Below are 115,343 nucleotides of genomic sequence, written 5' to 3' on the forward strand. Positions count from 1 at the left end.
ATAGCCATGTGCATAAACCTCTAAAAAAGCGGCCTAATTAACTTAGAGCGTTAATTAACCGAAAGCCTTAACCCAAAGCGATCTGAACATCAACACCAGCTGCAAGATCTAACTTCATCAATGCATCAACAGTTTTATCTGTAGGTTGAACGATGTCGATCAAACGTTTGTAAGTGCGGATCTCGTATTGGTCACGCGCATCTTTGTTAACGTGTGGTGATGTTAAAACGTTAAAACGTTCGATACGTGTAGGCATCGGGATTGGACCACAAACTTGTGCGCCAGTACGTTTTGCTGTTTCTACGATTTCTTGAGCTGATTGATCAATTAAACGGTGATCAAAAGACTTAAGACGGATACGAATTCTCTGGTTAGACATACCAGTTAACTCCAAGCCAAATATATAAAGAATCACCCTTGACGCATCTCACCCCACTTTAAAAGAGGCAAGTGTCAAGAGCAGTGAAATATCACTAAGGTCACGATCGATGCCGCGACTGTCACGATGTTAACTACTTTATTCGTAGCCAACCCCCTTCATCAAAGGGTCGCCCATTATAGCTATTGTTTAATGCATAAGCAAATCTCTTTTGCTGTTTTTCTTATATTTTTCATTTTTTATGCAAGATCAATTGCTTAACTTTTAATCAATAGGCATTTTTTCTTAATACATACTCTATTGCTTGGTTTAGTATTTGATTTCCCTCAATAAATTTGTTTTTTGCGCTTTTCCGTAGATCATGTACTGGCTGCACATGTGTTCCTGAAAAAAATGCCACTTCTTCATCATTTTCCAAAAATAAATCGAGTACTTCAGGAGTAATTTCAGGATGAAATTGGAAGCCCAAAACATTTTGCCCGATTTGATACATTTGATTACGACATGCATCATTTTCCGCCAGTAATACCGCTCCTTTGGGAATTTCAAATGTTTCACTGTGCCACTGCATGACCTTAAACTCTTCAGGTAGTTTGAAACAGTCATGCGGTACGTTAGCGACCTTACGGATGGTCGTCCAACCCAATTCTTGTTGTGCATTTCGGCTCACCGCCCCACCCAAAGCATTGGCAATCAATTGCCCACCTAAACAAAGCCCAATTGCGGGTTTACCGAGTGCTAAATAGCGTCGCAGCCAACGCTTTTCTATTTTTAACCATGGGAAATTGGCCTCATCATTTACACTCATGGTCCCACCCATGATGATGAGTAAATCGACATCTTCAACATGCGGCAAAGCCTCGAGATCTAAGGCTTGATCGACAGGTAATGCAAAGAATTCTGTGGCCGTAATTTTGGCCTGATGCTGTTTTAAAAACTCATAACAACTGCCGAACCCTTCGCCAGCAATATGCTGAAAATAATGTACTTTTAAATGCGACTTCATGCGCTAAACCTATTGTTGTTGCTCTGATATCGGTTTTGCAAGAATGAAGCCAACTTTGCTTTTCACTTAATTTTCTATACAAAAGCATCGTAAATCCATGCGTTTTAGTCGTATTCTTTTGATCATTCATTATTATTTTGATCATTTCAGAGCGCCACGTGAAAAAGAATCCTCAAACTGAACTCATTCATGCACCAAGAAAGGCACCGCAATACATCAATAGTGTTCAACCTCCCCTGTTTCGTGCATCCACTATAATTTTCGAAAATACAGATGCGCTATTTAATCGCCATTGGACTGATGATTATGACTATAGCTATGGCACACATGGCACACCTACCACCTTTACTCTAGGGGATCAGATTGCTCAGATTGAAGGTGGCTTGTATCACTTACTCGCACCAAGCGGTTTATCTGCAATTAATTTGGTCAATTCATGTTTTTTAAGTCAGGGGGATGAAGTTTGGGTCGCAGATAATATCTATGGCCCGAATATGGAACATTTACGCAATTTAGAAACCCGCTATGGCATCGTGGTCAAGGTTTATAACCCGATTGATGTCAACTCATTCACACCTTCAGCGCAAGCCAAGCTTATCTGGTTAGAAGCAGCAGGTTCTGTCACTTTAGAGTTTCCAGATTTAGTCGGCTTGGTCAAAAAAGCCCAAGCGCATAACATTCTCACTGCACTGGACAATACATGGGGCGCAGGACTTGCCTTTAATGCTTTTGATTTTAGTGCTGAACATCTGGGTGTCGATATCAGTGTGCATGCCTTAACCAAATACCCAAGTGGTGGTGGCGATATTTTAATGGGCTCGGTAATTACACGAGATAAAAAGCTTCATCACAAACTATTTCGTGCGCATGCCATTCAAGGCATTAGTATCTCTGGTGATGACGCCGCGCAAGTACAACGCAGTCTGGCTTCTATGCGCCTGCGCTATGAACATCAGTCACAAAGTGCTTTAACTTTATTAAATTGGCTAAAACAGCAGCCAGCCTTTGTACAGGTTTTACATCCTGCCGATGAAGCCTCCGCAGGACATCAGTATTGGAAAGAAATTTGTACAGAACAACACAGTGCCGGCTTGGTCAGCGTGATATTGAATGAAAAATATAGCCTGCAAGATGTACGCCGCTTTTGTGATGCACTTAAACTATTTAAGCTCGGTTTTAGCTGGGGTGGCCCAGTCAGTTTAGTCATGCTATATAACTTAAAAGATATGCGTGTACTCGAACATTCACATATTCAAGCCGGCTTACTGGTTCGCTTCTGTATAGGACTAGAACATCCTGCAGATTTAATACAAGATATAGAAAACGCACTACAACATTTAAATAAACAGCAACTCGAATAAATACAGGAACATCTATGGGTACACCAATTATTATTGGCAAAAAAACACAAGACACCACACAAGATGTGGTGCTTCATTCACAATTTGCAAACCGCCATGGTTTGATTGCTGGGGCCACAGGTACTGGTAAAACGGTGACGCTGAAGGTGTTGGCAGAAAGTTTTTCTCGGCTGGGTGTACCCGTATTTTTAGCTGATGCCAAAGGGGATGTTTCTAGCCTTGCCAAAGCTGGTGAAAGCAATCCTAAGTTTGACGAACGAATTAAAAGTTTAAATATCGAGAGCATTCCTTTTGCTGCCTCTCCTGTGGTGTTTTGGGATTTGTTCGGTGAACAAGGACACCCCATTCGCACTACCATTTCTGAAATTGGTCCACTGCTCCTTGCCCGAATTCTGAATTTAAACGACACGCAAGAAGGTGTGTTATCTGCGGTCTTTCGTATTGCCGATGATCAGGGCTTATTGCTCATCGACTTTAAAGACTTAAAAGCCATGATCAGCTACGTCAGTGAAAATGCGGCAGAATTTAAAAATGAATATGGCAATTTATCACCTGCAAGCTTAGGTGCAATTCAACGTAATTTGCTTGCATTGGCAGATCAAGGCGGTGACAATTTCTTTGGTGAGCCTGCACTCAATATTATGGATTTCATTCAAACGGATGCACAAGGTCGTGGCAACATCAACCTGCTCGCCGCCGACAAGTTAATGAATACCCCTAAGCTCTATGCGACTTTCTTACTTTGGATGCTGTCAGAACTGTTTGAACAATTACCCGAAGTTGGAGATATGGATAAACCCAAATTGGTGTTCTTCTTTGATGAAGCGCATTTATTGTTTGATAATGCCAGCCCTGCTTTACAAGAAAAGATTGAGCAAGTGGTTCGTCTCATTCGCTCTAAAGGCGTTGGGATTTACTTTGTAACGCAAAACCCACTTGACCTACCTGAGAGTGTTTTAGGACAACTGGGTAACCGTGTTCAACATGCGCTACGTGCATTTACCCCCAAAGATCAGAAAGCGGTCAAGACGGCAGCAGATACTTTCCGAGCCAATCCTGCGTTTAAAGTCGATCAAGTGATTACGGAACTGGCTGTAGGTGAAGCATTAATTAGCTGTCTAGATGAGCAAGGGACACCCCAAATCGTTGAACGTGCTTGGGTCATGCCACCCTATTCTTCATTTAGTCCAATTGCTGTAGAAGAACGCAAAGCACTCATGGCAAATAGCGTTGTTGCAGGTGTGTATGACACCGAAGCAGACCGTGAAAGTGCCTATGAACTTTTGCAAAATAAAGTGGCGGAGCGCCAACAACAAGCCGTCCAAGCGGAACAAGATAAAATAGAAGCCAAAGAACAAGAAGCGTTGGCCAAACAACAAGCCAAAGAAGCAGATGCACTCGCCAAACAGCAAGCACGTGAACAAGAACGCCTTGCGCGCGAACAACAAAAAGAAGCTGAGCGTTCAGCCAAACAACGTGAAAAACTGATTCAAGACACGGTAGGAACTTTTGCAAAAAGTGCTGCACGCAGCTTGGGTGGGTCGACAGGTCAGAAAATCGTACGCGGTTTACTGGGTTCACTGTTTGGTAAAAAATAATTCGCCATTACGATTATCTATGCTGAATTTATGGGATATTTTAATATCCCATATTTTTTTTATGGTTTTATGAATGAGACGTATTGCAAATGCATTTTTAAATATGTATTTTAAATACATCTTATAACTCTCATAGAAGTTTCAACATGACTCCACAACACATTGAACTTGTAAAAGCGACTGTTCCTGTACTGCGTGAAAATGGTGTAGCGCTTACGAGCTATTTCTATAAACGCATGTTGAACAACAATCCTGATCTCAAAAATGTGTTCAACCTGGACCACCAAAGTACCGGTCGCCAGCCTCGTGCCCTTGCTGCAGCAGTGTTGGCATATGCAGAACATATTGAAAATCCAAGCGTGTTGGCAAAAGCCATTGAACACATCACCACGAAACATGTGAGTTTAGATATCAAGCCTGAACAATATTCGATTGTGGGTGAAAACCTTTTACATTCAATCAGCGAAGTGCTTGATGTTCCAATGGAATCAGACTTAATCGCTGCATGGAAAGCTGCGTATTTACAATTGGCTGATATTCTTATTGGTGTCGAAAAATCTAAATACGAAGCATTGGCTGCCGAAAATGGTGGTTGGGCTGGCTGGCGTGCATTCGTCATTCGCCAAGTTGAAACCACTGAAGCGGGGCAGCGTTTTACGATTGCTGCACAAGATGGACAAGCAGTTGTCGCAGCCAAAGCAGGTCAGTACATTTCAGTTAAAGTAAAAGTACCAGGCCATGACATTGAGCAGCCACAACAATATAAATTTGATGCAGACCAAAGTGGCAGCCAATTTGTATTTGAAGTTAAACCTGAAGAAAACCACACAGAATATTCGGTCTCAAATATTTTGCTTAACCACTATAAAGCAGGTGATCTCGTTCAAGTTTCTGCACCACTTTAAATTTTTTAAATTCAATTTTGAGTTTAAATTAAAGCTAAATGAATGTTTTTTAATGAAAGTTCCTTTCGAGGGACTTTCAAGCTACACTAACAGTGTTCAAGTTAAATTCAGACCTGTATGCAACTCAATAAATTCACCGATTATGCATTACGCATTTTGCTCTATATCGCACGCCCTCGTGATGTGCCTTATAACATTGCTGAAATTGCGGAAGACCTGCACGTTTCGCGTAATCACTTGGTGAAAATTGTGCATTTTATGGCAAAGCAAAACTGGTTAATCACCAGCCGCGGTAAAGGTGGCGGCATTCGCCTAAACCCTGAAGCACTTGACGCTCAGCTCGGTCAAATTGTGCGAATTTTGCAAGGTAATCACCAGATTGTTGAATGCAATGACCCACCCTGCGTACTGCGCAGTCAGTGTGGTTTAAAAAGCATCTTAGACCAAGCTTTAGAACAGTTTTATCAAAGTCTCGATCAGTACAAACTTGCCGATGTTTTACAACCAAGCAGCGCATCTAAATTTACAACACAATCTCCGATTCAAATGATCAATCTCTAATTTCACTTTGCCTGCGACAAAATTCGCTTGCCTGCCCGACTTCCTTTATAATGCGTGTTGTTAAATCAGTTATTGAAGTTGGGTTATGCATCAGCACAGAGGAAAATCACGAAACAGTAAAGCGGCCAATGCGCCGAAGCAAAAGATTACTTATGAGAAAAAAGTAGACTCTGCGATTACTGAATATGCTGTGCGCTCGCTCAACTGGCTACGCAAAGCTGAGTTCTTAATGAGTGCGCCTAAACTCAACCTCTGCGTTGAAGATACCGGCTATGAAATTGCCTTTGCTGGCCGCTCTAATGCGGGTAAGTCGAGTGCCATTAATGCGCTCACCAACCAAAAACAATTGGCTCGTGCGTCGAAAAAACCGGGTCGTACCCAAATGATCAACTTTTTCAGTTTAGGAAATCCTGATCAGCGTTTGGTCGACTTGCCGGGTTATGGCTATGCCGCTGTACCTGAAGCGATGAAAATCGTGTGGCAAAAAGAATTAGAAAACTATCTGATACACCGTGAAAGTTTACAAGGTCTTGTGCTGTTGATGGATATCCGTCATCCACTACAACACTTTGACGTCATGATGTTGGAATGGGCACATTCACGTAAATTGTTCGTACATGTACTGCTCACCAAATCAGATAAACTAAACCGTGGCCCAGCCTCTAAAGCACTACAAGAAGTGAAAGCAGCATTGAAAAAAATGAAGCTGAACTTCTCTATCCAATTATTCTCATCATTGAATAAACAAGGTTTAGAAGAATTAGCAAGTGTCATGGCGGGTCGCCTTAACTTCACTCTAGAACAATCCACAGAGTTTGATCTTGATAGCATTCCTGAAGCATCCGAAGATGATATTGAAATCGATGCAGATGCGGAAGCATTCGATGACTTCTATACCACATCTGAAGATTTACCCCAAGCTGAAGGCAAAAATTCAGACCACTAATCCAGTAATTTCAAAGTCAGCGCAAGAATGATTGTCTGACAAAAAGTATCATCTGAAGATAATGAAATGTCCTGTATTGCTAATCACAATGCAGGATTTTTTTTGGATACTGAATACATCAGATGTGTACTCGATCACATAAAAACAAGGATAGGTCATGAAATTACTCTCCCGCTTGAGAAACACAAAACTTGGATCATCAATCGAATATAAAATTAAGCCACGTAAAGTGAAATTTGAGTGGCAAGATACTCAAGTTGACTGGGTGCCCAACCAACCATTTGTCAGCTATTTTATTAATGAAATTAATATGATCTTACCGGCAGGTGAGTTTTGGTTTTGCCGTCTGTATAACAAAGTATTGCCACAAATTAGAGATGAAAAATTAGCAGAGGACGTTAAAGCATTTATCCGCCAAGAGGCCATGCATGCTCAGGCACATAACTCTGCTAATAAAGAATACTTATCTCAGCGCAATATCAGTATTCAACGCAACCTTGAGATCATGGACTTTCTCTTTGGCAAACTACTTGCGGACCAACCTCTAGGGCTCAATGTACCTAAAGCTTTGGATCATCAATGGGATCTCTTTCGTTTAGGGGTGATTGCAACTGTTGAACACATGACCTGTGTACTAGGCAAATATGCTTTATATAATAAAGAGTGGGAACGCCTCGGTGCCGATCCGAATATGCTCGATCTAGTAAAATGGCATGGTGCAGAAGAAATAGAGCATCGTACCGTGGCCTTTGATTTGTATCGTCATCTCGGTGGGGGCTATATTTCTCGCTATTATCAAAGTGTGATCGTGATTGCTGCCGTACTTGGTCTATGGGTCGATGGTGCTGCACATATCATGCAGCAAGACTCGCGCTATGCATCGATTAAACCTGCTGTGTATAAACCGTGGATTTGGCGTGAATGGGCGCGTATCGCGCAAAAAGACAATCGCTTATTGCCACATCCGCTTTGGTTAGTGTCGCAGCAATTGGGGTATTTAATGCCTTGGTACGATCCTGTACATGAAGCAAAAACGGAAGATGCTATTGCCTATCTCGACAACTCTCCTGCTGCAAAACGTGCCGCACTGAAAGTCGCTTAAACACTACTTTAAAATCTGTATTAAGCAGGGTTCGCCCTGCTTTTTTTGTACCCACATCCATTACGCTCCATTTTTTTATTGCGCAATCAACACACTCAAGATGGAAAAGGTCATAAGTTCGAGGTTTAAAGTACAGTTCTTCCGAGTTCCCTATTCTCTTTAAAATGCATTTATACTCAGTCTCATCCTAAAATAAAAATACACCGTTCAGGAGCATCTCCATGCACGCTCACATCTCCGTCATTACACTGGCTGTGAAAGATTTACATGCTGCATTCGCGTTTTATCAGGAGGGTTTAGGTCTAAATAGCGCAGGGATTATTGGGACTGAATTTGAACATGGCGCTGTGGCATTTTTTGATTTACAACACAGTTTAAAGCTCGCACTCTGGCCGCAAGATAGCCTTAGTCATGACACCGGAATTAGTACATCAGCGTTTTGTCCAACTCAAATGTCTCTCGGACATAACGTCAACAGTTCCGCAGCCGTCGATCAAATCATGCAACAAGCCCAACGCGCAGGTGCAAAAACAATTAAGCCCGCACAACCCACATTTTACGGTGGTTATGCAGGCTATTTTCAAGACTTGGATGGGCATCTGTGGGAGATCGTCTACAACCCACATTTTAGTTCTTTATCTGCTTAATTCGACAACGCTGGTTCATCTACATCTCGCGTATGACGATCCACCACCACACTAATCATCATATCGCCCTGTACGTTCACCACAGTTCGCACCGTATCTAATAAGCGGTCAATCGGCAGCAATATCGCAATGGCTTCTGCAGGAAGCCCAACCGATTGTAAAACCATAATCATCGTCACCATTCCAGCGCTTGGAATACCCGGCGCGCCGAGTGAAGCAATCATGGCGGTTGCACAGACAATTAACTGCTGACCCAAGGTTAAATCTAAGCCCATCAAGTTGGCAATAAATAACGCAGCAGCAGCTTCATACAGCACTGTACCATCCATATTCAACTGCGTGCCCAATGGAATCACAAAACCTGCAGTTTGAGGACGTACTCCTAAGTTTTCCTGCGCACATTTCATCGACAGTGGCATCGTTGCTGAACTTGAACTGGTTGCAAAAGCAGTGATTAAGGCAGCTCGTGTTCCTCTAAAGAATGTCAGAGGACTCATTTTGCCAAAAATCCATAGTAACAAAGGTAACACCACTGCCCCATGGAAAATCGTAGTCCCTGTGACCACCGCAGCAAACTCCGCGAGGCGACTCAACACCGAAATATCTTCGGTAGCAATCAATTTAGCCAATAATGCAAAAATACCAATCGGTGCAAGCTTCATCACCCAGCCGATGATCATCATCATGATGTCGAAAAATTGCTGACTGAGCTTTCTCACACTTCGGAACTTTTCTCCGCCTTTAACCAAGGCCACACCGAGAAATAGTGAAAACACCACGACTGCGAGTACGTTGCCATCGCTAAAGGCTTTAAACGGATTGATCAGTGTATTTTGAATAAAATTGGTAAAGAATGAGCCAGCTGTGAGGGTGTCAGGACTTTGATGTTGTTGCATTGCATCTTGGAACATGACGATGTCCACGCCCTGCCCAACTTTAAAAATATGCGCGCATGCTAGACCCAAGATCAGTGCCAAAGTAGTAGTAGTGACACAGCAAGCTAAGGTAATTTTCCACGTACGACTCAGCTGACCACCTGCCTGTAAATTCGATACCCCCACCACAATCGAACTAAAGATCAGCGGAACCAAGATCATTTTCAGCAAGCCAATAAAAATACTACTGGCAATCCCCAAGCCATACAGGCTGGCGGATAAAAACTGCGTCTCTGGAAACTGAATTAATAAAAACCCAAATGCCACACCCAATATTGCGGCAATTAAAATCTGCGTATTTAAGCTCATTGTGCCTTGCATTTATCATCCTTTATTCAGGCACTATGCCATGTGACCCACTGGGAATCGAGGAATTTTTTGTCACATGTACTGCTACAATTCTGCAAAGCACGTATTCAACCCAATTCAATTTGTACTGCACCCTAATTAGATAACTCGAATCCGTGAGTAGATTCATACTAAAAATTGACGGCATAAAAAAACCGAATCAGGAGATTCGGTTTTTTCAGTATTCAGCTTTTACGACTTAACACATCTTATTCAAAGCTTATTGGGTTTCAATTTCGCGTAAACGGATCAAGCCTTCTTGTGTCGTACTACAGACCAACTCACCGTTTTGCCACATGCGACCGAAATTTAGACCACGTGAACTGGCACTGACGGTGGCATCCATGTCATAAAGCATCCATTCATCCACACGGAATGGCTTATGGAAATACATGGCATGGTCAATACTCGCACACTGCAAACTAGGTGATAAATAACTTAAACCATGTGGACGTAGTGCAGTCGTCATCAGCGTAAAGTCTGAATAGAATGCCGCAATAGCCTGATGTAATGAGATATCATCAACGTCAGCAGCAATTTTGTCATGGGTACGAATATAGTGTGCATACGATGGCGCAGCAGGCTGCGGTTGGTACGGGTTTTGCGGATCAATCGGGCGAATTTCTACATGGCGGTCGCGCATAAAAGATGCACGGACGTTTTCAGGGACAAATTCCACCATCATTCGTTTCAGCTCAGCTTCAGATTTTAAATCTTCCACGGCTGGATATTCTGGCTCTGCAACTTGGTAGTTCAACCCTTCTTCTTGCTCTGCAAATGACACCATACACATAAAAATGGTTTTACCATGTTGAATCGCACGAACCTGACGACTCACAAAACTGCGTCCATCGCGAATACGATCCACTTCATAAATGATCGGTGCATTGATATCACCACCAAATAAGAAATAGGCATGTAAGGAATGAGCAGGTCGATCTGTGGTATAAGATGCCGCACGGAGCGCCTGACCTAAAACCTGTCCACCAAAGACACGCTTCCCGACCAAATTTCGGCTTTGCCCACGAAAAATATTTTCTTCTAATTTTTCAAGGCTGAGTAAATCAACCAACTCTTGTGTTAAGGCATTCATAACAAACCTATCTATCATTCGGGATTAAGCTAACGCAGGCAACATCAACAGATGTTTAAATATATTTTCCATTTTGCCATAAATCCAGACTAAAACCCTAAAGATTCGCTGACTGATCTGTCACCTTGCTGATGCAATATAACTGCTAAAAATACGTTTTTTAACGATAAAATCTTACAATATCTATGCAATTTGTCAGAAAATGACATACCGTTTTTAAGTACAATTACGCAGAATAGATTCCCCTCAGAATCTCTGTGGTTTGGTCATGAAAAGTAGGAGTTTGTATGTCCAAGAGCGGCTTTGGTCAGATGTATCGAAAGCTTTCGAGTAAACTGCTTGACCTTGTGGTAACACCGCATGTTTTAGGTGAAGTCCCTGTAGAACCTGTAGTGACTGAAACCGATACAGATACCGGCGTACAGACAACGAAAATTACCTGCTACGTTCTGCAAAATCATTCACGGAGTAATGCTTTAATTGTCGATGGTGAAACCCGTCGTTTAAAGCTACACCCTGCACTCGACCCAATGACTGTGGGTACGCAAACAGAAAAAGCCTCTGTGGTGTTTTTACAACATCATGATGAAGACAACTTACTCAATCCACCGCCACATGCATTTCCACCTCGTTTATTACGTTTAATTGAGGTTTTGGAAAAAAATCCTGATGCGGATGTTGAGCTCGTTCCTGTAACCGTGCTGTGGGGTCGTGAACCCGATAAAGAAGATTCTTGGTTTAAATTATTATTTACCGATACATGGTCTACACCAAGCAAAGTGAAGCAGTTGGTCAATATTGGTTTGCACGGTCGTCAATCGTACCTTGAATTCCATGAACCACAGTCTTTGCGTCGTTTGGTTGAATATGCCAAAACTACACATCCAAACTTGTCACCTGCGACTTATATTGTCAGCACACTGAATGATTATTTAGATGCGCAGCGTGAAGTAGTTTTGGGTCCGGATTTATCCGACCGTCGTAATGTGATGCATGGCTTGATCAAATCTACGGATGTGCAAGATGCGATTCGTCGTGAAAGCATTCGCAGTAAAATCAGTATGGTTGAAGCCGAACGTCGTGCGATTGGTTATTTAAATGAAATCGTTTCTGACTATTCTGCATCAACAGTACGTTTTGCTGACTTAGCACTGACTCGCCTATGGACACAGCTTTATGATGGCGTAGAAGTACATAACTTCAGTACCGTTCGTGAACTGGCCAAAGACTACGAGATCATTTACACCCCATGTCATCGTAGTCATATCGACTATTTATTATTGTCTTATGTGATCTATAAACGTGGCTTGATGGTGCCGTACATTGCTGCGGGCGATAACTTAAACATGCCATTTGTCGGGCAAATTTTACGTGGCGGCGGCGCGTTCTTTATTCGTCGTTCATTCCGTGGCAATGGTCTCTACACCACCGTATTTAAAGAATACCTCTATAGTATTTTGGCGCGTAATACGCCGCTTGAATACTTCATCGAAGGGGGTCGTTCACGTACTGGCCGTTTATTACCACCGAAGACAGGCATGCTCGCGATGACTGTCCATGGTCATTTACGTAATCCAGCCAAACCGATCGTGTTCTTACCGACCTATATTGGCTATGAGCGTTTAATGGAAGGTGCGACCTACGTTGGTGAAATGAATGGTAAGCCGAAAGAAGGCGAATCGATCATCGGGATTATGAAAACTCTGCGTAAGATCGAACGTATTTTCGGTAAAGTTCATTTGAACTTTGGTGAGCCGGTTTTCCTTGATGATATGTTGAAACAGCATAATGCAAGCAACATCAAAATCGAGAAAAATGACGACCCAATTCCGCCAGAAGTTTCGGATGCCATTAACAGTTCTGCACACGTGATTTTAGAAAATATTAACCGTGCAGCAGTGGTGAACCCGGTTTCATTGCTTTCACTGATTTTATTGGCGACATCTAAGCATACTTTAGATGAAGAGATTTGCATTAAGCAGTTAGATACCTATCGCGATCTTTTAAATGCCTTACCTTACGATGAACGCATGCAAGTGACACCGCTGTCAGGTAAAGAAATCATTGCTTATGGCTTGAAACTCAAGCTGATTAAACGTGTGAATCATGTCCTTGGCGATATTATTGCCATTGCTGATAATCAAGCGGTGCTGTTAACCTACTTCCGTAACAACATCCTGCACGCATTTATTTTGCCATCACTCATTGCCGCTTTGGTTGAACATAATGGTTCTATTCGCCGTGGTGATTTGATTAATGTCATTCGTACACTCTATCCATTCTTAAAAGCTGAGTTATTCCTCAAGTGGAATGATGAAGAGCTTAAAGATCAGATCTGTGCGTATGCTGAAGTACTGATCAAAGCCAAGCTGATTTCTGAAGATACAGAAGGCAACCTGATCTCCCCTGCGCCTAACTCAGAGCAGCACAATCAGTTAGTGGTCTTGGCTGCACCTGTGATGCAAAGTCTAGAGCGTTACTACATGACTTTGGCTTTAATCACACAACGTGGTTCAGGCAACATCTCAACCCGTCAGGTTGAAGAACTCAGCCACTTGGTTGGTCAACGTCTATCTGTGTTGTATGAATTTAACTCACCAGAGTTCTTTGATAAGGCCTTGTTCCAAAGCTTTATTAAAGTCTTAACACAACAAGGTTATATCAGCACCAATGAAAACAACGCCATTGTGTTTGATGAAAATTTCCAAAATGTTGCGCAATATGCCAACCTCGTTTTGGATGATGTGACACTCCAAATGTTGCAGCACATTACGACCTTTAGTGATGAAGAGTTAAAAGAAGCACTGGATAAAGTGGCTGCGGAACAAGCCAAAAAACGCTTGAAACGAAAAAAGAAATAAACCGTTCTGATTTTTTCGCCATAAAAGCGGAAGAAGATGAGCAAAATCAGGGACAAGTTGTAAAAAGCTTGTCTCTTTTTTTTGCTTCGCAGAAAATGGATATTTCTATTTTGAGTTTACACAGGGATTTCGTATAGCACCCATTATCTTAAAGAGAGGGTCTTTTAACTTTTAACACATTATCAAAGCCAATTAGATTAAAATAACAGCAGATTTGCATAACAATTAAATGAAAAAATCGTATTGAAGGAGTTTTTCATCTCAGATGGACTTTGAAAATATTCTAATTTTATTAGGATTCTTTGCGTTTTGTGGCGGCCTAATCGATGCTGCTGTAGGTGGTGGTGGCCTCGTCCAATTACCTGCACTCATACATTCTTTACCACAATACAGTTTAGCCACTGTTTTTGGAACAAATAAGCTAGCTGTGTTGGCTGGAACACTTTCTTCTATTTCCACTTACGTCAAAAAAATAAAAATTGTATGGGTACTCATACTTCCCACGATGGTTTCAGCATTTATATTCGCCTTTTTAGGTGCAATGTCTGTTTCAATCATTCCGAAAGAGTTCATGCAATATGCTGTGTTCTTTTTATTGATATTGATGGCAATTTATACATTTATAAAAAAAGATTTAGGGACAATTCATACACATATCCAAGCAGGCAAAAAGGAAATACTTTTAGGGATCTTCTTTGGTGCTCTAATTGGATTCTATGATGGAGTTTTTGGACCCGGTAGTGGAAGTTTTCTGCTTTTCCTATTCGTTAAGTGTTTTGGATTTGATTTCTTAAATGCTTCTGCTTCAGCAAAATTAGTAAATTTAGGAACATTTAGTGCCGCATTACTATTTTTTATTCCTTCAGGCCATGTTCTATGGAGTATTGGAGCGATCGTAGCCATCTGCAATATGATAGGTTCTATATTTGGGACATTTTTAGCATTACGCTATGGCAGTAATTTCATACGAATATTTTTTCTTATTCTATTGGTTTTTTTAATTGGTCGAATGGGATTATCTCTTTTTTCCCCATAATTTAATTTCCCTAAAATCAACATATATAGGCGATAAAAGCAGCTTGAATTATTCATTTAAAATCATTAATTTATACTTTTTACACTCACCAAGCTACACTGAATTTTATACGTCACGCCAATTTTACATACACATCAAAATCAATCGTGCGCTAACTTAAAACCACTCTCCATCATCCGCGTTGCATAAATCTTTTTACCTGTTTCTGCTTCGCTCTCTAAAACCAATTCGGGTAAATGCATAGCTCTTTGCAAATCCAAGATTCGCTCATGCAAAGGTTGAGGTTTATTATCAGTACAAATATATGATTTTTCAGGATGTTCCACGTGAAGTAGATGACACAGAAATTTTGCCAAATCATCGATATGTATTCGATTGGACCAATGGATATTGGGATAGCGATGAGTCGTTTCTGCCAGTTTCTGCATTCGTGTTGTCGATGTGCCATAAATTCCAGATGGACGTACGATGACACATTCGGCTGGAAATGCTTGTGAGTAGCGATGCTCCATTTCAAGTAACAACATCCCCTGCTCATCGATCGGTTGTGGCACAGTGTCATCATCAATCCTCTCACCCGCATGCTCACCATAGACACGAGTGGACGACACCACGATTAAACGTTGTATTGGATGACGTGCTAATGCTTGAACAATTGGCTGTACAGAATCGACATAAGTGTGTTGGTAAGCATCCACAGCATTGAATTGAGCATGACGTGCGGGAGCCAAAAGAACATAGACAGCATCAATCGGTTGAACCTGCGACAAATCCAGTTGGTGAATATCTTGGATTAAATGTTCTGCAAAATCATCCTCTTTCGCACTACGACTCACTGTGGTAATTTGGTGACCTTGCTGAAATAATTGTTTAGCAACACGTTGCGATGTTTTACCATAACCGATAAATAGAATATGCATCAAACGACCTATTCTCAGAACTGATCCATTTAGATCATATAAACCGAAGTTGAGGGGACATGGCTGCCGTCCATCAATTGCAAGGGGTTGGCAATGCCGCCGCTGCTTTACTTGAAAAACTAAATATTTTCACGACAGATGATCTTTTGTTTCATCTGCCACGCGACTATGAAGATCGTAGCACGATCATCCCCATGAACCAATTGACCGTGGGCCGTAGTTATTTACTGGAAGGCACAGTCAAAAGTATCGACTTTCCACCTGGTAAGCGTAAATCGATGGCCGCCCTACTGGATGACGACTGTGGCAAAGTTACTTTACGTTTTTACCATATCTACAAAGGCATTACTGATCGGGTAAAACCCGGCAATCGTTTACGGATTTTTGGTGAAGTCCGTGTTGGTGCTCGTGGCTTAGAAATGTATCATCCTGAACTACAGGTCATCACTGAACACACGCCTTTACCTCAAACCCAACTCACTGCGATTTACCCTGCAACCGAAGGCTTAACACAGCCCAAACTGCGTGAATATGTCAAACAAGCACTACAACTATATAGTGATGACTTACCTGAATTATTGCCGGAAAAATTCACCAATGGCTATGCACTAAAACAGGCTTTGGACTATATTCATCATCCTCCTGTCGATGCCAATATGTTGCAACTGAGCCAAGGTTCTCACCCTGCACAGCAACGTTTAATTTTCGAAGAATTGGTTGCCCATCAGGTCAGTTTGCTCAGCCGCCGTGCTTATATTCAACAAATCGAAGCACCGTCTTTTTCTGCAAGTAAGAACTTCACCAAACAACTTTTAAGTACACTACCGTTTGAAATGACCGGCGCACAAAAACGCGTATCCAAAGAAATTGCGGTCGATCTGAAAAAAAACAAACCTATGCTGCGACTCGTACAAGGCGATGTGGGTGCAGGTAAAACCTTGGTCGCAGGCGTGGCTGCCTGTCATGCGCTCGAGGAAGGTTGGCAAGTGGCCATGATGGCGCCGACAGAAATTTTGGCCGAACAACATTATCTAAATTTCAAAAAATGGTTTGAGCCTATGGGACTGACCGTGTCCTGGCTTTCAGGCAAGCAAAAAGGTAAAGCTCGAGCTGCAGCAGAACAAAGTATTCAAGATGGTTCCGCTAACTTAGTGGTCGGCACACATGCTTTATTTCAAGACAATGTTCAATTTGCCAAATTAGGTTTAGTGATTATTGATGAGCAACACCGTTTTGGTGTCGATCAGCGCTTGGCACTTCGGAACAAAGGTCTCAATGGCATGACACCGCATCAACTGGTGATGACAGCAACCCCTATTCCTCGTACCTTGGCGATGTCGGCTTATGGCGACTTAGACACCTCTGTCATTGATGAACTACCACCCGGTCGTACACCGATTCAAACAGTCACCATTCCACTTGACCGTCGTGAAGAAGTACTACAGCGGATTGCCAGCAATTGTGCTGAAGGTAAACAAGCCTATTGGGTCTGTACCTTAGTGGAACAATCCGAAACCTTAGATGCTCAGGCCGCTGAAGCGACTTTTAATGAAATTAAAGAACGCTTTCCAGACCTCAATATTGGCCTTGTTCACGGCAAAATGAAGGCCGATGAAAAGCAAGCAGTGATGCAGCAATTTAAAAATAATGAATTGCAATTACTGATTGCAACCACAGTGATTGAAGTCGGTGTTGACGTCCCAAATGCCTCGATCATGGTGATTGAAAATGCAGAACGCTTAGGGCTTTCACAACTACATCAGCTACGTGGTCGTGTAGGACGTGGTGCAAAAGCCAGTTTCTGTGCCTTGCTGTATAAAAATCCCTTATCGCAAAATGGGCAAGAGCGTTTACGCATTATGCGTGAGACCAATGACGGCTTTATTATTGCTGAAAAAGATTTGGAGATTCGCGGCCCCGGTGAGCTCCTCGGCACTAAACAAACGGGCGATATGGGCTTTCGTGTAGCAAAATTAGAGCGAGATGACCATTTACTCAATCAGGCCCACTATGTGGCTCAACAAGTCCTGAATGACTATCCTGCACAGGCTCAAGCGCTTTTAAAACGATGGCTGCCTGAAGCTCCTCGGTACGCCTATGTATAAAATTTGGATGATGGATCGATTATCCTAAAAATGTAGATTGGCTTTAACCAGTAAGCTTGTCGAACAGATTGCTGTGGTGTCGTGATTGCACTTCACAGTAATCTGTGCAAAATACTCAAAAAAGAATGATTAGAATAAAAATATGCTCCAATCTATCCAACACTTCATCCAAAAAGGAATGCAGAGCGTTTCCCCTTGCCTACTCTGTAGTATCGATCGACAACAACATCATTCGCTTTGTAACGATTGTTGGGAACAACTGCCATGGTTTAAACAAGTGGTTGATCGCCATGAACACAGCATCTCTTGTGCCTTTCACTATGATTTCCCTATAGACCGCATCATCCAAAGCTATAAGTATGAGCAACAATTGCACTATCAAAATTTACTGGCACAAAGCCTTTTAAGCTTGCGCTTAGCTAGGGTTCAAGCCATCGTGCCCATGCCTATTTCAGTAGAACGCCTCAAAGACCGTGGGTACAACCAAATGCTACTCGTTGCACACATGATGGCAAAGCAATTGCGCATCCCTGTTTGGCAACCGGTGATTCGTCAAGTACAGCACGCTCAAAAAGGTTTAAGTCGGCTAGAACGCCTAGAAAATATCGAACAGCAATTTATTATCGACCCAACTGAAAAACGCCGTTTCCGTAAAGTCCTCATCATCGATGATGTGGTGACCACGGGGAGTTCAATCCATGCATTAAGTACGCTGTTACATCAGCTACATTGCACGCAGGTATATGCCGCATGCATTGCTGCGGCACAGCCTTAGTTTCTAACATCAACCACTAATAAAGAAACTGAGCAAGCGAAGCGGTTTAGCTTTCAGCAAGAGATCGCTCCTGCTGCTTCACCCAAGGAATCACCACCTCACGTGTTAAAGGTGCGAGTTTTGTTTGTGTATCATCTAAGCTGACCCATTGCATCGCTGCAATTTCCGCATCAATTTTCGGTTCACCTTGCAACTGGACCAGATAGACATAACTCACCAATAGATGATCGGCTTCGTTGGCAGCGGCGGTTTCAAAACGACCAATGAATTGCTCAATCTGCGCAGCGCAGCCTATTTCTTCCTGAATTTCACGCAGCATGGTAATTTCAGGGGCTTCATTGGGTTCTAACTTGCCACCCACTTGCATAAAGAATGCCGTGTGTTTTTTACGAACCACTAAAAGTTCATGCTGTTCATTTAGAATAATGGCTGCGGCTACAGTAATAGTTTTCATCAATCTTGTTCCAAATCCGCGATAAAGGCTGTACGTTCAACCATGCCCCATTTCGGCTCTGGCGCAGTGAAATGTTGAAACTTTTCAACAATCGTTTCAATATTATCTTCTGCAATTAAGCCTTCGATAAAACGCGGATGGGTAAAGCCTTTTTCTGCGGTAGTTTTCAGAAAATTCAATAAATCGTCATAAAAACCATCTACATTGAGAAAGGCACATGGCTTTAAATGAATGCCCAATTGAGCCCACGTCCACTGCTCAAAAATTTCCTCTAAAGTCCCTGCTCCACCTGGAATCGCCACAAAACCATCCGAGAGTTCAGACATTTTAGTTTTCCGTTGTTGCATATTTTCTACCACATGCAATTCGGTTAAATCTGGATGCGCCAATTCTTTATCGACCAAGACTTTTGGAATCACCCCAATGACTTGCCCGCCTGCACGCAAAGCACTATCTGCCACAACCCCCATCAAACCTGAACGACCACCACCATAGACCAGTGTGATGCCTTGTGCCGCCAAATGACGACCGACTTTTTCAGCCACCTGTAAATAGGCAGGCTTGTTACCAAGGGCGGAACCACAGAAAATTGCGATAGATTTCATTTATAATCACCATCAGATCAGGAACGCTATGCTGGAAAAATCAACTTTAAACAGATTTTTTCATAAAATAAGCATTAGAACAGTGTTTTTCAGCAAATCCTTGTCTAAAATACACCCATTCATTTTTAACTTACTGCGCAAGGGGAAAAGACAACATGCTTGAAGCCTTTTACGCCACAGAGCGCGGTAGCCTGGAAGATGTCACCATCAATGGTGACTTCGATTTACATCAGGATTTAGTCTGGCTCGATCTCATTGCCCCGTCTCAGGAAGAGCAGCAATGGATTATGGATGCCTATGATCAAAATTTACCCACATTAAAATCATTAGAAGATATTTCGTCGAGTGCACGATTCTACCGTGATGACGATGGTATTTTGCATATCAGCACCTATTTTTTAACGAAAAATAAAAATTTTCAGGTCGATGGCGAACCCGAAGAAAATGCCAGCACCTTAGCTACAGTACAAACAGTTGCCTTTATTTTGCATAAAGAGCGCTTATTCACTTTACGGGGTGAAAAGCTGGTGGCTTTCCGTGCCTTTCGTGCGCGCGCGCGTCGTAATGACTATGAAATTGACTATAAAGATCCAACTTGGATTTTATTGGGTCTTTTAGAAGCCAAACTTGATGAGCTTGCGGATATCTTGGAAGATATCCACAAGGACTTAGAAAAATATTCCACAGAAGTGCTGAATAACCGTCATCGTGAGATGATTTTAGACTTAGATGACATGATTACCCGACTTGCGCATTTAGAAGATATGCTCGGGAAAGCTCAGCTGTGTCTGATCGACTTACGTCGTGTTCTCACCTTCCTGTCACGACCTCGCGCATTAGGCAGTCATATTTATGATGCCGACATCCGAGAGCTCAGTGAAGATGTACGCTCTCTTGTTGAGCATGATGCCTTCTTGTTCCAAAAGGTTCGATTCTTACTGGATACCACTTCTGGGTTCATTAACACCGAACAGAACGATACGATTCGTCGATTCTCGATTTTACCAAGTATGCTTGCGCCACCGATGTTAGTGGCCAGTGTCTATGGGATGAACACCGATGTACTGCCCTTCGCGCATGGTACAACCAGTTTTATTGTGGTCAGCTTAATCATCGTGGCATTCTTTATTGGTCCATTGATGTACTTCCGCTGGAAGAAATGGATTTAATCCTTTCCTATTGCGTAGACTTGCGAGAGTTTCTTGTCCCGCTCAAATAAAAAAAACACCTTACGGTGCTTTTTTTATTTAGATCAATTGCAAGTCATGCTCAAGATGACAGGCTTGAATAATCTTCATCATTTTTTCAGGGACTGCTTTAAACTGCAAACCTTGCACTTTTGGCGTTTGACGTAACCAACGAACCAAAACAGCTAAAGCTAAAGTACTGCCATGCTCAAGCTCAGCAAGATTGACCACTAAGGGAAAAGCTTGCTGTTGTTGAATCAACTTCAAGCCGTCTTGATAATACAATTCGGCATTGTTGTAATCGATTTTGCCTGAAACCATCAATTCTTGTTGATGAAGTTTAATCACACATCACCTATCTTATTTTTTCTTGTCCAATGCTGCATCAGCATCAGGTTTGAAGTTCGCAATTGCTTTATCAATGTTACCGCCATTACGTTTTACAGTCGCCGCAAACTGATTACGGAATTGTAAGCCTAGGTCGATACCCGAAACGTTGATATTACGGATTTTCCATTGTGAACCTTTATCCGCCAACTGGAAAGAGACTGGAATTTTTTCACCGTTGTTATGGAAATCAATCGTTACAACAGGGTTCTTACTGTTCGACGCTTTATATGGACGCATGCTATACGTTTGGTTACTAAACTTGGCAAAAGCTGAACCATAGTTTTCGATCAGTGTTGCACGGAAGTTACGTTCAAACTGCGCACGTTGAGCCGCTGAGCTGTATTGATTCGTTGCATACGTACCCATCACGATACGTGTGAACGCTTGTGAATCGATATACGGGTCTAAGTTTTGACGAACAATCGTTTTCACAGCCGCAGGGTTATTTTGTAGTTTTGCGTGGTCTGCTTTTAAACGTGTAATGAGGCCATCAGCCACTTTTTTTACAAATGCAGGTGGTGCTTCGCTTGGAGCAGCAAAAGCTGTACCTGCCATCATAGTTGATAAGATACTTGCTGTAAGCGTATGTTTTAACAATGTGTTCACTTAATTTCTCCTAAAAATTATTCAACAAATGCAGGTTCTTCTGCCGTTGTTGTGTCAGCAGCTTCTGTTTTTTGTTCAGCTTCTGCTGTGCTGTCAGATTTGTTCCCTGCACCACCGGTCACAAATTTAGACACCAAATCTTCGATTTCCATCGTACCTTGGGTATTACCAATTTGGTCACCACGTTTTAAGAAGTTGACACCACCACCCGGTACAATTTTCAAATATTTCTCACCCAATAAACCATTGGTTGCCACCATAATGTAAGCATCTTCATCGATATTGGTGATGGATTTCATGTTAGCAATCAGTTGCTGTTCCATTTCTTTTTGTTTCGCAGGTGTTGCTGCTTCATAATCTGATGTGTAACGCAGTTCTTCGAGTGCATTCTTTTGCACTTCTTTTAATTGTTCTGCGTTATAAGAGGTTAATGAGCCATCCATAATCAGATGTGCTGTCACTAAGCGCGTCACAGGATCGAGTTTCAACGACTCCACTTGACCGACTTTAACACCGCTTAAGGTGACTTTGGCACGGGGTTTAATCCCGTTTACATTTTCAAATGTCGCGGTCAATTCATAACTGTCTTCGATGTTATTGCCGACCAAACCACTCACACGCATCGCCAAGAAGAAAATAGCGATAGCAAAAAGAATGACAAAAAAACCGACGGCCAGTTCACTCGTACGTGATTTCATTAAATACCTCCGAACATGACCGCAGTCAACACGAAATCTGATCCTAAAACACACAACGAAGAATACACGACAGTACGTGTGGTCGACGTTGCAATACCTTCTGAAGTTGGGACACAGGCATAACCCTGATAGACCGCAATCCAAGTACAAATTAATGCAAAAACAAAACTTTTGATGATGGTGCCATTAAAGACGTCTTTAAAGAATTGCACACTGTTCTCGATGCCACTCCAATAAGAGCCTTCATCTGCACCCAGAAAATCAACACCCACCAATTTACCACCCATGATGCCGACCGCAGCGAAAATCACCGACAACATTGGCAAGCTAAAAATACCAGCCCAAAGTCGAGGCGAGATCACTCGTTTTAATGGATCGACCCCGATCATTTCCATACTCGACAACTGCTCAGTGGCTTTCATCAAACCAATTTCAGCCGTTAAAGCTGAACCTGCACGACCTGCAAAGAGTAAAGCCGCAACCACAGGTGCAAGTTCACGCAATAAAGTCAGTGCAACTGCGGTGCCGAGCATCGCTTCACTACCAAAGGTCGACAGAATGCTATACATCTGCAAACCCAGTACCGAGCCAATAAATAAGCCAGATACCACAATAATCAGTAATGAAAGTACACCAACACGGTACATCTGATAAATAAACAATTTCACGCCAAGTAAAGTCGGCATGGAAAAAAGAATCTGCAGCAACATAATGGTTGCTACGCCGATTCCTCGAACACGTTCAATGACGCGTCTACCTAATGCGGCAATAGCATTCATGAACGAACCTCATGATTTAAATAGGGCTGATGACTGAATTGATAATCGACCGGACCTTCTACCGAACCCGTCAAGAACTGCTTCACAAAAGGCGAAGCATGTGCTTTTAACTGCTCAGGTGTTCCCTCGCCCTGCACTTTCCCTTCAGCCACCACATAGATGTAATCTGCAATTGATAATGTTTCAGCCACATCATGCGAAACAATAATCGTGGTTAGATCTAAAGCTTCACGTAGCGAACGAATCAAGCGAGTTAATACCCCCATCACAATCGGATCTTGCCCTGCAAAGGGTTCATCATACATGATCAACTCAGGGTCAAGTGCAATTGCACGGGCCAAAGCCACACGACGATTCATACCACCTGAAAGTTCAGAGGGCATCATTTGTTCTGCGCCGCGTAAACCAACCGACTCTAATTTCAACGCAACAATTTCTGCGATCAAATGCTCTGGCAACTTGGTATGCGCACGAATTGGAAAGGCTACGTTTTCATACACCGACATATCGGTAAATAATGCGCCGCTCTGAAACAACATCCCCATACGCGCACGCGCAGCGAAGAGCTCCTGACGTGACATCTGTGCAATGTTTTGCCCATCAAGCAACACTTCTCCACTATCGGGAGTCAATTGACCACCAATTAAACGGAGTAAAGTCGTTTTACCTGTACCAGATGGACCCATAATTGCAGTGATCTGACCACGACGAATTTTTAAACTGACATTGTCATAAATGACGCGCTCTCCTCGCTTAAAACTCAGGTTTTTCACTTCGATCAGTGCCTGAGTCTGAGAAGACGTTTGATTATTCATAGCTGAGGATTTTCCTGCATTTTTTTCAGCATGCATACTATAAAGGATTGAAGTTTAAAATGTTACCATTGCATGAGCGCATATCCCTGCATTCCATCAGGTAAATTGTTTTTTATTATTAATGCGATTTTATAGAGGGTGATTTCAACCCAATAGAAGAATTTAGTTAAAATAATTGTATATATAGTAAACGATATTACACAATAAGAGTGTCAAACCGATATAAGGCATAAGTACCTCGATCATTACTGTACGCATATTTGCCAACGCGTTTCCGTTCATATTAATTATCATTAAACACATAAAGTTTGATCAAGTATACATTTTTCTGATTAAAAAGCTAATTTAAATCCATAAAAAAAACCGGTGTTTCCACCGGTTTTTTCGATATTTCTTTCGAAATTCAATTAGTCATTGAATTTACGACGTGGACGGTCTTCACCGAAAGTGCGTTCGCCACGTGGTTTATCATCACCGAAACGTTTTGGACGGTCATCGCCGAAACGTTTTGGACGATCTTCACCAAATGAACGTTGAGGACGGTCACCGTTGAATTCACGACGTGGACGATCTTCACCAAATGAACGTTTTGGACGATCGCCATAACCTTCACGAGCTGGTTTGTAATCTACACGGTTACCACGGTTGTCATCGTTAGAACGACGGTCAAAACCACCTTCACGACGTGGACGATCGCTGTTAAATTCGCGACGTGGACGATCTTCAAACCCGCCTTCACGACGTGGACGATCGTTGTTAAATTCGCGACGTGGACGATCTTCGAAACCGCCTTCACGACGTGGACGATCGTTGTTAAATTCACGACGTGGTCGATCTTCGAAACCGCCTTCACGACGTGGACGATCATTGTTGTATTCGCGACGTGGACGATCTTCACCACCGAATGAACGACGTTCGCCATCACGGTTGCCTTCACGACGTTTGAAGTTTGATTCACCTTCAAAACGACGACCGCCACCGAAACCACCACGACCACCGCGACCGCCATCACGACGACCACGACCGCCATCACGGCTACCGCGTGCAGGAGGTGGAGATGGCTCAAGACCTTCAATTTCAGATACATTTAAACGTGCATCTAAGAAGTCTTCTAAAGCACGGATTTTACCGCGTTCACGGTAAGTCGCTAAAGTAATCGCGTTACCAGTACGGCCCGCACGACCTGTACGACCGATACGGTGTACATAGTCTTCGTTCTTCATTGGAAGACCGAAGTTAATTACGTGAGAAATTGTTGGTACGTCTAGACCACGTGCAGCAACGTCAGTCGCAACTAAGATTTTTGCACGACCTTCACGAATGCTACGTAAACGACGGTTACGTACAGTTTGTGGCATTGCACCGTGAAGAGCGACAACTGAGTGACCTGCTTCTGCAAGTTCTTCAGCCAACATATCTGTATCTTCTTGAGTAGATGCGAATACAACTGCTTGATCTACAGACTCATCAGATAACCAGTGAGTCAAAAGTTTTTTCTTGTGTTCGAAACCGTCAGTCCAGTGAAGAGTCTGAGTAATGTCAGTATTTGTAGAGTGACCAGTTTCAATCGCAATACGCTGTGGATCATTCATCATGCGTTCTGCAAGTGTAATGATACGCGGCGCAAATGTTGCAGAGAACATTAATGTTTGTTTACGGTTAGCAGCCAAGTCGCTGATCGCTTCTAGGTCTTCAGAGAAACCTAAGTCAAGCATACGGTCAGCTTCGTCAACGATTAACGCATCAACGTTGTCTAATTTAATTTGACGACGGTTCACCAAGTCAAGTAAACGACCTGGAGTCGCTACGACAACTTGTGCACCTTTAAGCTGTTGGATTTGTTTACCGAAAGGCATACCACCCATGATTGCAGCAATACGAACACCTTTCATGTGACGTACTAAAGCAATTGCGTCTTGGCTAACCTGTTGAGCCAATTCACGTGTAGGGCAAAGTACAAGAATAGACGGTGCAGTTACCGCTTTCATGCGCTCTTTGAAAGACATCAATGTGTCTTGACCAGCCAAAGCATTCACAGTTGGGAGTAAGAATGCAGCAGTTTTACCAGAACCAGTTTGGCTTGATACAAGAAGGTCTTTACCTTCTAATGCAGCTGGAATTGATTGTTCTTGCACTGGAGTCGGAGTAGTAAAACCTAGACCTTGTAATGCTAGTTGTAACGACTCATGTAAAGGAAAATCAGCAAAAGTTTTGCTCATAGAGTATTTCACCCCAAAAATGGGTGCTCCATTAAAAATATAAATTCAGATGGACATCGGCAAAAAGCGGCACAGCAAAAGACGCTGAAAATATAGAATCAGCGGCGATCCGAGAACGACGATGCGTATAACGCACACATGATTACAGCCGCAACCTGAAGGAATCGCTTAGCGATTGGGTGGGGCGCGAAATATCGTCCTCTCTTTGGACCGGAACGCGCATACACAATGATAGAAGAGAATGTTCAGGTAATGAACGAAATTTAGTGCGTGCGGGGATTATAGCAGAAAGTTTTTAAATGTCACCTGTTTTAGTCAACTTCAGAATATTTTTTGTAAGAAGCTTTAAGTTATAGGTGTTTAAGCCATTTTTTTTGACCGATTAGACAAAAATAAAGCCCTCATAAAGAGGGCTTTATTTCATTATTCTGTCAATAAACTCGAACTAAGCGTTCTATTATTTAGCAGCTTCACCCCAAGCTGGAACTACAGCTTGCATAAGCGGTTTAAGCATTTTCATAGAACATGCAAGTACTTGACCATTGTCCATTGAGTCGTTACCACCACGAGCATCAACCACAGTACCACCCGCTTCTTTCACAATAAGTTCGCCCGCAGCGATGTCCCAAGGTTTCAAACCAAGTTCGAAATAACCATCGAAACGACCGGCAGCAACATATGCTAGATCAAGAGCAGCAGAACCTGAACGACGGTATTGAGCACCGGCTTCAGTCACATTTAACAATGAGTTGAAATGGTTTTTCGCATAAGAAACCACTTCGCCATTACGAATTTTACGATACGCATGACCCACTGAAAGGAAAGTATTTTCTAGGCTGTCTTTTACATTTACACGAATACGGCGTTGGTTCATCATCGCACCGCGACCACGGCTTGCAGAGAACAACTCATCTTTCACAGGGTCATAAATAACACCGTGTTGAGTTACACCTTTATGTTGAACGGCGATAGAGATACAGAAATGTGGAACACCATTAACGAAGTTTAATGTGCCATCAAGTGGGTCGATGATCCAACACCAATCAGCGTCGTGACCTTTGCCTTCTTGAAGACCAAACTCTTCGCCTAGGAAACTGTGATTTTTATAGCTTTTACGTAGGGTATCGATAGTCAATTGTTCCAAATAACGGTCTACACGCGTTACTGGACCATCAATTCCTTTTTCTTCGACTTGTAGATCGAGTTTATGACGATTTTGATGCGCTTTTAAAAGCTCTTGACCAACTAATTGAGCCGCACGCGCAGCCATAACCACCATAGGTTCCATTGAACACCCACTACAAATTTGAAGATACTGATAAAGAATAATGCATAAAAGCCCTTATATCTTATCAAATATAAGGGCTTTTAGGGAAAAAATGTTTCTAAAAATTAGAAAATCAACAAACCACTGTTTGCTTATGTTTTAGCCAACTTTGTGTCACCGAAGCGCTAATGCCTTCAGCATCCAGTCCAGCCTGATGCAACATTTGAGCATGTGTTGCTTGATGCATGAACTCGTCAGCTAAACCTAAATTCAGCACAGGCTTAACCACGCCGGCTTGGGCTAAATATTCATTTACTGCACTGCCCGCACCCGCCATGACTGCATGCTCTTCAACTGTCACAAATAGTTGCGTACTTGCTGCGATTTGATCGATCAACTGTGTATCTAAGGGCTTCACGAAGCGCATATTAATCACACGTACAGCCACATCTAGCTTTGTCGCTAAAGCCTGTCCTGCCTCTAGTGCCGCTTGAACACGACTACCGAAAGCCAGAATAGAAATGGTGTCATCTTGCTGATCATTGAAGTTTGCAAGAATTTCACCACGGCCAATTTCAAGCTCGGTCATCTCTTGCTGAATCTCAACACCCAGTCCATTACCACGTGGGTAACGTACCGCAGCTGGGCCTTTATACAAATAAGCCGTATGCAACATTTGACGACATTCATTTTCGTCTTTCGGCGCCATGATCACCATGTTCGGCACGGTACGCATAAAGGCATAATCATATGCACCTGCATGCGTTGGGCCATCTTCACCAACCAAACCTGCACGGTCGATACCAAATGTCACGTCGAGATTTTGCAAAGCGACGTCGTGAATCAGTTGATCATAACCACGTTGTAAGAAGGTTGAATAGATTGCAACAACGGGTTTTACCCCTTCACAGGCCATCCCCGCAGCCAAAGTCACCGCATGTTGTTCTGCAATGGCAACATCAAAGAAACGCTCAGGGAACTGCTTGGCAAATTGCACCATGCCTGAGCCTTCACACATCGCTGGGGTAATCGCCAATAAACGATCATCCTGTGCAGCTTCATCACATAACCACTGACCAAAAACATCTGAATATTTCGGTGCAGTTGCCACTGCAGCAGGTGCATTCACTTTACTGATGGCATGATATTTAATTTGATCTGCTTCGGCAGGCGCAAAGCCTTTACCTTTTTTGGTATAGACATGCACTAAACGTGGGCCTGTGCGTTTTTTTAAGGCTTCAAACACGTGTGTCAATTGTTCAACATCGTGCCCATCAAAAGGACCAAAGTAGTCAAAGCCAATGGCTTTAAATAAGTTATCTGCAGCATCGGTCGCAGCACAATGTAGGCGTGAGTTATACGCCCATTCAGGATGCGGTTGAATATAGGCTTCGCCATTTTCAGAAATATTAACCGATTGACCACTTTCCCAAATCGCAGCCAAATGCTTGGCAAAACCACCGGTACTGCATGAAATCGACATATCGTTGTCGTTCAATACCACCATGAGATCAGCATGGTGTGCCACCGCATCGTTCATTGCTTCAAAAGCCATGCCCGCTGTCATCGCGCCATCACCCACGATTGCAACCACATGACAGGGATCTTGCTTGAAGCGACGTGCCAATGACATCCCAAGACCAGCAGAAATCGCTGTTGATGAATGGCCTACACCAAAGGTGTCAAATTCAGATTCTTCACGGGCAGGAAACGCTGCCAAACCATCTTTGGCACGAATCGTCACTAATTGTTCACGACGACCGGTTAAGGCTTTATGCGGATAGGCTTGATGACCTACATCCCAAATCAGACGATCACGTGGCGTATCAAAACAATAATGTAATGCCACGGTTAATTCGATCACCCCAAGATTGGCACCAAAATGCCCACCACTTTGTCCGGCCGCATACAAAATAAATTGACGTAACTCATCCGCCACTTGCTCTAATTGGCTGCGCTCGAGTAAACGAAGTTGTTGAGGATGGTTAATCGTATCCAGCAACGGTGTTACAGGGCGTTGAGATGGTATTTCTTTATACAGCATAATGTGGCAAAGCCTTCTAAAGCCTGGCAAATTCCTAAGCTCGGTCTAAATGGGTAACTCGATCATATCGTCGAATTGTATCACCTTACAATCAGCCAAACTTGTAGCGATGTAATTTTTAGCAATGATCTCGTTGGGGAGATTTTGAATGAGTCAGATTATCCTGAATAATCTTCCTATTTATCAACTATTATCGTTCGCTTTATACAAAAAAGAAAATGTTCTGCATAAATTCGTCGTTGCAATTCTACCAATGTCCAAGCATTACGCTATACTTTAGCCAATTTATAATCGAATAAACGGGTTAAGCAGTGCCTATAGAATTTGTCGCAACGTCAAGATTACCGACCGCTTTTGGTGAATTCAATATTACGGTTTTTCAGGATCCTGTAACCGGTGAAGAACATGTCGCACTCTCTAAAGGACTAGAACAAGCTCCCACTGAACCTGTTTTAGTACGTATCCACTCCGAATGCCTGACCGGTGATGCCTTCGCTTCACTTAAATGTGACTGCGGCCCACAACTTCAAGCCACCCAAAAATTAATTAATGAAGCGGGTCAAGGGGTGATTTTATATTTACGCCAAGAAGGTCGCGGGATTGGTTTAACCAATAAAATCCGTGCCTACGCCCTACAAGACCAAGGCCATGACACAGTGGATGCCAATTTATTATTGGATCTTCCTGCCGATGCACGTCGTTATGATATGTGTCCTATCATGTTGAATCATCTCAACATTACTGCGGTACGTCTCATTACCAATAACCCATTAAAAATTGAAGCGCTACAAGAGCAAGGGGTGAATGTCGTTGATCGTGTTCCGCTGACTGTGGGTTTAAATCCATTTAACGAACAATATTTAAAAACCAAACATGATCGTATGTCGCATATGTATCAGAAGGATGATTTTTAAAAATCCTTTAAATTCTCCATAAATTAATCCCTCCAAACCTCCCTTTACAAAAGGGAGGCTTCCCCCCTCTTTATTAAAGAGGGGTTAGGGAAAATTCAAATCGTCATCGAAAAAATACGATTTTCAGGGACACGACGTTTTAATCGTAAATCAAAAGCCATACAGATATTGCGGACGAAAGGCTTGCCTGCATCACTCACCTGAATGTGCTGATCAAAAATCTCGAGCAAGCCATCTTCTTGCATTTCAGCCAATTGCGCTAGTACTTCATCAAGCTCAGGAAATTGCATTTCTGGACCTGCCCAAGAAGTTTGGAAACTACACATCAAATTAAGAATATGTTTACGAATGATTAAGTCCTCATCTGTCAGCACATGTCCCCGATAGGCTGGAATTTCATTCGCTTCTAAACGTGCATAATAGTCTTCAATTTTCTTTTCATTTTGTGCAAAGCTGTACCAACTGTCACTGATCGAGGATAAGCCGAGACCAATCATTACTTGGGTTTTCGATGCGGTATAGCCCATAAAATTACGGTGCAAACTGCCCTGCTGAAAAGCTTGATACATCGGATCTTGGGTTAATGCAAAATGATCCATTCCAATTTCATGATAGCCCTGCGCCAGTAGCTGTTTTTTACCTTCTTCATAGCATTGACGCTTTAAGTCATCTTTCGGGACATCGGCATCTTTAAAACCACGCTGACCATTGCCCTTAATCCACGGCACATGTGCATAGCTATAAAAGGCTAGACGATCTGGCATCAAACGAGTGGTCTGTTCAATGGTATGCAACACATCGTTTAGATCCTGAAATGGCAGACCAAAAACCAAGTCATGCGAAATAGAGGTATAGCCAATATCACGTGCCCACTGTGTCACCTGCTCAACATGTGCAAAGGGCTGAATACGGTGGATGGCTTTTTGCACCTTCTCATTATAATCCTGCACCCCATAACTCACGCGTCGAAACCCAACATCGTACAAGGCTTGTAAATGCTCACGTGTGGTATTGTTCGGATGCCCTTCAAAGCTAAATTCATGTGCATCGGCAATATCCGCCTGCGCTAGAATGCCTTGAATCAACTGGGTGAGATGCTCAGGAGAAAAGAAGGTAGGCGTTCCCCCGCCCAAATGAATTTCTTTAATCATCGGTCGATCGACCAAGAGCTGACAATATAAGTCCCATTCTTTCAGCACCGCCTGAATATAAGGCAGCTCCATCTCATGTTTTTTCGTGACTTTTTTATGGCAACCACAAAACGTACATAAGCTTTCACAAAATGGCAGATGGATGTACAGACTGATGCCTTCGCTTTGATTGGTCTCATCAAATGAACGCTTCAAGCCCTGTTTCCACTGTTGCAATGAAAACTCAGCTTCCTCCCAATACGGTACGGTTGGATAACTGGTATAGCGTGGACCTGGTACATTATATTTTTGAATTAAAGAACTCGCCTGCTGAGACATCGATGCACCATTTCAATCAATGAGATTCAATTTAAATCTACCTTATGATTATTGTGCTGAGCTTCAGAAGTGAATTCAACCTAGCAAATTTGTCGGAATAGTCCCAATTTCTGTCTGAGCAATTGCTGCTAACTACGCAGGAACTTTTGGTTTAATCGCTAAATTTCTAGATTTTAAGCAAAGAGCCGATGCTGAGTATCGGGAAAAATGCCTTAAGTTTTCACGTAATTTATGCTTTGATGACACTTATCTTTAAATTATTTTAATAAAGGTCACCATGCAGAATCCAACTTCAGCTGATATTCAACGTGTAGATGAATTCCTTCGCGATTTACAGGCACGAATTTGTGCCGCATTGGAACAGCAAGAACGTGCTGGTGGCGGAAGTGCCGAATTTGCTATCGATGACTGGGAGCGCCCTGAAGGTGGTGGTGGTCGCTCACGTGTTCTTCAAAATGGAACGGTGATTGAAAAAGGCGGCGTGATGTTCTCGCACATCAACATTTCAAAATTACCGGCCTCTGCGACTGAACGCCATCCTGCGATTGCAGGTGCAAAAGCGCAAGCCATGGGCGTGTCACTGGTAATTCACCCGAAAAACCCCAACGTCCCGACCTCACATGCCAATGTGCGTTTATTTGTCGCGGAAAAAGAAGGACAAGATCCGATTTGGTGGTTCGGGGGTGGTTTTGACCTCACTCCATTTTATCCAAATGATGAAGATGTCTTGTCTTGGCATCAAACTGCCCATGATCTTTGTGCCCCATTTAGCGATACGCTCTATGATGAACATAAAAAATGGTGTGATGACTATTTCTATCTCAAACACCGTGATGAACAACGTGGTGTGGGTGGTTTATTCTTTGATGATCTCAACCAATGGGACTTTGAAACCTGTTTTAAATATATGCAGGCCGTGGGTAATGGTTATTTAGAGGCGATTTTGCCGATCTTCCAAAGAAACCAAGACAAAGCCTATACCGAAGCACAACGAGACTTCCAACTTTACCGTCGTGGTCGTTACGTTGAATATAACCTTGTGTATGACCGTGGTACCTTATTTGGCTTACAAACTGGCGGACGTATTGAGTCGATTTTAGTGAGTATGCCACCCTTGGCAGGCTGGTCGTATCGTCCTGAATGGGAAGAACATTCTGCAGAGAAAAGGCTCACCGACTTTTATTTAAAACCGCAAGATTGGCTGAATACGCTGAAATAAAACGGATAAAGATGTATTCGCCCCTGTCCGTCAGGGGCTTTTTATTGCCTGATGAATAGAGTATTCATTTGTATGTAATATCTTGATGCATAAATAAATTTTTTAAGCATTTACTTTGTAATCAGATTGCTCAACAATGACACATCTTTTAAACAGCTTTAAGCTATGTCATTGCACAATGTGTCAATAAACTCATGGCTGTAATTTTCTTGTACGGAGTACAACGCACATGACACATCAAACACTCAATAAAAAAGCAGTCAGTCTTACTGCATTGGTGTTTTGGAGCTTTGCTGTTGTGCTGATTAGCGCCATCAGTACCAATATTTTTTCCGAAACGTCTTTGAATGATAATTTGGCTATTGGCTTCATGGTGGTTGCCCTCATTGGTTTAGTCATCAGTGCTGCGAGCATCTTGATTCAAAGCGTCTTAGATATTTGTAATCCTTAATTTTCCGCTTTTATTTCACGATTTTAAGACTGCCCGAACTTTAGCCATCATCAGATTTGGCGTATATTGTCTGCTCTTTCACATCTACATGGACGCTGTGCAATGAGCAAACAATTTGCCGTGATTGGCAACCCGATTGAACAATCACGCTCACCTGAACTTCATCATGCCTTCGCTGAAAAAACAGGCCTCGACATTCAGTACAGCAAACGACTTGCGCCACTCGATGGTTTTCAGCACAGCGTCGAATCCTTCTTTGCCGAAGGTGGCATCGGTATGAATGTCACTGTTCCGTTTAAAGAACAAGCCTATGCACAATGTGCCGTCCTTACTGAACGTGCCAAAATTGCAGGTGCGGTCAATACATTATGGATGCAAGATGGCACACTCCATGGCGATAATACCGATGGACAAGGCCTAGTCGATGCCATCCGTGCCTTAGATTGGAATTTAGAACAAACGGATATTTTAATTATTGGTGCAGGCGGTGCGACACGTGGCGTGATTTACCCGCTGGTACAAGCTGGGGCCAAAAAAATCGTGATTGCCAACCGGACTTTAGCGCGTGCTGAACAATTGGTCGCTGACTTAAAAACTGCTGTCCCCAATGCCGAACTTGCAGCCATTGCCCTCGCCGACTTAGCAGGTCAATTTGATCTGGTGATTAATGCCACATCGGCTAGCTTAACGGGTGATGCACTAATTTTGCCTGAAGCTTTACAATTTACACATGCCTATGAAATGGCCTATGGCAAACCGTCGACGTTTTTGGATCAAGCCAAAGCACGCCATGTTCCGACCTCAGAAGGTTTTGGCATGTTGGTTGGTCAAGCGATTGAATCTTTTTCCATTTGGAATGGCATTAAACCTGATCTAAAAGACTTTCTATAATTCAAAATGCTTTGCTCAATTCACTTTCTGAGCAGGCTAAACACCTAAAAAAGAACCTCAATTGAGGTTCTTTTTTTGATCCAACTTAGTTCTTGTGTTTTTGTATCGCCTTATAGGTCTCATAATAAGCCGATTGGCTGAACAACTCTTCGTGTTCTGCTGCTAGGCCTTGCAATGACGCTTCTGATAATTTTCCTTTGATATCATCAGCAAAGGCTTGCGAATAGATTTTTGATGCTTTCACCAAATGCGCTTTTTCAGTTCCTTCCAGTTCATAGCTAGCTAAAAAGTTTTGTTGATATAAATGTGCAAAAATCGCCTGATCAGTCTTATAGGTTTTTTGCAATTGTTTCCACTCAACCTGAGCTTTGTACTCACCAATCCCCGACTGCACATAATGATTGACCGAAGAGCCTAAGTCATCAAAATCTTGATAGCGATGCAAAGCATGCTTATCACGTAATTGATTTAAACGTTTCAGCGCATTGCCTGTTGGCTCTTTTAAGCCATCAACAAATCGATATGCATAAACTTCTGCAATTTCATTCAAATCATTGGCTGAGTAATAACGCACATACTGAGCGCGATAGTTAGCAAATGCCACGACAAATGCCGCTTGATAGGCTTTCACTTCAGATTGATGGCGCTTATAACTTTGCAAAGCCACTGTACTGAGATATTCAGGAAGTTCGATTTCTTCATTTGCAGCACGGACATCATCGACCGATGCAGTTTCTGCTTCAGCAAGCAGAGGATCATTTCCCGTGATTGGCGCAAGCAGACCTTTCAACATATTTTCAAAGAGTGAATCTTTACTGACTTCCTCAATGGATTTTGCCTGTTTCATGGCTTGACGATCAATTTTAGTCGCATTGCCATAATTCAAGATTTGGTTGCTACTTTTCAGCTTTAATTGACCTAAACGTGGCTCATTAAAGGCCAATTGATAGTCCATTACTTGGACGCGGCCTTTGTGATCTAAGCCTACATCCATCACGACATTCGAAGATGATTTATCCTGTGCATTCAGCACCTGCGCAATTTCAGCTTGATGCTTTTGCCATAATTGCTGGAATTGTTGGACATCGACAAGTTGTTCACTTTGATATTGCTGGAATACTGGTTTTAACTGCTCAACAGCGTCCGAAATCTCTGAATCTATATTGGATGCGTCCGCAGCAGAGGTCGATGGTACAGCATCTTCTTGCAGCGGTATCACCCGAACATCTTGATAATCCTGACACAGCGTGACTTTACCAATCGGCACCTGTTTGGTGTTCATCAAGGCCTGACAGACTTCCTCAGATAAGTTCGCTGTTTCGTCATCTTCTTCTGAAGCCGCATAAGCTTCGGTTACTTCAGTATCCGAACCATAGGATTCTTCGTCATCACCCGCGGTCGCCTCCGCATATGCACTTGCAGTATCGATCGCGTATTCAGCAGATTCAGCTGCAGAAGACGTTTGTTCTTCTTCCGTTTCATGTTGGTGATACATCAGGCCATGCATTTTCGCATTGAGCAGCTCATTCACACGTTCTACAGATGCATAAGCCGCATCATAGTCTTCATCCTCAGCTGCTGCCGCTACTGCAGTCCCTCCCGCCGCTTCAGCCGCAGCCATCGCCTCTTCGGAAGCACTGAGATGCGCAGCAGCGTCCACAGATTCATCTTGCTCAGCGTCACTATTGCGCTGACCTTTGATTTGCGTGGTGTAATAGTTGGCGTTCACAAAATCAAAAAGTTCAAGCTGGGTGTAAAGCGCATCGAGATCACCCACATAGCGGATTTTTTTAGTCAGCCCTGCATTTTTTTCATCACGTGTTAAAGCAATATTTTGCACTTGATTCGGCTCTGCTAAGACATAGGGCAAAGCATTCATTTGTTTTAAATAGTCAGCAAATTTTTTCAAATCGTACTGAGCAATCGCCTCTTTATGTTTTGAAAAATCCACATAAGCCAAGCTGCTTTGGCTTTCGCGATTCACCATAAATGGCATGAACGCAAAGTAGTTGGTATAAAATTTATGTTGATTAAAATCAATGATCATCGGCAACTGTGCATTCACCTGCAAGGTCGGTTTTTGATAACTCAATTGCAAGGTTAAGGCAGCAAGTTTTTCTCTAAAATGTACTGAACCGCTATAGCTAAACTGTAAATCATTCAACACATTCAGCAGTGATTGTGCAATTTGGGATTGCGGAGAAACGCCATCCTCTTCATCGCTATAGCGCGCTGATGGTGGGATCGATTCATTGGCAATGGCTTGATAGAGCTGTTTCTTTTCTTTTTGGCTAAATGGAATATTTTGGGTTTTAATCAACTGATCAAGTTGTTTTTTAAGTTTAGGATCCAGCTCTGGCTGTGTGCTTATCGCAGGTTTTGACTTGGTTTCAGGCTTTTTTTCATCGAACTGAATATCGGTCTGAATTGAAAATTGCCCTTTCATGTCATAACTGGCATTTTCAAACATTGCGTTTAAGCCTTGAGTGGCTTGTTGCCCGAGAGACTGATCCGTTGAATTGGTTTTAATGACATGTTGAGCACACCCAGTAATACTCAAACCCAGTAAACAAAGTGTTATATATTTTAATCGCATAATTGTACGAAAGACCTAAGTTCTTTATGATTTATTAAAAGAAAAAAATGATCAAAAGATCAACATCAAGTCTATCAGAAGTTTATTTTTCACATGTTGGTTAAATATTACAATTCGCCTTTCTGACATTTTTTAAGGGCGTATTCATCAATGTTTTTTAGATGAAATTATGAATAATCAAATCATCAATACAGATAATCCAAAAAAATTTAGATATTAGGATTAAGACTATGCCTGCATATAAAGCGCCTTTACACGATATTCGTTTCTTAATGAATGAAGTACTCGATTACCCAGCACATTACAAAACTTTGTCTAATGGTGAAGCTGCTGATGCAGACACTGTCGACATGATTTTAGAAGGTGCAGCGGATTTTTGTGAAAACATCCTTTCGCCTTTGAACCAAACGGGTGATGAAGAAGGCTGTCATTTTGAAAATGGCGATGTGAAAACACCAAAAGGCTTTAAAGAAGCCTATGACCAATTTGTACAGGGTGGCTGGCAAGGTCTGTCTTTCCCTGAAGAATTTGGCGGTCAAAACTTGCCACAGTCGTTGAACCTAATCAAATCTGAAATGATGGGTACAGCGAACTGGTCATTCCAAATGTATCCAGGCCTCAGCGTGGGTTGTATCAACACCATTCTTCAATTTGGTTCAGAAGAACAGAAAAACCAATATTTACCGAACCTCGTTGCAGGAACTTGGTCAGGCACCATGTGCTTAACTGAACCACAATGTGGTACCGACTTAGGTCAGGTAAAATCAAAAGCAGAACCTCAAGCTGACGGTAGTTATGCGATTTCAGGTACAAAAATCTTTATCTCTGCGGGTGAGCATGATTTAACCGACAACATCGTACATATCGTACTTGCTCGTCTTCCAGATGCACCTGCGGGCACCAAAGGCATTTCATTGTTCATCGTTCCAAAATTCCTGGTGAATGCAGACGGTTCAGTGGGCGAACGCAACCCTGTAACTTGTGGTTCGATTGAACACAAAATGGGGATCCGTGCTTCAGCAACAGCTGTGTTGAACTTTGACAATGCGATTGGTTACTTGATCGGTGAAAAACACAAAGGCCTACACGCAATGTTCACCTTTATGAACACTGCGCGTATTGGTACAGCGATCCAAGGCATTGCACATGCTGAATTGGCATTCCAAGGCGCTCTTCCATATGCCAAAGAACGTATGTCTATGCGCGCACTTTCAGGTAAAAAAGATCCTGAAAAAGTAGCTGATGCGATTATTCACCATGCAGATGTTCGTCGTATGCTTTTAACTCAAAAAGCGATCGCTGAAGGCGGCCGTTCAATGATTTACTATGCGGCTCAAATTGCGGACAAAATGACTGATGCTTTAACCCGCGGTGATACAGCAGCATTTGAAGCACATGACGATCACTTAGGTTTCTACACCCCGATTCTTAAAGGTTTCTTGACTGAATTGGGTTATGAAGCTGCCAACCACGGTATGCAAGTATACGGCGGTCATGGTTATATTAAAGAATGGGGCATGGAACAAATCGTTCGTGACTCACGTATCTCTACCCTTTACGAAGGTACAACTGGCGTTCAAGCACTAGACTTGATTGGCCGTAAAGTTCTGTTGACATCTAAAGGTAAAGTGATCCGTGACTACACAGCTGAAATCTTGAAGTTCTGTGGTCAACATGCTCGTAATAAATATATGCGTCGTTTTGCGTGGGACTTAACAAAGCTTTGCGCACAGTGGAATGCTTTAACTGTTCGTATCATGCTTGCAGCACGTAAAGACCGTGACATCGTGTCTTCTGCTTCTGTCGATTTCTTGATGTTCTCTGGTTACGTGATGATGGCTTACTTCTGGGCACAACAAGCTGCGGTTGCTTCTGAAAAATTAGCAGAAGGCAATGGCGCTGAAGTTCCTGAGTTCTATAAAGCAAAAATCAAAGTGGCTGACTTCTACTTTGAACGTCTATTACCACGTTCACAAGGTCATGCTGAAGCAATGGTCAATCCATCGAAGACTATGACGTCTTTGGCTGCTGAACATTTCAGTTTCGATTACTAAGTTTTAGATTTAGATCAAAGAGCGCTTCGGCGCTCTTTTTTATTCATCCAACATTTTTATCTACAAAATCTCTTCATTTGATAAAAGCAATGTAAAAATATGAACACATTAAGCATTCTTTTTGCTTCAAAAGAATGCAAATTGACGATTTTAAAAATATTTAATTCATAATTTTCAGTGCTATATAAGATATTTATTTAATTTAGCTTCAATTACACAAGCTATGCACCTTCCTCCACAAATTATTCATAAGCACGGCCTAAGATGCAGTTATTGAATAAATGAACGAGGAATCTCCCATGAAAAAAATGATCGCAATGTTAATGATTGGCTCAATTGCAGCCGTAGGTACAACATCAGCTATGGCAGCACCTACCAACCATAAAGCGCCATCTCATCAAGTGCATAAAATGGATAAAAAGCCTTTACCGCCGAAAGCAGCTCCGCATGCGCCAATGCATAAAGCACCTGCTCCACATGCAGCGCAATTTGCTCACAAAGCGCCAGTTAAGCACAATGTAAAGCATCAACAACCCATGAAGCACAAAGCGCCAATCAAGCATGATGTTAAACATCCTGCAGGCCCTGATCATAAATTACCGCCAAAACACCGTTAAGATCAAAAGACCGCTGCTCAGCGGTCTTTTTTATGCGCTCAGTTTATTGTCAAAGTTCATAAACAGCGTGAATACGATGGAAACATCTATGCTTCAGCATTCTTAATGCACGAGCGATCCACAGCAGAATTTTAAATTTAAACCCGACTATAAAAACCAAAACTGCACCAAATAGTATTGCCCTTTTTCTCTACCAATGACCATTCAGCCAATAGTATTCAGGCTAATAGATGTGACCAATCTCCAAATAAGATCTTATTAAGATATATCTTATTAATTCTTATTTGTGATAAAATCTGTGCATTCACTTAGCCTTGCCGCGATGGCAATGCCCTCCTTACCAGTCTTAAACGGCAGCCGGAAAGATGGTCTCAAAATCCCAAAGTACACTCATTATTGCAGTGCTCGCGCTGCTGTCTATTTTCCCGCCTTTGGCGACAGATATGTATCTGCCTGCATTGGGCGCAGTTGCGTCGGATTTAAATACCCATGCCGCTGCCGCAGAAATGTCCTTATCAATATTCTTTTTAGGCTTAGCCATTGGGCAGCTGATCATGGGGCCGTTAATTGATGGCTATGGACGTAAAATCCCCTTACTTTTTGGCACCTTGGTCTTTGTTCTGACGTCTATTGCTTTAATTTTTACTCAGGATATTTACGCCTTTAATGCCTTACGTTTTTTACAAGCCCTAGGCGCTTGCGCAGGCATGGTCATCAGCCGCGCGATTGTCACAGATTTGTTTGAAGGCCAACAGGCGGCTAAAAATATGACGGTTTTGGTCATGCTAATGACCATTGGCCCGATTATCTCGCCGACTTTGGGCAGTTTAATTTATACAGGATTGGGCTGGCGGAGCATTTTTACCGTCATGGTTGTGATTGGCGTCATTGCCCTGCTACTCTCACAAGCCTTTATCCCCGAGACTTTAAGCACTGAAAAAAGAACACAAAAACCTTTTCCGGAAGCATTGAAAAATGCATCGCTTCTCATCCGCCAACGACGCTTTATCATCCCAGTCCTGACTGCAAGTTTTGTACAAGCCGGTATGTTTGCTTTTATCACGGGTTCATCCGGCGTCTTTCAGGGCATATATGGTTTAAATGCGCTTCATTACGGCTTAGCCTTTGCCGCAATTGCTTTATCGCTGTTTATTTTTGGCAGCCTGAATAAAAAATTACTGGATCAATATCGCCCTGCAAAAATTTTAAGCCTTGGACAGCCCGTTTATGTAGTTATGGCCTGCATCACAACGGCCGTATCTGGCTCAGAAAATATTTGGATATTCACCATTCCGCTTTGGTTTACCATTGGTTTTGTCAGCCTACTGTCTTCTAACGCCATCGCACTGGCGATGGGTGCTACTGCGGAACGTGCTGGCGCAGGTTCAGCGGTATTTGGCGTATTCCAATTCGGTATTGCATTTATTGTATCGAGCTGTGTGGCGGTTGGCGGTTCAAGCAGTGCGTTGCCAATGAGTTTGGGCATCCTGCTGCCAGCCATACTTGCCTTAATGGTTTGGTCGTTTAAACATCCTGATTAAGCAAAGCGCATCAAGCAAGCTTTTAACCCTATATCAGACTAATAAAATAAAAGACCGTAATTGCGGTCTTTTATCGAATGAAACAGGCTTGTTAAAATCACTGCATCTCAGCACATGGTTTCCGCTGTGTTTTCAAAAATAGACGCAATGCTTTCAAATGGTTTTAAACTCGCCCGCTGCTGATTTTCACATGCATAGCGGTTCACTTCTTTTTCGAGTATGTGTAAAAACCCATTATAGCGCTGCTCAAAATCCGGCAAATCGCTCCAGTCGATACGTTTACTTTGAATACAGCGGTGCTGGTTAATGAAATCCAGCAGCAGTTTTTGAATTTTGGCATTGGTATAATAAATCAGATACGTTGCTGCCGAACCGCAATGCTGACATCCCTCTTCTAGATAAACCTCTTCATTATTCAGCCAGCAGCACTGTAAAGTGAAATATGCGCGAATCGCTTCTGTCGCTAAAGTGTGCTGCGTCATGTTTTTAACCTTTATAGTTATTGCAATTGATAATTATTATCAATTACTGAATTTAAAAAGTCCATCTTTAACACAAAAACAGCCGATATTATTTTTTAAACATTTGAATACATTAAAATTAAGCGAAAAAATTAAGCGCACTAAAAAGTACGCTAAAGCTTTGTATTGCAATTTTAAGGCGATGCGCCAAATGAATGTTATAAAAACTCTTCCAACACCGAATTTAAAAAGATGTGCCCCTGTTCTGTACAAGACAAACGCGCAGGATCATTCACCATTAATTGACGCTGACGCAGCGAAGCCAATAGATCATCTAAAGCATCCAAACTTAGGCCTGTACGCTCTGCATAGAGATGCGCATCTACCCCATGATTTAGCCGTAAAGCATTCATCATAAATTCAAAAGGCATGTCCTCTGCTTCAATGCGTTTAAACTGAAGATGCTCGGCGGGGACTTTGGCTAAATAATCTTTCGGCAATCGGGTTTTTTGAAAACGGTACACCCCGTCTGGCATGGTCACTTTGCCATGTGCGCCTGCACCAATCGCCAAATAATCGCCAAACTGCCAGTAATTTAAATTGTGGGCCGACGGCTTTTCTTTACGCCAAGCCGACACTTCATAATTGATAAATCCTTGCGCTGTTAAATAGGCTTCGCCCTGCGCTTGAATCTCTTCAAGCACATCATCGACAGGCAGAATCGGCTGGGTGCGGAAAAAGACCGTATTCGGCTCAATCGTCAACTGATACCACGACACATGCGTTGCGCCATTTTCCACAGCCAATTTCAAATCCAAAAGCGCTTGCTCAATCGTTTGTTCAGGCAGGCCATGCATCAAGTCGACATTCACCCGTTCAAAACCTGCTTCCCGTGCATGCTGAATGGCAGAAATGGCATCGTCATTCGAGTGAATCCGACCCAGTTTTTTCAGTTGCTCGGTATTAAAACTCTGCACCCCAATGGATAAACGATTAATCCCTGCCTCTAAATAACCGGCAAAAGGGTCATGCTCAACCGTGCCCGGATTGGCTTCCAAGGTAATTTCACAGCCCTCTTCAAATGGCAGCAACGCTTTGAGCTGAGTAAATAACCATTGATAACCTTGGGCAGAAATCAAAGATGGTGTACCGCCACCAATAAATACACTATGAATCAGGCGGCCCTGAGCAAAATCGACTTGGGTTTTAAAGTCTTCAACCAACGCCTGTAAATATTCTTGTTCTAAGTCAAGAGACAATTCACCATTCGGCACCGCATGCGAATTAAAGTCACAGTAAGGACATTTACGCACACACCACGGCATGTGAATGTATAAAGACAAAGGAACGAGTGCAGGATTTAATTCAGCCAAGGAGAATGCTCAAAATGCGTTGAAGAATGCGGTTTATTTTAACATGACTGCATCAGAGTGCTTATGAAAACTCTGATCGAATACAGTAGACTGATCATATTAAAAAAGAATTTGCTGATAACAAGATGAAAATAAGCAGCCATTTATTGTACTTACTGCCGCTCGCGATGGGTATTGGCATCGCCATGACCATTCAAACAGCGATCAACAGCCAATTGCGTGAATATTTATATTCACCGCTGCAAGCTGCCCTTTTTTCTTTTTTGGTTGGTACAATAGTCCTCGCCTTTATGGTGTTTTTTCAATCGGCCGAAAAACCGGACTTTTCAAGCTTTGCTCAAATACCTTGGTATTTATGGCTGGGGGGATGTCTGGGCGTTTATGCCATCAGTATCAGTATTTATACCGCACCGAAACTGGGTTTTTTATCCCTATCGGGTCTGATTATTTTTGGACAGATCTTAATGTCGATGGTATTTGACCATTTTGGCTTGCTCGGCACTGAAAAAACCCCGATTAACTGGCAACGCTTATTGGGTGGCGTGGTGATTTTTATTGGTGTGCTTCTCACTTTCCAACGCTAAGACCTCATTCCTAAGCACCTCACAAGAAATGAGTACATTCTGTGTCTACTGTCACGGCTGTAACAAGCAGCAAGTATGAATTAAAACAACTGTTTCATTTAATGATCCCAATATTGATTACGCAGTTTGCGCAAGCGGGATTTGGTCTCATTGATACCATCATGGCAGGACACCTGTCCGCCAATGACCTTGCAGCCATTGCGGTCGGGGTCGGTTTGTGGATACCCGTCATGCTGCTGTTCAGCGGCATTATGATTGCCACCACCCCATTGGTGGCCGAAGCCAATGGTGCGCGCACGCCTGAAAAAATTGCCACCATTGCCCGTCAGTCCTTATGGGTCGCATTATTTTTAGGGATCATTGCCGCATTAGTCTTACAAGCTATGCCGCTGCTTTTACCGTTATTGGGTGTCCCTGAAGCATTGCTGCCGAAGGCCAGTTTATTCTTACACGCCATTAGTTTAGGAATGCCTGCTGTCACCATGTACGCAGCTTTACGTGGCTACTCAGAAGCCTTGGGGCATCCACGTCCAGTTACGGTGCTGAGTCTGTTGGCTTTATTGGTGTTAATTCCACTGAACTTTATTTTTATGTATGGTTTAGGCCCAGTCCCTGAATTGGGTTCTGCTGGATGTGGTTTTGCCACCGCGATTTTGCAATGGTTAATGTTCTTTGCTTTGGCAATGTACGTTTTCAAAGGGTCAGCCTATCAAAAAACCCAACCTTTCGCTGCTTTTGAAAAAATGAACAGTGAATGGATCAAACGTATTTTAAAACTCGGCTTTCCGATTGGCTTAGCTATTTTCTTTGAAGTCAGTATTTTTAGTACAGCCGCTATTGTGTTGAGTCCCTTAGGCGAAGTTACCATTGCAGCGCATCAAGTCGCCATTTCGATTACCTCGCAATTGTTTATGATTCCAATGTCACTGGCGATTGCGCTGACCATTCGGGTCGGTACCTATTATGGGGAAAAGAACTGGTTGGCTATGCGAAAAGTCCAGAAAGTCGGTATGTTGACAGGGACGGTATTTGCCCTGATTACCATGCTGCTGCTTTGGCTTTTACGTAATGAAATTGTGTCACTCTATACCAATGACTATGATGTGACTCAGCTTGCCGTGTATTTGGTCTTGTTCGCGATTGCCTATCAATTGATGGATGCATGGCAAGTCAGTGCCGCAGGGTGTTTACGCGGCATGCAAGACACTAAAGGGCCGATGTGGATCACCATGATCGCGTATTGGATCATTGCCTTCCCTGTCGGGATCTATCTTGCACGCTTCACCACGACTGGTGCTGCAGGCGTTTGGATTGGCCTAATTGTAGGTCTGACTGTCGCATGTTTACTGCTACTTACTCGTTTATTTATGATGAATAAACGTTTAGCACATGCGGGATAAGCCCTAAAAAATCATCTAAAAAGTTACTTAAAAAAGACGGCTACGCTATGTAGAAGATTAATGCAAATTAACACTTTGCATAGCAATGCCATAAATAAAAATACGAAGAAGAGGAAAATAAACATGTCCCATGTATTTCGCTCGATCAGTCTCTGTCTGACCTTAGGCTTTTCCATGTCACTACAGGCTGAACAAACAATCAACCGACATGAATTTCCTTTATATCACGCACCCATCAAAGTCCAATCACAACCCGAATTTGATTACATCAATCAAGCACTTTGGACAGCCTTTCGCTTTTATCATGAACAACAAGCAGACTCATATACCGCACGTTTAAAATTAAGTTGTCAGCAATCTGGTATGGCGTATACCTATCAGGACTTCATCAAGGCCAATCAAAAGTTTGCCTCTGCGGATGCTCAGGATTTTATCGTGACGCAAAACCTCATCACCTTGAATGAAAATTTACACCATAACCAATGCAGTAAATATCTCGGTCCACATTTAGAACTGGAAAAAACTGAAGCAACTAATGCTACGCAGTAACTTCAGTTGCACAATTTGATTCAAATAAAAGAACGATACGCGGAAATGTCATCCGCAATTGTTTGAGACAGGACTACCTCTAAACAAAAATGTTTTTGCAATACTTTAAATAATTAGACGCTAGTGAACGAGTTTTGCGGATGACAATGGTTTTGGGTACTTTTGCCGAAACAAAAGTACCTCCAGCTGAAGGCTAATCCCTTTATTCAATCCCTAGATGAAAGACTCTGCCGAATAGAATTAAAAATCTTTTTTTAAATGCGTAAATACTTTTACAGGCATAACATCAGTAAAGCAACTGAAGCAGCAAAACCAATTAATTAAGCGCCTCGATCGCATTTTTTAAACCTTGTGGCACTTGGCTGTCGTCCTCTACGTCTTTCACGATCGCCTGCCCAACGATCACATCTGTCCCATTAAAACTCATGGTCGGTGATCCATACAATTCATAGCCTTCATTTAAAGCTTTAGTCACACGGGCACAGAAATTGACATCATCTTTACCGGTTAAATAGCGATACACTTTCATCGTTCAGTTCTCTTCTAGCGACGCGATATTTTAAACCATTCAGCACGTGGCTTAAATTTGCCTGAATTATTTTCAGTATTTACATTTTTGCCCATCATTTTATCAATGGAAATAAAGTCTTAACAATTTAAAGTAGGCAGTTTGTGTTTTGTCGCCTATGATCGGTAATAGATAATAAATGATGATCTTGAGGAACATCACATGGCAAAAACGGCTAGCACACCGGGTCGTCGCTTTATGAAACTTGCCAGTATGACGGCAAGCATTGCTACTAAAACCGTTTCCAATTCCATCCGCAATATCACTGCCGATGAAGAACAGAAAAATGCATCTCGCAGTAAACTTTTTCAGGACATCGGTCTGCAAATTGCAGACACTTTGGGTGAAATGAAGGGTGCGGTGATGAAAGTCGGACAAATTGCCTCGCAGTACAAAGACATTTTTCCACCTGAAGTCGCAAAAGCGATCAGTAAATTACAACGCCAAGCGCCAGCCATGCCTTTTGCTGAAATTAAGGCCCAAGTAGAACAAGAACTCGGCAAACCCCTCGCGCAAATTTTTAAAAGTTTTGAAGAACAACCTTTTGCCGCTGCATCCATTGGGCAGGTGCATAAAGCCGTGTTACCTAATGGTCAGCAGGTTGTGGTGAAAGTGCAATATCCGGGTGTCGAAGAAGCCTGTGAAAGTGACTTAAAACAAGTTCGCCTTGCACTTCGTCTGATGGGCGTATTGAAAATTGATCGGAAGTTACAAGACAAGCTATTTCGTGAAATTCAGGACAGTTTAGACAATGAACTGAACTATGAAATTGAAGCACAAAACTTAGATGTGGCCCGTGCTTTTCATAGTGCGCTGGATGACAAAATTATTATTCCACAGGTCTATAAAGATTATTCTTCACGTCATATTTTGACTTTAAGTCTAGAGCTTGGCGACAGTATAGAAACTGCCAGCACATGGTCACAAGAAACACGAAATGCCTTGGGAAGGCGCTTATTCCGTGCCATTGGCCGTGAAATTTTCTTCCTTAAACGTTTCCACTGTGACCCGCATCCGGGTAACTTCGCCTTTCGTGAAGATGGTTCAGTCATCGTATATGACTACGGTGGTGTGAAAACCCTGTCTCCTGAAATCGTGTCGCACTTTAAGCAATTGATTAATGCTGCACGCAAGCACGATATTCCACTGATGGAACAGCAACTCGATGCCCTACATTCCCTCAATGAACTCGGTAAATTCCCTGCGGACTTGTATGAACAATGGCTGGAAGTACTGATGCGTCCGCTGACCACACAATATGACTTTGCTGAAAATTCAGCGCACCATGATGGGGTAGAATTAATTAAGCCATCTCTTAAATACTGGGATGTGTTTAAACCGTCACCGGATACCTTGATGGTGAACCGGACTGTTTCAGGACATTATTGGAATTTGATTCATTTGAAAGTGAATGACAATCTCAATGATCTTTTTGATGAGTTGGTCCCACCTAGCGCTTAAGGAAACATGAAGCGCTGATTGCCCGATGAATTTCGGGCAATATTTGCATTTTTAATTGTTATGTTATAACATTTCTTTAATCAATAAATTTAAGGAACAGAAGAATGCGTGCCAATATCCATCCCGAATACCGTGAAGTGCTCTTTCATGACACCAATGCCAATGCCTTTTTTGTGATTGGCAGTACTTTAAGCACCAATCAAACCAAAGAGTTTGAAGGCAAAACTTATCCATATGTGACGCTCGATATCTCAAGTGCATCACATCCTTTTTATACAGGTGAACAACGTCAAGTAAATAATGAAGGACGTATTGCGAACTTTAATAAACGCTTTGCACGTTTCAAACGCTCACAATAAGTTCAGTTTCGATTAAGTTTTTGCTTTTAAAATTAAAGCATTGAAGAAGTTCAGGGTTCCCCTCCTCCAGCCTGAACTTCTTTTTTTATGTCTGAAATTTTGTGGATTTCAAGCGTTGTTTTAAACATCTATTTTTAAAATCGACTGAAATAAGTAATATCCCAGCCCCAATACGATGACACCAATCACCACACTGGAAATGGCATAACTAAATGCCAGCCCACTTTGCCCTTGTCTAAGCAGTTGAAAGGTTTCTAAGCCGAAACTGGAAAATGTGGTAAAGCCACCTAAGATTCCAACCATAAGCAATAAGCGTGCTTCATTTTGTAGAACGGGATATTTTTGGCTAAATGCAAAGAACACACCTGCACAAAAGCAACCTAAAATATTCACCCACCATGTAGCCCACGGAAAGAGCACGGTTGGCTTGGCCAATAACAGTCCTGCTGCATAGCGAAGTGTTGCCCCAATTGCGCCGCCACATGCGACCAAAAGCCAGTTCATAGTTGTCCTACTTCAACATCATTGGTATCTACAGTTTAGGCAACAGTCTGCCTAAGGTCGCCCTTCAATATACACGCATTTAATTTACGCAAATAGTGTTAAATGTTTGGGCCAAAGCTTGCTATAGTCTGCAACACTTTGCGGTATTTTTTATTGAAAGAGGACATTATGGCTCAGGAATTATTAGATCAACTTCAAGCAGGGACTGCGAAATTTTCAGATGTGATTGCATTTATTGAAGCGCGTTATAACCATACAGCAACCGCTTTTACCAATGGCAAACAAGCCAATGCAGCAACTGAAAACCAAGGCAGTGCCAAAGTATTTTCTTTTGCCCAATTGAATGGTCTAAATCAAGCTGAAACATTAAGTCTTTTTGCTGAACATTATGCTGCTGTATTGGCAACACCAGACGCAACTGACCACCAAAACATTCGCCAATTTATGCAAAATGGTTGGGAAGGTATTCAATTTGATGGTCAAGCGCTCAGCGCGAAATAATGCCTAGGCAGACGTTCTAAATCAGTTCGTCTGCAATAAAAAAGCCAGTACAAATACTGGCTTTTTTATCGTTCATCATCGGTTCACATCAGGACACTCGAACTCTACAAGTCCATTCAGCCATCGCGGTTTTTTCCCAAGCTCGTGCATGCTTCAAATGTAGTAATTCCTCACCTGCAGTTGTTGCAGTAAAACGATAAGTTTTTTGACCGCCTGCGCCTAGCCCTAGTGTCGCATCTGCAGCAGCTTGTTGTTGAGCTGACTGAAACACTTCTTCAACTTTAAAAAGTTTCGGTTGCTCAGCCAAAGACCATACATACCCAGTACTTGGATTTTCGTTTAACAGTACTTCCAAAGTCTGTCCACGATCCATCTCAAGCAAGGTCGGACAACTTTGCTGTTCAGTAAATACATGGGTTTTCCCATCTACAGTTGAACTCATACTGGTACATCCACCAAGTGCCAAACCACTCGCCATCATTAGACTCAAAATAAACTTTTTCTTTATCGTCATTTTCATCATCAAATTATTTTACCTTGAATCTAATGTGCACCGATTTCAAATACGATCTCGATGCAATCGAAGTTTAGCCTTTAACTTTTTCAATCCACTGAATGGAACTCACACGAAAAACTTCACAAGCCCCATCACCCGTGTCTGTTGGGGTCAAAGATGAAGTCCAAACCAAATCTTTGTCTTTCACCTCAACCAAATCCCCTTTTAAACGCACAAGATCGCCACGTTTCACTTGAGTAATTTGCTTCGCAATTTGCGGATTTGCAGGAATGATGTGCATATTCGACACCATCATCATGGCTTGCTTTTGCGGTACAGGAACACGATCCATTTTCCAATTTAAGAAACGGTCATATTGATTGACTGAAATCGTACGAGCAATTTCTGGCTCTGCAAATAAGCCCCAACTGACCGCATAATCGATCGGAGAAAATTTTGCTTGTTCATCTGTTTGATAGGTTTTTGAACCTAAAATTCGGAAATCACCTTTAAATTCTTTCAAGGTAGAAATCGACTGGCCTTTGGCAGCAGGTGCTAAGCCTTTGGCAATATTATAATCTGAAGACGCTTGGACACCGACATTCAATAAAAAGCCTGCAAGCACAGTACTTAATGCAATTCGCTTGATCATCGCGTTATCCTCTTACCCTGTAATACTTCACATTACTCAATTTTCATTCTGCAATTGAGCCGACTTCATCTATTCATAATGCCCCAACCTGAACATGAGCTTAAAATCCCGTAGGTTGAGCCTGATGAATGTCGTTTTCACTAGTTGTAACTCTATATTACGCACACAGTCTGCATAAACCTTATGAACTTGGTAACAAAATGCTGTTATTCAGTCAATTGGTCCATATCCACGCCCTACCACATGATTTAAAATTAAAAAGACATGAATTACACTTTAAAAAAAGCCAACAACAATACCCGCTATGATTTATAAATTTTATCAACTACACATTTTTCCGCATCTTTTAAATCAAGTCATGCAGGTGCCAAGCCTGATGGATAAAAGACGCGAACTCCTTTTAGCCGTGTCTGGTGAGGTGCTCGAAATTGGCTTTGGTACAGGTTTGAATTTAGCGTTTTATCAAAATGTCGATACGGTTTTTGCCCTAGAACCCAATCCTGATATTTTTCATTTAGCTGCTAAACGTGTACATGCAGCGCCCTTTGAGGTACAGCATATTTTAGCCGGTGCTGAAAAATTACCCTTTGCAGATGAAAGTCTAGATCATGTTGTGAGTACATGGACCTTATGCAGCATTGCCGATATTGAAACTGCGCTTGAAGAAATCTACCGCGTCCTGAAACCAACCGGGACATTTCATTTGGTTGAGCATGTACAACACAATGAAAATCGGAAAATTAAGCAGTTACAACACCTACTGACGCCCATTCAAAAGAAAGTCGCGGATGGCTGTCATCTGGATCGTCATATGCAAAAGTTGCTTGAAGATGCCCAGTTTGAATGTTTTGAAACGCAGTATTTTGATGCTGAAGGCATTCCAAAAATTGGACAACGCATGTTGCTCGCCCGCGCACGGAAGTTGAGTTAAAGCGTCCAAGGCCATGTTTAAGCACAATCAAATCTAGTTAAAAGTACCTAGTCTTTGATTAGTCGAATGGCATTAATTTTTAGGATATGACAGGGCTTTTTATTCAAAACATTATAGGTGTTATACGACTTCCCAGTTTTGATGGAATGCACATCCACCCATTCACCCAAAATCTCCACACGATCCCCTGATTTTAAACGCCGAATACAATTTGCGACGTCTTCGGATTGAGCAATCACACTAACATTTTGCAATTCAGACTTGAGCTGTTCAATTTGTATCGAGGGCACGTCTTTCGCTTGCACGCTAAAACAGCGGTTCTGCTGAGACCATTCAAGATGGTATTTTAAAGACTGGATATCATTTGCGCCTGAACTCAGTAGCAGATCAATATTGCTGACATAGGCCAAGTCTTGAAAGCCACCCACCACAGTCGGTGCTGCCGGATGTAATGTACGACTACTCGCACTGTAGTAGCGTTTATCCAACAGCACATATTCACCGGAAAATGCCTGAGTCGGTGTGACCTGAAAATTTTTCAGCACACCTGTCTGCTCTAAATGTGGAATGGCACGAAAATATTCAGACCATATCCACAGCATGAGCGCAAAAACGGCTGCAGTCGCTAAGAGTTTTTCCATGTGGATATTCTGTCCTTATTACTTTTCGACGGTTCTGAGGCTGAGTCACGCGAGCTTAAATATGCTCAAAATCAATTCGGATGGTTTCAAAACGCACTCGCCCTTCGGCAATGGCTTGAGCAATCGCTTGTTGCCCTTTGGTCAAACGTGCCCCACCACTTTTAATATCAATCAGCACCACTTCAATGTCTTCAGCGAGTCCATCGCCATCACGAAAGTCGGTATAGCCATCAAAAACCACATAATCGATCGGGTCACCGAGAAACTTTGCATCGCTAGGTAAATATTGAAATTCCGGCATGATCGGCGCCATTTGTTCGGCCATTTTGCCTTTTAAAACAGCACGACTGGTATTTACACTGCGTTTTTGTGCATGGGTCAATGCCTGCTGATGTTCCAATTCTAGTTCTGCAATATATTGCTCGTATTCTGCCTTAATCCTTCCATTGCGACTGCCACTTAAAATTAAGGTGGTCAGTACAATCCCAATACACGCGCCAATGAGCATGGCCATCCAGACAGACATTTAAAATTCCTAATCTTTTTAATATATTACAGCAAAACCTATAGAAAAAACTTAGACTTTGGTTCTTTGTCATATTCCCCGCATTAAACAATGATATGCTAGGGATGAGCAGAATAAAATCTATTTAGGTCGATGAAAACGATATTAATTGCCAATCAAAAAGGTGGTTGTGGCAAAACCATCACAGCAATCAGTTTAGCCTCTGCACTTGCGCAAAAAGGTTATAAAGTGGCCTTGGCAGATGCTGACAATCAAAAGTCTGCACGTCAATGGCTCAAACAGCGTCCAGAGAATGCCGCCCCAATTCAGAGCCTAGATTGGCGTCATGAAAAATCGATTGGTGATGTGCCGAAAGGGATTGAATATCTGATTATCGATGCACCGGGTGCATTATCGGGTGAACATGCAGATCAGTTGGTGAGTGAAGCCCATGCCATCATTACCCCGCTACAACCGTCTTTCTTCGACATCGACTCGACCCGTCGTTTTTTAAAGCATTTGCAAGAAATTAAACGGATTCGTAAAGGTAAAGTCCAAATCCTATTGCTAGCCAATCGTGTCAAACCCAATTCTGCTCATTCCAAAGAAATTCAAGATTTTTTCAATAAAGTTGAACAACAGCCCGTTGCTTGGATTTCTGAACGTACCGCTTATGGTCAACTTGCCATGCAAGGTCTTTCCGTTTTTGATAAAACACAAAAATTGTACCTCGGTATGCAACAACAATGGCAACCTGTGCTCAATGCCATTATTGAAGACGAAGCCGAGTGGTTTTAACCCATCATTCCACATTTTGCTGATATAAAGGCCAATCTTGCAAGGATCTAGCCTGAAAGATATTCACCATAAGTTAACAAGCTCTCGTTTTCGGGAGCTTTTTTTTCGGTTAAGATTGAACACAACATGATGAAAAAATCAGAGCACGCATTGCCAACGTTCGCACCTACATTACAAAAAGTCTTATTGTTCGGATTATTTTTTATCCTGATTTTTTTGAGCTTTAGCGTACTCAAATACTTTATTGTGCCCGTTGTTTGGGCAGCGATTATTGCTTATATGACTTGGCCACTGTATCAATCGGTGCATCGTTTTTGTGGCAATCGTGCAAATCTAAGTGCGGCGCTGATGATCTTACTGGTGGTGCTCGTGGTAGGTCTGCCAGTGATTTTTGCAATCTTCTTGTTACAACATGAAGGCCGTAACTTGTATTTTGAATTACAAAAGCAAGTTTTCTCTGGTCATGTCAATGTGCCTGATTTTATTCGCCAACTGCCGTTTATTGGTAAAGAAGTCAGTCGTACCCTGCATGAACTGAACAATGATCCAAACAGTATTATTCAATCGGTACAAATTTGGATTCAGGGGCATTTGAACTACGGTAAAGTTCTGGTCGGCGAAGTCAGTAAAAATATCTTTAAGCTGTGTTTTGCCGTGATGTCTTTATTTTTCTTCTATCGTGATGGTCAAACCATTTTAAGTCAGGTCAGTAAAGCCCTCGAAATGGTGATCGGGCCACGTATTCATCATTATCTTGCCACTATTTCGGATACTACACGTGCCGTCGTGTATGGCATCGGTCTCACCGCCATTGCCCAAGCTTTACTTGCCGGTCTCAGCTATTTTGTCGCCGATGTGCCTAACCCGATGTTATTAACCATCATTACCTTCATGTTGGCACTGATTCCTTTTGGCCCACCGATTTCATATACCGCTGTGTCGTTGTGGTTATTTTCACAAGGTCAAACCATTGAAGCCATTGGCGTCATGGCTTGGGGTGTTTGTATCGTGAGTACGGCCGATAACGTGATTCGTCCTTTAGTGATTTCAGGGGCAACGCAGATTCCATTCTTATTAATCATGTTTGGTGTTTTGGGTGGAATCGCCAGTTTCGGTCTTGTCGGCTTATTTATCGGTCCAGTGATCTTGGCAGTATTGTTAGCCATTTGGCGTGAATGGTTGCATGAAACCCAAATTGAACCCGTCATGATGCCCAAAGCAACATTGGCACATGACTTAGACAATATGGATGACAAGCCTGAACAACCCTAATTCAGGCTTGAATTCATTAAACAAATATTACAATCAAATACTTAAATTATCTGTCATCCTGTATCTGCATCTGTTTCAATGGTTGAAATTCCATAAAAAACAGACAGGATGCCAAACATGTCTTCACTATTTAAATTCGGTGCGCTTGCTGCGGTCAGTGCCCTGATGTTTACAGGCTGTGCGAGTACCTCGACTTCAACAGGTCTGAATGCAAAAACCGTGACGGTCAATGCCGTGACTGCCCAAGGTATTGGTCAAAGCATCGGTCAAATTAACATGGTTGATAGCCCTGCTGGCTTGGTTATTCATACCAATTTAACCCAGCTTCCTCCGGGTCCACACGGTTTCCATATTCATGAAAAAGGCTCTTGTGCCCCAGCTGAAAAAGATGGAAAAGCGGGTGCTGCACTCGCTGCGGGTGGTCACTTTAACCCTAAAGCTGCACCTCACCACGGTACACCGTTAACCGGTCACATGGGTGACTTACCGATCCTTCAAGTTCAAACGGACGGCACAGCAAAAGTGAATTTAATTGCACCGCGTTTGAAATTGGCGGATGTACAAGGCTTAGCCATCATGGTCCATGCTGGTGGTGATAATTACTCTGACGACCCTAAACCTCTAGGCGGTGGCGGTGAACGTATTGCCTGTGGTGTGATTCAATAATCAACCTTGCATATAGATTTGAACAAGCGGACTTTAAGTCCGCTTTTCTATTGAATAAAAATTGACAGTTCACAGAAAAAAGCTCAGTCTAATTTACAAAATCATTCGAATACTACAGAACTCTGTGAACACGCGACTCTCTTGGTTTCAACAGTTTCAATCCAGTGCAATCATTATGTATTGCCTGCAAATTTGTATTGTTTTGAGTGGCACCACGCTCGGATTATATTTTCTCGGTTTTCATAGTTTTATTGTTCCCGTCACCTTAGGTGTGATTGCTACCGCGCTCACCGACTTTGATGACCGACTCAGCATCCGACTGCGTAATTTGCTCTATGTCTGCGTGCTCTTCTTTAGTGTCAGTAGTATTTTAGATTTTCTCTATCCCTATAAGCTGCTGTTTATCTTCTATCTTTCACTGTCTAGTGCAGGATTTATTTTATTAGGAGCTTTGGGGCAACGCTATGCCACGATTTCTTTTGGCACGATTTTACTGTCGATTTACACCATGTTTGGCTTGGGTGAATATGACATCTGGTATTTTCAACCCAGCTGCTTTGTTCTAGGGGCCTTATGGTATGGCTTCACCTCAATTCTCTTTTACCTGATTAAACCTACCCTACCTGTACAGGACAATCTTTCGCGTTGTTTTTTACAAATCGCCGAAGTACTGAATGCAAAAGCACGCTTATTTGACCCAGATAATGTCAACAATGTGGAACATTTACTGTATGAATTATCACTCAAAAACAGTGATGTCATCCCGAGTTTAAACACGACCAAAGCTTCTTTACTCACCCGTTTAAAAGCCTCAAGAGCAAATAAAAACACTATCTACTGGCTGAATTTATACTTCTTGGCACAAGATATTCACGAACAGGCCAGTGCGAATTATTTACACTATGAACAAATTCATCAAAATTTTAGCCGTACCGATTTAATTTTCCGTTTTCAAAAAAATATTCGATTACAAGCGCAGGCTTGCCAACAGTTGGCGTACTGTATTTTGCATCGGCAGCCCTATCAGCCTGATCCGATTACTGCGCAAGCACTGGCACATTTGCATGCCTCTTTACAGGAGTGGATGGCGAATAATCCGCAAAATATAGAAGTGAAAAACCTACAGCTGATCTTGAGTAATTTGGACAGTGTACAAGAACGCTTTTCGCATGTGCAGGATTTAGATCATTCACAGCAACAGGCTTATCAGCAGCATATTGATAACCTCAATTTACTTGATGACGATATTCACGGCTGGCATGATTTATGGCTCAAACTGAAACAGCATTTGAGTCCCGAGTCTGCCTTATTTCGCCATGCCGTTCGCATCGCTTTTGTCTTTGCCATGGGCTATGCCATTTCACTACTGCCCTTTGCCAAAAATGGCTATTGGATATTATTGACCAGTTTATTTGTCTGTCAGATGCGCTATTTTGCGACCAAAAGTCGTTTAAAGATGCGGACTTTGGGAACCATATTAGGGGTCTTACTTGGCATTCCTATTTTGTATTTTGTGCCGAGTGTCGAAGGCCAATTGCTACTGACGATTATTTTTGGCGTGTGCTTTTTCTATCTGAGTGCCAAAAAATATGCCATGGCGACCCTCATGGCAACCTTAATGGTCTTGCTGATTTTTAATTTAAAAGGCGCAGGTTATGCGGTTATTTTACCGCGTATCGTTGATACCCTACTCGGCTGTTTTATTGCATGGTTCGCGGTGAATGTGATCTGGCCAGATTGGGACTTTCGCAATATTTCCAAGACCATTCAAAAAAGCTCTGCTGCGACCCTGCATTATTTTGATGCCGTGGTTGAGCAATATCTCCATGGGAAAACCAATAGCATTGATTATCGGCGTGCCCGTCGTTCAGCCCATAATGCTCAAACTGAACTGTCGAGCATGATTTCTAGTTTAAGTACCGAGCCTGAACCCGACCAAACTTTGATTCAACATGCTTTTCGCTATTTGGTCTATAGCCATAGTCAGCTCAGTTATATTTCGGCACTGGGGAGCCATCGTGAACAGGTACAAGACCAACAAGTCCTTGAACTGCTGCAATGGTGTCAAAGCACCTTAGACGAGGTCTTAATTCAACAAAAACCGCTCAACCCTGAGAAAATTCAGCAAAAACTTTTCGAAATTCAAACACTCAGCACTGAAGAAATGCGCTCTAATCACCTACAACTGGTGCTCAAGCAGATCAGTTTATTATTAGAAACATTAGCCGAACTGATTCAGCTCAGAACACAGCTGATTCAGGCGGAAATAAAATAGAATCACTTGAGACTCATAATGAAAATGCTTAGTTTAGGTTTTAGACGCCTCATATTACCCACGATTGTGGCGACCTCTTTTTTAGCTGCGTCTTCTGTATTTGCAGCACCGACAGCACAAAATTTGAAGCGTATTTTGGAATGTCAGGCCGATTACGACACTTATCATGACACTTTACTCGACTATGAAAAGGCTCTGGGGCAATTGGGTTGGAAACGCCATGATGACCCACATCAGCCGTTTATTTATATCTATAAAAATAAGCAGGCTGTAGAGTTTTTTGGCATGCCGACCCAAGAAATTGGCTTGTCTTCCAATGCCGTATTCGCAATCTATCGCCAAGCCGATGTGAAAAAACTTGCCCAAAAATATGGTATTGAGCAGCATCCGATGTTTGCCAATATGCCGTTTTTCCGTGGTGAAAAAATCCTACGTACGTAAGCCGAAACCGATGATCTACATGCGATCAATCACAAACTAAGCCTGTCTGAAATGACCGGAAAAAGCCCGATGATTTTATTCGGCTGTAACTATGAATTTGATCAGGGTTCGATTGAGGATGCCTTAGCGGATCTAGAAAATTAATCCGAGCAGACGACTCAGAATTAACTTTAAAAACATTTACTTAGATTCAATATGCAGATCAATTATTTCAACAGGAACGCTTCGTTCCTGCTGTGCTTTCAGGTACACTCAAGGCTGAAATCACTTTGAATTTAGACTTCGCATGAATATCAAGACCTTACGCTTTGTGGGCCTACTCGAAGGCATCTCCTTTTTATTATTGTTGTTCATTGCTATGCCAATGAAATACCTGATGGATAATCCAATATTGGTCAAATACGTCGGTATGGGACATGGCGTCTTGTTTATTGCCTTCTTGGTGGTGCTATTTGTGGTCTGTGAAAAACAAAAATGGTCGCTCAGCGTATTTCTAATGGGCTTAATTGCATCGATTTTGCCTTTTGGCCCGTTCATTTTCGATCGCAAATTAAAAAATGCAGAACAACCGGCAACATCAAATTAAGACGGTATCCAGCAAATAAAAAAGCCCAATGTTGTTCTACGCAGCATTGGGCTTTTTCTATGATGGCATGAACTCGAATTTAAAATTCACCCGTCAATTTACGTTGTCGCATAATATCTCGCACCACTAAGCGTGGTAGGCTGAACCACAAGATAATGAGGGTAAATCCTGCCAAACTATAGGCCCAAAGGCCAAAGTTTTCATACAGCACGCGCACGATTTCGATCACGGCAAAGAACGTCAGCATCATGATTACAGACACTGCCGCAGCCACTGTGCCCTTCGACATTTCAGATGACATTAAGGCAAATCGATAGAGCACCGAAAAGCTAATCCCTTCACCAAAACTGACCAAACTCATACCAAGAATGAGAAAGGTCAGAAAATAACTTTCAGTCATCGTCCCAATCACCACGAGGCTCGTCCCGAGTAACATCAGCGGTAGCCCGATCATCACAGACTGACCTAGAGGCAGTTTGTCGATGATTTTAATCAGGACAATATTACCGAGGATCAGACCGCCCAAAACAGGAAACTGTGCCATGCCATATTGCATGCTACTCAGTCCTAGCTGCTCTACCAATATGACTGGAGATAGCGCAATCCACAGCATCAGTGGCATTGCCACCATCGGTAGACCCAGTGTCAACGCCAAAAAGCGTTTGTTTTTTAACACCTGTTTAAAGTCATCGATAATATAACCCACCGGTTGCTTTGGAATACTGATGTGCTGAGTCGGCATCTTGGCCTTTAAACCAAACCAACTCAGAAAAGATAGAAATGCGATTCCAATAAAGCCCCAATGCCATGACACGTGATCAATCATAAAGGCACCGAGGACGGGACCGATCAGTGGCGCTAGTAGTGAAATATTCGCCATGATCGCCATGACTTTGATGGCATCACGCTCTTCAAAAGTTTCCTGAACGGCGGCATAGCCCACAGCAGAAATGACCGATAAACCAAAACCTTGTAAAAAACGCAATGTTAAAAAGCTTTCGATATTATGCGTGAGCAATATCGCTAGACAGCATAAGCTAAAGAATGCCACACCACCCAACAAGACTTTTTTACGGCCTAATCGATCTGACAAAGGTCCTAATATTGCAGCGACACAAGCACCTCCCAATAAGTAAAATGACATCGACGAGGGTGCCCAAGCACTACTCACACCAAACTCTTGAGTAATCGCAAGCATGGCGGGTTGGACTAAGTCGTTTCCGATATAGACAGAAAATTCAAATAAAACCAGTGCCAAGGGAAACATTAAGGTGGCACGACTTAATTTTGTGGTTTGTACGTTTTGCATTGTTATCTACATATCAAATGTGTGCTGTCGAGCTTGAAATGACAAATAGGGAGAGACACTTCAGCCCAATGACGAGCACTGTAATATTAATTTTAAAAATGAATTTGCGGCGTATCCGCCATATGTGCGTCGTATTCACAAGACGCTAGATAGAGATAAAATGAACTTCAACGAACCGATCTGTCGGTTTGAGTCCGACTATTTTAACAGTGTTTGCTGGCGTTGTATTGGTCTTTTTACTTAGCCACTTTTATGGTTTTTCATTGTCTGCTTTTTGGATAAAGCGACCTTGTTTTAGGTCCTCATAGGCTTGCATGACTTCAGCAAAATGATTCATCACAAAATAGCCTCGCCCATAGATGGGTTCATTTAAAGGCTGTGCCGATAAATACAACATGTGGCTATCTTCGACAGCCGTTAATTCGACATTTTCTCCTTGGCTCGACATGACTGCCATATGCTGTGCATTTAACTGTTCATCAATTTCAGTAAATTTCAGTTTGCCCGAGCGTAAATATACCAGCGTGGTATCCCCTCCTTGTGCAGGCAGGGTGATGCTTTGATTGGCTCTGACAAAGACATCAAATACTTGCATAGGTGTATGTGTTTCTGCGGGGCCGTGGGCTGTTAAATAATGCCCTGCAATGATCCGTACATAACCTGCATTATCTGCTAAATCCACTACAGGAATACTGGCTTTGGCTAAGCTCTGATAGCGTGCAGGATTCATTTTATCTTTGGCAGGCAGATTGACCCAAAGTTGCAAGATTTCAAATGCTCCGCCCCGCTGTGCAAAGGCTTGGCTAAAAACTTCTTCGTGTTGAATGCCAGAAGCCGCAGTCATCCACTGCACATCGCCCTCACCAATGACACCACCGCCGCCAGTCGTATCATGATGTTCAAGTTCACCTTTAAACACTAATGTGACGGTTTCAAACCCTCGATGTGGATGTTTCAGCACGCCTTTTTTCAGTTTGGTTGCTTTCAGTACTCCAGGCCCTAAATGGTCGAGCAATAAAAAAGGTGAAACAGTATTTCCCAATTCATAATGGGAAAAAACTGAAGTCACTGGAGCAAAGTCACCGACAGGTGAGCCTGAATCATTGACGTGAATAAAAGCGAGGGTTTTCATATTATTTTAGGTTTATTTAGGATCTTTTGATCTTAGCCTATCAATGTTGCTGATTCGATAGGCTAAATGATTTTCAGTATCACAGTTTTAGGATGATTTTACTCAACTGCTTTTTTTGTTTTCAGAGCTTCTGCTAGAACTTTATTTGCTTCAGTCAGCAATTTAATTTGATCGAGTGAATTATCTGAACTTGATGTACTTTTTGAGTCATTAAAAAGTTCTTGTCCAAAAAAACGGTCAGCTAATTGCTTACGAAGTTCTAAGCGATCTTCATCTTTAAACTCCCGTACATAAAGTGGAAAAGATGCCAATTCTGTCCCTAACATTTGTGCTTTATAGGCTACTTTTCGATGCAAGGAAGACTCTCTTGCAAGGTACCATGCTGGGGTTGATAAACCAATTAACAGTAAAATATTTAAGGCTGACTCCCACCCTATTTTTTTGGATGGAATAGATAAAGTCACACCTAAACCATTAAAGCTCAAACTAAAATTAAAAAATTTCCATATAAGTAATAATGAAATTACAGCAAAAATACTTAATGCCCATTTCCTATAATCATTCGCAATTTTAATTTCCGTATCATATATATCAATATAAAGCTTTTTAATTTCAAAGTTACTATTCTCATCTGATGCTTGACTCAGAAATTTATTCTTATTTCTTAAATCCTCAATCAAATTATGACTTTCTTCATTTAATTTAACTACATTATCTTCCAACTTAGAAAACTTATCGACACTTTCATTTATAAGGCTTATTTGATTTTTTAGTTCCGATGTATTGTTCGTTAAATCTTTAACTGCTGATTTTAAATACCTAAATTTTTTCCACTCAGTTAAATGATCTCTTAAGTGTTTAGCTTGTTTTTTATCTTCAAATGTAATTTTTGAATTATCAGTTAATTGTAGTTCTTCAATAATTTTTGAAGCACAAGTTTCTAAACTTTTCAGATTTTTTTCATAATTTTTCTTACCGTAGTCATATTCAATTTCACTAACGATATCTATCCATTCATCTAATAAATGTACATTATTTATGTGATAAAACTTCTCCCACTCATTATCTACATTTTCAAATTTTTTGTATAAACTCCAAGTACTCCCATCCTCTTTCAATTTATCTTCAAATGCATATAGATGTATTAACCCAGTAAATATTTTTTCTAATTTTTCATTTAACTCAAAAATCTCCATTCATCCCCCCAATATATAAAAGCGCATCAATCGATACGCTTTTATGAGGTATTCTTGTCTAAATTTCAACCATAAATCAAAGATTTATTAAGGACATTTCGTCGATTGGAAAGTCTTAGTATTTTTACCACGTTGGCACTGATATTCCTTTTGCGTATTTACACGCTGCCAGTCACCATCCACCAATCTAAAACTATAAATAGTACGAACCGATTTCACCGAATCATCCATCAAACCCGTTTCCGTCACTTTCACCTGCCCCGCATTTGGCGACTCAACACGGTTAAAGTACTGACGAATTTCCACAGTCGACAGCTCTTTACGCAAATCAGGACGTTCTTTTAATACCTGATCGAGTGGTGTAGCAGAAGAACCGACTTTCGACACAATTTTCTGCGTTGTCGCACAACCCGCCAACATCCCCACACACAATGCAGACACAGCAATTAAACGATACATAGAAGCAACTCAAATTTATTATTCAGTCCTATGATGCCGAACATTTGTCCAAAACACTATTTAAGCAATGTAAAAGAAGTAGTCCATTCCACAAAATCAACGGGCTATCTTTCATCCATGTGCGGCTAAAAAGGCATGCTATAACCATAAAAAAACGCATCCGAAGATGCGTTCTATTACGTCTTTAAAATTAAAGATCGAACAATTTACCTGGGTTCATAATTGCATTTGGATCGAATACTTTTTTCAATGCTTTCATATATTCGATTTCTTCTGCTGAACGTGTGTAATCGAGGTAAGGCTTTTTAGTCATACCCACGCCATGTTCTGCTGAAATTGAACCGTCATATTTTTTCACAGTTTCAAATACGTATTTGTTTACCACTTGGCATTTTGCAAAGAATTCATCTTTACTTAAATCCGCAGGTTTCAAAATATTTAAGTGCAAGTTACCGTCACCAATATGACCGAACCAGCAAATTTCAAAGTCTGGGTAGTTCGCTTCCACAATTGCATCAATTTCTTTAATAAATGCAGGCACATGTGTAATCAGAACAGAGATGTCATTTTTGTATGGAGTGAACGGTGCGATTGACTCTGAAATGTCTTCACGTAAACGCCATAAGCTGTGTACTTGGTCTAAGCTTTGGCTCATCACGCCATCCAGTACCCAACCTTGTTCCATACAATGTTCAAAGATTTCCATTGCCGCATCCATGATCGGTTCAAATGGTGCTTCAAACTCAAGTAATACATAGAATGGACATGGTGTTTCAAATGGACGTTGAACATGACCATTGTCCAATACTTTTTGCATCGCAAGTTCACCAAAGAACTCAAATGCAGTCAGGTCGATTTTCTTTTGGAAGGCATGTAGAACTGGCATAATCGCATCAAAATCAGGGACACCTAGAACCAATACTTGTAAGTCATGGGGTTGGCGTTCAAGTTTGATTTCAGCTTCAGTTACTAAACCTAGTGTACCTTCACCACCAATAAATAAGTGTTGAAGCGCATAACCAGTCGCGTTTTTGATCATGCCTTTGTTCAAGCGCAGGATGTCACCTTTACCTGTAACCACAGTCATGCCCAACACCCAGTTACGAGTCATGCCGTATTTGATGACTTTAATACCACCTGCGTTGGTACCAATGTTGCCGCCAATTTGAGATGAACCTGAAGATGCAAAATCAACTGGATAGTACATGCCTTGTTCTTCAGCATAGTTCTGAAGTTGTTCAGTCACCACACCTGCTTGTACGCGAACCATACGGTCAGCTGGGAAGAATTCCAAGATTTGGTTCATCTTGTCCATGCTTACCACGATTTCACCGTTGGCAGCCACAGCACCCGCAGACAAACCTGTACGACCGCCACTTGGTGTGATCGCTACATTAAATTGGTTGGCAAGTTTTACAATCTGTTGAACTTGTTCTGTGCTTGAAGGGAAAACGACGACCGACGGGTTTGGATCGAAGTGCTTAGTATGGTCACGACCCCAATTTTGGAGACTATCCGCATCGGTTTTAATTCGGCTTTCGCCAACAATAGCGGTCAATTGGGTCAATAACTCTGGGGTTAAAGCGACTGGAGCATTCATCGTTTTCAGACCTTGCAAGAAGTAAACAAGTTTTTTAAAGGTCCAGACTTCATTCAGTCAAAACTGCGGTAACGCATATTTCAAGGGAAAAAGCCTGAAACAGAGCGCATCAAAATGTCAGGGAATTGGTCATGATGATTTTGAGCGGCACCATTATAAGCTATAACTGGGCTTTTTTTGACAAAACCCAAAGAAAAACGTGATTTCAAAATGTCACGAGGAATATGACCAAGTTAATTAGACCAAATCTAAAAAATATTGACTCATCATTCGCCAAAATAGCCATGACGTCGGTCATAAAGGAAATGTATATCAGGCGACTTCCTATGCTATTATATGCGCACTAAATTTGGCCTTTGTAGCGGAGCCGTAATGAGCCAACATCTTTCTTTACCTAAAGATAAAATTCGTTTCTTGTTGTTAGAAGGCGTTCACCAAAACGCAATCGACACTCTAAATGCTGCTGGATACACCAACATTGACTACCGTAAAACTGCGCTTGAGGGTGAAGCGTTGAAAGAAGCGGTTAAAGATGCTCACTTCATTGGTATTCGTTCACGTACTCAATTAACTGAAGAAGTTTTTGAAGCGGCGAACAAACTGATTGCTGTGGGTTGTTTCTGTATCGGTACAAACCAAGTGAACTTAAATGCTGCAATGATTCGCGGTATTCCAGTATTTAACGCACCATACTCAAATACTCGTTCAGTTGCTGAACTAGTTCTTGCTGAAGCGATTTTATTGCTTCGTGGTGTTCCTGCAAAATCGGCTTCAACTCACCGTGGTGGTTGGAACAAGTCTGCAGTCGGTTCATTTGAAACTCGTGGTAAAACTTTAGGTATTGTTGGTTACGGTTCGATTGGCTCGCAACTTTCTGTACTTGCTGAAGGTTTGGGTATGCACGTGATTTATTACGATGCTGTAACTAAACTTCCAATGGGTAATGCACGTCAAGTCGGTTCTATGGGTGAACTTCTTGCCAATGCAGACGTCGTATCTCTACACGTTCCAGACGTTCCATCAACTCGCAACTTCTTCGGCAAAGACCAATTTGCTCAAATGAAAGAAGGCGCAATCTTCCTCAATGCTGCACGTGGTACATGTGTCATCATTGAAGATCTTGCTGATGCAATCAAATCTGGTCATATTGCTGGTGCAGCTGTAGACGTATTCCCGAAAGAACCTAAAGCAAACGGTGAAGAATTCGTTTCTCCACTTCGTGGCTTAGACAACGTGATTTTGACTCCTCACGTGGGTGGTTCAACAATGGAAGCACAAGCGAACATCGGTCTAGAAGTAGCTGAAAAATTCGTTGCTTACTCTGATAAAGGTATGACTTTATCTGCAGTGAACTTCCCAGAAATCGCGTTACCGTTGACTGAAGGTAAACACCGTTTACTTCACATCCACAAAAACGTGCCGGGCGTTCTTTCAAAAATCAACAACTTGTTTGCTGAACACGGTATCAACATCTCTGGTCAGTCTTTAATGACCAAAGGTGATGTTGGTTACTTAGTGATGGACGTTGACGCAACTGCTTCTAAAGAAGCTTTGGATACACTTCACGAAGTTGAAGGTACGATCCGAGTTCGCGTATTGTTCTAATCACCTTAGACACTGAAGCCACAGCCTTCGGGCTGTGGTTTTTTTATTGTTATAAACTTTTAAAATCTGGCTAGTGCCACTCTCCCGCTCTTCGAGTCATCGAAACAAATTTAGTTTATGCCAAATTTTAAAATTGCACCGGCTGTCCAAGCACCGCTGATCTTGCTTATTGCCATGATCAGCATGCAAAGCAGCGGTTCATTTGCCAAATATCTTTTCGGTCAATTTCCCATACTGACCGTCTCGGCCATGCGTTTAATGCTGGGCGCTTTGATTTTGGCGATTATTTTTAAAGTTTGGCAGATCAATTTTAAACAAGTGAAATGGTCGTCTATTCTGAGCTATGGCTGTGCCTTAGCAGGGATGAATGTATTATTTTACTTGTCGATTGATCGACTCCCGCTCGGCATTGCCGTCTCTTTTGAATTTATTGGTCCGCTCAGTGTCGCACTATTTGCTGCACGCCGAAAATTTGACTTTATTTGGGTCGGACTGGCTATTTTAGGCCTTATCCTACTTTTTCCTTTTGACCAAGCTGCACAACGACTTGATCCCGTTGGCATTGCCCTCGCCCTTGGTGCAGGTGCCTGCTGGGCACTCTATATCGTGGCAGGTCAGAAACCCTCTGGCGTTTCAGGCAACCATACAGTTTGTTTAGGTATGTTTGTCGGCATGTGTATGCTTATGCCGATTGCATTATTTGTAGGGATTCCTGCGCATGCCTTTGAACCGATGAGTCTCCTCTATTTTCTTGCTTTAGCCACCTTGGCCAGTGCCATCCCTTTTAGCTTAGAAATGATTGCACTCCGCAATTTAACGGCGCTCAGTTTCGGAACGCTTATGAGCCTAGAACCTGCAATTGCAGCACTCTCTGGTTTTGTTTTCTTAAATGAACAATTACTTTGGACCCAGTGGTTAGCCCTTGCTGTCATCATCTGTGCCTCCATTGGGTGTACCTATACCACGCAAAAAGCCAAAGCCATTTAAATTCAAAATATGTTCCCACTGACTATGGATGAACTACATGAATCTCAGACTCAATTTTTTGAATTCAAATTGAATCATGACGTGCTCAGTCCTGCTCTTACATCCGCCGAACCTTAGAATTTTAAATTCAAAATCCATCATGATTTGATCAAATGTTAAAATTCACTCAACTGTCAGCATTAACCGCTATACTGTACTGATTCAAAAATAGGGCTCAAACACCGCCCAACAACTGTGTGCCACATGCCAAATTCACAACTTCTCGCTGTTGTTTTCATGGTGCTCTCCATGATTTCCTATCAGATCAGTGCTTCATTTGCCAAACAACTGTTTTTGGTACTAGACCCTCTGAGCGTGACCATTTTAAGGCTATGTTTTGCCTCGATTATTATTTGTTTGATGTTCCGCTCTTGGCACATTTTAAAACGGCTGTCATTTTTAAAATGGCGTGATTTACTCTGCTATAGCGCAGCCCTGTGCCTGATGAATGTCTTGTTCTATATGTCACTGGGCAAACTCCCTCAAGGGATTGCCGTTGGACTGGAGTTTATTGGCCCACTTGGTTTGGCACTGCTGTCGATTAAAAATCGTAGCGACTATATCTGGGTTTTTTTGGCGATCTTAGGGATTGCATTGATGGTGCCTTGGGGTCAAGCTCAAAGCGGCAATTTCTCACTGATTGGTGCGGCGTGTGCATTGGCTGCCGGACTCTGTTGGGCCTTTTATATTTATTTCGGGCAAAAAGTGGTACACCAAAATATTGGCATGCATGCACTGACCATTGCCATCAGTTTATCAGCATTGACCCTATTACCTATCGGCCTCTATAACAACGCTGCAGCTTTATTGGATACACAATATTGGCCTAAAGCCTTGTTGATTGCCATTTTAGCTACAGCGATTCCTTATGCCCTAGACCTCAAAGCATTGAAGATTCTAAGTAAGCTGAGTTATGGCACATTGTCAAGTATCTCACCTGCTTTGGCAGCTATTACGGGTATGGTTTTATTGGGAGAACGTATCGGCATGTGGCAATGGATCGCACTGGTGTGCATTATGCTCGCCTCAGTCGGGGTGACGATGCGTTCCTCTAAAGTGGAAACAGCTAGCTAAATATTTAAAGGCCAAATAGTTAAATAAAAATGGCGGGATTGCCGCCATTTTTCAATACCTGGTCTAAGCGCTCCTACATCTAAGCTTTTAAATACAAGGCTTTTAAATACAAGGTTCGTAAAAGTCTAGCTTCTATAAGGACTTAACCAGTCAGACTGTCTTTATCTGCTTTTTTATATTTTTTATACTCGGATAAGTATTGTTTAGCCAAAGCTTCTTTTTGCTTATCATCCAATATTTTACCGGCTTGTTGAAAGAAACCGTGTTCCTCTTCCTGTAAATGATGATGCACAGTTTCTGAAAGTTTTTTGGCAATGGCCAGCCAGCCTGGATTGCTAAATTCAGTCTCAGTCAACTGCTCTAAGAGTTCATCCATTTCATGATGTTCTGCTAAGGCATGACGGGTAATATTCAGCCCCGAGTCGGTCATCATTAAAGGAATATAAAAATATCGGTCTTCTCCGACAGCATGCGCAAATAATTCATTTTTAAGTCGTTCAAACAGATCGCGACGTTCTGGACTATCGCCAGAAGTTTGTACTAATTGTTCCGCAAGCGCTCTTTGTTGTTCATGACTTTGACGTAAAGCTTCAAAAATATTCATTCTGATGATGCCCTCTGATGCTTAGCGATAGCTGAGTATTTCTTTCATTCAGCAAAATAAAGTGCTTCATTTTTATACTAAACATATCCGCATCAGAATACAGCGCAGCTCTGTTAAGATTTGTTTTAAGCTTGTCCCGTAAAGGTTTGATACCCTAACCGTACAATCAAAATACTCACCAAAATCAAAAATAGAATTCGAATAAATCCACTGCCGTATTTAATCGCTGCACGTACACCAACGATCGAGCCTAATATATTCGCCACAGCCATCATTAAGCCTATAGCAAATAACACATGGCCTGTGGGCGCAAAAAAACTCAGTGCAGCTAAATTGGTGGTTAAGTTAGCCACTTTAGACAAAGCAGAGGCATGTAAAAAGTCTGCTTGTAGATAACGAATAAAAAAGAAGATAAAGAAACTGCCCGTCCCAGGCCCAAAGATGCCGTCATAAAAACCAATCACCAGACTACCCAGAGCGGCAAGACCGAGAATTTTAGGGGTCAGTTCTTGGCGTACATGCACCTGACCAAATTGTTTTTTAGCAAAGGTATAGATCGCAATCACGATCAACATGACCAAAACAAAAGGACGTAAAACTTCTTTAGGAATCATTGATACACAGGCTGCTCCCACAAAAGAAGCAATAAATGCACAGCTTGCAATGACCGCAAGTAATTTCCAACGGAGTTTGACTTGGCGTAAAAAGGAATAGGACGCCGACGCTGTACCAAAAATTGAAGACAACTTATTGGTGCCAAACACCGTCGCCGGAGATAAGTGCGGCATGGCATTCATAATGGCTGGAATTTGAATTAATCCTCCACCCCCCACTGCTGCATCAATTGCACCGGCAAAAAATGCAAAAAATAAGAGGCTTAAAATAATTTCAATATCCATAAGAAGTCTTCAATGCTGTATCAGCTACTCTAGATTTAACACACGCTTAGGCACCAAACGTTTACGGTCTGTAATTTCAGCCAGCCCTAAACAACGCTCACCTTCAAATACCAAGACCTGTGCTTCTGCCTCATGTTCAATATTACTTTCCATGCCACGACTGAAATATTCAGCGCGCCCTTCTGGCGCTTGCACTTTGCAGAAATGATCGACAGGTGAATATACTGGCAGCAATAATGCTTCACGTTCCGCTTCGGTCAAGCTTTCCAAATATTCAATGGTGTAAGTTGGATTGAGGTCAAAATGCCCCGTTTGCGTACGGTGTAGATAGGTCAAATGCCCAAAAGTACCCAATGCTTTGGCAATATCTTCGCCTAAAACACGAATATATGTGCCTTTGGAACAGGTGATGTCGAGTGTAATACTATTCTCACTAAATGATAATAACTCGATGGCATAAATCGAAATTGGACGTGCTTCACGCTCAATTTCTATGCCTTTACGCGCCAACTCGTACAGCGGGCGACCTTCTTTTTTCAGCGCAGAATACATCGGTGGAATTTGTTGAATATCTCCCACGAACTGTGCCAACACCTGCTGAATAGATGCCTCGGTCAAAACAGGTACGGCTTGTTCCATCAGCACCTCACCTTCCACATCACCCGTCGTGGTGCTGTGTCCTAAAAAGACCGTGGTTTGATAACGCTTGGTCGAGTCGAGCAAGAAATGTGAAAACTTAGTCGCTTCACCCAAACAAATCGGCAATAAACCTGAAGCCAACGGATCAAGCGCACCGGTATGCCCTGCTTTTTGCGCACGAAACAGCCAACGAACCTTCTGTAAGGCTGCATTCGAGCTAATACCTAATGGCTTATTCAAAAGAAATACACCATGTACAGGACGACGTTGGATCTTAGGAGAGGCTTTTTTCATGTCAACATTTGGCTAATACAGGAACAGCGCAATGGTAACAACCCACCTCTAACGTTTACAACTCTTCTATGTTTTTATCTGCGTTTTATGTCATATTGAGTTCGCATTTAGAACTCTAAAACAATTAAAAACGGAATAAAGGTGCATTGGGATATGCAAAAAAATAAACTTTGGCTCATCATTGCCTTGGTCGTTATCGCTGTTGCTGCATTTATATTTTGGCTGGCGCCAAAAGCATCACAAAATGATCCTTCAGATCAATCGATTCAACAACAAAATACGCCTTTAACTCAGGGCGAAAGCGCTACAGCACAAGCCACAAGCGGTTCTTCACTGCTCAGTCCAAGTCAACAAGACACGGAAGTTAACTGTCAAATCAGTATGGATGGTTCAAACCGCCTGATCGTGAACGAACAAACACGGAATTGTTTTGAATATTTCATCACTCAATATGGTGAAAAATCGATTGATCAAATCAAAAAGGATTTTAAAGCCTACATTGCACAAGGTCATAAAGAACCGGCGCTGTCCCAAATTTATGATTTGTGGGATCGCTATATGAAATATCGTGAACAATTAGGTAATTTACAGCCACCAAGTGACGACAAAGAATCACCACAATATTATCGCTCGATCTATAGCAGTACTCAGAATTTAAGAAAACAGTTCTTTTCTGATTATGAAATTGAAGGTCTATTTGGCAAGGAAAATACCTATCACGAATACACCCTAAAACGCATGGAAGTGGTGAATGACAAAAAACTGTCTGAATCAGAAAAAGCCAAAAAACTAAAAGCCCTATTTGATGAACTCCCAGAAGACTGGAAAGAAAATCTGGAACAAATCAATAAACTTGAAGATTTACGCAAACTCACAGCGGACATTAAAGCCCGTGGTGGATCAAGCGAAGAAATCCATCAAATGCGGTTAAATTTAGTTGGTCCAGAAGCCACTCAGCGCCTTGAAAATTTAGACACCCAGCGCAGCTCTTGGAAATCAAGCGTGAATCAATATCTCACAGAGCGTGACAGTATTGTGAAAAGCAATATGAGTGACAGCGCTAAACAACAAGCAGTACAGCAGCTCCGTAATCAACATTTTAAATCCAAGGAAGATCAGCTCCGCGTCAGTACCTTTGAATCTGTACATGATCAAGGTGGAAAATTACCTTTTGCAGAATAAGTGCAAATAACAATTTAAAAATAACTTCAATTTCAGGATGAAATGATGAAAAAACCACAAGCTCTTTTATGCGCAATCATGGCTGCTTCAGCAGCGATCGCTAGCACACAATCCCAAGCTGCGGCGGGACTCCAACATGTCACCGCCAACAGCTCGGCCAGCTATGCCAAGACCAAATATCCGATTGTGTTTACCCATGGCATGTTCGGGTTTACCCGCATTGGTTTTGACAGCTTTGGCATGGATTATTTTTATCAAATTTTGCCGGATTTAGCCCGCAACGGTGCCAATACCTTTGCTGCACAAGTTTCTCCGCTAGAGTCGACAGAAGTCCGGGGTGAGCAATTGCTCTCTCAAGTCGAAGACGTCCTTGCCCTGACCGGGCAACCTAAAGTGAACCTCATTGGTCATTCACATGGTGGGCCGACGACTCGCTATATTGCAGCAATCAAACCCGAATATGTGGCTTCGGTGACTGGTGTTGCAGGCACTTATCGGGGCTCTCTAGTCGCAGATAAGATCCAAGCGAATAAAACCATTAATTCAGTGTTTGGGGTCCTTGGCGATCAACTCTTAGCACCGATTATTACTTGGGCTGAAGGCAACTCGAGTCTACCAAACAGTGTTGATGCATCACTTACCGCGATCAGTGAAAAAGGTTCTGCTGAATTTAATGCAAAATTTCCAACCGCAGCACTAGCGGCGAACTGCAATCAGTCGGGTGCCAAAGTCGACAATGGCGTGTATTACTACTCATGGACAGGTACAGCGCAAACCACGAATGTATTAGATGTATTGGATACAGTGATTAGTCAACTTGCCCCTTTGGCCTATGGAAATCGTGACAATGACGGTTTGGTTGGACGCTGTAGCACCCACATCGGACAAGTAATCCGTGACGACTACAATCACAACCACTTAGATGAAGTGAATATGGTCTTTGGTCTACGCAGCCTATTTTCACCTGACCCAGTTGCGCTCTATCGTCAACATGCCAATCGTTTAAAATTACAGGGACTGTAACCTCAAAAGTTGGTTCCCTTTCAGCACTGAACAGGACGTCTTTGGACGTCCTTTTTTGTTTACAATGTTTTTATTTGTAAGCATTAAATAAATTAATTCAATAAGTTATTCAATAATAACAACTAAAATAAACGATCAAAATAAAAGACAGATGTATATAAATCTACATGTCATCTGAATGCCACCCATGTCCTAAAATGACATGGAATTTCAAACCGAGCATGAAAAAATGACAAGGCATCTTTGTCTATTCAAACTCTCTAAAATCAAAGATATGGCCTAGCCAATCACAAAGATGTTGCTTAAAAACAGAGAGTATTTTCATTATTAAAAAGTAATAAAAACAACATCAGATCAAGGAACATTTATGCGATCTTTAGTAAACACGGCCAAGATGGCCTCTGTAGCTGCAGTTGCAGGCTTAGCGATGAGTATATCGGCAAGCACTCAAGCTGCGCCTAGCGTCCTCCAGGTGAAGGAAACAGCAAAATCTGACTACGCAAAAACCAAATATCCAATTTTAATGGTGCATGGTTGGCTCGGTTGGTCACGTATCGGCACCGACACCATTGGACTGGATTATTGGTACCAAATCTTGCCCGATATGGCACGAAATGGCTCAACCGTATTCGCGGCGCAATTATCTCCTGCAAATACCACAGCACATCGTGGCGAGCAGTTAATTGCACAAGTTGAAGATGTTTTGGCTATTACAGGGAAGCCAAAACTTAACTTAATCGGTCACTCTCATGGTGGTCCAACTGTATTGTATGTGGCTCAAACAAAACCACAGTACATTGCGTCTATTACAGGTGTTGCAGGGACCTATCACGGCTCTAAAGTAGCGGATGATATTCAAGGTAACTCACTTTCTCGTACTGCCTTCAATATTTTAGGTGATTATATTGTCGGCCCACTGATTGCTTTGGGTCAGGCAAAACCTGAGCTTGAAATTGATTTCGATGCTTCAATGAAATCATTATCACAAAAAGGTTCTGCTACATTTAACAGTACCGTTGCAAAATCTGCTGTAGCGGACGGTGTTTTGGCTTCTTCAGAAAATTGCAGTAAGAACTTAAAGCAAGTCGACAGCAAAGGCATCCAATACTATTCATGGACGGGTGTTGCGCAAACCACGAATATCCTTGATATCGATACGATCCTGATGCAACTCGGGCCATTGTCTTATGGCAATAAAGACAATGACGGTATGGTTGCACGTTGTAGTGCGTATATCGGTAAAGTCATTAATGACAGCTACAAACTTAACCATACCGATTTAGCCAATATGATGTTCGGCTTAACGGGTCTATTTGCACAAGATCCTGTGGCGCTGTACCGTCAACATGCTAACCGTTTAAAACTGCAAGGACTTTAATTCTTTCCGTTGACTATTCAATTCAATAAGGGGGCTTCGGCCCTCTTATTTGCTTTTATCGATCTGATAAATTGTGCTCTTTTATTTTGTTACATTTAGCGTCACAGTTAATCTTTTTCAATTTGCAACAGGTGATCTTTATTGCTTTATTAGAAGTGACAATAAATATTGTCATAAAACAATAATACATTGAGGATCGCTCATGAAATACGGACCATTTTTAGCAGGTTTAATTGCAGCTACATTCATCGGTAATGTATCTGCATCGCAAGCAACCCAAGTCACCGCCAAAGCTAGTTCTAGCTATGCAAAGACCAAATATCCAATCGTATTTAACCATGGTATGGGTGGTTTCATTACCGTTGGTACGGACTCATTTGGACTCGACTATTGGTATCAAATCCTGCCTGATCTTGCCCGCAATGGTGCCAATGTCTGGGCAACGCGCGTATCGCCGTTTAACTCTACCGAAGTACGTGGTGAACAACTTTTACAACAAGTCCTTGAAATCCGGGCACTCACTGGTGCAGATAAAGTGAATTTAATTGGACATAGTCATGGTGGACCGACGATTCGTTATGTTGCCGGTGTTCGCCCTGATGTGGTGGCGTCATTAACCAGTGTTGCAGGACCTCATCAAGGCTCCCCTGTTGCAGACTTAATTTTAAAAGCTGAAGGCACCGCTGTGGAAGCACCCTTGGTTGGAGCTGTGAATTTTGTCTCTAAAGCCATCGTTTGGGCGCAAGGTCTAGATCCAAAGACTTACCCTCATGATGCATTGGCAGGTGGTTCAAGTTTAACGCTAGCGGGTTCTGCAAAGTACAATGCCGCATTCCCTCTGGGCTTGCCTAAATCCAATTGTGCTGATGGCAATAGCGTGGAAAAAGGCATTTATAACTATTCATTTACAGGTGTGGGCCAAATCACCAATATTTTAGATTTAGACTCAGCCCTAAAAGTGACTGCATTGCTGATCGATGGCGGAAAAGACAATGATGGCCTCGTATCACGCTGTAGTGCCAAGTTTGGTAAAACCATTCGTGATAACTACAACTGGAACCATTTAGATGAAGTCAACCAAGTGCTTGGTCTCAAAGCGCTATTTGCACCAGATCCTGTCGATGTCTATCGTCAACATGCAAACCGGCTAAAATCTCAAGGTTTATAATTTAGCCAAGCTACACATTAAACCCTGTAAATTCAGGGTTTAATGGTATTTTCATTAATCAATTTACAAAATCATCTTCATTCCGTCGATTAGTTCGCACATTTTACTTTCCTTTTCTTATAATCCTTAATGACAATAAAAATTGTCAAATAGACGAGCTTGTCTATTTCCAAACTGAACTGAATGACAGTTTGAATACCAAAACAAAAAGAAAGGAATGAAAAATGAAAGGAAAATTGCTCTGCGCCACGCTCCTTGCAAGTATGGCAGTGACCCAAACGCATGCTGCATTAGGTATACAGCAAGCGACCACTAAAAAAGTCATCGACAATTATGCTGAAACCAAATATCCCCTAGTATTTGTACATGGGATGTTTGGTTTTAATCGCTTAGGCGGTGCCGTTTTTGGTCTAGATTATTGGTACCAAGTTCTTCCCGATTTGGCGAGCCATAAGGCAACGGCCTTTGCTACTCAAATCTCCCCGTTGGAGTCCATTGAAGTTCGCGGTGAACAACTGTTAGACCAAGTTGAACAAGTGGTTGCGATTACTGGCAAACCTAAAGTGAATTTAATTGGTCACTCACATGGTGGCCCTACGGCTCGATATATTGCTGGCGTAAGACCTGATTTGGTTGCCTCTGTCAGTACAGTCGCAGGAACCAATGACGGTTCACCTGTCGCGGATTTAGTACAGAGCGTGCCGATTTTAAATGGCGTATTAGCGACTGTCATGGATGCATTAATGACCCCAGTGATTAACTTCGCCCAGCAGTCCAATCTGCCTTCAAATTTTAAAGCTTCGATCTACAGTATGTCTCAACCGGGTGTGAAAGCCTTTAACGCAAAATTTCCACTCGGTATGCCTGCAACCAAATGTGCTGATGGCCCGAGTGTAGCCAACGGCATTAGCTTCTATTCATGGACAGGTATTTCCAATACCACCAACTTACTTGATCCGGATACGATCTTTACCGCAATGGGGCCAATTGCATTTAGCGGACAACCGAACGACGGCTTAGTGAGCCAATGCAGCAGTAAATTGGGTAAAACCGTCCGTGATAATTACAAATGGAACCATTTCGATGAAGTCAATCAAGTATTGGGCTTGAAGGGACTATTTGCACCAGACCCTGTTTCAGTCTACCGTCAACATGCCAATCGTTTGAAACTTCAAGGGTTATAACTTTCTTTCATGCATAAAAAAATGCGCCAAAAGGCGCATTTTTTTACAGCGTTGTAAAACAAATTATTTTGCTTTACGAGCTGGTAATTTTTCACGAATACGTGCAGCTTTACCAGACAATTCACGTAGGTAGTAAAGTTTAGCACGACGAACGTCACCACGACGTTTCACTTCGATACCAGCAACGATTGGTGAGTGAGTTTGGAATACACGCTCAACACCGAAACCGCTAGAAATTTTACGTACTGTGAACGCAGAGTTCAAACCACGGTTTTTCTTAGCAATTACAACACCTTCAAATGCCTGAAGACGTTCACGCTCACCTTCTTTTACTTTAACTTGAACAACTACTGTGTCACCAGGAGCAAAAGCAGGGATGTCTTGTTTCAACTGTGCATTTTCAACAGCTTGTACTAAAGGATGTTTACCGCTCATGGGGTATCTCCGATTATGCGAGTTAGAAGAGGTCTAATCATCGCTGGGACTAGAGGCTAAAGCGCATAGACCCGATTGACTTTCCCTTTATGCTTGACCGCTTCAATGCATAAAGAGCCTAATATAAGATTTAAAAAATTTAAACCTTGGAATCTTTTAGCCATTTCTTTTGCTGCTTGGTCAATTCAACTTTTTCAACCAACTCAGGTCGGCGTTCTAAAGTGCGTTGATATCGCTGCAAAAACCGCCATTTCTCAATATTGGCATGATGTCCCGATTTTAATACTTCAGGAACATCTAAACCTTCAAAATGGTCTGGCTTGGTATATTGTGGGCAATCTAAAAGACCATCCACAAATGAGTCTTGCACATGTGATTGCTCATCAGACATTGCACCCGGAAGTCTCCGAATCACACTATCCAATAAAACCATCGCAGGGAGTTCACCACCAGATAAAACGTAATCGCCTATTGACCATTCCTGATCAACATATTGTTGGATCAAACGCTCATCTACACCTTCATAACGACCACACAATACAATCAATCCATCATATTTGACGAAATCTTGTACCGCAGGTTCATTTAAGGTCTTTCCTTGCGGCGACATATACACCACAGGGACATGAACAGCACCCGCTTGCTTGGCAAGCTCTTTAGCACGATGAATTGCTTTCGCTAATGGCTCAGCCATCATCACCATACCTGGACCACCACCAAATGGACGCTCATCCACTCTTTTGTAGTTGCCCTCAGCAAAGTCGCGTGGATTGATACAATGAACTTGCACAATGTCACGTTTTGCTGCGCGCCCGCTAATACCGTAGGCTGTAATCGCTTCAAACATTTCAGGAAAAAGCGTAATGACTGCAAAAAACATCGCAGACTCCTCTATTTTCCTGCTGCGTCAATCCTTAAAGGATTAATAATCTACGCCCCAATTTACGTAGATACGACCAGCTTCGAGATCAACACGCTGTACCACATCTTTATGCCATGGAATCATTCGCTCTTCGCTATCGACGCTGTCAGCAGTAGCGCGAACTACCATCACGTCGTTAGCACCTGTTTCAAACAATTCGTGGATTTGACCGAGGTTGACTTCTTGCTCATCTTCTCCAAGACCTAACACGGTTAAGCCCTTCAAATCTGACCAGTAGTACTCATCCACGCCTGCTTGAGGCAGTTGCGATTTAGAGATCCAGATATTTGCGCCAACCAAGTTATCTGCCGCGGTACGATCACTCACACCTTTTAGCGAAACAACCAAGCCTTTGCCATGTGGTTTCCAACGTTTTACATCTACTGTTTGCCAACCTGCTTTGGTCTCAATGTACCAAGGGAGGTAGTCAAAAATATTGCTCATAGGTTCTGTATTGGAATAGACCCAGAGCCACCCATTTAATCCATATGCTGAACGTAGCTGTCCAATCTGAATACGATCTTCGGGAACATTCTGTGTTGGTGTCATGGGTAACCTACTACTAATTAAGCAGTAGCTGCAGCTTTCTTAGCTTCAGCAGCTAAAGAAGCAACACGTTCTGAAGGTTGAGCACCTTGTGAAACCCAGTGAGCAAAACGGTCAGCATCTAAACGAAGTTTTTCTGCTTTACCTTGAGCTGTAGGGTTGAAGAAACCGATACGTTCGATGAAACGACCGTCACGTGCATTACGGCTATCAGTCACAATGATTTGATAGAACGGACGTTTTTTAGCACCACCGCGTGCAAGACGAATAACAACCATGATAGAACCTTATAGTTTTTACGGATTATCCCTGTACCGACCATCGATACATTTCAAACCCCTTTCATAGAGGGCAATATTTTACGTGAAATTTGCCCTGAATGAAAGATCAAAAAGTGTTTATCCACAATTTTGAATTTGAGGTTACTTGCCGTCCCAGTTTGAGGTGGCGGATGGAGTACAAGCAGTACTAGAATTATCTGTACCGACAGTCCAACACCGCTCACCTTTATAGTTTAGTGCAATATGCCCATCAAGGTGCTGAGTTGAAGTTGCAATTGGTGTAGCAACTAATAACCACCTTTCTGAACCTAAGGGTGAGGATGTATCAATAACTCCACTATCATCAAGCCATTGCAGTTCTAACATATACAAAGGATTACCCTGTATCGGGTATGTAGTCTTAATACCAATATCAGTCATAGTTGCGCCTGTTACCTTAAAATTAGCAATTTTAAAGCGCTGAATTTGTGCAGCGACTTGCAACATATTTGCTTGCATATCAGTACGTTTAGTTTTTTTCACATATTGAAGATATGAGGGATATGCAAATGCTGCAAGAATTCCAACTATCGCAACAACAATCATCAATTCAACAAGTGTAAAGCCATTTTTTCTTACCATGACTCTGCTCCGGAACAATCAAAACCTATTGTCTTCCCTTGCTTAAAACACTGTATACCGGTACTCGTTACTACATAACTATTATTTTTTTCATCAGTTGATGTAGCCATAATTGCCCAACTTTGCCCGGTAGAAGATGAATTACTTAAAGTATTTGCTGTATTCGCTCCATCTCGAACACTAATATTATATTTAATATCAGTGCCCGTCGCACCATTAGGTACAACCAACAAATTGGATGAAGCATTAAAATTTAAATAATTAAAATTACGCGTTTTATGCTTCTCCAAATCCACAGCGATTTGTTTCATCGTTTGTTGTGCTTGCGATGCTAAAGATTTTCTTGCATAAGCTTGATAACTAGGAATAGCAATAGCTGCAAGTATTGCAATGATGACAACGACAACCATCAACTCAATTAAAGTAAAACCTTTTTGAGCAAATAAAGTATTTTTGTTATACATACCGCCCACCTATTGTAACTTGGCATACCAACGCTGAGGAATTAAACAAATCCTACTCGCTTCACCTGGATTACCACCCATACCATTATAAATAGTTCGAGCCCCAGTACTTAAGCAATAATTGTTTTCACTACCTCCAGTTCCACCAGACTCCCCACCCGTTCCACCGCCAGTTCCACTACCAGACCCATCATCAACACTGACAACTGTGCCTGTATGAATACCTACACCTATTTCATCTTTACCATACCATTCAGTACCAAATTTTGTTTTATCACACTGACCATATGGCAAACATAAACGCGAAAGATAACTTTCACCTTTGACACCAGCACCACAATCTCCAGAAATACCCGGACGCGAACCATCAAAAGTAGTTACGTAAAGTACGTAATTCATTGCGATTGGGGTGCCAAATACCTTCTCACTTTGAAATTTGTAGTTATTACATGAGTCTGAACCAGAACAGTTTTTATATTCATAATACCAACCTTTTGTCGAAGCATAAGGTGCTTTAAGCGTAGTATCATCCTTACGATCCTCATCCGTAATCGCAACAAGATTTGTTCTTATAATATCTTGTGTACTATATGCAGATAATGACATCAGATTTTTATTAGCAACATCTTTATCATAAACATTATAAACCGCTTCATAATCTGCACCTGAGGCATAATCCTGCAACGGCTTACTTCTATTTCCAGAGCCAATACTGATAAGCGCAAAAACATCACCTTGGTCACTATATAATGAAAATGCTGGCATATCATAAAAACGTGGACTCATCCCACCAGTTTTACTCAAATTCAGTAATCTAACAGGCTTTTTAACAATATTGCCTAGAGCCGTTGCTTTATTGTCTAAATCAACCCTAAATAATTGACCACCTAAATCTCCAAAGTAAATATTATCAATGAGTTCATCACCGTCGCGATCAACAGTTCGGATCTCACTAACAACACTATTAATCATTGTTGATACATTAGATGCTAAAGGTACTGCTGTACTAGTTGTAGCACTCGCACTTGACCACCATAATAAATCACCATTTTGTGCATCAAACATATAAACACCAGCCCCTTTTGCTGGAGCAGAGCTTGTCGGTGCATATTTAGGGCATTCATAACCTACATTTTTGGAAGTCGTATCTGTACCAGTATTACATGCTGTTGTCCCAGTTTTTGCATCATAACCACCACCAACAAACATTACTTGCTTACGAGTCGTTTTTCCTGTTGAGTCCTTCCAATTAATCCAACCAATTGCTGGTTTAGACCAACTTTGTCCCATATGTTGAAGTTGGGTGAACGGCTTAGACGTATTATTGAAAAAAACTTTTTGATTTTCTGGGTCTATATGGAACTTCAGCTTAGGATCGCTCATATTTTGCAGATCTAACGCATAGTAACTATTTCCGCCCATACGCAAACCACCATAAACCATCTGCCGGCCTTTTTGTGTTCCCTTTCCAGAACCAACTGTCAAGTAACCATTATCATCAACCACATATTCTGTATAAGCTGTCCATGGCCCGTCTATACCATAATAAAGATTATTAACACCACCACTCGTAGAATCATATTTTAGAAAAGCATTTTTTTGCTTTTCAATCATTTCATTTGGCACGAATGTAAATACTTCATCACCACCTGCATCAGAACTTCCCGACCCATTTTTATCACCAACTACAATATCGCCATTTTCTAAACGTTGTTTTCCAGCTTTAATAACATGTAAAACACCTTGTGAAGTACCAAATAAAATGTAATCTTCACGCCCCTCAGAACCGAGTCGCTTGACATCTTTATCGTATGCAATTTTACCCTTATTCGTAATTAATAAAGGAGATGAGTGCATTACTGCTCCGATTTGGCGTAACTCTTTATTTAAAGTTGTTGATGTTGGGTTGCTTAAATCATTTACGCTATAACCAAGTAGAGCCATAAGATAACTATTATTTGCATTATCGGCTTTATAGGTACTGTTTGTTAAATCTGCCCGAGTAACTTCTCTAAGCTTGGTCCCACCACTCCAAACACCTGAGTTTACATCTCGATTTGTTAATACCTTACGTTGCTCTTTAGTGTTATCACTCGCACTAAATCCTAATTTTAGTTGAGAAAACACCCCTCCACGCAATGCAAACTTAGTGCTGCCCTCTGTAAACTCATCACTTTCTTTATTTGCATCAACAACTGATGCGGCCCACAGATCATAATTATCTTTAATCGCACCATCATCATCTAAAATTGTATTTTTATTTTTATCTTTTAATACACCGTTGATAACAGCATACTTTTTTAAATTACCGGCCCAAAGTTGAAAGCTTTTCTCTGGGGTTGGTTGAAATTGAGGATAATATGCAAAATCTTGAATAACTGATGGATTTAGAGCATCTTGTGGAACAGAAGGTGAACCTGTTGTCACAGATGGAATTCCCTTATTTAAATCATTTAAAAAAGAGTTAACACTTTCTACAACATCTTGTGAGCTGCTACCAGAATACCAACCGCCGCCACCTAAAATCCCCCAAAGCGCAGCATTTTTAGCATCATTATTATCACCACAACCATTTGCTGTAGCAGAACAGCCGCCTAAATTCGCAATATTTTCTGCCTGAGTCAGATTTTTATTATAAGAACTTACACTTTCAAAAACACTCCCAAAACCCACTACGGCAGTACGCACCTCCAATGCAATGGGGTTACTTTTCTCTACAAGAGAAATAGCCCCCTTATGCTGACAATCCCAACTATTACTAGTACTACAGCTAAAGCTACTGTTAAGTCCAGTTCGCATATTACTTAATGTATCGCTTGTTAAAGAGTTAGGCTCTCCATCTGTTAATACATAAACCCCTTGCCCACTACATTTCTGTATATCACTAGTTTGAGTCAAGGAAGAGGGCTTTTCATAGGTTTGACTATTTCCGTTTCCTATTTTAGTTGATACATCTGAAAGATTAAAACCAGTTAATTTACTCGGCCGCTTACCCATTAAATAATTAATGACTTCCGCATAAGCCAAGGCTGTCGGCGTTGAACTAATGCCTTTTAAGGCTTGAACACTCTCTGTCAATATCTGACGCTGTGTTTGTGCTGTGGAACTAGCCTTATAACCCAATGCTTTAGCAGGCACTAGTATTGCACCTACATTTCGAAAACCATTATTTACACTATCATCTTTTGCACCAAGTGTAGAAAGCCCAATCACTTTTGTATCATCTAAGGCAGTAACCCCCTTAGCCGCATTACCATTCAAAAGCTCGTATAAAGCATCTTTCATACGCGCGGTACGATCGCCACAATGATAATCATTATTCGTCTGTTTATTACACGCAGTACTAATCTTATCAGCTTTAATTTTGTTCGCTGCATTTCCAGTACTCAATGCTGAAAATCTAGAGGCTGACACCGTACAATAGGTTCGTCTATAACCATAATTTGGCAATGATGAACTATTAGAAGATGCAGTAGAAGAGCCACTACAATCCTCACTACTCAAACCCAGATCCGATCTAGCAGTTCCACCACCATTCATACTGGTTGAAATATCCATCATCATCATTAAAGTGATTTCACCAGACTTTGCTTCCTGATAAATATCAATATCACTTGCTTGTGCTACACTTGATGCTACTAGACCCGTATAAATTGCTGCGATACTGGTCGCAAGAATTTTCTGACGATAGGATTTTTTTATCGCATTCTGTTCAATCTTTTTCATCTTTTCTTACTCCCAAATCACGTAAAATCTTGTGCAATCACATACTCAGTCGCATGTGAAGTATAAGGAACATTTAACCCCGACAAACATTCCGTCACACTTTTAGTTGGATCATCCTCGATGGGATCAACTTTAGATGGTTTTGTCGTACCATCAGGTATGGAAACTTCATTCATTCTTGCATTAAAACAAGTATCAATTTTCGAGCGATCTGCTGTGCTGAGCGCAGGCATAATCGAAACAGCGAACACTTTCACTGGTTTACTTTTTTCAAACTTCACACCCTTTTCATCAGAACCGAACTGCATTCCATAAAATGGATCCGCATCAGACTGAGTTGAATATTTCACAGCAACTTGAGTAATAACAGCCTTACGACCACTCGTAAAAAAGTTGCTTGTAGTAGATGTTGATGTACTGCAATAACCATCCATTCCCATTGCATTTGCTGTTGGTTTTGACTGTCCACCTTCCCATTGCATAATGCTGGCACGATTAATATCAAAAAAGTCCGCCTTATCACCTCTATAACAAAATACTAATTCTTTATCTTTATTTTCAGCCCCACTGATATAACCAAACATTCCACTCGTGGTTAAACTTTGAATTAAGTTCTCTTCTTTTTCCACACTAAAAAAAGCTGAATCAGCATTTTGTAAAAGTAATTGTTGAGCTTGGCTGTTTGTAGCAATGCTTAAACCCACTACACTATTTTTTATAGCTAATGTCCCAATTACAGTTATCGCCAATAAAAGTACCAATACAACAATCAAGGTTGCACCATTTTGATTTTTCATTTTCCTCGCTCCCCAAACGTGTTACGTAACGCAATCGTTTGCGAAACAACTTGTCTTACGTACTTAGAAGATGAATTAGTTGTTGGCGTTTTAACAACGACAGTTTGATCCAAAATTTTAAACTCTTGATCATCCTTAAAAGCAGAATCACTTCCAACACTTTGAGTCGAACGGCCTAATAACCCTAACTGAACAGATAAAATTCGTGGTTTAGGCTCTTCTGTTAAATCCATGTATGTTTCTTGAGAAATATATTCATAGCCTTTTTCCGTATGAATCCCAAATAAAACCCGAAAGTGGTCAACTCGTTTCATTATAATTTCGCCCTGACCACCAAAATCAGTTAATACTGTTGGATTGACGTCTGCAGAAGCGCTATTTTTATAAGACTCCCAATACCACCCTGCATCACAAGCTAAAGAAAGCGATTCATTTGGTTCAGTACCTTTATCGGTATCTTCCCTTAAGAAATAGCGCTGTACAATAATTCGCTTTGCAGGTTCTGTTTTTAAAAATTCAATTTTATTACCTTCACAATCGTATCCCCCAAACCACATATCATCTGATGTAACTGTTGTTCCTTTATCATCTGTGACATATTGAGGTTTGTATTGAATAACTAATTGATCACTAGACACATCACCCGACTCACAACCATTATCTATTACATCAGCACAAGAGACATTAGATGAATGAATCCCACTAGATGTCAAAAAAGATTCCGCCGTATTAGCGCCTATTAATGTTGGATATAAATTACTAAAAACTTTTTTGGGTACGGTACCAGTTGCAGGAATAGTTCGTGCATTTGCAGCAGATGTAAATACTATTCCTCCATATGTTGTTTCGTCATTTATGATGGATTTAATATTGTTTAAATTAGTAGATCTAATTTCGTCAGTAATATAATTCAAACCAAAAGTGGTATTATCCTGCAAATTAGCCATACCTTGTTGTAAAGCATAACTTTTTTGAGCCGTAATAAACATCAATATTGCTGCAGCAGAAACAATCAAACCCAATGCTAATGCAATCATTAACTCAATTAATGTAAAACCATGTTGAAGTTTCATATTAGTACACCTCCATGATCAGGCATGTTGAACTTGGATCATAAGAAGTCGAGTTAGTACATCCACCAGCCCCTGCATCCGTTTCATTCGTCGGGCTTGTCTCCCCCCACGCGACATATATACATGCACGACCATCATCATTCCCCTGACAATCGATCAAATTTACTGCCATGGCTTTTTCATGTGCTTTTTTAACAATTTCAGAAACATCAAAATCAGCCATTTCATCTGCATCACATGCGGTCTGATAACAGTTTTTAGTAGACGTTTTTTGTTCAGCCGGCGTTGTTATTTCAGACTTATATTTTTCCAAAGCACCCCGATTTACACGAATGCGCTCGGCAAAATCACGAGCCAAACTCATGCCTTCTACTCGATAGGTACTTTCAGCCGATGCCTCAATTGCACGATATTGCAATGCAATAAATCCAAGCACGCCTATTGCTAGCACTAATAGCGCGACTAGGACCTCCATCAATCCCAAACCTTTCTGTACTGATATGTAATGATGCATTAGCAAGTACCCTCTACAATTTGTTGAATTATCCCCATTCTTGAAATCGTAATTATCTTTGATTTCTCTCCGGAATTTTCGTTACAGACTTCAATGACTACGTCAGTCATTGAACTACTCACTCTTCCTGTCATATCAAATACAATAGGGCTAACTGATGTTTTTAATTCAGATTTACCAGAAGGACTCCACCCAAACAAAAGCTTTTCTCTCATTTTTTCTTTTTCAGCACTACTCGGGGTAACAGTATTTAATGAAAGATCAACCTCTACATTTTGACGATTTAATACAGCTTGAGCTCTTGCCTCATTCATTACCGAGATTAAAGTATTCGTACTTTTATTTAGATTCTGATTTAAAAGCATATTATTCATAAATGGCGCTGCCATTCCCGCAATAATTGCTATCACAGCAATTGTCACAATCAGCTCAATTAACGTAAATCCATTATTTTTCTGCATACTCCCCCCAAGGCGCGCCAAACTTTACCCTATTAAAAATAATATCCAATTAAATTACAAAACAAACACAAATCAGGATAAAAGGCATAAAAAAACAGATAATTGCCAAAAAGCAATTATCTGTCAATTCTTAAAAAAATTCAGAATGTTAAGTCATTAACACTTTATGCCTGAGTTACAGGAATACGTAACTCTTTTGGCAAACTAAATGTAATATTTTCTTCGCGACCATCAAGCTCTTGCGGCGCTTTTGCCCCCCAATCTTGTAGGCGCTGAATTACCTGTTTAATTAATATTTCAGGTGCAGATGCTCCAGCAGTTACACCAATTTTAGTCTGTTCATTAAACCATTCTTGCTGTAATTGATCGGCATTGTCCACCAAATAGGCATGCTTACCCATCCGCTCAGCCAGTTCACGTAATCGATTCGAGTTCGAAGAGTTCGGTGAACCCACAACCAATACAACATCACATTGCTCAGCCAGATCACGTACAGCATCTTGGCGGTTTTGAGTGGCATAACAAATATCATCTTTGCGCGGCCCCTGAATTTCAGGAAACTTCTGACGTAGGGCATCAATGACTTTTGCTGTATCGTCTATCGACAGCGTTGTCTGAGTTACAAACGCTACTTTTTCAGGATGCACTACTTTTAGATCAGCAACATCTTGTTCATCTTCAACCAAATAAATCGAACCACCATTTTTAGTGTCATATTGGCCCATCGTCCCTTCAACTTCTGGGTGACCTTCATGACCAATCAAAATCGCTTCCACACCTTCTCGAGCGTACTTGGTCACTTCTATATGTACCTTGGTCACCAAAGGGCACGTCGCATCAAAAACTTTTAGCCCACGGCGTTCAGCTTCTTGTTGTACCGCTTTAGATACACCATGCGCACTGAAGATCACGATATTGTCATCAGGCACTTCATCCAGCTCATCCACAAATATCGCACCGCGTTGACGCAAGTCGTCTACCACAAATTTATTATGCACTACCTCATGACGCACATATATTGGGGGGTTAAAGCATTCCAGTGCACGGTTCACAATCGCGATGGCGCGATCAACACCTGCACAGAAACCGCGTGGATTAGCTAAAACAATTTCCATAGAATCCTCAATGCCCACTCAATTTTACGGGTATCACTTGAAATAAATGTAAACAATAGACGTCTGACTATTTTGTTTGGCGCGCGTCTACTCTAAAATAGAGAAGATATTTTATCATATCAGGAAAAATATCATGTCGGGTCTCTTGTTTGTCGTTTCTGCTGCTTCGGGAACGGGCAAAACATCCCTCGTTAAAGCCCTGCTTGAACGTGTAAACAATTTACATGTCTCTGTTTCTCATACCACTCGTGGTCAGCGTCCTGGCGAATTAGACGGCGTACATTACCATTTTGCTAAAAAAGAAGATTTTCTATCTTTGGTGAATGAAGGCGGCTTCATTGAATATGCAGAAGTATTTGGTAATTATTACGGTACTGCACAGCGCACAGTAAAAGAACAATTGGCCAAAGGTCATGATGTTTTACTTGAAATTGACTGGCAAGGTGCTGAACAGGTTCGTAAACTTTTTCCTGAATCCAGACAAATTTTTATTCTTCCTCCGAGTCAGTTCGATTTACGTCAACGTTTATCCAATCGTGGTACAGACTCTGTTGAAGTGATTGAACATCGCCTCAGCTGTGCCGTAGAAGATATGCAGCAATATGTTAATTTTGATTATGTCATTATTAATGATGACTTTAATAAAGCACTGCATGACTTAGAGTCTGTGATTATTGCCAATCGTCTTGTTTTAAAACAACAAGCCATGCGCCATGAAAAACTGATTGAGAAATTAATCACTCCTACGGAACAGTGATTAAAACTTGAGTCTATAGACAAAGCACCTTATACTGCACAGTCTGTTAAAAATTTATATTCAAACGAGAATTCTTATGGCACGCGTAACCGTTGAAGATTGTTTAGACCATGTAGACAACCGCTTTGAGCTTGTACTAGTGGCAAGCAAACGCGCGCGTCAATTGGCACGTCAAGGTATCGAACCTACTGTTGAGTGGGACAATGACAAACCAACCGTTGTTGCTCTTCGTGAAATCGCAGCGGGTCACGTTTCTAAAGACATTTTGAAACAACGTGAACAAGACTACCAAACGTCAAGTTTAGACCTTGCACTTTCAGCAAATAACCTAAACTTAGACGGTTTTTCTTTCCAATAAGATAAACCTGACCTTAAAAGCCTAGTTTTTAACTAGGCTTTTTTTATGGATTCTCTTTAATATTTTACTCAGAACAGTTATAACATAAGCTTAAGAAGTGCAAAGCAAGCGAAAAAGATTTTCATTTTTTTAAACTAAAAAATTGACAAGTCATGCAATATGCATTTCATTAAAGTATTAACCGTTTCATTTGTAAATCAGTAGTAAAAGGGTGTTCTATGCCAGGCCCAATGGTCAGCCAAGCCAAGCAACAGTTAAATGTGATAATCGACGCTTACCTTTCAGTAAGTGATGTCGAACGCGTGCTTGAAGCTTGCGACTATGCGGATATTGCCCATGATGGTATTACACGTAAAAGTGGCGAACCCTACATCCTTCACCCGATTGCGGTGAGCTGTATTTTGGCGCATATGCGTCTTGATGCGGAAACTTTAATGGCCGCTTTACTGCATGATGTCATCGAAGATACTGAATTTACCAAACAAGATATTACTGAAAAATTCGGTCTAACTGTTGCTGAACTCGTCGATGGCGTCACCAAACTCAGCCATTCTAGTGATAAAGAATACAATAAAGCTGCATCCTTCCGTAAAATTCTGCAAGCCACCCTACAAGACCCACGTGTCATTATTATTAAATTGGCAGATCGTTATCACAATATGACCACACTGGGTGCTTTACGCCCCGATAAGCGTGCTCGTATTGCCCAAGAAACCTTTGAAATTTTTGTGCCTATGGCACGTCTTGTCGGTATGAATGAAATGGCCGACAACCTTGAACATTTGTGTTATCAAAATCTAGATTTAGATATGTATAACAATGTGCAAGAAGCTCTATTACAAACCAAACCGAAACGCTGCGAATACCAAACCAAGTGGGAAAACAACCTCACCACCCTGCTTGAACAGCACCATATTTCAGGTCGAATTAAAAAGAAAAACAATAATATTGAATTACTTCGCCACTTTGTAAAAAACGATATCGATTTGCAAGAGCTCACCCATAGTCACGCCTTTGAAATTATTTTACAAAGCATTGCAGACTGCGACCGACTTGCAGACATTCTTAAAGAAAGCTTTAAAGTCCTTAATTACGCCGATCATATCCGTCGCCCACTCCCTGGTGGCAACCAGTCACTGATGATGCGCTTAAAAGGTGAAAAGACCATTTTATCACTGACCATCCAAACAGAGTTGATGCGTAAAGCAGCGCGCTTTGGTGTGGTCCTCGGTGAAAATGCGCCGCAAGCTTGTCGTTCAGCGATCCAAGCCTCCATGCAAAATTTAAACGTGTTAGTCGATGGCGCATGTGCCAAGACCACATTTAGTGAATTACTGGATTATCTACATCAAGAAAAAATTTGGGTATATACCCCACACGGTCATTTGCATGAACTCCCTCAGGGTGCCACAGCGGTTGATTTTGCTTATTCAGCAAGCTTATTTTTGGGTAACCATGCCGTTGGTGCGAAAATTAATGGTGAAACTAAACCCCTTTCAACACCATTATTGAGTGGTCAAGTGGTTGAAATTATCACCGATGTTCTTGCAACACCAAACCCTGACTGGCTGAGCTTTATTAACACCCAAAAAGCCCGTCGTGCATTACAAAATATCCTTCGTGACCAAGACCAAGACGAACAACGTTTAGTTGGTCAGCAAGCTTTAAATCGCGCATTAAAACTCTTTAACCGTTCTGTGAGTGATTTGACATTAGCCGATTGGGAAAATGTGCTGAATTGGCGTCATTTAAATGACAAAGAACAATTGTTTGAACAGATCGCCGTGGGTGACTTATTACCTCAATTGGTTGCCAATCACTTATATGCTCAAGACACCATTCAGACTTCAAATTCTGCACGCTTGATCTTGGGCACTGATGGTGTCGACGTTAAATATGCGCACTGCTGTAACCCTGTTTTAGGTGATCCAATTCAAGGTCATTTATCACGTCGTGGTTTGATTGTGCACCGTTCACGTTGTCACAACTTATTGCATGAACAGCATTTACATCCTGAAAATATCATGCCGTTACACTGGACCACAGAAGACAGTGAAGACATTAGTTTTACAGCCTATTTATGCTTAAACATGCTGTTAAACGATGAGCAAATTTCAGAACTGATCTATTTATGCCGTAAAGAAAAAGTCGGTGTAGAAACTGTCCGCTCACATGAAGAAAAAACCTATGTGAATATTGTTGTACACAATCGTAAACAAATTGCCGAAATTATCCGTAATTTAAGAATGCATTTTGGCTTCCCACGCATCAGTCGTTTGGCACAACCTGTTGCTATCAACGAAACTGCGAAAGTTGCCAGCTAACCTGACACCGCTTATTTATATATGTTGTGTCTGTGATGATAATAGGAGAAATAGATGTCCCGCCAGGTAATCCATACTGAAAATGCACCCGCTGCAATTGGTACTTACTCACAAGCCATTTTAGTGGGCGACACTTTGTATTTATCAGGTCAAATTGGCTTAGATCCATATAGCATGGAGCTGGTAGAAGGCATTGAAGCTCAAATTCGCCGTGTATTCGACAACTTAAAAGCGGTATGTGAAGCTGCAGGTGGTACGCTAGCTGATATCGCTAAGCTGAATATTTTCCTCACTGACCTTTCTAACTTCCAATTGGTCAACCAAATTATGGGTGAATACTTTGCTCAACCCTACCCTGCACGCGCAGCACTCGGTGTAGCTAGCCTACCAAAAGGTGCTTTAGTAGAAATGGATGGCGTGGTGATTATTAATCAATAAGTTAGTAAACATCGCTTAAGCCCTTCACGAAATATCTCATACTAAAAGAACAGAAGCCTCATCCGGAAATCTGAGCATTACTCAGATTTCCGCTTAAATGACATTTTTTATTCAAAAACTCAATCACCTTAAAAGCATTTTCAAATGATTTTTATTGACAAACGATAATAATTATCAATAATATTACTTATCCCATTTATTCACTTGGTTTGATTTCATGTACGTTTGTTTGTGCCGTGGTATTACTGATCAAGACATTAAAGATGCAATTGCCAATGGTGCAGAAAGCTATCGTGAAATTCGCGATATGCTCGATTTAGGCACCTGTTGTGGTCGCTGCGCTCCTGAAGCACGTATGATCATCAGTGATGAAGTTGCACAAATTGCAGCCCGTATCGCAATTGCTGCATAAACCAAGTTTTTAAATTTTATCAACAATCATAATTATAAAACCAATGGTCTCAGACCATTCCTCCTCCCCCGCTTCTGACTCTAAGCGGGTTTTTATTTATTAAAGCCCTGAAAATTAGCACTTTGTTTTGATTGTGATTTTCATTTGCTGTTCTATAAAACACTCGCTAAATTGCACTTTGTTGTTTAAGATATTTCTATTCTAATATCGAATTTATATTGCTTAGTTCGAGCTTTATTGCAGTTAAGGAGTCAGACATGAAAGGCAATCGTGATGTAATTAATCAGTTAAATCAGGTGCTTTATCATCATTTAACTGCAATTAACCAATATTTTCTTCATTCACGCATGTTTAACGATTGGGGCATTGAGCAACTCGGTTCTGCAGAATATAAAGAATCAATTCGTCAAATGAAGCATGCTGATAAAATTATTGAGCGTATTCTTTTTTTAGAAGGTCTTCCTAATTTGCAACACCTTGGTAAGCTCTATATCGGTCAGCATACCGTTGAAGTTTTAAATTGTGATGTACGTAAAGTCAAAGAGAACATTGAAGCCATTCAAACTGCAGTTAAACTAGCAGAAGAGCAGTTAGATTATGTCACTCGAGATCTGGTTCAAGAAATCTTAGAAAAAGAAGAAGAATGGTTGGATTGGACGACGACTCAGCTTGATTTGGTTGAATCTTTGGGTATAGAGAATTACATTCAAAGTCAAATTTAAACTTATTAAAAAACCCGCAGATGCGGGTTTTTTATCTTCAAATTTTACTTCCAAGGACGAAGATCGACAATTTTAATCACTTCACCCTTCTCTTTATTAATTAAAACGACCATTGGTAGACCATATGTTTCCAAAGGCACCCATGCCGTTGCCTGTGGATATGCCTTAATTTTCTGCTGCACAACAATATCAGAATTCCACTGACTAAGCTCAGACAAAGCATGAGCTTTGGTTTTCATCTGCTCTATGACTTGTTCCAATGGAATGTAGCGTTCAGGATATTGAGCCAAAGAAATACCATTTAACATAGCACCCATTTGCTCTATTTGCTGTTCTTCAGGATTAACTGCTTGCTGTATACCTACAAACTTAGCACGGAGCCACGTCGGGGTTTGATATTGGGGTTGTATTTGCTTTTTTTCATTAGTTTTAATTTCATTACTACGAACTAGTTCAAACTTATCACTATTAAATGCAATCCATACAGGGCGTGCTTGAGCAATAGTATATACTCCATAACATAATGCAGCGACTTGTATTAAAATCACTACTGCTAAATCGATTTTTAAAGTTTTCTTACCTTCTTTATAGACCAACAATCCCAGCAAAGGCCCCAAAATAACATCTATGACCAAAAGCATAAAAAAAATATGAGTTACACCTGCAGCTTTTGAGAGTGGTGATGGATACCAAAATACAAACACCATACTAATTACAATAATCGCTACCAAGAATGAGATACATAGATGACTTAGAAAAAACTTAGTGCGATTCTTCATTTTTAATGCATTAAATGGAAAACTATATTTTAACGCCATCTTTCAAATAAACCTAATATTTTTATGATTGATAGTTTTAACGGTTCCTTATATAGTACTAATTAAACTCTAAGAATCAATCATCATAATGCTATGAATTTTAAATTTATTAAAAATCGCTTTTCAATTTTAATATGTAAATAAGTTTGAGACACATTGAATTAAAGATTAATTTTACGATGGTTAATGTCATATCTACATTAATTATTTCTTTTTACTTCAAAACAAGACTAAATTTTGAATTTTATGAAATTTTTATCACATAAAATTCACCAATAACTCTAATTTATGCCAACTTAAACATAAAACCAGAACCCCTATGCTAAATTAACAGTGCATTTTCTTACTACAATACTAATAAAATAAAGTTTTAAGTTATCTTTTAAAAATAAATCTTTACTACAAAATAATACAAAAATATACTTAATACACTGCAATACCGGAAAATATCATCATAAAAAGATTAGTATCCAGACCTCCCACTATGCAATACAAAATAAAATTTACTGATATTGCTGCTTTAATTTTTGATAAATTAACATTTTTGTTTGATCATATTGTTGTTGACCTAAAGCAGCTTGACCACTTGCCAATAATGTCACAACACCACCTTTATCATCCACAACAACCAAGGAACTTGCCCCTAGCAAAGTTCCATCACGGAAATATACTTTTAAACTATTTGAATCTTCTTGATAAGGAAACATTGCATAACCGTAACAATCCCTTAGTTTTCTGATATTACAAGCAAATTGGGGTTGACTCAAAATATTCGGTTGTGGTTTTTGGATCATTTTTTCCACTTGTAAAGCCAATGCACTTGCACTGCCAGAAAGTCCAGCCGAAGATGCTAAAGCAGGAAAATCAAAGGCTGTATAAATATTGCCGTAACCCGTTAAAGATGTTTCAACATACAGGTATTTCGCCTCATCTACTTTACGCTGATTGTCTAAGAATTGGATTCCATTTTCTGCCAAAGCATATTTTTTTTGAATACCACTTTGGAAGCTCATTTGGGTTTGTGCTGCTACAACCTCTCCCAATAAACAATAACCCAAATTTGAATAACTATAGGTTGTGTTGGGGTCAAATGAAAGTTGTGTTTGAACCAGTCGCTGCAAAGATGATGGGCAAAATGGTGTTTGTCCAGATCTAAACATTTCATCCCCCATTAAACCTGTACGATGAAAACCTGCACGATGTAGTAACAAATCACCTACCGTGATTTGTTCAATACGAGCATCTTCAGGTTTAGGTATGTTAGGTAATAGTTTTAATATAGGTGTGTCTAACTGGATTTTATTTTGTTTAATTAAATCTAAAACTGCATCACTGGTCCATAATTTGGACACACTTGCATAACGAAAGCGCGTATTTGCATTTACTTTGCTAGATAAAAGCGGCAATCCCAAATATCCACTTTCGCAATGAAATAATTGACCTTGTGGAGAAAGATAAGCGATTTGGGTATTGGGCGCGCGGTGTAACAAAGTAGTCTGTTTTAAAAGTTGCGCCAACCAATTTGGACTATTATTAGTACATTGCAACGCATGTTGTTCTATTTTTGCCTGTATGGGATACAACTGTAAACGTAGCTTATTGCGTTCAAGTGTATTCACATAATAATATGTACAAACACCTGCCAAAAAAAATAAAAAAATAACGATTATTAATTCTGATAATTTAACTTCACGGCGCATATTCATCTCTTTTAAATAAAGAACCTCCCATATGGGAGGTCCTTTATTAATAAAAATAATTTATTAAGAGCCAGATTTTGCAGGACAGCCTGACGGTGCAAATTTTGTATCAATTGAACCAGCATCACAAGTCCAGCTACCACCTGCAGTGTCAGCAGCACGAGTCCAAGTAATTGTTTTATCTTTCAAATTACCACTCGCGCCAACACCAAATTTACCTTTAATTGTACCTGCGCCAGTCGCCATAGTGAAATCTAATGTAGGTTGCATAAGATCATTCACTTTCTCACCGCCAGTCGGCATTTTACCTTCTTCACCAGCAGCACCCAATAAGCTTGAACCAGGTACGTTAAATACACACTCTTTACCATCAGTCAGACATAAGTCAACGAGTGTTCGTAGGCTACCCAACTCACCAACTACACGTGTAACTTGCGACTTAGTAACATAGTTTTGGTATTGAGGAATCGCAATTGCAGCAAGAATACCGATAATTGCAACAACGATCATTAATTCGATAAGAGTAAAACCCTTTTGAACTGATTTCATAACATTCTCCACAAATGTTTTTTAATTTAATTATTTAATAAAGCTATGTAGCTTGTTTTATAAATAGCACAGAGCGTGCCAAGATTTATTATAGTGAAAATGACAGAAAAAACAGCACTTTAAAAAAATATTTTTATTTTTTGTAATCATTACGTCTCTTTTTGTGTTTAAAAGTGACGATTTGTGTCACTTTATCACCGTTTTTTAGCGCAGTATTATTGGCGCATTTGCAATTTCATTATTTCGAACTACAGACTTCCCTGCATAAAAGTGATCCATCACATCACCAATCTCTTTTACACCTGCCGTCAAAGCTATACGGTATTGTTTATTTTGCATGTTTTGGATAATTCGCGCGCAAATAGCCTGCCACACTTGGGCATCGGTTGCCTGTCTCATCCCGCGATCAATCACAATTTCCACCTGACGTTCACACAAGTTTAAATAAAGCAAAACACCACTATTAAACTCTGTATCCCATACACCTAGTTCCGCAAAGAGCTGTTCAGCACGTGCGCGGGTATTTTGATAATAGGCTTGGTTCGAAGGAATATGCCCTTCGATCACCACTTGTATTTCGCCCACATGGCCATGTTCAGCTTCTGTCACCGCTTGCGCAATGGCCTGCTGATCTTGCTTATTAAAAAAGCGGTTTGCTGCAGGCATATAAAAGAAGTGCTTCAACCAGCGTTTCAAACTTGGTTGCTGTATTTCCTGTGTTTTAGGACAGGTGACAATTTCTGTTGTTTCTGTTTTCGTTACCATGAACCTGATGCTCCCCCACCACCAAAGCCACCACCGCCTCCGCTATAGCCTCCGCCACCAAAGCCACCACCTCCGCTACGGCCTCCACCGCCCCCACCACCAGCAAGGAACATTTGAAAAATGGTTTGAGCAATAGCAGTGATGAGTAGAAAGAAAATAGCTCCACCCATCAACAGACTGGTGAGTAAACCTGCACCGTTGACCAACCCAGCAACGGTACCTGCAACAGCGGCAGTTGACGCACTTAAGCGTTTACCCACTATAAATGATGCAAAAATACCAATCACCAAAATGATGAGAACCGTTGTAAACGTTTTCTCTTTGGCTTGTTGCTCGTGTAAGGCTTGTTCCTGACGTTCTTTTAACTCTTGGGCTGCTTGAGCGGCAACTTCAGGGTCTTGATTTAAAATTTGAGTTATTTCTGTTAAGCCAGCATCAATACCTTGAGCATACTGAGCTTGCTTAAAATACGGTGTGATTTGATTACGGATAATTCGACTAACGATGATATCGGGCATGATTCCTTCTAACCCATAACCCGTGAGGATTTGAATTCTGCGATCATTCACAGCGATCGCCATCAATATCCCATTGTCACGCTTTGCTGAACCGAGTTGCCATTTTTCTGCAACACGCAAGGCGTAATCAAAAATATCTTCTTGACCCGTGGTTGGTACAATCACGACACCAACTTGCGCCTTGCCTTGTTCGTGTAACTGTAAAATTTTCTGGCTAATGGCTTGCTTTTCAGCAGCGGAAAGTAAGTTTGCCTGATCAACTACAGGTTCATTTAGGGTCGGCAAGCCACGAATCGACTCGCCATCTGCCATATCATTGGCGATATTCGGCTGCTGAATTTTGATTTCAGGCTGTGCTGTTGTTTCTTTTTGCGTAGCTGACTGCTGATCTTTTAATATTTTACCGACAACAACTGTTTCAGCATCTACATCTGTAGCGGTGGCAGTTTCTGCATGTGTAAAACCCACCACACACAATAAGCATGCTAAAACCATGCGCTGCAACCACAACAAACCTGTATGTTTTAGCTCAAAATCCACCATCAGCCCACCTCACAATGCAGTGACGCCAATTAATTAAAATCAACTTTCGGTGCAGTTTGTGCACTTTGCTCTGCGCTAAAGTTAGGCTTGGTATCCATACCAATGACTTTAGCTGTCATCACTTGCGGGAACTGGCGTGCATAGCCGTTAAAGTCTTGTACCGTAGTAATGTAGCGATTACGTGCGACAGCTATACGGTTTTCAGTGCCTTCTAATTGAACCTGTAAATCACGGAATTGCTCATTGGCTTTTAAATCTGGATAATTTTCCGAAACAGCAATTAAACGTGAAAGTGCGCTGGTCATCTGCGCTTGTGCTTCTTGATATTTTTGGAACAATGCTGGATCTTCCAAAACTTCCTTATCCACTTTTAAGCCCGCAACATTGGCACGTGCTTGAGTCACTTCGGTCAGCACTTGTTCCTCATGTTTCGCGTAGCCTTTCACTACATTGACAAGGTTAGGTACCAAATCTGCACGGCGTTGATATTGGTTTTGTACCTCAGACCATGCTGCTGTAACGGCCTCGTCTTTGACTTGTAATGTGTTATAGCCACAACCACTGAGGGTCAACGTACTGACTAATGCGATTGCGAGCATGCTTTTTTTCATTGAATTCATAACCCTTAACCTCAAGTATTTATTTGTAATTGTTTAAATAAATTCATTCTAACCCTATTTTTCGAATGAATTATGTATTTTCTTTGTGATTAAACTGATCCACTCAAAAAATATTGAGCATGAAAAAAAGCCCACAACTCGGGCTTTTTTTATCATATTGAATTAACTATACAATTGCGGTGTGATTTCAGTCTGAAAACTTTCCATTTGATATTCATCAGCAAGGCGTTCTTTCCAATATTTCACGATCTGACTGTAATCAATTTCGCTCGGATGGAATTCTGCTTTGTAATATGACAAATATTCAGGCGCTAGTTGAATAAACATTTTTGCCAATAAATACGCGCCGAAAATATTTCCGCCAATCTTCGGTAAACTTTTTTTCTTATCCTGCATAAATAGCTTAGTTGCAGAATAAAACGTAAGACTTGCAAAACCCGTGGTCACACTGCGCATAATCATCCGACGTATTTTGTCATCACCATACACATGTTGATATACATCGAATGCCACCGCGCGATGCTCAATTTCTTCAATCGCATGCCAAACCCAAAGTTTCACTGCATCATCATCCAAAGTACTGAGCACTTCAGGATGTCTTAAAATATAGCCGCCAAGCAAAGCGGTAAAATGTTCAAAAGCACAGGTGATTGCAAGTTGAATCTTTGGATGTAAGTTTTTTACATAGCTGTCTTTACGTGCCAACCATGCTTGGAAACGATCTAAATTATAGCTTTCACTGCGCCAAGCATCGTTAAATTCAGCATGGGCTTTGGAGTGCATCGCTTCTTGCCCAATGAATGCTGCGATCTCAGCTTGCAATTTTTTATCACTGACTTGATCGCGTACATTGCGCACACTATGCACAAAGAATTGCTCACCAATGGGAAAGGTCGATGACAATGCCGTCAACAAATGCGACATCACCGGTGAATTTGCAAAATAATGCCGACGAATCGCTTTAGGATTGAATTGTGCTCGACGTACCGTAATGCCAATGGCTTTAGGACGATTTAGATATGTTTTTTGTGTCGTCACTTGCGTCATGGTCGCTTCCTAAGATTTAGATCATGATCGCAGTATGTAATTCCTACGCTCTTTCACACATGGCAAAATGTGCTAGCACATTTGCATAATTCACCATTCTAAAGCGCTGTCTGACAACTTTTCAGCGTATTTATCTGCAAAATCCATTCACGTGTCATTTGAGGTAAATTCCAAAAAATAAAAAACCCGCCAAAGCGGGTTTTTTGAATAAATCCAGTGCAATCACTGGCATGTCATGACTTAAACATCTAAGTAGTCAAGAATACCTTCCGCAGCTTGGCGACCTTCCCAGATTGCGGTTACCACAAGATCAGATCCACGTACCATATCACCGCCGGCAAAAATTTTCGGATTCGATGTTTGGAACTTAAATTCTTGCTGTTCAGCAGCAATGACGCGACCTGAACCATCCATACTAATGTTTGATGTAGTAAACCAATCTGCAGGGCTGGTACGGAAACCAAAGGCAAGCAATACCGCATCTGCTGGTAAAATTTCTTCTGAACCCGGAACAGGTTCAGGGCTACGACGACCGCGACTGTCAGGTGCACCTAGCTGTGTAGTCACAACTTTAACACCCGTCACTTTGCCATTTTCACCCACAATTTCAATCGGCTGACGATTAAATTGGAAATCCACACCTTCTTCGCGCGCATTTTTCACTTCACGACGTGAACCCGGCATGTTTTCTTCGTCACGACGGTAGGCACAGACAACCGATTCGGCACCTTGACGGATCGAGGTACGGTTACAGTCCATCGCAGTATCACCACCACCCAGAACAATCACTTTTTTGCCTTCCATGCTGATGTATTCAGATGGATCTTTTTCCCAACCTTGCGTACGGTTGACATTGGCAATCAAGAAATCCAGTGCATCATGAACACCAACAAGGTCTTCACCCGCGAAACCGCCCTTCATGTAGGTATAGGTCCCCATACCCATGAATACAGCATCGTAATCAGCCAAAAGCTGGTCAATCGTCACATCTGTACCAATTTCGGTATTTAGACGGAATTCAACGCCCATGCCAGAGAAAATCTCACGGCGACGTTTCATTACGTCTTTTTCCATTTTGAATTCTGGAATACCAAATGTCAGCAAACCACCAATTTCAGGACGCTTGTCAAATACGACTGGCTTCACACCATTACGTACAAGAATATCTGCACAGCCAAGGCCAGCAGGACCTGCACCAATAATCGCAACTTTTTTGTCTGTCCACTTAACGTGTGACATATCTGGACGCCAGCCCAATGCAAATGCCGTATCGTTAATGTATTTTTCAGCATTACCAATGGTGACTGCACCAAAGCCGTCATTTAGCGTACACGCGCCTTCACATAAACGGTCTTGCGGGCACACACGACCACAAACTTCAGGCAAGGTGTTGGTTTGATGACACAATTCTGCCGCTTGGAAAATGCGACCTTCTGCAATCAGTTTTAACCAGTTTGGAATGTAGTTATGTACTGGACATTTCCATTCACAATACGGGTTACCGCAACCTAAGCAGCGGTGTGTTTGGTTTTTTGCAACTTCAGCTGTAAACGGCTTATAGATTTCCACAAATTCTGCTTTGCGGACAACTAGATCTTTTTTCTCTGGATCTTGGCGTGCTACATCCAGGAACTGAAAGTCATTATTTAGGCGCTCTGCCATGTCTCTCTCCGTGGGTAGGTGTAAGCATGTTTTGACTTACACCTGCCTATCAAATCTGCAGTAGTGGAATTATTGTGGATCAGCTTGAGTTGTTTTCAACAAAGTCTGCAAATTAGCAGCTTTTGGTTTCACAAGCCAGAATTTGCGGCTATAGAAGTCAAACTCGTTGCGGATCTTATACGCCCAAGCACTACCTGTTTCTTTAATATGTTCATCTAAGATACGGCACAAGAACTCTTTGTGTTCTTCCATCGACTCTGTAGAGATACGGTTCAATTCAATCAGTTCGTGGTTGTAATGGTCTACAAAGTCATTGTCGAGGTCGAGCACATAAGCGAAACCGCCTGTCATACCCGCACCAAAGTTATGACCCACTTTACCCAATACAGTCACGATACCACCTGTCATGTATTCACAGCAGTGGTCGCCTGCACCTTCAATCACAGCAAACGCACCTGAGTTACGTACTGCAAAACGCTCGCCTGCTGTACCTGCTGCAAACAATTTACCGCCTGTTGCACCATATAAACAGGTGTTACCAATGATCGCAGTATTTTGCGTTTGGAACGGTGAACCTTTAGGTGGGAAGATCGAGATACGACCGCCAGCCATACCTTTACCCACGTAATCATTCGCATCGCCTTCTAGGCTGATGTGTAAACCACCTGCGTTCCAAACACCCAATGACTGACCTGCAGTCCCTGTTAATTTAACTTTAACAGGGTGTGCTTCCATACTGAGGTTGCCATAACGTTTTGCAATCTCACCCGAAATACGCGCGCCAATTGAACGGTCACAGTTACCAATAGTGAAACCGTATTCACCACCTGTACCTGCTTCAATCGCTGGCAGCATTTCTGCCACCATTTTTTCAGCCAAGAGACCTTTATCAAATGGTGCATTGCCTTGTACTTCACAGTACTGTGCTTTACCTTCTGCCGCAGGATGCGATTGGAGTAATGCGCTCAAATCAAGGTGTGCATGTTTTTCAGTTTTACCCGGAAGCATTTCCAGTAAATCTGTACGGCCAATCAAATCTTTCAGACTTGAAACACCCAGTGCTGCTAACCATTCACGTGTTTCTTCCGCAATAAAGTGGAAGAAATTGATCAGCATTTCAGGCTCACCGATATAGTGTTCCTGACGTAAATGATCTTGTTGTGTTGCAACACCTGTCGCACAGTTGTTTAAGTGGCAAATACGTAGGTATTTACAACCCAATGCGATCATCGGTGTAGAACCGAAACCGAAACTTTCAGCCCCTAGAATCGCTGCTTTCACAACGTCTAGACCTGTTTTCAAGCCGCCATCAGTTTGTACACGGACTTTGCCACGCAGGTCATTCACACGTAGCGCCTGATGCGCCTCAGATAGACCAAGTTCCCATGGAGAACCTGCATGGTGAATTGAAGAAAGTGGAGAAGCCGCTGTACCGCCGTCATAACCAGAAATGGTAATGAAGTCTGCATATGCTTTTGCTACACCTGCCGCAATCGTACCAACACCCGGCTCAGAAACCAGCTTAACGGACACCATCGCCTGTGGGTTAACCTGTTTTAAATCGAAAATTAACTGTGATAAATCTTCGATTGAGTAGATGTCGTGATGCGGTGGCGGAGAAATTAATGTCACACCCGGTACTGAGTAACGTAAACGTGCAATTAAGCCATTCACTTTACCGCCCGGCAACTGACCACCTTCACCTGGTTTTGCACCTTGCGCCACTTTAATTTGAAGGACTTCTGCAGAAGTTAGATATGCAGGGGTCACACCAAAACGGCCAGATGCAATTTGTTTGATTTTCGAGTTACGGATTGTGCCGTAACGCGCTGGGTCTTCGCCGCCCTCACCCGAGTTCGAACGACCACCAATAGTATTCATAGCGATTGCAATGGCTTCGTGCGCTTCAGGCGATAATGCGCCTAAAGACATCCCAGCCGAGTCAAAACGTGGCAGAATTTCTTCCACGGATTCAACTTGATCGAGTGCAATCGATTGATCTGTTTTCAACTTGAATAAGTCACGAATCGTCGCGATTGGACGGTTATTCACTAGCTCTGCGTATTCTTTAAAGTCCGCATAATTACCAGAACGCACAGATTTATGCAGCGCATTGATCACGTCTGGGTTAAATGCGTGATATTCCTTACCGAATACAAATTTCAGCATACCGCCTTGATCGATTGGCTTACGTGATTTCCACGCCAAATCTGCCAATTTTTTCAAGTCATTTTCTAGATCTGAGAATGTTGCGCCTTTAATACGGCTCGGTACGCCAGTAAAGCATTTTGCAACTACTTCATCAGAAAGACCTACCGCTTCAAACAACTGACCGCCACGGTAAGAGGCAACAGTAGAAATACCCATCTTAGAAAGGACTTTCAGTAAACCTTTCTCAATACCTTTACGGAAATTCGCTTGCGCATGGATTGGGTCACCCAACAACTCACCTTTCGCGATCAAGTCATTGATCACATCATAAGCCAAGTATGGATAGATCGCAGTCGCACCGAAACCAAGAATCACCGCAAACTGATGCGCATCACGCGCCAAACCAGTTTCGACAATGATGTTGGCATCTGTACGTAGACCCACATTGATTAAATAGTGGTGAACCGCACCAGTTGCCATCAATGCATTTGCAGGTAAGAAACCTTGACGAATTTTCTTATCAGACAATACAAGTAAAGTTTTTCCATCGCGAATCGCTTGCGCAGATTCTTCACAAATACGTGCGATAGCAGCTTCTAAGCCTTCATCTTCTGCATAGTTCAGGTCGATGTCTGCAATTTCGTAACCTTTACGACCAAGAGTACGAATTTGATGCATTTTCGAATTTGACAATACAGGGCTTGAAATGATCAGACGATCTGCATGCTCTGGACCTTGTTCAAATACATTTTGTTCACGGCCGAGACATGTCTCTAACGACATAACGATCGATTCACGTAATGGATCGATTGGCGGATTCGTAACCTGAGCGAACTGCTGACGGAAGTAGTCAGACACATGGCGCACTTGACGAGACAATACTGCCATTGGCGTATCATCACCCATTGAGCCTACGGCTTCCTGTCCGCTTTCAGCGATCGGACGAAGCAATTGGTCACGTTCTTCAAACGTCACCATGAACATTTTTTGTGAAGCTTTCAGGTCATCGCCTTTTAAGCCTTGATCACATAAATATTCTTCCAGCTCTGGACTACCTTGCACACGTACTGAGTTTTCACGCAGCCACTGACGATATGGACGCATACGTTTGAGGTGATTACTCACATCTTGAGTATCGAGCATTTTGCCGGTAAAGGTATCAATTACCAAGATTTGACCCGGACCGACACGACCTTTAGACACAACGTCTTCAGGTTCATAACCCCAAACACCAATTTCTGATGCCAAGGTGATGTAACCATTTTTGGTAATCACCCAACGTGCTGGACGTAAGCCATTACGGTCAAGCATACAAATTGCATGACGACCATCTTGAATTACCAGACCTGCCGGACCATCCCAAGCTTCCATATGCTTCGAGTTGAATTCATAGAATGCACGTAAGTCAGCATCTAAAGTTTCAACGTTTTGCCAAGCTGGCGGAACCAACATGCGCAGCGCACGGAACAAGTCCATACCGCCGCCGACAAGGATTTCCAGCATATTGTCTAAGCTTGAAGAATCCGAACCTGTACGGTTTACAATTGGATTCAGCTCAGTTAAACCCGGCAACAATGGGTTTTCAAATTTTGGTGTACGCGCCATCGCCCAGTTACGGTTTGCGGTAATGGTGTTAATTTCACCATTGTGCGCCAAGTAACGGAACGGCTGTGCCAAAGGCCAACGCGGCAAGGTATTGGTTGAGAAACGCTGATGGAATACCACAATGTGTGACTTTAAACGCTCATCAGCAAGATCCGTATAGAAGTCAGCAATGGCTGCTGGCATCATCAAACCTTTATAGCTGATCACAGTTGAGCATAAAGTGGTTACATAGAAGTATGGGTCAGCAGTCAGCTGTTGTTCTGCACGACGACGTGCCATCACCAACTTACGGTTGAATTCAACCTCTGAAACACCCATTGGGCAATTCACGATAATTTGTTCAAAGGCAGGTAATGACTGCATCGCGATTGAACCCAACGCATCGTTATTGGTTGGCACAACACGCCAAGCGATGACTTTACAGCCTTCGTCTTCGATTTCTTTGGTTAAAATTTGTTTTGCATGTGCGGCTAATGCAGGGTCTAGATTTAGAAATACCGTACCCACAGCAAAGATTTCACTCAATGTAATGTCACTGAGTTTTTTCGCTTCTTCACGGAAAAATTCTTTTGGCATAGCAAGGAGTAGACCACAGCCGTCACCGGTTTTGCCATCTGCGGCAATACCACCACGGTGGGTCATACAACTTAAACTATGCATTGCGGTTTTGACGAGATCATGGCTTGCATCACCCTGCATATGGGCGATTAAACCGAAACCACAGTTATCTTTAAACTCATCCGGTTGGTATAAACCTTGAGCGGGAGCTACAGTATTAGGCGATGGCATGTGCATAGCGTACCCTTCTTTTCTTTACAGCTCTTTCGAGCACTTAACAAACTAATTTCTTGTTGCGATTCGTCTTAACTTACTCACATGAATTGTTCTGTCGAGCAAAATTATTTCTTATTCACACCCTTAAGATAAACCGAATTCATCTTTGATGCATGAATAAAAAGTCAAATTTTCTGCTTTTGCAGTTCAGATCAGGGATAACGACTGGATTAATGACTTCGCACTTTTATCGAATCATTTTCGCGCCAAAACAGGGAGAAAAGTTCAATTTACGCACCAATTAAGCAATTTGTATGCCAACTTGATGCATTTTCTCCTAAGATGGCTGATTACAAGCATTTTTTAGTTATAACAAATAATTCAAATTGTTCTTTTTTAATTTTATGCACTTTTTCTGTGCAGTTTAGACTTTTCCTAAGAGGTCTTGCGCTATTTTAGAACTAATTAAATGGATCGGTTACTTCTTGTTCTACCGGTGCAGGTTTTGGACGTGGTGCATCTACACTACTTTGTGATTTTTGCACATCAATCACATTCCCTTCCGCATCACGACGAGTCACCGTAGTACTTGTCGTTGCATTAGTTGGTGTTGTTACCGTCGCTGCAGCCGCTGCTTTTCGTGCGGCGATTTGAGCTTCATCAATTTTCGGTAAAGGCACAGATTTTAATTTAACAGCATATAACTTTTGACTCGACGACATTTCTTCCGTGCCTAAGTCATTCACATATGCTTGATATTGTTTAAATTCAACAACCTCAGGTTTGATTGAAGCAGGCAAAGCGATGTTGAGGCTCGACATTGCAGCTTTGGCATCATTTTGCGACGAATATGGTCCAGTTAAAATGACGTATTGCTCAGGATGGTCTTCACCTGAAAGACGAAGATAAATAAATTTGTGACGCTCAGGCTGCTTGCGTAAGAAGCTTTTTAAAATATCTTCTTCAGAAACCCGAAATAATTCAACACCATAAAGCTTGGCAGAGTCATTAATAAATTTAGTGCCGCGAAATTCTGGCTCATGTTGAGCTGTAGCAACCACACGGGTTGTCATATCCAGCGGACGCACTTCTTCATTTAATGCACCAAGATGGGACATTGCTGCCACTTTCTCTGGCTGAATTTGCAAATCCACTTCGGTTTCAGCTTGCTTTGCAACTTCAACCAATTCTTTGGTATCTGTAATCGCCCAGAAAACCAATGCAGCGAACAGACACACAGCTCCACCCACCAACCATGCGTAGTGATGAACTTTTTGCCATTGAGACTGCCGCGCTGCCATGATGTACCTACTCTGCCTGATTTGCCAAAATTGCCTGTTTCATTAACTCAACATCAAACTCTTTGGTGATGATGGCCTGACCTAATGATTTCAGTAAAATAAGTCGTAATTGCCCATTCAATACTTTTTTATCATGGGACATATACGCCAAAAATTCCTCTAGCGGAATTTTAGGGCAAACTATCGGTAATTGTGCACGTAAAATGATTTTTTTTGTACGTTCTAAATCTTCAGCAGTGATCCAGCCCATACGCTGGGACAAATCTGCCGCCATCACCATACCTGTTGCAACGGCTTCACCATGCAACCATTCACCATATCCCAAGTACGATTCAATCGCATGACCAAAGGTATGACCCAGGTTTAATAACGCACGTTCACCTTGTTCTTTTTCGTCATTGGCCACAATACGCGCTTTATGAGCGCATGAACGATATACTGCTTCAGCCAACAAAGTTGCATCACCTGCAACCAATGCATCCATATGTTGCTCAAGCCAAGTTAATAATTCAACATCACCCAACAATGCATATTTGATCACTTCAGCCAAACCTGCAGAAAGTTCACGTGCCGGCAAAGTTTTTAATTGCGCCATATCCGCAAGAACCACTTGGGGTTGCTGGAAGGCACCAATCATGTTTTTACCCAGTGGATGGTTAATCCCGGTTTTGCCACCGACACTGGAATCCACTTGAGAAAGCAAAGTCGTCGGCACTTGAATAAAATACACACCACGTTGATAGCATGCAGAGGCAAAACCGGTCATATCCCCAATGACCCCCCCACCTAATGCCAAAACCGTACAATCGCGGTTAAAGCCTGCTTCGAGCAAGGCATCAAAAATTAAATTCAAATGCTCTAAATTTTTATACTTTTCACCATCAGGCAAAATACATGTTGCAACGGTTTTCCCTAATGCCTCAATTGCATCCACATAATGTTTTAAATAGAGCGGAGCAACTGTGGTATTAGAGACAATCATCACTTGTTTACCCTGAATATAAGGCTCAAGTAAAGTTTGTGGATTGAGGTCACTACCAATAAAAATAGGGTAGCGACGATCACCAAGTTCAACATGTAAGGTTTGCATGAATTTAACCTTTTTCTAACGGGATATATTTTGTGAAACAATTAAATTAAAAATTTTTTGCGCAAGATCTCTCGCAGCACCTTGATTGGTTTCAATAATATAGTGCGCAACTTCGCGATAAAGAGGATCACGGGCAGCCAATAAATCTCGTAGCTTTTGCTCTGGATTTTCCACTTGAAGCAGTGGACGATTTTTGTCGCGGTAGGTTCGTTGTAACTGAATTTCCACCGGAGTATATAGATAAACAACAATACCACGTTGTTTTAAAAATTCACGATTTGGGGGCTGAGTCACTGCACCACCGCCAGTCGCCAAGACCAGTTGTTTTTTTGCAGTTAACTCATCAATGACATTCGTTTCACGACTTCTAAAGCCTTTTTCCCCTTCTTTTTCAAAAATCCAAGGAATAGTCGCACCTGTTTTACGCTCTATTTCATGATCACTGTCTAGAAATTCACGTCCTAACAATTCTGCTAAATGTCGCCCTACGGTTGTTTTTCCTGCCCCCATTGGCCCTACCAAATAGATATTTGGTAGGGTTTCAAACTCTTTGCTTGGCAAGGAGTCACCTATTTCTTTTGTTAAATTGAAAATATATTAATGATTTCTGGTAACACTGTCATTAACAATTCGCGGAGTAACAAAAATCAGCAACTCATTTTTTGCATCGCTTTTCATATCCTTACGGAATAAGCGCCCCACATAAGGAATATCCCCTAAGAATGGTACTTTAGTTTGCTTACTTTGTGTTTCCTGATTAAAAATACCACCAAGTACAACAGTTTCACCATTATTGACTAGTACATCGGTATTAATTTCATTTTTATTCAGGATAACTTCACCATTATTGGCATACCCTGCTGGTGAGTCGCTCTTAATATTCAGCTTCATTTGCACTTTACCATCTGGAGTGATGCTCGGTGTGACATCCAGACTTAATAAAGCTTCTTTAAACTCGGTAGAAGAAGTCGCATTTGAACCGGTACCCGTTATGGTTTGATACGGAATTTCTTGACCTGATGCAACTTTGGCGGGTTGTTTATCCGCTGTCAGTACTTTTGGTGTAGAAATGACTTCACCATAACCATCCGCTTGTAAAGCAGAAAGCTCTAAATCCAACATAAAATCAGAAAGACTAATCAAGCCAAAAGCAATTCGACTCGCACCTGCAGTAGTCACACCTAAGTCTACATTTAAGTTACTTGGACGTTGAATGGTATATTTCCCATCATCATCCGGAGTTTTTAAGTCCCAAAGTGTGGTATCACTACCACCCACCAATAAATGGTCATTTTGGTTAATCCCTTGAGATAAGAGACCCCATTTCACACCCATTTCTTTGGTAAAGTCGGTAGAAGCTTTTACAATCCGTGCTTCAACCATGACTTGCTTGACTGATACATCTAGCAAATCCACCATTTTACGAATTTGATCAATGTTTTGCGCGGTATCATTGATAATCAGTGTATTTGTTCGCGTATCTGCAGAAATTGTGCCACGTGGACTTAATAAGTTACCACGGTCCTCATCAGCATTATTACTATTAGACGAACCACTGTTCCCTGCTGTTTTAGACTGCGTAATCAGTTTCTCAATATCCGCTGCTTTCGCATAACTCAACGTTAAATATTCAGTCTGTAATGGTGCCAACTTCATACTTTGACGTAAGGCTTTAGCTTCTTCTTCTTCCGCTTTAATCAACTCAGAAACAGGTGCGATCCAAATCACATTACCGTTTCGACGTTTATCCAAGTTTTTTGTTTTCAACACGATATCTAGTGCTTGATCCCAAGGTACATCTTTCAAACGAAGTGTAATATTCCCCTGTACGGTATCAGCAGCAACCATATTGATTTCGGTAAAATCAGCCAAAAGTTGTAGCACACGACGTACTTCAATGTCTTGGAAGTCTAAAGAAATCTTCTTACCGGTATAATGATTTGCGGCTTTAGGACGTAATGGATTTTTATCTTCCGGACGCTTCAAACTCACTGTTAATTTATTATCCGTTTGATACGCCATATATTCATAGCTACCCGTCGACTGAATGGTAATTACCCCATTACCGCCATCATTATGTGCATCCACCGTAGCAACAGGTGTTGCAAAATCATTGACATTTAAACGGCGCGTCAAATGTGCAGGTACTTTATTGCCTAAAGTACGGATCACCACTTTACTGCCTTGTTGTTGAACATCAACGGGGGTATTTCCACCCAGTAAATCTACAACGACTTGACCTTCACCATTAGAACCCCGGTGGAAACCAATATTTGAGATGCCCTGTTGCTGACGTTGTGCTGTAGGCTGTACATAACTTGCAGATTGTGCAGAATTAATTTTTAGAATGAAGGTATTACCTTCAACACGCGTGGTAAATGCACCTGCATTGGCTAAATTCACAGTTAAGCGTGCACGTTGTGCATCCGAACTCACATCCACAGTGGTCGCTTCAGCCGTTGCAACAGGAATTGAACTTTGTTTTAAATTTTGCTGTGCTTTATCAAAGTCTAAAACCAGTCGTGATGGTTGATCGAGTTGATAAGCTTGTGGTTGCGGCGGCAAGCCATTAAACATCACGCGAATTTCAGTCCCTTGACCTGGAATTTGCATTGGTACCACATTGGTTACACTCACCTGAGCATTGGCAACTTGCATCATCGCCATTGCAACAGCCCCCATCGAAAACTGACGAAACACATGATTCATTGTATTGCCATCCCCAAAAATAAAATCTTGTACACTATTCTTCATTTTTATTCCTTTAAGCTTAAGGTGCTGGTCCAATTAATATGAGACTTCTAGGACGCTCTACATATCCTTCTCGCCCATCTGGAATAATCTCAATCAAATCAATTTGAGTCGAGGTAATATTTACCACTCGACCATGATTGAGCCCCATATAACTTCCACGTTGAATACGTTCAACCTCACCATCCGGCGTCTGAATCAAGGCTAAAATTTGCCCAGATTGGTTACGCATACTCCCCTTCATATTCAGGGTTTCGAGTGCATAACTCTCTAAAGGTTGAAGCTGACGACTCAAGTTTGGATAAACACGCTTACCTGCCATGATTTTAAGTTCTGCTGCCAATGAACTTGGCAAGAACGGACTTTTTAAAGAATGCGCTGCATAATTAAAAGTCTCGACAGGCACAAAATCTGGCGCAGGTTCAATCGCTAGTGGCGCTTGATTGCGTATATTTGCCATCTCTTGATTGACCACATCAATACGTGATTCGCAACCTGCTAATACAAATCCAACCATCACAGAAAGTGCCAATTTATTCATTTTCATTTTGGAGCCTCCTGTGTGCTTGCTGAATCTGCAGCTTTCGCAGCACTTTCAGTATTTCCTTCGTAACGATATGTTTTCGCAGAAATGACATAATCAATTTTTGGAATATCTGAGTTCTTTTCTTTATTTTCAGTTGCTGTAATCGTTAAATTATGCAAAGTCACAATCCGTGAAAGCCCCGCAATACCACTTACAAATGAACCAAAGGCATGGTAATCACCTGTTGCTTCGATATGAATTGGCTGTTCCGTAAAGAACTCTTGCTTCACTTCAGGCTCAAGACGAATAATTTTAAATTTCAATCCAGAATTCACGCCTGTTAAGTTGATATCTTCAACCAAACCTGGAATTTCAGTTTCTTTCGGCAATTGTTCTAATTGTTGATTAAAACGTGCTTCCATATCCTGCAACTGCAATTGATATTGTTGCAAATTACGTAGTTTTGAATCTTTTTCACGAAATTCATTCAACAAATTTTGTTCTTGTGCATTGGCACTTGAAATAGCTTCAATCTTGCCTTTAATCGCCAAGAAATAACCCAAAATTGCCACAAGGATAATAATAAAAATCCAGCAGGTAATTTTGACTGAAATTGGCCAACTACCATAGTTATTCGGATCTAAGGTATTGAACTGCTGTACAAACTTATCAAAAGTCATTTTCTTTTTCGGAATGACAACAGCATCTTGATTCAATTGTTCAAATTCATCACGACTCATTTTGCAGCCTCCGGAGTTGGTGTTGCTGCAGTTTGTGCGTCAGATGTTTGCGCCGATGAAGCTGACTGTCCTGCATTTGCTGCTGGATCATTAATGGTCGGCTGCGCAATTTGCTCCAAATCAGCAGTCACAGTAAATGCACCATAAGATTCTTCTACGCGAGGAACCACTGACGTTGGCGCTTTGTCTTTTTTCTCTTCAGCCACAAGGAATGAGCTCATGAAGGCATTACGATACCAAGGTGATGCTTCCAAATTACGCAGTAAATCGGCAACAGTATTTGGACTTTCCGCACGCCCTTCGATCATAAATTTGTCGCCATTACGCTCAAATTTTGTGATGTACATATTAGCTGGAGTCACACGAACCAATTCATCTACAAGATGTACTGCGATTGGACGTTGACCTTGTAAGCCTTGAATCAGCTTCATGCGTTCAATAATGGCATTACGTTGTTCTTGCAAACCATCCAAAGACTTTAATTGAACATCTAAATTTTGGTTATGACTGATAATCAATTGGTTCGCTTGTTCTTGATCTTTTAATTTGTGATCAAAGTACAACCATGTTAAGCCAACCCCAATTACCCCAATTAAGAAAGCCCCAATACAAAGTGCAATAAATTCTTTTTTTCGTTTCTCTCTTAGCTCATCACGCCAAGGGAGCAAGTTAATTTTTGCCATTAATCAAAACTCCTCAATGCTAGACCGCATGCCACCATGAGTGATGAGGCATCATTTTCAATTTTTTTAATATCAATTTGAGGTGAAAAACCCATTTGTAAGAATGGATTGGCAATCGTGACGCGGTAACCCAATTTTTGTTGAAGTAGTTTTGCAAGCCCCGGAATATTGGCATTCCCCCCTGCCAATAAAATATGGTCAATTTCGTTGAACTGTGAAGATGAAAAGAAGAACTGTAAAGAACGCGCTGCTTGTTGAACGACAGCTTCTAAGAAAGGTTCTAAGACTTCAACATCATAATCATCTGGCAAAGCACGTGTTTTTTTCGCACGACCCGCTTCTTCGAAAGACAATGCATAGCGATTTTGAATTTCCTGCGTCAATTGTTTGCCACCAAACACTTGCTCACGGGTATAAATCACTTTGTTATTCTGCATAACAGATAAGGTCGTCATACTATGACCAATATCTAAAATACCCACGGTATTCACACCCATTGGCAAAGTATCTGAGAAAACTTTAAATGCATTTTCAATTGCAAAGCTTTCTACATCGCCAATTTTTGGTGTCAGACCCGCAAGCTGAATAACTTCCGCACGCGCTTCGACATTTTCAATACGCGTAGCGACAAGTAGAACATTGACACGATTTGGATTGGATAGACGATCTGGCAAGACCTCAAAATCAAGGCTCGCTTCATCAAGTGGGAACGGAATATATTGCTCAGCATCATCACGAATCTGAATTTCACGTTCATCATCGTTCATATCTGCATCCATTTCGATGATTTTTGTAATCACCATCGACGTTGGAACTGCCAAAGCTGCATTGGTCGTCTGTGTATTGGCCAAATTAATTGCGCGCTCTAAACAGTCACCGACAGCTTCCGGATTCAATATGTTCTTTTCAACAACACTTCCTTCTGGTAATGGGACCAAAGCATAGCTTTCTACCCAATACCGCCCACTCTTTACAGAAAGTTCCAAAACCTTAACAGAAGTCGAACTAATATCTACTCCTATTAACCCCTTATTTGGCTTACGATATAACCTGAGCACAATATAATTCCTATTATTTTTTTATCCCCAAAAAAATTAACCCACTAATTAGCATTGGTCTATAATTTTATACAGATACAATAACTCATCTAACAATCCGTATATCGAAAGGATATACTGACCACCAATTAGTTTGCCATTAGCTCTTATTAAAACTTACTTGTTATGAAAAAGCTATCTTGTTCAGGCCTTGTTCATCCATTTTTTTTGGCCATTATTATTATTTTGGTCGCAATTCCAATGGGTTTCTATGGCATGTATCTCTATATTGCCCCGTCTTTGCCTGAAATGTCCATCTTAAAAAAGGCTCCATTATTAAAACCATTACAGGTTTATAGTGCTGATAATGAGCTGATTGCAGAATATGGTGGCAAACTTTCGGTCCCTGTAGAGTACGACCAAATCCCGTCTCATTTCATTCATGGCTTTTTAGCTGCGGAAGATTCTTCGTTTTTTGAACACAGCGGAATTAGTTTCAAAGGATTGGGGCGTGCCGTCAGTGAAAGTATTACGGGCTCAGATGTGCAAACCGGTGGTTCAACCATTACCATGCAGGTTGCAAAAAACTATTATCTGACTCCAGAGCGTACTTTAAAACGTAAACTGACCGAAGTTTTCCTTGCTCGAAAAATTGAACAAAATCTAAGTAAAGAAGAAATTTTAACGCTGTATGTCAACAAAATCTTTTTGGGCAAAAATGCCTACGGGATCGCAGCAGCCGCAAAAATTTATTATAACAAGAGCTTGCAAGATTTGAGTTTGGCTCAAATGGCAATGATTTCAGGCTTACCCAAAGCACCTTCAAAATATAATCCTGTAGCCAACCCAAAACGTGCTTTAGAGCGTCGTAATTGGATTTTAGGCCGTATGTTGCAATTGGGTTATATCAATCAATCTGAATATCAAAAAGCGATTGCTGAACCGATTAATCTCGATATGCCTGACCGCGGGGTCAGTAACAAATTCCCCTACGTCGGGGAAATGGTTCGCTCCGAGCTCGTAGAAAAATTTGGCGAACAAGCGACTGATTCTGGCTATAAAGTCTATACCACCATCAACAGCCAACGCCAAGCCTATGCTGAGCAGGCTGTACAAGAAGGTCTCGAAGCTTACGATAGACGACATGGTTGGCGTGGTGCAGAAGCACATGATGAACCCTTAAAAAACTTTATTCCATATGCCAACACCTATCCTGCCGAAGTCACTAAAGTTAACAACACCAGTATCGAAGTGTTGATGCAAGACGGCAGTAGTGTGACAGTTCCATGGTCAGGTCTGTCTTGGGCACGCCCCTATCGCAATGCCAATAGTGTAGGCAATGCGCCAAGCAAAGCCTCTCAAATTGTAAAAGTAAAAGATATTATTCGCCTACGTCCGAATGCGGATAAAAGCTCATGGGCTTTGGTACAAATTCCAAAAGCGCAAGGTCAATTAATTGCACTTAATCCCAACAATGGTGGAATTGAAGCCATTGTGGGTGGTTATAATTTTTATCAATCTAAATTTAACCGTGCTCTACAAGGCTGGCGTCAGCCGGGTTCAACCATTAAACCCTTTGTTTATGCTTTAGCACTTGAACGTGGCATGACTCCGTATTCCATGGTCAATGACAATCCGATTACCATTGGCAAATGGACGCCTAAAAACTCTGACGGTCGTTATTTGGGGATGATTCCTCTACGCCGTGCCCTATATTTATCACGTAACACAGTTTCAGTTCGCTTATTACAAGTCGTCGGAATTGAACGTACTCGCCAATTATTTATGGATTTTGGCTTACAAGAAAACCAAATTCCACGTAACTACACCATTGCTTTAGGTACCCCACAGGTGTTGCCGATTCAAATGGCGACCGGTTATGCGACATTTGCCAACGGTGGATATCGTATTCAACCCCATTTTATTAGCCGTATTGAAGATGCTTATGGCAAAGTGATTTATCAAGCCAATCCTGAATATGCATGTATTCAATGTATCAATCAAAAGGACGAAGTTGAATCTGCAGATCCGACCACGCCGGATGATGAAGTGATTGAAGTCACCAATCAAGATAACAAACCTGCTGAATCGAAAATTTCCGATACGGAAGCAGCAAACTATAAGCAAGCTCAGCGGATTTTGAAGTCGAGTTCGGCCTTTGATATGGCGAACATCTTGCGTGACGTGATCCAACACGGTACAGGTCGAGCGGCTTTAAAAATTGGTCGCGGCGATTTAGGTGGTAAAACCGGTACAACCAATGATGCAAAAGACGCGTGGTTTGCTGGATTTAATGGAAAATTGGTCA

The 115,343-nt window shown here is 41.6% G+C and carries 110 protein-coding genes (2 of these 110 only partly in view); 47 read left to right on the forward strand and 63 right to left on the reverse strand.

All coding sequences use genetic code 11. The features are described 5' to 3' along the window. The 3 genes from rplC to B1202_RS03910 all read right to left on the reverse strand — a co-directional run. A protein-coding gene (rplC, locus tag B1202_RS03900) for a 50S ribosomal protein L3 (RefSeq protein WP_078189280.1) crosses the window boundary here: on the reverse strand, positions 1-8 show its beginning. Its footprint begins 631 nt before the window's first position; only the first 8 of its 639 coding nucleotides appear in the window; its start codon is at positions 6-8; its stop codon lies off the left edge, out of view. A gap of 59 nt (positions 9-67) precedes the next feature. Then, positions 68-379 (reverse strand): 30S ribosomal protein S10, encoded by a 312-nt coding sequence (gene rpsJ, locus B1202_RS03905; RefSeq protein ID WP_000070912.1) that lies wholly within the window; start codon positions 377-379, stop codon positions 68-70. Between the two features lie 268 nt (positions 380-647). Beyond that, positions 648-1,385 carry a type 1 glutamine amidotransferase gene (locus B1202_RS03910; protein ID WP_078189281.1) on the reverse strand — a complete coding sequence of 246 codons (738 nt, stop codon included), beginning with the start codon at positions 1,383-1,385 and terminating at the stop codon, positions 648-650. 158 nt (positions 1,386-1,543) lie between these two features. Here B1202_RS03910 and B1202_RS03915 point away from each other — a divergent pair, with 158 nt between their 5' ends. From B1202_RS03915 to B1202_RS03945, 7 genes are all read left to right on the forward strand, one after another. Next, positions 1,544-2,746, forward strand: a complete 1,203-nt coding sequence (locus B1202_RS03915) for a PLP-dependent transferase (RefSeq protein WP_078189282.1) — start codon at positions 1,544-1,546, stop codon at positions 2,744-2,746. Between the two features lie 14 nt (positions 2,747-2,760). Further along, complete coding sequence (locus B1202_RS03920) at positions 2,761-4,344, forward strand: helicase HerA-like domain-containing protein (RefSeq protein ID WP_078189283.1); 1,584 nt, start codon at positions 2,761-2,763, stop codon at positions 4,342-4,344. Between the two features lie 146 nt (positions 4,345-4,490). Further along, positions 4,491-5,249 (forward strand): globin domain-containing protein, encoded by a 759-nt coding sequence (locus B1202_RS03925; protein ID WP_078189284.1) that lies wholly within the window; start codon positions 4,491-4,493, stop codon positions 5,247-5,249. A gap of 117 nt (positions 5,250-5,366) precedes the next feature. After that, the gene (locus tag B1202_RS03930; protein ID WP_078189285.1) at positions 5,367-5,810 is read left to right on the forward strand and encodes an RrF2 family transcriptional regulator; all 444 of its coding nucleotides are present in this window, start codon (positions 5,367-5,369) and stop codon (positions 5,808-5,810) included. A gap of 85 nt (positions 5,811-5,895) precedes the next feature. Then, positions 5,896-6,756 carry a ribosome biogenesis GTP-binding protein YihA/YsxC gene (yihA, locus tag B1202_RS03935; protein ID WP_078189286.1) on the forward strand — a complete coding sequence of 287 codons (861 nt, stop codon included), beginning with the start codon at positions 5,896-5,898 and terminating at the stop codon, positions 6,754-6,756. A 157-nt stretch (positions 6,757-6,913) separates the two neighbouring features. Beyond that, positions 6,914-7,858: a metal-dependent hydrolase gene (locus B1202_RS03940; protein WP_078189287.1), complete on the forward strand. Its 945-nt coding sequence runs from the start codon at positions 6,914-6,916 to the stop codon at positions 7,856-7,858. A 221-nt stretch (positions 7,859-8,079) separates the two neighbouring features. After that, the gene (locus tag B1202_RS03945) at positions 8,080-8,505 is read left to right on the forward strand and encodes a VOC family protein (RefSeq protein ID WP_078189288.1); all 426 of its coding nucleotides are present in this window, start codon (positions 8,080-8,082) and stop codon (positions 8,503-8,505) included. Here B1202_RS03945 and B1202_RS03950 read toward each other — a convergent pair. Both B1202_RS03950 and B1202_RS03955 read right to left on the reverse strand, forming a co-directional pair. Next, the gene (locus B1202_RS03950) at positions 8,502-9,761 is read right to left on the reverse strand and encodes a dicarboxylate/amino acid:cation symporter (protein ID WP_171262583.1); all 1,260 of its coding nucleotides are present in this window, start codon (positions 9,759-9,761) and stop codon (positions 8,502-8,504) included. The genes B1202_RS03945 and B1202_RS03950 overlap by 4 nt on opposite strands. A 247-nt stretch (positions 9,762-10,008) precedes the next feature. Beyond that, entirely contained in the window at positions 10,009-10,881 is an 873-nt protein-coding gene (locus B1202_RS03955) for an acyl-CoA thioesterase (protein ID WP_078189289.1), read from the reverse strand. Between the two features lie 287 nt (positions 10,882-11,168). On the opposite strand from B1202_RS03955, the gene plsB reads away from it, so the two are divergent. Beyond that, positions 11,169-13,742 carry a glycerol-3-phosphate 1-O-acyltransferase PlsB gene (gene plsB, locus B1202_RS03960; RefSeq protein WP_078189290.1) on the forward strand — a complete coding sequence of 858 codons (2,574 nt, stop codon included), beginning with the start codon at positions 11,169-11,171 and terminating at the stop codon, positions 13,740-13,742. Positions 13,743-14,007: 265 nt separating this feature from the next. Continuing rightward, complete coding sequence (locus B1202_RS03965; RefSeq protein ID WP_078189291.1) at positions 14,008-14,778, forward strand: sulfite exporter TauE/SafE family protein; 771 nt, start codon at positions 14,008-14,010, stop codon at positions 14,776-14,778. Positions 14,779-14,918: 140 nt separating this feature from the next. Here B1202_RS03965 and B1202_RS03970 read toward each other — a convergent pair whose 3' ends face one another. Continuing rightward, positions 14,919-15,698 (reverse strand): NAD-dependent epimerase/dehydratase family protein, encoded by a 780-nt coding sequence (locus tag B1202_RS03970; RefSeq protein WP_078189292.1) that lies wholly within the window; start codon positions 15,696-15,698, stop codon positions 14,919-14,921. A 59-nt stretch (positions 15,699-15,757) separates the two neighbouring features. Here B1202_RS03970 and recG point away from each other — a divergent pair, with 59 nt between their 5' ends. Both recG and B1202_RS03980 read left to right on the forward strand, forming a co-directional pair. Then, entirely contained in the window at positions 15,758-17,803 is a 2,046-nt protein-coding gene (gene recG, locus B1202_RS03975; protein ID WP_078189293.1) for an ATP-dependent DNA helicase RecG, read from the forward strand. 142 nt (positions 17,804-17,945) lie between these two features. After that, positions 17,946-18,578: a ComF family protein gene (locus B1202_RS03980; RefSeq protein ID WP_078189294.1), complete on the forward strand. Its 633-nt coding sequence runs from the start codon at positions 17,946-17,948 to the stop codon at positions 18,576-18,578. A gap of 46 nt (positions 18,579-18,624) precedes the next feature. On the opposite strand, the gene B1202_RS03985 is transcribed toward B1202_RS03980, so the two are convergent. Then, entirely contained in the window at positions 18,625-19,032 is a 408-nt protein-coding gene (locus tag B1202_RS03985) for an NUDIX hydrolase (RefSeq protein ID WP_078189295.1), read from the reverse strand. Continuing rightward, positions 19,032-19,637 (reverse strand): TIGR00730 family Rossman fold protein, encoded by a 606-nt coding sequence (locus B1202_RS03990; RefSeq protein WP_078189296.1) that lies wholly within the window; start codon positions 19,635-19,637, stop codon positions 19,032-19,034. Before B1202_RS03990 ends, B1202_RS03985 begins: the two co-directional genes overlap by 1 nt. A gap of 155 nt (positions 19,638-19,792) precedes the next feature. Between B1202_RS03990 and B1202_RS03995 the strand changes: the two genes are divergently transcribed. Then, positions 19,793-20,806: a CorA family divalent cation transporter gene (locus tag B1202_RS03995; protein ID WP_078189297.1), complete on the forward strand. Its 1,014-nt coding sequence runs from the start codon at positions 19,793-19,795 to the stop codon at positions 20,804-20,806. Positions 20,807-20,884: 78 nt separating this feature from the next. Here B1202_RS03995 and B1202_RS04000 read toward each other — a convergent pair whose 3' ends face one another. The 8 genes from B1202_RS04000 to dxs form a co-directional block, all read right to left on the reverse strand. Next, complete coding sequence (locus B1202_RS04000) at positions 20,885-21,145, reverse strand: STAS domain-containing protein (protein ID WP_283774101.1); 261 nt, start codon at positions 21,143-21,145, stop codon at positions 20,885-20,887. Positions 21,146-21,184: 39 nt separating this feature from the next. Continuing rightward, the gene (locus tag B1202_RS04005) at positions 21,185-21,820 is read right to left on the reverse strand and encodes an MlaC/ttg2D family ABC transporter substrate-binding protein (RefSeq protein ID WP_078189299.1); all 636 of its coding nucleotides are present in this window, start codon (positions 21,818-21,820) and stop codon (positions 21,185-21,187) included. 17 nt (positions 21,821-21,837) lie between these two features. Continuing rightward, positions 21,838-22,518, reverse strand: a complete 681-nt coding sequence (locus B1202_RS04010; RefSeq protein ID WP_078189300.1) for an outer membrane lipid asymmetry maintenance protein MlaD — start codon at positions 22,516-22,518, stop codon at positions 21,838-21,840. Beyond that, the gene (gene mlaE, locus B1202_RS04015; protein WP_078189301.1) at positions 22,518-23,297 is read right to left on the reverse strand and encodes a lipid asymmetry maintenance ABC transporter permease subunit MlaE; all 780 of its coding nucleotides are present in this window, start codon (positions 23,295-23,297) and stop codon (positions 22,518-22,520) included. Before mlaE ends, B1202_RS04010 begins: the two co-directional genes overlap by 1 nt. Next, entirely contained in the window at positions 23,294-24,112 is an 819-nt protein-coding gene (locus tag B1202_RS04020) for an ABC transporter ATP-binding protein (RefSeq protein ID WP_078189542.1), read from the reverse strand. The genes mlaE and B1202_RS04020 overlap by 4 nt, the downstream gene beginning before the upstream one ends. Positions 24,113-24,519: 407 nt before the next feature. Next, on the reverse strand, positions 24,520-26,331 hold the full coding sequence (locus tag B1202_RS04025) for a DEAD/DEAH box helicase (protein ID WP_078189302.1): 1,812 nt from the start codon (positions 26,329-26,331) through the stop codon (positions 24,520-24,522). A 457-nt stretch (positions 26,332-26,788) separates the two neighbouring features. Then, the gene (locus B1202_RS04030) at positions 26,789-27,619 is read right to left on the reverse strand and encodes an inositol monophosphatase family protein (RefSeq protein ID WP_078189303.1); all 831 of its coding nucleotides are present in this window, start codon (positions 27,617-27,619) and stop codon (positions 26,789-26,791) included. Positions 27,620-27,731: 112 nt separating this feature from the next. Next, entirely contained in the window at positions 27,732-29,642 is a 1,911-nt protein-coding gene (gene dxs / locus B1202_RS04035; protein WP_078189304.1) for a 1-deoxy-D-xylulose-5-phosphate synthase, read from the reverse strand. A 311-nt stretch (positions 29,643-29,953) separates the two neighbouring features. Here dxs and ribA point away from each other — a divergent pair, with 311 nt between their 5' ends. Continuing rightward, positions 29,954-30,556, forward strand: a complete 603-nt coding sequence (gene ribA, locus B1202_RS04040; RefSeq protein ID WP_078189305.1) for a GTP cyclohydrolase II — start codon at positions 29,954-29,956, stop codon at positions 30,554-30,556. A gap of 95 nt (positions 30,557-30,651) precedes the next feature. Here ribA and hemN read toward each other — a convergent pair whose 3' ends face one another. Next, the gene (gene hemN, locus B1202_RS04045; protein WP_078189306.1) at positions 30,652-32,025 is read right to left on the reverse strand and encodes an oxygen-independent coproporphyrinogen III oxidase; all 1,374 of its coding nucleotides are present in this window, start codon (positions 32,023-32,025) and stop codon (positions 30,652-30,654) included. A 277-nt stretch (positions 32,026-32,302) separates the two neighbouring features. Between hemN and hemF the strand changes: the two genes are divergently transcribed. From hemF to aroE, 3 genes are all read left to right on the forward strand, one after another. Then, complete coding sequence (gene hemF / locus B1202_RS04050) at positions 32,303-33,244, forward strand: oxygen-dependent coproporphyrinogen oxidase (protein ID WP_078189307.1); 942 nt, start codon at positions 32,303-32,305, stop codon at positions 33,242-33,244. 229 nt (positions 33,245-33,473) lie between these two features. Then, positions 33,474-33,695 carry a hypothetical protein gene (locus B1202_RS04055; protein ID WP_078189308.1) on the forward strand — a complete coding sequence of 74 codons (222 nt, stop codon included), beginning with the start codon at positions 33,474-33,476 and terminating at the stop codon, positions 33,693-33,695. A 102-nt stretch (positions 33,696-33,797) separates the two neighbouring features. Beyond that, positions 33,798-34,586 (forward strand): shikimate dehydrogenase, encoded by a 789-nt coding sequence (gene aroE / locus B1202_RS04060; RefSeq protein WP_078189309.1) that lies wholly within the window; start codon positions 33,798-33,800, stop codon positions 34,584-34,586. 85 nt (positions 34,587-34,671) lie between these two features. On the opposite strand, the gene B1202_RS04065 is transcribed toward aroE, so the two are convergent. Further along, a complete protein-coding gene (locus B1202_RS04065; RefSeq protein ID WP_078189310.1) occupies positions 34,672-37,182 on the reverse strand; it encodes a hypothetical protein in 2,511 nt (836 codons plus the stop codon). A 230-nt stretch (positions 37,183-37,412) separates the two neighbouring features. On the opposite strand from B1202_RS04065, the gene B1202_RS04070 reads away from it, so the two are divergent. The 3 genes from B1202_RS04070 to B1202_RS04080 all read left to right on the forward strand — a co-directional run bounded on the left by B1202_RS04070 (position 37,413) and on the right by B1202_RS04080 (position 41,394). After that, complete coding sequence (locus B1202_RS04070) at positions 37,413-39,236, forward strand: acyl-CoA dehydrogenase C-terminal domain-containing protein (protein WP_078189311.1); 1,824 nt, start codon at positions 37,413-37,415, stop codon at positions 39,234-39,236. Between the two features lie 299 nt (positions 39,237-39,535). Next, positions 39,536-39,853 carry a hypothetical protein gene (locus B1202_RS04075; RefSeq protein WP_078189312.1) on the forward strand — a complete coding sequence of 106 codons (318 nt, stop codon included), beginning with the start codon at positions 39,536-39,538 and terminating at the stop codon, positions 39,851-39,853. A gap of 365 nt (positions 39,854-40,218) precedes the next feature. Continuing rightward, the gene (locus tag B1202_RS04080; RefSeq protein WP_078189313.1) at positions 40,219-41,394 is read left to right on the forward strand and encodes a multidrug effflux MFS transporter; all 1,176 of its coding nucleotides are present in this window, start codon (positions 40,219-40,221) and stop codon (positions 41,392-41,394) included. A gap of 107 nt (positions 41,395-41,501) precedes the next feature. On the opposite strand, the gene B1202_RS04085 is transcribed toward B1202_RS04080, so the two are convergent. Beyond that, positions 41,502-41,876 (reverse strand): hypothetical protein, encoded by a 375-nt coding sequence (locus B1202_RS04085; RefSeq protein WP_078189314.1) that lies wholly within the window; start codon positions 41,874-41,876, stop codon positions 41,502-41,504. Between the two features lie 197 nt (positions 41,877-42,073). Continuing rightward, complete coding sequence (gene hemW, locus B1202_RS04090) at positions 42,074-43,228, reverse strand: radical SAM family heme chaperone HemW (RefSeq protein WP_078189315.1); 1,155 nt, start codon at positions 43,226-43,228, stop codon at positions 42,074-42,076. A gap of 125 nt (positions 43,229-43,353) precedes the next feature. Between hemW and B1202_RS04095 the strand changes: the two genes are divergently transcribed. The 3 genes from B1202_RS04095 to B1202_RS04105 all read left to right on the forward strand — a co-directional run bounded on the left by B1202_RS04095 (position 43,354) and on the right by B1202_RS04105 (position 45,761). Then, positions 43,354-43,812, forward strand: a complete 459-nt coding sequence (locus B1202_RS04095; protein ID WP_078189316.1) for a DMT family transporter — start codon at positions 43,354-43,356, stop codon at positions 43,810-43,812. A gap of 41 nt (positions 43,813-43,853) precedes the next feature. Beyond that, positions 43,854-45,212 carry an MATE family efflux transporter gene (locus tag B1202_RS04100; RefSeq protein WP_078189317.1) on the forward strand — a complete coding sequence of 453 codons (1,359 nt, stop codon included), beginning with the start codon at positions 43,854-43,856 and terminating at the stop codon, positions 45,210-45,212. Positions 45,213-45,335: 123 nt separating this feature from the next. Beyond that, a complete protein-coding gene (locus B1202_RS04105; RefSeq protein ID WP_143221564.1) occupies positions 45,336-45,761 on the forward strand; it encodes a hypothetical protein in 426 nt (141 codons plus the stop codon). Between the two features lie 316 nt (positions 45,762-46,077). Here B1202_RS04105 and B1202_RS04110 read toward each other — a convergent pair whose 3' ends face one another. Next, positions 46,078-46,290: a DUF1737 domain-containing protein gene (locus B1202_RS04110; protein ID WP_078189319.1), complete on the reverse strand. Its 213-nt coding sequence runs from the start codon at positions 46,288-46,290 to the stop codon at positions 46,078-46,080. A gap of 201 nt (positions 46,291-46,491) precedes the next feature. On the opposite strand from B1202_RS04110, the gene B1202_RS04115 reads away from it, so the two are divergent. Then, a complete protein-coding gene (locus B1202_RS04115; RefSeq protein ID WP_078189320.1) occupies positions 46,492-47,790 on the forward strand; it encodes an ABC1 kinase family protein in 1,299 nt (432 codons plus the stop codon). A 104-nt stretch (positions 47,791-47,894) separates the two neighbouring features. Continuing rightward, the gene (locus B1202_RS04120; RefSeq protein ID WP_078189321.1) at positions 47,895-48,149 is read left to right on the forward strand and encodes a type B 50S ribosomal protein L31; all 255 of its coding nucleotides are present in this window, start codon (positions 47,895-47,897) and stop codon (positions 48,147-48,149) included. Positions 48,150-48,269: 120 nt separating this feature from the next. On the opposite strand, the gene crcB is transcribed toward B1202_RS04120, so the two are convergent. Next, entirely contained in the window at positions 48,270-48,653 is a 384-nt protein-coding gene (crcB, locus tag B1202_RS04125) for a fluoride efflux transporter CrcB (protein WP_078189322.1), read from the reverse strand. A 168-nt stretch (positions 48,654-48,821) separates the two neighbouring features. Here crcB and B1202_RS04130 point away from each other — a divergent pair, with 168 nt between their 5' ends. After that, entirely contained in the window at positions 48,822-49,154 is a 333-nt protein-coding gene (locus tag B1202_RS04130; RefSeq protein ID WP_078189323.1) for a HopJ type III effector protein, read from the forward strand. A gap of 88 nt (positions 49,155-49,242) precedes the next feature. Here the strand turns inward: B1202_RS04130 and B1202_RS04135 are convergent, their stop codons facing one another. Further along, positions 49,243-49,677, reverse strand: coding sequence for a protease inhibitor I42 family protein (locus B1202_RS04135; RefSeq protein WP_228145130.1), 435 nt, complete (start codon positions 49,675-49,677; stop codon positions 49,243-49,245). 64 nt (positions 49,678-49,741) lie between these two features. Further along, positions 49,742-50,302, reverse strand: coding sequence for a hypothetical protein (locus tag B1202_RS04140; RefSeq protein ID WP_078189325.1), 561 nt, complete (start codon positions 50,300-50,302; stop codon positions 49,742-49,744). 304 nt (positions 50,303-50,606) lie between these two features. Between B1202_RS04140 and B1202_RS04150 the strand changes: the two genes are divergently transcribed. Then, positions 50,607-51,233 (forward strand): class I SAM-dependent methyltransferase, encoded by a 627-nt coding sequence (locus B1202_RS04150; RefSeq protein WP_078189327.1) that lies wholly within the window; start codon positions 50,607-50,609, stop codon positions 51,231-51,233. A 47-nt stretch (positions 51,234-51,280) separates the two neighbouring features. On the opposite strand, the gene B1202_RS04155 is transcribed toward B1202_RS04150, so the two are convergent. Both B1202_RS04155 and B1202_RS04160 read right to left on the reverse strand, forming a co-directional pair. Then, the gene (locus B1202_RS04155; RefSeq protein ID WP_078189328.1) at positions 51,281-51,874 is read right to left on the reverse strand and encodes a hypothetical protein; all 594 of its coding nucleotides are present in this window, start codon (positions 51,872-51,874) and stop codon (positions 51,281-51,283) included. Between the two features lie 55 nt (positions 51,875-51,929). Next, positions 51,930-52,400, reverse strand: coding sequence for a Holliday junction resolvase-like protein (locus B1202_RS04160; protein ID WP_078189329.1), 471 nt, complete (start codon positions 52,398-52,400; stop codon positions 51,930-51,932). A 132-nt stretch (positions 52,401-52,532) separates the two neighbouring features. Between B1202_RS04160 and B1202_RS04165 the strand changes: the two genes are divergently transcribed. The 6 genes from B1202_RS04165 (at position 52,533) to B1202_RS04190 (ending at position 58,417) form a co-directional block, all read left to right on the forward strand. Further along, a complete protein-coding gene (locus tag B1202_RS04165; protein ID WP_078189330.1) occupies positions 52,533-53,177 on the forward strand; it encodes a ParA family protein in 645 nt (214 codons plus the stop codon). A gap of 150 nt (positions 53,178-53,327) precedes the next feature. Continuing rightward, positions 53,328-54,449: an AI-2E family transporter gene (locus tag B1202_RS04170; RefSeq protein ID WP_171262594.1), complete on the forward strand. Its 1,122-nt coding sequence runs from the start codon at positions 53,328-53,330 to the stop codon at positions 54,447-54,449. A gap of 117 nt (positions 54,450-54,566) precedes the next feature. Next, the gene (gene sodC, locus B1202_RS04175) at positions 54,567-55,115 is read left to right on the forward strand and encodes a superoxide dismutase family protein (RefSeq protein WP_078189332.1); all 549 of its coding nucleotides are present in this window, start codon (positions 54,567-54,569) and stop codon (positions 55,113-55,115) included. A gap of 124 nt (positions 55,116-55,239) precedes the next feature. After that, complete coding sequence (gene yccS, locus B1202_RS04180; RefSeq protein WP_416202501.1) at positions 55,240-57,390, forward strand: YccS family putative transporter; 2,151 nt, start codon at positions 55,240-55,242, stop codon at positions 57,388-57,390. 18 nt (positions 57,391-57,408) lie between these two features. Next, entirely contained in the window at positions 57,409-57,831 is a 423-nt protein-coding gene (locus B1202_RS04185; RefSeq protein ID WP_078189334.1) for a hypothetical protein, read from the forward strand. Between the two features lie 286 nt (positions 57,832-58,117). Then, positions 58,118-58,417, forward strand: a complete 300-nt coding sequence (locus B1202_RS04190) for a DUF3817 domain-containing protein (protein WP_078189335.1) — start codon at positions 58,118-58,120, stop codon at positions 58,415-58,417. A 79-nt stretch (positions 58,418-58,496) separates the two neighbouring features. Here B1202_RS04190 and B1202_RS04195 read toward each other — a convergent pair whose 3' ends face one another. From B1202_RS04195 to B1202_RS04215, 5 genes are all read right to left on the reverse strand, one after another. Next, entirely contained in the window at positions 58,497-59,726 is a 1,230-nt protein-coding gene (locus B1202_RS04195) for an MFS transporter (RefSeq protein ID WP_078189336.1), read from the reverse strand. Between the two features lie 250 nt (positions 59,727-59,976). Then, the gene (locus B1202_RS04200; protein WP_078189337.1) at positions 59,977-60,858 is read right to left on the reverse strand and encodes a pirin family protein; all 882 of its coding nucleotides are present in this window, start codon (positions 60,856-60,858) and stop codon (positions 59,977-59,979) included. 98 nt (positions 60,859-60,956) lie between these two features. Then, on the reverse strand, positions 60,957-62,054 hold the full coding sequence (locus B1202_RS04205; protein WP_078189338.1) for a hypothetical protein: 1,098 nt from the start codon (positions 62,052-62,054) through the stop codon (positions 60,957-60,959). Between the two features lie 87 nt (positions 62,055-62,141). Continuing rightward, on the reverse strand, positions 62,142-62,513 hold the full coding sequence (locus B1202_RS04210; RefSeq protein ID WP_078189339.1) for a hypothetical protein: 372 nt from the start codon (positions 62,511-62,513) through the stop codon (positions 62,142-62,144). Between the two features lie 190 nt (positions 62,514-62,703). Further along, entirely contained in the window at positions 62,704-64,113 is a 1,410-nt protein-coding gene (locus tag B1202_RS04215) for an FAD-binding oxidoreductase (protein ID WP_078189543.1), read from the reverse strand. Positions 64,114-64,485: 372 nt separating this feature from the next. Here B1202_RS04215 and serA point away from each other — a divergent pair, with 372 nt between their 5' ends. From serA to B1202_RS04230, 3 genes are all read left to right on the forward strand, one after another. Beyond that, the gene (gene serA / locus B1202_RS04220; protein ID WP_078189340.1) at positions 64,486-65,718 is read left to right on the forward strand and encodes a phosphoglycerate dehydrogenase; all 1,233 of its coding nucleotides are present in this window, start codon (positions 64,486-64,488) and stop codon (positions 65,716-65,718) included. Between the two features lie 117 nt (positions 65,719-65,835). After that, positions 65,836-66,705 carry an EamA family transporter gene (locus tag B1202_RS04225; protein ID WP_078189341.1) on the forward strand — a complete coding sequence of 290 codons (870 nt, stop codon included), beginning with the start codon at positions 65,836-65,838 and terminating at the stop codon, positions 66,703-66,705. A 243-nt stretch (positions 66,706-66,948) separates the two neighbouring features. Continuing rightward, a complete protein-coding gene (locus B1202_RS04230; RefSeq protein WP_078189342.1) occupies positions 66,949-67,818 on the forward strand; it encodes an EamA family transporter in 870 nt (289 codons plus the stop codon). 142 nt (positions 67,819-67,960) lie between these two features. Here B1202_RS04230 and B1202_RS04235 read toward each other — a convergent pair whose 3' ends face one another. The 3 genes from B1202_RS04235 to truB form a co-directional block, all read right to left on the reverse strand. After that, a complete protein-coding gene (locus B1202_RS04235) occupies positions 67,961-68,422 on the reverse strand; it encodes a hemerythrin domain-containing protein (RefSeq protein WP_078189343.1) in 462 nt (153 codons plus the stop codon). A gap of 125 nt (positions 68,423-68,547) precedes the next feature. Then, positions 68,548-69,321, reverse strand: coding sequence for a sulfite exporter TauE/SafE family protein (locus B1202_RS04240; RefSeq protein WP_078189344.1), 774 nt, complete (start codon positions 69,319-69,321; stop codon positions 68,548-68,550). A gap of 24 nt (positions 69,322-69,345) precedes the next feature. Next, positions 69,346-70,254: a tRNA pseudouridine(55) synthase TruB gene (gene truB / locus B1202_RS04245; RefSeq protein WP_078189345.1), complete on the reverse strand. Its 909-nt coding sequence runs from the start codon at positions 70,252-70,254 to the stop codon at positions 69,346-69,348. Between the two features lie 153 nt (positions 70,255-70,407). Between truB and B1202_RS04250 the strand changes: the two genes are divergently transcribed. From B1202_RS04250 to B1202_RS04270, 5 genes are all read left to right on the forward strand, one after another. Next, positions 70,408-71,436 (forward strand): lipase secretion chaperone, encoded by a 1,029-nt coding sequence (locus B1202_RS04250; RefSeq protein WP_078189346.1) that lies wholly within the window; start codon positions 70,408-70,410, stop codon positions 71,434-71,436. 78 nt (positions 71,437-71,514) lie between these two features. Then, entirely contained in the window at positions 71,515-72,459 is a 945-nt protein-coding gene (locus B1202_RS04255) for a lipase family alpha/beta hydrolase (protein ID WP_416202503.1), read from the forward strand. A 367-nt stretch (positions 72,460-72,826) separates the two neighbouring features. After that, positions 72,827-73,837 carry an esterase/lipase family protein gene (locus B1202_RS04260; RefSeq protein WP_078189348.1) on the forward strand — a complete coding sequence of 337 codons (1,011 nt, stop codon included), beginning with the start codon at positions 72,827-72,829 and terminating at the stop codon, positions 73,835-73,837. 202 nt (positions 73,838-74,039) lie between these two features. After that, on the forward strand, positions 74,040-75,005 hold the full coding sequence (locus tag B1202_RS04265) for an esterase/lipase family protein (RefSeq protein ID WP_078189349.1): 966 nt from the start codon (positions 74,040-74,042) through the stop codon (positions 75,003-75,005). Positions 75,006-75,229: 224 nt separating this feature from the next. Then, positions 75,230-76,189 (forward strand): esterase/lipase family protein, encoded by a 960-nt coding sequence (locus B1202_RS04270; protein WP_078189350.1) that lies wholly within the window; start codon positions 75,230-75,232, stop codon positions 76,187-76,189. A gap of 63 nt (positions 76,190-76,252) precedes the next feature. On the opposite strand, the gene rplS is transcribed toward B1202_RS04270, so the two are convergent. The 12 genes from rplS to ispH all read right to left on the reverse strand — a co-directional run bounded on the left by rplS (position 76,253) and on the right by ispH (position 87,144). Then, complete coding sequence (rplS, locus tag B1202_RS04275; protein WP_078189351.1) at positions 76,253-76,624, reverse strand: 50S ribosomal protein L19; 372 nt, start codon at positions 76,622-76,624, stop codon at positions 76,253-76,255. Between the two features lie 139 nt (positions 76,625-76,763). Continuing rightward, positions 76,764-77,504 carry a tRNA (guanosine(37)-N1)-methyltransferase TrmD gene (gene trmD / locus B1202_RS04280; RefSeq protein ID WP_078189352.1) on the reverse strand — a complete coding sequence of 247 codons (741 nt, stop codon included), beginning with the start codon at positions 77,502-77,504 and terminating at the stop codon, positions 76,764-76,766. Positions 77,505-77,546: 42 nt separating this feature from the next. Then, positions 77,547-78,095, reverse strand: a complete 549-nt coding sequence (gene rimM / locus B1202_RS04285) for a ribosome maturation factor RimM (RefSeq protein WP_078189353.1) — start codon at positions 78,093-78,095, stop codon at positions 77,547-77,549. A gap of 17 nt (positions 78,096-78,112) precedes the next feature. After that, the gene (rpsP, locus tag B1202_RS04290; RefSeq protein ID WP_078189354.1) at positions 78,113-78,370 is read right to left on the reverse strand and encodes a 30S ribosomal protein S16; all 258 of its coding nucleotides are present in this window, start codon (positions 78,368-78,370) and stop codon (positions 78,113-78,115) included. 144 nt (positions 78,371-78,514) lie between these two features. Beyond that, on the reverse strand, positions 78,515-78,994 hold the full coding sequence (locus B1202_RS04295; RefSeq protein WP_078189355.1) for a type IV pilin protein: 480 nt from the start codon (positions 78,992-78,994) through the stop codon (positions 78,515-78,517). Continuing rightward, positions 78,988-79,458 (reverse strand): type IV pilin protein, encoded by a 471-nt coding sequence (locus B1202_RS04300; RefSeq protein ID WP_078189356.1) that lies wholly within the window; start codon positions 79,456-79,458, stop codon positions 78,988-78,990. The genes B1202_RS04295 and B1202_RS04300 overlap by 7 nt, the downstream gene beginning before the upstream one ends. A gap of 9 nt (positions 79,459-79,467) precedes the next feature. Next, the gene (locus B1202_RS04305) at positions 79,468-83,184 is read right to left on the reverse strand and encodes a hypothetical protein (protein ID WP_078189357.1); all 3,717 of its coding nucleotides are present in this window, start codon (positions 83,182-83,184) and stop codon (positions 79,468-79,470) included. A 17-nt stretch (positions 83,185-83,201) separates the two neighbouring features. Beyond that, the gene (locus B1202_RS04310) at positions 83,202-83,981 is read right to left on the reverse strand and encodes a PilX N-terminal domain-containing pilus assembly protein (protein WP_078189358.1); all 780 of its coding nucleotides are present in this window, start codon (positions 83,979-83,981) and stop codon (positions 83,202-83,204) included. Beyond that, the gene (locus tag B1202_RS04315) at positions 83,978-85,054 is read right to left on the reverse strand and encodes a PilW family protein (protein WP_078189359.1); all 1,077 of its coding nucleotides are present in this window, start codon (positions 85,052-85,054) and stop codon (positions 83,978-83,980) included. The genes B1202_RS04310 and B1202_RS04315 overlap by 4 nt, the downstream gene beginning before the upstream one ends. Before the next feature lies 1 nt (position 85,055). Next, positions 85,056-85,568: a type IV pilus modification protein PilV gene (pilV, locus tag B1202_RS04320; protein WP_078189360.1), complete on the reverse strand. Its 513-nt coding sequence runs from the start codon at positions 85,566-85,568 to the stop codon at positions 85,056-85,058. Beyond that, positions 85,568-86,029 (reverse strand): GspH/FimT family protein, encoded by a 462-nt coding sequence (locus B1202_RS04325; RefSeq protein WP_078189361.1) that lies wholly within the window; start codon positions 86,027-86,029, stop codon positions 85,568-85,570. The genes pilV and B1202_RS04325 overlap by 1 nt, the downstream gene beginning before the upstream one ends. 164 nt (positions 86,030-86,193) lie before the next feature. Next, a complete protein-coding gene (ispH, locus tag B1202_RS04330) occupies positions 86,194-87,144 on the reverse strand; it encodes a 4-hydroxy-3-methylbut-2-enyl diphosphate reductase (RefSeq protein ID WP_078189362.1) in 951 nt (316 codons plus the stop codon). A 133-nt stretch (positions 87,145-87,277) separates the two neighbouring features. On the opposite strand from ispH, the gene gmk reads away from it, so the two are divergent. The 6 genes from gmk to bfr all read left to right on the forward strand — a co-directional run bounded on the left by gmk (position 87,278) and on the right by bfr (position 92,155). Next, positions 87,278-87,901 (forward strand): guanylate kinase, encoded by a 624-nt coding sequence (gene gmk, locus B1202_RS04335; RefSeq protein WP_078189363.1) that lies wholly within the window; start codon positions 87,278-87,280, stop codon positions 87,899-87,901. Between the two features lie 76 nt (positions 87,902-87,977). After that, a complete protein-coding gene (gene rpoZ, locus B1202_RS04340) occupies positions 87,978-88,259 on the forward strand; it encodes a DNA-directed RNA polymerase subunit omega (protein ID WP_067762989.1) in 282 nt (93 codons plus the stop codon). A 218-nt stretch (positions 88,260-88,477) separates the two neighbouring features. After that, a complete protein-coding gene (locus tag B1202_RS04345) occupies positions 88,478-90,583 on the forward strand; it encodes a RelA/SpoT family protein (protein WP_078189364.1) in 2,106 nt (701 codons plus the stop codon). A gap of 54 nt (positions 90,584-90,637) precedes the next feature. Further along, entirely contained in the window at positions 90,638-91,021 is a 384-nt protein-coding gene (locus B1202_RS04350; RefSeq protein WP_078189365.1) for a RidA family protein, read from the forward strand. Positions 91,022-91,238: 217 nt separating this feature from the next. Next, positions 91,239-91,433 carry a bacterioferritin-associated ferredoxin gene (locus B1202_RS04355; RefSeq protein WP_078189366.1) on the forward strand — a complete coding sequence of 65 codons (195 nt, stop codon included), beginning with the start codon at positions 91,239-91,241 and terminating at the stop codon, positions 91,431-91,433. Positions 91,434-91,690: 257 nt separating this feature from the next. Next, positions 91,691-92,155 carry a heteropolymeric bacterioferritin subunit Bfr gene (gene bfr, locus B1202_RS04360; protein ID WP_078189367.1) on the forward strand — a complete coding sequence of 155 codons (465 nt, stop codon included), beginning with the start codon at positions 91,691-91,693 and terminating at the stop codon, positions 92,153-92,155. Positions 92,156-92,199: 44 nt separating this feature from the next. Here the strand turns inward: bfr and tfpZ are convergent, their stop codons facing one another. The 17 genes from tfpZ to B1202_RS04445 all read right to left on the reverse strand — a co-directional run bounded on the left by tfpZ (position 92,200) and on the right by B1202_RS04445 (position 113,056). Then, positions 92,200-92,934: a TfpX/TfpZ family type IV pilin accessory protein gene (gene tfpZ / locus B1202_RS04365; protein WP_078189544.1), complete on the reverse strand. Its 735-nt coding sequence runs from the start codon at positions 92,932-92,934 to the stop codon at positions 92,200-92,202. Positions 92,935-93,476: 542 nt separating this feature from the next. Beyond that, positions 93,477-94,673 carry a serine hydrolase domain-containing protein gene (locus tag B1202_RS04370; RefSeq protein WP_078189368.1) on the reverse strand — a complete coding sequence of 399 codons (1,197 nt, stop codon included), beginning with the start codon at positions 94,671-94,673 and terminating at the stop codon, positions 93,477-93,479. A 63-nt stretch (positions 94,674-94,736) separates the two neighbouring features. Next, positions 94,737-95,222 carry a pilin gene (locus B1202_RS04375; protein ID WP_078189369.1) on the reverse strand — a complete coding sequence of 162 codons (486 nt, stop codon included), beginning with the start codon at positions 95,220-95,222 and terminating at the stop codon, positions 94,737-94,739. A gap of 204 nt (positions 95,223-95,426) precedes the next feature. Continuing rightward, positions 95,427-95,987: a TPM domain-containing protein gene (locus B1202_RS04380; RefSeq protein WP_078189370.1), complete on the reverse strand. Its 561-nt coding sequence runs from the start codon at positions 95,985-95,987 to the stop codon at positions 95,427-95,429. Further along, complete coding sequence (locus B1202_RS16685; protein ID WP_078189371.1) at positions 95,981-97,048, reverse strand: TPM domain-containing protein; 1,068 nt, start codon at positions 97,046-97,048, stop codon at positions 95,981-95,983. The genes B1202_RS04380 and B1202_RS16685 overlap by 7 nt, the downstream gene beginning before the upstream one ends. Positions 97,049-97,077: 29 nt before the next feature. Then, positions 97,078-97,668 carry a LemA family protein gene (locus B1202_RS04390; RefSeq protein ID WP_078189372.1) on the reverse strand — a complete coding sequence of 197 codons (591 nt, stop codon included), beginning with the start codon at positions 97,666-97,668 and terminating at the stop codon, positions 97,078-97,080. A 162-nt stretch (positions 97,669-97,830) separates the two neighbouring features. Further along, complete coding sequence (locus tag B1202_RS04395; protein ID WP_078189373.1) at positions 97,831-98,715, reverse strand: metal-dependent hydrolase; 885 nt, start codon at positions 98,713-98,715, stop codon at positions 97,831-97,833. A 240-nt stretch (positions 98,716-98,955) separates the two neighbouring features. Further along, complete coding sequence (locus tag B1202_RS04400) at positions 98,956-100,377, reverse strand: FAD-dependent oxidoreductase (protein WP_078189374.1); 1,422 nt, start codon at positions 100,375-100,377, stop codon at positions 98,956-98,958. A 69-nt stretch (positions 100,378-100,446) separates the two neighbouring features. Then, on the reverse strand, positions 100,447-104,922 hold the full coding sequence (gene gltB / locus B1202_RS04405) for a glutamate synthase large subunit (protein WP_171262585.1): 4,476 nt from the start codon (positions 104,920-104,922) through the stop codon (positions 100,447-100,449). 446 nt (positions 104,923-105,368) lie between these two features. Further along, entirely contained in the window at positions 105,369-106,208 is an 840-nt protein-coding gene (locus B1202_RS04410; RefSeq protein WP_078189376.1) for a hypothetical protein, read from the reverse strand. 7 nt (positions 106,209-106,215) lie between these two features. Then, entirely contained in the window at positions 106,216-107,298 is a 1,083-nt protein-coding gene (gene aroB, locus B1202_RS04415) for a 3-dehydroquinate synthase (RefSeq protein WP_078189377.1), read from the reverse strand. 15 nt (positions 107,299-107,313) lie between these two features. Further along, the gene (gene aroK, locus B1202_RS16575; RefSeq protein ID WP_078189378.1) at positions 107,314-107,859 is read right to left on the reverse strand and encodes a shikimate kinase AroK; all 546 of its coding nucleotides are present in this window, start codon (positions 107,857-107,859) and stop codon (positions 107,314-107,316) included. Positions 107,860-107,895: 36 nt separating this feature from the next. Further along, positions 107,896-110,007, reverse strand: coding sequence for a type IV pilus secretin PilQ (pilQ, locus tag B1202_RS04425; protein ID WP_171262597.1), 2,112 nt, complete (start codon positions 110,005-110,007; stop codon positions 107,896-107,898). A 61-nt stretch (positions 110,008-110,068) separates the two neighbouring features. After that, positions 110,069-110,596, reverse strand: coding sequence for a pilus assembly protein PilP (locus B1202_RS04430; protein ID WP_078189380.1), 528 nt, complete (start codon positions 110,594-110,596; stop codon positions 110,069-110,071). Further along, complete coding sequence (locus B1202_RS04435; protein ID WP_078189381.1) at positions 110,593-111,315, reverse strand: type 4a pilus biogenesis protein PilO; 723 nt, start codon at positions 111,313-111,315, stop codon at positions 110,593-110,595. The genes B1202_RS04430 and B1202_RS04435 overlap by 4 nt, the downstream gene beginning before the upstream one ends. After that, positions 111,312-111,998 (reverse strand): PilN domain-containing protein, encoded by a 687-nt coding sequence (locus tag B1202_RS04440; RefSeq protein ID WP_078189382.1) that lies wholly within the window; start codon positions 111,996-111,998, stop codon positions 111,312-111,314. Before B1202_RS04440 ends, B1202_RS04435 begins: the two co-directional genes overlap by 4 nt. Continuing rightward, positions 111,998-113,056, reverse strand: a complete 1,059-nt coding sequence (locus B1202_RS04445) for a pilus assembly protein PilM (protein WP_078189383.1) — start codon at positions 113,054-113,056, stop codon at positions 111,998-112,000. The genes B1202_RS04440 and B1202_RS04445 overlap by 1 nt, the downstream gene beginning before the upstream one ends. Positions 113,057-113,221: 165 nt before the next feature. Here B1202_RS04445 and ponA point away from each other — a divergent pair, with 165 nt between their 5' ends. Next, positions 113,222-115,343, forward strand: the 5' portion of a protein-coding gene (ponA, locus tag B1202_RS04450; protein ID WP_078189384.1) for a penicillin-binding protein PBP1a. 419 nt of this gene lie beyond the right edge of the window; 2,122 of the gene's 2,541 nt are visible here — the first part of the coding sequence; its start codon is at positions 113,222-113,224; its stop codon lies off the right edge, out of view.

Origin of the sequence: Acinetobacter amyesii (assembly GCF_002018365.1) — a bacterium.
GTDB classification, from domain to species: domain Bacteria; phylum Pseudomonadota; class Gammaproteobacteria; order Pseudomonadales; family Moraxellaceae; genus Acinetobacter; species Acinetobacter amyesii.

Bases quoted from the DNA above. Each gene is read 5' to 3' on its own strand.
- B1202_RS04140 (WP_078189325.1), bottom strand. From the start codon at position 50,302: ATGATCAAGCGAATTGCATTAAGTACTGTGCTTGCAGGCTTTTTATTG.
- B1202_RS04260 (WP_078189348.1), top strand. From the start codon at position 72,827: ATGCGATCTTTAGTAAACACGGCCAAGATGGCCTCTGTAGCTGCAGTT.
- B1202_RS04315 (WP_078189359.1), bottom strand. From the start codon at position 85,054: ATGAAACTTCAACATGGTTTTACATTAATTGAGTTAATGATTGCATTA.
- B1202_RS04210 (WP_078189339.1), bottom strand. From the start codon at position 62,513: ATGTATCGTTTAATTGCTGTGTCTGCATTGTGTGTGGGGATGTTGGCG.
- rpoZ (WP_067762989.1), top strand. From the start codon at position 87,978: ATGGCACGCGTAACCGTTGAAGATTGTTTAGACCATGTAGACAACCGC.
- B1202_RS03950 (WP_171262583.1), bottom strand. From the start codon at position 9,761: ATGCAAGGCACAATGAGCTTAAATACGCAGATTTTAATTGCCGCAATA.
- recG (WP_078189293.1), top strand. From the start codon at position 15,758: ATGGCTGCCGTCCATCAATTGCAAGGGGTTGGCAATGCCGCCGCTGCT.
- B1202_RS03980 (WP_078189294.1), top strand. From the start codon at position 17,946: ATGCTCCAATCTATCCAACACTTCATCCAAAAAGGAATGCAGAGCGTT.
- rplS (WP_078189351.1), bottom strand. From the start codon at position 76,624: ATGAGCGGTAAACATCCTTTAGTACAAGCTGTTGAAAATGCACAGTTG.
- B1202_RS03985 (WP_078189295.1), bottom strand. From the start codon at position 19,032: ATGAAAACTATTACTGTAGCCGCAGCCATTATTCTAAATGAACAGCAT.
- trmD (WP_078189352.1), bottom strand. From the start codon at position 77,504: ATGTTTTTTGCAGTCATTACGCTTTTTCCTGAAATGTTTGAAGCGATT.
- serA (WP_078189340.1), top strand. From the start codon at position 64,486: ATGAGCCAACATCTTTCTTTACCTAAAGATAAAATTCGTTTCTTGTTG.
- bfr (WP_078189367.1), top strand. From the start codon at position 91,691: ATGAAAGGCAATCGTGATGTAATTAATCAGTTAAATCAGGTGCTTTAT.
- B1202_RS04375 (WP_078189369.1), bottom strand. From the start codon at position 95,222: ATGAAATCAGTTCAAAAGGGTTTTACTCTTATCGAATTAATGATCGTT.
- dxs (WP_078189304.1), bottom strand. From the start codon at position 29,642: ATGCTGTATAAAGAAATACCATCTCAACGCCCTGTAACACCGTTGCTG.
- B1202_RS04115 (WP_078189320.1), top strand. From the start codon at position 46,492: ATGGCAAAAACGGCTAGCACACCGGGTCGTCGCTTTATGAAACTTGCC.
- B1202_RS04185 (WP_078189334.1), top strand. From the start codon at position 57,409: ATGAAAATGCTTAGTTTAGGTTTTAGACGCCTCATATTACCCACGATT.
- aroE (WP_078189309.1), top strand. From the start codon at position 33,798: ATGAGCAAACAATTTGCCGTGATTGGCAACCCGATTGAACAATCACGC.
- B1202_RS04130 (WP_078189323.1), top strand. From the start codon at position 48,822: ATGGCTCAGGAATTATTAGATCAACTTCAAGCAGGGACTGCGAAATTT.
- B1202_RS04265 (WP_078189349.1), top strand. From the start codon at position 74,040: ATGAAATACGGACCATTTTTAGCAGGTTTAATTGCAGCTACATTCATC.
- B1202_RS04295 (WP_078189355.1), bottom strand. From the start codon at position 78,994: ATGGTAAGAAAAAATGGCTTTACACTTGTTGAATTGATGATTGTTGTT.
- B1202_RS04110 (WP_078189319.1), bottom strand. From the start codon at position 46,290: ATGAAAGTGTATCGCTATTTAACCGGTAAAGATGATGTCAATTTCTGT.
- B1202_RS04075 (WP_078189312.1), top strand. From the start codon at position 39,536: ATGAAAAAAATGATCGCAATGTTAATGATTGGCTCAATTGCAGCCGTA.
- B1202_RS04195 (WP_078189336.1), bottom strand. From the start codon at position 59,726: ATGCAAAACGTACAAACCACAAAATTAAGTCGTGCCACCTTAATGTTT.
- B1202_RS04255 (WP_416202503.1), top strand. From the start codon at position 71,515: ATGGCTGCTTCAGCAGCGATCGCTAGCACACAATCCCAAGCTGCGGCG.
- B1202_RS04165 (WP_078189330.1), top strand. From the start codon at position 52,533: ATGAAAACGATATTAATTGCCAATCAAAAAGGTGGTTGTGGCAAAACC.
- B1202_RS03955 (WP_078189289.1), bottom strand. From the start codon at position 10,881: ATGAATGCCTTAACACAAGAGTTGGTTGATTTACTCAGCCTTGAAAAA.
- B1202_RS04105 (WP_143221564.1), top strand. From the start codon at position 45,336: ATGTCCCATGTATTTCGCTCGATCAGTCTCTGTCTGACCTTAGGCTTT.
- B1202_RS04235 (WP_078189343.1), bottom strand. From the start codon at position 68,422: ATGAATATTTTTGAAGCTTTACGTCAAAGTCATGAACAACAAAGAGCG.
- B1202_RS04370 (WP_078189368.1), bottom strand. From the start codon at position 94,673: ATGCGCCGTGAAGTTAAATTATCAGAATTAATAATCGTTATTTTTTTA.
- B1202_RS04250 (WP_078189346.1), top strand. From the start codon at position 70,408: ATGCAAAAAAATAAACTTTGGCTCATCATTGCCTTGGTCGTTATCGCT.
- B1202_RS03945 (WP_078189288.1), top strand. From the start codon at position 8,080: ATGCACGCTCACATCTCCGTCATTACACTGGCTGTGAAAGATTTACAT.
- hemN (WP_078189306.1), bottom strand. From the start codon at position 32,025: ATGTCTCAGCAGGCGAGTTCTTTAATTCAAAAATATAATGTACCAGGT.
- plsB (WP_078189290.1), top strand. From the start codon at position 11,169: ATGTCCAAGAGCGGCTTTGGTCAGATGTATCGAAAGCTTTCGAGTAAA.
- B1202_RS04270 (WP_078189350.1), top strand. From the start codon at position 75,230: ATGAAAGGAAAATTGCTCTGCGCCACGCTCCTTGCAAGTATGGCAGTG.
- B1202_RS04350 (WP_078189365.1), top strand. From the start codon at position 90,638: ATGTCCCGCCAGGTAATCCATACTGAAAATGCACCCGCTGCAATTGGT.
- B1202_RS03920 (WP_078189283.1), top strand. From the start codon at position 2,761: ATGGGTACACCAATTATTATTGGCAAAAAAACACAAGACACCACACAA.
- rimM (WP_078189353.1), bottom strand. From the start codon at position 78,095: ATGACACCAACACAGAATGTTCCCGAAGATCGTATTCAGATTGGACAG.
- B1202_RS03965 (WP_078189291.1), top strand. From the start codon at position 14,008: ATGGACTTTGAAAATATTCTAATTTTATTAGGATTCTTTGCGTTTTGT.
- B1202_RS04230 (WP_078189342.1), top strand. From the start codon at position 66,949: ATGCCAAATTCACAACTTCTCGCTGTTGTTTTCATGGTGCTCTCCATG.
- gmk (WP_078189363.1), top strand. From the start codon at position 87,278: ATGTCGGGTCTCTTGTTTGTCGTTTCTGCTGCTTCGGGAACGGGCAAA.
- B1202_RS04200 (WP_078189337.1), bottom strand. From the start codon at position 60,858: ATGAAAACCCTCGCTTTTATTCACGTCAATGATTCAGGCTCACCTGTC.
- B1202_RS04400 (WP_078189374.1), bottom strand. From the start codon at position 100,377: ATGGCAGAGCGCCTAAATAATGACTTTCAGTTCCTGGATGTAGCACGC.
- yihA (WP_078189286.1), top strand. From the start codon at position 5,896: ATGCATCAGCACAGAGGAAAATCACGAAACAGTAAAGCGGCCAATGCG.
- B1202_RS03910 (WP_078189281.1), bottom strand. From the start codon at position 1,385: ATGAAGTCGCATTTAAAAGTACATTATTTTCAGCATATTGCTGGCGAA.
- B1202_RS04390 (WP_078189372.1), bottom strand. From the start codon at position 97,668: ATGAATTCAATGAAAAAAAGCATGCTCGCAATCGCATTAGTCAGTACG.
- B1202_RS04215 (WP_078189543.1), bottom strand. From the start codon at position 64,113: ATGAATGCTCCAGTCGCTTTAACCCCAGAGTTATTGACCCAATTGACC.
- B1202_RS04395 (WP_078189373.1), bottom strand. From the start codon at position 98,715: ATGACGCAAGTGACGACACAAAAAACATATCTAAATCGTCCTAAAGCC.
- pilV (WP_078189360.1), bottom strand. From the start codon at position 85,568: ATGCATCATTACATATCAGTACAGAAAGGTTTGGGATTGATGGAGGTC.
- rpsP (WP_078189354.1), bottom strand. From the start codon at position 78,370: ATGGTTGTTATTCGTCTTGCACGCGGTGGTGCTAAAAAACGTCCGTTC.
- B1202_RS03970 (WP_078189292.1), bottom strand. From the start codon at position 15,698: ATGCATATTCTATTTATCGGTTATGGTAAAACATCGCAACGTGTTGCT.
- B1202_RS04020 (WP_078189542.1), bottom strand. From the start codon at position 24,112: ATGAATAATCAAACGTCTTCTCAGACTCAGGCACTGATCGAAGTGAAA.
- B1202_RS04355 (WP_078189366.1), top strand. From the start codon at position 91,239: ATGTACGTTTGTTTGTGCCGTGGTATTACTGATCAAGACATTAAAGAT.
- B1202_RS16685 (WP_078189371.1), bottom strand. From the start codon at position 97,048: ATGGTGGATTTTGAGCTAAAACATACAGGTTTGTTGTGGTTGCAGCGC.
- B1202_RS04000 (WP_283774101.1), bottom strand. From the start codon at position 21,145: ATGGTTTCAGGCAAAATCGATTACAACAATGCCGAATTGTATTATCAA.
- B1202_RS04430 (WP_078189380.1), bottom strand. From the start codon at position 110,596: ATGAAAATGAATAAATTGGCACTTTCTGTGATGGTTGGATTTGTATTA.
- B1202_RS04095 (WP_078189316.1), top strand. From the start codon at position 43,354: ATGAAAATAAGCAGCCATTTATTGTACTTACTGCCGCTCGCGATGGGT.
- B1202_RS03990 (WP_078189296.1), bottom strand. From the start codon at position 19,637: ATGAAATCTATCGCAATTTTCTGTGGTTCCGCCCTTGGTAACAAGCCT.
- B1202_RS03925 (WP_078189284.1), top strand. From the start codon at position 4,491: ATGACTCCACAACACATTGAACTTGTAAAAGCGACTGTTCCTGTACTG.
- B1202_RS03995 (WP_078189297.1), top strand. From the start codon at position 19,793: ATGCTTGAAGCCTTTTACGCCACAGAGCGCGGTAGCCTGGAAGATGTC.
- B1202_RS04240 (WP_078189344.1), bottom strand. From the start codon at position 69,321: ATGGATATTGAAATTATTTTAAGCCTCTTATTTTTTGCATTTTTTGCC.
- B1202_RS04080 (WP_078189313.1), top strand. From the start codon at position 40,219: ATGGTCTCAAAATCCCAAAGTACACTCATTATTGCAGTGCTCGCGCTG.
- B1202_RS04025 (WP_078189302.1), bottom strand. From the start codon at position 26,331: ATGAGCAAAACTTTTGCTGATTTTCCTTTACATGAGTCGTTACAACTA.
- B1202_RS04030 (WP_078189303.1), bottom strand. From the start codon at position 27,619: ATGGAACCTATGGTGGTTATGGCTGCGCGTGCGGCTCAATTAGTTGGT.
- B1202_RS04300 (WP_078189356.1), bottom strand. From the start codon at position 79,458: ATGTATAACAAAAATACTTTATTTGCTCAAAAAGGTTTTACTTTAATT.
- B1202_RS04135 (WP_228145130.1), bottom strand. From the start codon at position 49,677: ATGATGAAAATGACGATAAAGAAAAAGTTTATTTTGAGTCTAATGATG.
- rpsJ (WP_000070912.1), bottom strand. From the start codon at position 379: ATGTCTAACCAGAGAATTCGTATCCGTCTTAAGTCTTTTGATCACCGT.
- B1202_RS04310 (WP_078189358.1), bottom strand. From the start codon at position 83,981: ATGAAAAATCAAAATGGTGCAACCTTGATTGTTGTATTGGTACTTTTA.
- B1202_RS04205 (WP_078189338.1), bottom strand. From the start codon at position 62,054: ATGGAGATTTTTGAGTTAAATGAAAAATTAGAAAAAATATTTACTGGG.
- B1202_RS04345 (WP_078189364.1), top strand. From the start codon at position 88,478: ATGCCAGGCCCAATGGTCAGCCAAGCCAAGCAACAGTTAAATGTGATA.
- B1202_RS04435 (WP_078189381.1), bottom strand. From the start codon at position 111,315: ATGAGTCGTGATGAATTTGAACAATTGAATCAAGATGCTGTTGTCATT.
- hemF (WP_078189307.1), top strand. From the start codon at position 32,303: ATGCAGAATCCAACTTCAGCTGATATTCAACGTGTAGATGAATTCCTT.
- B1202_RS04160 (WP_078189329.1), bottom strand. From the start codon at position 52,400: ATGTCTGTCTGGATGGCCATGCTCATTGGCGCGTGTATTGGGATTGTA.
- ispH (WP_078189362.1), bottom strand. From the start codon at position 87,144: ATGGAAATTGTTTTAGCTAATCCACGCGGTTTCTGTGCAGGTGTTGAT.
- B1202_RS04150 (WP_078189327.1), top strand. From the start codon at position 50,607: ATGATTTATAAATTTTATCAACTACACATTTTTCCGCATCTTTTAAAT.
- B1202_RS04190 (WP_078189335.1), top strand. From the start codon at position 58,118: ATGAATATCAAGACCTTACGCTTTGTGGGCCTACTCGAAGGCATCTCC.
- sodC (WP_078189332.1), top strand. From the start codon at position 54,567: ATGTCTTCACTATTTAAATTCGGTGCGCTTGCTGCGGTCAGTGCCCTG.
- aroB (WP_078189377.1), bottom strand. From the start codon at position 107,298: ATGCAAACCTTACATGTTGAACTTGGTGATCGTCGCTACCCTATTTTT.
- mlaE (WP_078189301.1), bottom strand. From the start codon at position 23,297: ATGAATGCTATTGCCGCATTAGGTAGACGCGTCATTGAACGTGTTCGA.
- gltB (WP_171262585.1), bottom strand. From the start codon at position 104,922: ATGCCATCGCCTAATACTGTAGCTCCCGCTCAAGGTTTATACCAACCG.
- B1202_RS03930 (WP_078189285.1), top strand. From the start codon at position 5,367: ATGCAACTCAATAAATTCACCGATTATGCATTACGCATTTTGCTCTAT.
- B1202_RS04085 (WP_078189314.1), bottom strand. From the start codon at position 41,876: ATGACGCAGCACACTTTAGCGACAGAAGCGATTCGCGCATATTTCACT.
- B1202_RS04410 (WP_078189376.1), bottom strand. From the start codon at position 106,208: ATGGCAGCGCGGCAGTCTCAATGGCAAAAAGTTCATCACTACGCATGG.
- B1202_RS04120 (WP_078189321.1), top strand. From the start codon at position 47,895: ATGCGTGCCAATATCCATCCCGAATACCGTGAAGTGCTCTTTCATGAC.
- B1202_RS04305 (WP_078189357.1), bottom strand. From the start codon at position 83,184: ATGAAAAAGATTGAACAGAATGCGATAAAAAAATCCTATCGTCAGAAA.
- B1202_RS04010 (WP_078189300.1), bottom strand. From the start codon at position 22,518: ATGAAATCACGTACGAGTGAACTGGCCGTCGGTTTTTTTGTCATTCTT.
- B1202_RS04055 (WP_078189308.1), top strand. From the start codon at position 33,474: ATGACACATCAAACACTCAATAAAAAAGCAGTCAGTCTTACTGCATTG.
- B1202_RS04070 (WP_078189311.1), top strand. From the start codon at position 37,413: ATGCCTGCATATAAAGCGCCTTTACACGATATTCGTTTCTTAATGAAT.
- B1202_RS04065 (WP_078189310.1), bottom strand. From the start codon at position 37,182: ATGCGATTAAAATATATAACACTTTGTTTACTGGGTTTGAGTATTACT.
- B1202_RS03940 (WP_078189287.1), top strand. From the start codon at position 6,914: ATGAAATTACTCTCCCGCTTGAGAAACACAAAACTTGGATCATCAATC.
- B1202_RS04440 (WP_078189382.1), bottom strand. From the start codon at position 111,998: ATGGCAAAAATTAACTTGCTCCCTTGGCGTGATGAGCTAAGAGAGAAA.
- pilQ (WP_171262597.1), bottom strand. From the start codon at position 110,007: ATGAATCATGTGTTTCGTCAGTTTTCGATGGGGGCTGTTGCAATGGCG.
- truB (WP_078189345.1), bottom strand. From the start codon at position 70,254: ATGAAAAAAGCCTCTCCTAAGATCCAACGTCGTCCTGTACATGGTGTA.
- crcB (WP_078189322.1), bottom strand. From the start codon at position 48,653: ATGAACTGGCTTTTGGTCGCATGTGGCGGCGCAATTGGGGCAACACTT.
- B1202_RS04225 (WP_078189341.1), top strand. From the start codon at position 65,836: ATGCCAAATTTTAAAATTGCACCGGCTGTCCAAGCACCGCTGATCTTG.
- B1202_RS04380 (WP_078189370.1), bottom strand. From the start codon at position 95,987: ATGGTAACGAAAACAGAAACAACAGAAATTGTCACCTGTCCTAAAACA.
- tfpZ (WP_078189544.1), bottom strand. From the start codon at position 92,934: ATGAAGAATCGCACTAAGTTTTTTCTAAGTCATCTATGTATCTCATTC.
- B1202_RS04325 (WP_078189361.1), bottom strand. From the start codon at position 86,029: ATGCAGAAAAATAATGGATTTACGTTAATTGAGCTGATTGTGACAATT.
- B1202_RS04155 (WP_078189328.1), bottom strand. From the start codon at position 51,874: ATGGAAAAACTCTTAGCGACTGCAGCCGTTTTTGCGCTCATGCTGTGG.